The following is a 112,282-nucleotide window of genomic DNA, read 5'->3' on the forward strand; positions in this document are numbered from 1 at the left end:
TTCCTGCTGACGGTCTGGCCGACGGTCTACCGGCAGATCCGCCTGCCGGTGCTGGCCGTCCTCGCCTTCGCCTCGTCGGTCGTGGACGTCGCGCTCATCCTCGGGCCGTCGACGCCGCCGACGCTCGCGGTCCGTCTCGTCGGATGGATGAACGACCCGGACCTCTCGCTGCGCTTCCTCGCCTCGGCCGCCGCGCTGCTGCAGCTCGGCGTGACCCTTGCAGCCGTCCTTCTGTGGCTCGGGGTCGAGCGGGTCGGAACCCGGCTCTTGCGTGCCGCGATCCACGGCGGCCGCCGCGGCACCGCCGACCGTGTCGTCCGGCAGGTGCTCCCGCTGCCCTTCCGGCTCGGCGCGCTGGCGCTCGGACTTGGCACGGCGATGCTGCTGGTCTGGTCCTTTGCGGGCTACTGGCCCTTCCCCTCGCTTCTACCGAGCCTCTCCATGCACAACTGGATGCGGGCTGCGGCGAGCGCCGGCCCGCCGCTCCGCACGACGCTGCTCGTCGCGGCAATGGCCACCTTCGTCGCGCTGGTGCTGGTCGTGGCACTGCTCAAGGCCATCCGCGCCCGCGGCGGGCCGATGGTCGAGACCAAGACGCACCTGCCGCCGGCGCTGCTCGCCGCCGTCTACCTGCCGCTGATCGTGCCGCAGGTGGCCTTCCTGTCCGGCCTGCAGATCGCCATCATCGCGCTCGGCTGGACGCCCGGCCTGCCGCTGCTCGTCGCCGCCCACCTCGTCTTCGTCGCGCCCTATCTCCTCCTGTCGCTCGCCGACCCCTGGTTCGCGCTCGACCCGCGCTACGAGCGCATCGGCGCCAGTCTCGGTCGCTCGCGCCCAGCGCTGTTCCTGCGGCTGCGCCTGCCGCTTCTCCTCGCCCCGCTGCTGACGGCCTGCGCCATCGGCTTCGCCGTCTCGGTCGGGCAGTACCTGCCGACCCTCCTCATCGGCGCTGGACGGCTGCCGACGATCACCACCGAGGCGGTGGCGCTCGCCGCCGGCGGCAACCGCGGGCTCACGGCGGCCTACGCGCTCCTGCAGACCGCATTGCCCTGCCTCGTCTTCGCGCTCGCGCTCGCCCTGCCGGCATTGCGCCACCGGCGCCGGCGCGGCATGAAGCCGGCATGACGGATGCCGCGGGCCTCGCCCTCGATCAGCTTTCAATCGCGCTCGGGGACCGGACGCTCCTTGTGGTCGACCACCCTGTCGGGCCGGGCGAGGTGCTGACGGTGATGGGACCCTCGGGGTCCGGCAAGTCGACGCTGCTCGCCCATGTCGGCGGCTTTCTCGATCCGGCGTTCCGGGCGCGCGGCACCGTGCGCCTCGACGGACAGGACCTCGCGCCGCTGCCGCCCGAGCGCCGCCGCGTCGGACTCCTGTTCCAGGACGCCCTCCTGTTTCCGCATCTGTCGGTCGGCGAGAACCTGCTCTTCGGCCTGCATCCGAAGCTGAAGGGGCGCGCCGCCCGCCGGGCGGCGGTGGAGGCCGCGCTGGCGGAGGTCGAACTCGCCGGCTTCTTCGACCGCGATCCGGCCACTCTGTCGGGGGGCCAGCAGGCGCGCGTCGCCCTCCAGCGTTCGCTTCTGGCCGAGCCGCGGGCGCTGCTGCTCGACGAGCCGTTCTCGCGCCTCGACGCCGCGCTGAAGTCGAGCGTGCGCGCGCTCGTCTTCGACGCCGTGCGCCGGCGCGCCATCCCGGCGATCCTCGTCACCCACGATCCGGCCGATGCCGAAGCCGCCGGCGGCCCGGTCGTGACGATCGGCGGCACCCCATGAGCCCGACGCTGCCGGAGCTGCCGGTCAGCGCAGTCCTCGCCGAGCTCGGCGCGACGCTCGAAGAGGCCGGGCGAGCCGTGCTCGTCGCGCCGCCCGGCGCAGGCAAGACGACGCTCGTGCCACTGCATCTCCTCGATGCGCCCTTCGCGAGCGGGCGCAAGATCATGCTGATCGAGCCGCGCCGCCTTGCCGCCCGCGCCGCCGCCCGGCGGATGGCGAGCCTCCTCGGCGAGGAGGTGGGCGCCACCGTCGGCTGGCGCATGCGGCTGGACACGAAGGTTTCTGCCCGAACCCGCATCGAAGTCGTCACCGAGGGCGTCTTCACCCGCATGATCCTCGACGATCCCGAGCTGGCGGGCGTCGCGGCGGTGCTGTTCGACGAGTTCCACGAGCGCTCGCTCGACGGGGATTTCGGGCTGGCGCTGGCGCTCGATGTCCGCGCTGCGCTGCGCGACGACATGCGCCTGCTGGTGATGTCGGCGACACTGGACGGCGCCCCCGTCGCGCGCCTCCTCGGCGACGCCGCGGTGATCGAGAGCGCCGGCCGCGCCTTTCCGGTCGCGGTCCGCCATCGCGAGCGGCCGGGGACACAATCCGTCGAGGACGCCGTGGCGGAGGCCGTGCTCGCCGCTCTCGTGCAGGATGAAGGCAGCATCCTCTGCTTCCTGCCGGGCCAGCGCGAGATCGAGCGCGTCGCCGAGCGCCTGGAGCCCCGGGTTCCCGCCGACGTGCGGATCGCGCCCCTCTACGGCGCGATGGAGGGCGCCGCGCAGGATCTCGCGATCCGCCCGGCCCCTGCGGGCAGCCGCAAGGTGGTGCTGGCGACCTCCATCGCCGAGACGTCGCTGACCATCGACGGGGTGACGATCGTCATCGATTCAGGCCTTCGGCGCGCGCCGGTGTTCGAGCCGGCGACCGGCCTGTCGCGGCTGGAGACGGTGCGGATCAGCCAGGCGGCCGCCGACCAACGGGCCGGCCGTGCGGGCCGTACCGCACCGGGAACCGCGATCCGGCTGTGGCGCGCCGAGCAGACCGCCGCGCTGCCGCGCTTCGACACGCCCGAGATCCTCTCGACCGACCTTTCCGGCCTTGTCCTCGACTGCACCGCCTGGGGCGTCACCGACCCGCGCGCGCTCGCCTTCCTCGACCCTCCACCCGAGCCGGCGCTCGCCGAGGCGCGCATGCTGCTCGCCGAGCTCGGCGCGCTCGGCTCCGACGGACGCCTGACCCAAACCGGCGAGCGCATGCGCCAGCTGCCGCTGCCGGCGCGGCTGGCGGCGATGGTGGCCACCGCGGACACCGATGACCGACGCACCGCCGCCGAGCTCGCCGTCCTTCTCACCGAGCGCGGCCTCGGAGGGATCGCCGTCGATCTCGCCGAGCGTCTCTCCCGCTTCCGCTCCGACCGCAGCCCTCGGGCCAAGGCCGCGGCGGGCCTCATCGATAGGCTCGCCGGCGGCCGAGCGGCGCGCGGCGGCCCGGCGAGCGAGCCCGGCGCGCTGCTGGCGCTCGCCTACCCCGACCGCATCGCGGTGGCGCGCGGCGCGCGCGGCAGCTTCGTGCTCGCCAACGGCCGCGGCGGCGTGGTGGACGAACTCTCGCCGCTCGCCGCCGCCCCGCTGATCGTCGTCGCCGAGCTGCAGGGTCAGGCCCGTGCGGGCCGCATCCTCTCGGCCGCCGCGCTGTCCCGCGAGGCGCTCGAGACGCGCTTCGCCGAGCGGATCACCGTCGAGGACACCGTCACCTTCGATGCCGGCAGCGGTCAGGTGCGCGCCCGCCGCGTGCGCCGCATCGGCCGCGCCACGCTCGCCGAAACGCCGCTGCCCAATCCACCCTCCGCCCTCGCCCTTCCGGCGCTGATGGCGGGCGTGCGCCAGATCGGGCTCGACCGGCTGATCGACGAGAAGGCGGCCGCGAGCCTCCTGCGGCGCCTGCGTTTCCTCGCGGCGGCCTATGGCACGCCCTGGCCCGACCTCTCGGATGAGGCGCTGCTCGCCACCCTCGAGGACTGGCTCGCCCCCTATGCGCCGGGCGCGACCCGGCTCTCGGACCTGAAGCCGATGCTCGGCGAGGCGCTGCGCGGCCTCGTGCCCGCCGATCTCTCCCGCCAGCTCGACCGGCTCGCGCCGACCCATTACGACGCGCCGTCGGGCTCGACCCTGCCGATCCGCTACGACGAGGACCAGCCGGTGCTGGCGGTCCGGGTGCAGGAGCTGTTTGGCCTGACGGTCCATCCCTCGATCGCCGACGGACGCCTGCCGCTGACGCTCGAACTCCTGTCGCCGGCGCACCGCCCGATCCAGATCACCCGCGACCTGCCGGGCTTCTGGGCCGGCTCCTGGGCCGACGTGCGGGCCGACCTGCGCGGCCGCTACCCCAAGCACGTCTGGCCGGAGGATCCGGCGAGCGCGCAGGCGACGAACCGCGCCAAGCCGCGCGGCACCTGAGCGTTCGGGGTCAGGGCGACGCGCTGTGGCCGCCGGCGGACGGACTGAAATAGCCGTCGGTCAACGTCTTGAGGAAGGCGACGACATCGTCGATCTCGGCATCCGACAGCGCCGGCGTGCCGCCCGGCTTTCCGCCGAAGGGCGGGTCCCTGTTGATGTTGGCCCAGTAGCGCTCCGGCAGGTCATCGTAGCGCATCACGCTGCCGTCCGCTGCGCGCGGGTACCAGCGCGCCGGGTCGGTGTCGCGCGTGGCGTAGAAGGCGACGGCGTCGCGCAGCGAGCCGACCGCGCCGTTGTGGAAGAAGCGGCTGCGCAGCGCGACGTTGCGCAGCGTCGGCGTGAGGAACAGTCCGCAATCGTCCGGATGGTCCGCGAGGTCCTTGCGCAGCGGGCCGCAGACGCCGAGGTCGAAATGCCGAGGGTCGCGGTTGGCGGGAATTTCGGCATTGCGCGGCACGGCAAGCGCGAGAAGGCCGAAATCGGTGAACTGCGGCGGCGTGCCGTCATTGCCCCGCCGGCTGAGGTGGCAGCTCGCGCAGTTGCCCTTGTCCTCGGCCTCGAACAGCTCGAGCCCGTGCTTCTCCTGCCCGCTCAGCTCGGCCTTGCCGGCGAGCCAGGCGTCGTACCTGCTCGAATAGGGATAGAAGGTCCGCCAGTCCTCCTCATAGGCTTCCAGCGCCTTGGTGACGGCGTCGAAGGCGCGGGCCTCGTCGGCGAAGACATCCGGCCCGTAGAGTGCCTTGAACCCGTCGGCATAGGGGGCGGCGGCAACTTTGGCGACGACGGCCGCCGGGCCCGCATTCGCCATCTCGTAATCGCTGAGGAGCGGGATGCGCGCCTGGTCGCGGCCATTGTCGACCCGCCCGTCCCAGGTGATGCCGCCGGTCGGCCCGCCGTCGACGCTCTCGTCGCCCTCGTCGTCATTGTCGAAGAAGTGCTCGGTGAATTGCGGCGCCGCCTGGAGGTAGGTCAGCGACGGTACCTTGCGCTCGCCCGGCCGGTCGAGGTCGACGCCGCCGAGTTGCACCGCGCGGCCGTTGGCCGGGGTGAAGCCGTGCGCCGGGTCGTGACAGCCGGAGCAGGCCATTCGGCCGGAGGCCGACAGCGAGGGATCGAAGAACATCTGCCGCCCCAGCTCCGCAGAAGCGGCCGCCAGCCGGCGCGCATCCGCCCGGGACATGCCCCCCGCCGGCAGTCCGCCGAGCGGCAGGCTGGCGCTGTCGGCCGAGCTCGGCTCGGCGTCGGGCTTGGCGTCCGCCAGCGCCGCGAGACCGCCGGCGGCCAGGAGGAGCGCCCCGGAAAGGGCGAGACGGAGGGAGGTCAAGCGCATGTCGTAGCCCACCCGAAGCATGAAGCCCGTGCATCTATGCGGCGTTCGGTGACGGGTCGATGAAGCCAGCCGACCTCCGCCGCCCATGCGACAATGCGCGCAATCCGCCTGTCACGAAACTGATGCTCAGTGTCTCATACCAATCGAGTGCCGCTTGCCGGACGCCCTGCGCGTCGAGGGCGGGCGGTCCACGACCCCTTCCAGGGAAGGTCCAGGCTCATGAAGATGCATCTGATGCTGACCAGCGCGCTGGTTCCGCTGTCGGTCCTCGCGCTCGCCACTGGCGCATCGGCGCAGGACGGCAGTGCGACGGCCGCCGATCTCAAGAAGATCGACACGATCGTCTACATCTACGCCGAGAATCGCAGCTTCGATAATCTCTACGGCGCCTTCCCCGGCGCCGACGGCCTGCAGAACGCCTCGGCAAACGCGGCGCGCCAGCTCGAGCGCGACGGCACGCCGATGGCCGAGCTGCCCCCGGTGTGGGACGGCCTCACCGCCAAGGGCGTGACGCCGCCGATCACCCAGGCCGCGACCGAGCACATGGCCAATGCGCCCTTCGCGATCGACGACCCGAAGGGCTACGACCTCGCCATGAGCGTCGTCACCCACGACCTGTGGCACCGCTTCTACCAGAACCAGATGCAGATCGACGGCGGCAAGAACGACAAGTTCGTCGCCTGGGCCGACGCCGGCGGCGAGGTGATGGGCCATTACGACGGCTCGACCCTGCCGCTCTGGCAGGTCGCCAAGGACTACGTCCTCGCCGACAACTTCTTCCAGGGCGCCTTCGGCGGCTCCTTCCTGAACCACCAGTGGCTGGTCTGCGCCTGCGCGCCCTTCTACCCGGACGCCGACAAGAGCCCGGCCAAGCCGACCATCGCGGCGGTGAGCGGGGACGGGACCGCGCTGACGGTGGCGGACAACTCGCCGGCCTCGGCCATCGACGGCGTGCCGAAGTTTGTCTCGGACGGCAACCTCACGCCGGACTTCTACGCCGTCAACACCATGCAGCCGCCCTACCAGCCGAGCGCCAACAAGCCGGCCGACGGGGGCGATCCGGCCTATGCCGACCCGGCCAAGGCGACCACCCTGCCGGCGCAGACCGCCACCACGATCGGCGATCTCCTGAACCAGAAGGGCATCACCTGGGCCTACTGGTCGGGCGCCTGGCAGGCGGCGCTCGACGGCAAGAACGGTTCGCCGGTGCCGAACTTCCAGTACCATCACCAGCCGTTCAACTATTACGCCGACATGGCGCCGGGCACGCAGAACCGCGCCGACCACATCAAGGACGCCGGCATGGACGGGGCGACCTTCATCGCGGCGATCGACGCCGGCAAGCTGCCGCAAGTGTCGATCTACAAGCCGCAGGGCAACCTCAACGAACATGCCGGCTATGCCGACGTGAAGTCCGGCGACGCCCACATCGCCGACGTCGTCCACCACCTCGAGCAGAGCCCGCAATGGAGCCACATGCTCGTCGTGATCTCCTATGACGAGAATGGCGGGTTCTGGGACCACGTCGCGCCGCCCAAGGCCGACCGCTGGGGTCCGGGCACCCGTATTCCGGCACTCGTCATCTCGCCCTATGCCAGGAAGGGCACGGTCGACCACACGCTGAACGACTCGACCTCGCCGATCCGCTTCGTCACCCACCGCTTCGGCCTGCCGGAGCTGGACGGGCTGAAGGCGCGCGACGCGGCGCTGAAGGCGAACGGCGAGCCGGCGATGGGCGACCTCTCCGAGGCGCTCGACCTCACCAAGGGTTGATGTCGGACGCGTGACGCGCCGGACGCACCGGCGCGCGCGGCTCCGGCGCAGGCATGGTGCGGCGAAGCGCCCGACGCGCGCAGATCGCCGCACCCCTTGCCGCAATTTAACTGTCGGCCAAGGTCTCGACGGGCTATGGCTGCGACATGGATCAGATCCTCGGCAGCCTCGGCCTCGGACTCCCGCAGCACGTAACGGCCGTGCGCGAGAGTCAGAGACTGCGGCTTGCCACGATGGTGCGACTGCGCTGGCTGTCGATCGCCGGGCAGCTCGCCGCCTGCGTCTTCGTCGCCTGGGGCCTGTGGTATCCCTATCCGGTGCACGTCTGCCTGGCGCTGATCGCCCTGTCGGCCGGGCTCAACCTGGTGCTCCGCCTGACCTTCGCCGAGAGCCGGCGCATCTCCTCGTCGGCCGCCGCCGGGCTCCTCGCCTTCGACATCGTCCAGCTCGCCGGTCTCCTCTACCTCACCGGCGGCATCCAGAATCCCTTCGCCGTCTTCCTCATCGTGCCGGCGGTCATCGCCGCCGCCACCCAGCCGCCGCTGTCGATGGTCGCGCTCGGGATTCTCTCGGCGCTGATCGCGACGCTGGTCAGCTTCTTCCACCTGCCGCTGCCGTGGCACGAGCATTCGACGCTGCTCCTGCCGCACTTCTACGTCGGCGGCCTCTGGTTCGCGATCGTCATCACCCTCCTCTTCCTGATGGTCTACATCTACCGGGTGGCGGCCGAGGCGCGCAGCCTCGCCGACGCGCTCGCGGCCACCGAGCTGACCCTGCAGCGCGAGCAGCATCTGTCGGCCCTGGACGGCCTCGCCGCGGCCGCCGCGCACGAACTCGGCACGCCGCTCGCCACCATCGCACTCGTCGTCAAGGAGCTCGACCGTCTGACGGCGCCGGGCGACGCCATCCGCGAGGATGTCGATCTTCTCGTCGCGCAGTCGCAGCGCTGCCGCGACATCCTGCGGCGCCTGACCACGCTCTCGGCAGACGGCGAGGAGCATCTCGCCCGCCTGCCGCTGATGTCGCTGATCGAGGAGGTCTCCGAGCCACACCGCGACTTCGGCGTGGCGATCGATGTCGTCGTCGACGATCGCGACGGGCCGGAGCCGGTGATGCGACGCAATCCGGGAGTTCTCTACGGCATCGGCAACCTCGTGGAGAATGCCGTCGACTTCGCCAGAAGCCAGGTGATCATCGTCGCGACCTGGACGAGCTCGACCGTGCGCATCCGCATCCTCGACGACGGTCCCGGATATGCCTCGGACGTGCTGGCGCGGATCGGCGACCCCTACATGGCGGACCGGGAGCGCACGGCGCGCAAGGCCGGCGGCGGCCTCGGCCTCGGCCTGTTCATCGCCAAGGCGCTGCTCGAGCGGTCCGGCGCCACGCTCGCCTTCGCCAACCGGCGGGAGAAGGGCACGACCGGCGCGGTCGTCGAAGTCAGCTGGAGTCACGAAACCTTTACGTCATCGCGCACGAACCCGACCGATCCGACCGGCTGGGCGGCTTGATCGTGTCCTGACGCAACGCCACCTCAACTTTAAAATCCGGAGCGCGACCATGCTGTTAGAAGAAACCACTGCCCCTTCGGCGAGACTCGTGCCGCCGCAGGGCGACGCCTCGCTGCTCGTCGTCGACGACGACAAGGCCTTCGCCACCCGCCTCGGCCGCGCGCTCGAGCAGCGCGGCTTCGAGGTCCGCACCGCCGACAGCGTGGCCGAGGGCCTCGATGCCATCAGGGCGAAAGCCCCGGCCTATGCCGTGGTCGACATGCGCCTCATCGACGGCAACGGTCTCGACGTGATCGAGGCGCTGCGCGTGGCGCGCGAGAACACGCGCATGGTGGTGCTGACCGGCTATGGCAACATCGCCACCGCGGTCACCGCCGTGAAGCTCGGCGCGGTCGACTATCTCGCCAAGCCGGCCGATGCCGACGAGGTGCTGGCGGCGCTGACGCGCGAGCCCGGCGACCGGGCCGAGCCGCCGGAGAAGCCGATGTCGGCCGATCGGGTGCGCTGGGAGCACATCCAGCGGGTCTACGAGATGTGCGACCGCAACGTCTCGGAAACGGCACGGCGCCTGTCGATGCACCGGCGCACCCTGCAGCGCATCCTCGCCAAGCGGGCGCCCCGCTGAACGCCGAGCCTCGCAGCCCCGGGCGGGGAGCGACGCCGGGTCAGGCCGGCGGCTCGTAGTCGTCGCCGGCGTCCTCAAAGAGACCGAACGGCCCGGTCTCGTCGGATCCGAACGGGTTGGCGGCCCACTCCGCCTGCACCAGACGGTCGGCCGCAACCCGGGCGAAGCGCAGCGTCAGCGCCTTGCGAGTGGCCGGCGGCATCCGATGTTCGGGCGCCTCGCGCATCAGTTCGGCGCCGTATCCGTCGGACAGGATCAGCCCGCAATCCTCGGGGAAGATCTCGAGCGGAACGCCGGGATGCGTGGCGAAGTAGAGCCGGTCACTGAAGCGGCGGTAGTCCGGCCACTTGCGATCGACCCGGAAGTCCTCGATCGAAGTCTTGATCTCGACGATGGTGATCTCGCCCTTCTCGCCGAGGCAGACGAGATCGGCCCGTCGACCCGAAGCGAGGACGACCTCCGGGAGCAGCGACACCCGTCGCGCGACCATCAGCCGCTGCACGCCGCGACGGACCATCATCGCCCGCTCCGACTGACGGCCGTCGATCAACGGGTCGCGGTGCAGGGGCGAGACGAGCGGCATGGGCGAGATGTAGCCGCTGCCCGTCCCCGACCGCAAGGACATGATCGAACAAATCGGAAACATAATGCTGCAGGGGCACGCAGACCGCGCGTCATGCCTCTTCCGGCACGTGCGAACCGGCGATCTCGTCGAGGATCGGGCAATCCGGCGTGTCGCCGCCGGCGCACTGCTCGGCCAGCAGCGACAGCGACCGCTTCAGCGAGACGAGCTCTGCGATCTTGCGGTCGATCTCCGCGATCCGGCTGTGCGCCAGCCGCTGGACGTCGTCGGCATGACGGTTCTCGTTCTTGTAGAGGGCCAGCAGCCGGCGGGCTTCGTCGATCGAGAAGCCGAGCGAGCGCGAGCGCTGCAGGAAGCGCAGCATCTGCACGTCGCGCTCCACATAGTCCCGGTAGCCGTTCTGCGCCCGCGCCGGACGGATCAGCCCGACCTCCTCGTAGTAGCGGATCGTCTTCGGCGGCAGGCCGGACCGTCGCGACGCCTCACCGATATTCATGAGAAGACCCTGCTCCTCGCTTCGTCCGCATGTCTCCCGCACATGTCGCGACCGCGAAGGAGTTCAACTGTGACCCGGCGGCAACAAAGGCTTTTTTAACCATGTTGGCGTGTACTGGACGCGTTGAGTCGGACGTTAAGTCCGGCGTAACGAGTGGGAGAGCCTGACGGGTGTTTGGCGTTTTCCCGCAGCACGACCCGACCGATCCCGTTCCCCGGCCTCCCACGAATGGCGTTATCGACGATGAACTTCCGCACTCTCCTCGCCGGCGGCCTGCTCGCGGCCGCTGCCCTGCTTTCGGCTTGCGGCTCGGCGCAGCACGCCTCGATCAGCACCCTGCCTGCGCGCGTCACCGCCTATGTGACGCCGGACGGCGCCCCGCTCGACGGCGGCACGATGGACGCGGCCCCGGCCAGTGCCTATGCCGCCCGCACCGATGATGGCTTCAACCTGCCGGCGATCCCCTACAACAAGGTCGATCCGAAGTTCCGCCGCCAGCGCGTCGTCTATGACGGCGGCTACGAGCCGGGCACCGTCGTGGTCGATACCGCCAACCGCTTCCTCTACGTGGTCGAGCGCGGCGGCACGGCGATGCGCTACGGCATCGGCGTCGGCAAGGACGGCTTCTCCTGGTCGGGCGAGGCGACGATCGGCGACAAGCAGCACTGGCCGAAGTGGTTCCCGCCGAACGAGATGATCGACCGCCGGCCGGACCTCGAGGAGTATCGCGGCGTCGGCATGGGCCCGGGCGTCACCAACCCGCTCGGCGCGCGCGCCCTGTATCTCTACCAGGGCAACAAGGACACCTTGTACCGCCTGCACGGCTCGCCGGAGTGGTGGTCGATCGGCAAGGCGATGTCCTCGGGCTGCATCCGCCTGATGAACCAGGACATCATCGACCTCTACGAGCGCGTGCCGCTCGGCGCCAAGGTCGTCGTCCTGCAGGGCAACGAGCGCATGGTCGCGCCGAAGTCGGCGAGCCCGGCCAAGGTCACCAGCACCAGGACGCGCAAGCGCGCCGGCTGATACCGGCCGCAGCCGCACACGGCTTTTCGGGGCGGGGGACGCCTCACCGGCCGGGCACTTCAGGCGAAGTGCCCGGCTTTTTCATGCCTGCACCGCTGCAGTCCGGCGGGGCGCACGCGTGAGTGCCGCGGCGAGCAGGAGCCCGAGCGTCAGGGCGTTGAGGATGTGCCACAGGACGTGCGTGCCGAGCGGCCAGGCGTCGCAGAGCGGCAGGTCGGCCATCCGGAAGGTGATCGAGACGCAAAAGACGCCGCCGGCCGCAAGCACCGTCCGGCCGGGCGCGCGCCGCCGCAGCGCCAGCCAGCCGCCGATGCCGAGCATCGCGAGAAGCCCCGGCACGTAGCCGGCCGAGGAGCCGGCGAGCGGGCCCAGCAGCGGTCCGGCGGCGAGCGAGGCGACGAAGAACAGCGCCGTGCCGACGAGGCAGTGCAGGCGTCCCAGCCGCAGGAAGCGCCCGAGCGCCAGCGCGAAATAGGCATAGATGAAGACTGCGATCGGCAGAACGTCGGCCAGGCTCGCCCAGCGCTCGGCGATCGTGTGGAACAGGAACGAGCCGATGCCGATGACGCCGACGAGAAGGATGAAGCCGAGCGTCAGCCGGTCCGCCCGCAGTTCGCGCCAGCGCAGGTAAGCGACGAGCGCCACCAGGAGGAAGGCCGCGTTGGACACGGCATTGGCCGGCTCGGCCCAGAAGCCGGGGCCGAGGCGCTCGCAATAGCCGTCGACGGGCGCGGTCCAGTCCATCGGCCGCGCCCTCCGGTCTCAGAGGCTGGCCTTCAGCTCGAGCCGGCGGCGATGCAGCACCGGCTCGGTATAGCCGTTCGGCTGTTCGCGGCCCTTGAGCACGAGGTCGAGGGCCGCCTGGAAGGCGATCGAGCCCTCGTAGTCCTCGGCCATCGGCCGGTACAGCGGATCGGCCGCGTTCTGGCCGTCCACCACCTTGGCCATGCGCTGCATCGTCTCGACCACCTGCTCGCGGCTGACGACGCCGTGATGCAGCCAGTTGGCGATGTGCTGGGAGGAGATGCGGCAGGTGGCGCGATCCTCCATCAGGCCGACATCGTTGATGTCGGGCACCTTCGAGCAGCCGACGCCCTGGTCGATCCAGCGCACGACGTAGCCGAGGATGCCCTGTGCGTTGTTGTCGAGCTCGGCCTGGATGTCCTCAGGCGTCCAGTTGGGGCGCACGGCGACCGGGATGGTCAGGATGTCGGCGAGCTTCGCCCGCCGGCGGCCCTCCAGCGCCGCCTGCCGCTCGGCGACCGAGACCTTGTGGTAGTGCGTCGCGTGCAGCGTCGCGGCCGTCGGCGACGGCACCCAGGCGGTGTTGGCGCCGGCCTCGGGATGGCCGATCTTCTGCTCCAGCATCGCCGCCATCCGGTCGGGCATCGCCCACATGCCCTTGCCGATCTGCGCATGGCCCTTGAGGCCGCAGGCGAGCCCGACGTCGACGTTCCACTCCTCGTAGGCCTTGATCCAGGCGGCACCCTTCATGTCGCCCTTGCGGATCATCGGCCCAAGCTCCATCGAGGTGTGGATCTCGTCGCCGGTGCGGTCGAGGAAGCCGGTGTTGATGAAGACGACCCGGCGGCGGGCCTGGCGAATCGACTCCCTGAGGTTCACCGTGGTGCGGCGCTCCTCGTCCATGATGCCTATCTTCAGGGTGTAGGGCTCGAGGCCCAGCACCTCCTCCACCCGGCCGAAGATCTCGTTCGCGAAGGCGACCTCGTCCGGGCCGTGCATCTTCGGCTTGACGATGTAGACCGAGCCGGCGCGCGAGTTCTTCGCACCCTCGCTCTTCTTCAGGTCGTGCATGGCGATCAGCGCGGTGATCATCGCGTCCATGATCCCCTCCGGCGCCTCCGCGCCGTCGGGCAGGAGGATCGCCGGGTTGGTCATCAGGTGCCCGACATTGCGCACCAGCAGCAGGGAGCGCCCGGGCAGCACCAGGTCCGAGCCGTCCGGCGCGGTGTAGCTGCGGTCGGCGTTCAGCCGGCGGGTGACGCTCCGGCCGCCCTTTTCGAAGGTGTCCTCGAGGTCGCCGCGCATCAGGCCGAGCCAGTTGCGGTAGACGCCGACCTTGTCCTCGGCGTCGACGGCGGCGACCGAATCCTCGCAGTCCTGGATCGTCGTCACCGCGCTTTCGAGCACGACGTCCGCGATGCCGGCCGGGTCGGTCTTGCCGATCGGGTGCGTGCGGTCGATCACCACCTCGACATGCAGCCCGTTGCGGGTGAAGAGCAGCGCCTCCGGCGCGTCCGCCGCGCCGCGATATCCGGCGAACTGCGCGGGCTCGGCGAGAACAGCGGTCGCCTCATCCAGCATGGCAATGGCGAGCCCGCCGCTCTCGACGTCGAAGCCCCTGACGTCATCCCAGACCGCACCGGCGAGCGGCACTGCCATGTCGAGGAAGCTGCGGGCCCAGGCGACGACCTTGTCGCCGCGCGCCGGATTGTAGTCCCGGGTGCGCTCGGCGCCACCGGTGTCGGAGATCGCGTCGGTGCCGTAGAGCGCGTCGTAAAGCGAGCCCCAGCGCGCGTTCGCTGCGTTGAGCGCGTAGCGGGCGTTGCTGACCGGCACGACGAGCTGCGGCCCGGCGATCGAGGCGATCTCCGGATCGACCTTCGCCGTCTCCACCGTGAAGGCCTCGCCTTCGGGCACGAGATAGCCGATCTCCTTGAGGAAGGCCTCGTAGTCGGCGCCGTCCACCGTGCCGCCCTTGCGCTCGCGGCACCAGGCGTCGATCTTCGCCTGCATCGCGTCGCGCAGCTCGAGCAGCGCCCGGTTCTTCGGCGCGAGCTCGGTCAGGACCGTCGCAAAGCCGCTCCAGAAGCGCTCGGGGTCGACGCCCGTGCCTGGCAGCGCCTCGTCATCGACGAAGGCCTTCAGGCTCGCCGCGATCTTCAGCCCGTGAACGTCGATGCGATCCGACATCTCTTCCTCCCTTGCGCGTGTCTCGCTGCGGGCAATCGGACACTCGCGCCGGCCTGTCAATTCGATTGGCTCCCGGTGGGCTCTAAGACGATTGGACCGAACCTCCGGCGTTGACAAGGCCGGCCTTTCGCAAGAGCCTTTGCGCCGGCCGCGGCGGGAGGAGCCGCCAAGGATCGACTGCTCGAGGAGGAACAGCATGCAGATCACGACCCGCCTCGCCGGCTTCACGCTGGCGGCCGGCATCGCCCTCGCGCCCCTGGGGGCGCAGGCACAGGAGTTCATCAACGTCCTGACCGGCGGCACGTCCGGCGTCTACTATCCGCTCGGCGTCGCCATCGCCAAGGTCTACGGCGACAACATCCCGAACGTGCGCACGCAGGTGCAGGCCACCAAGGCCTCGGTCGAAAACCTCAACCTGATCAGCCAGGGGCGCGGCGAGATCGGCTTTGCGCTCGGCGACTCGGTCAAGGCCGCGGCCGAGGGCGACAAGGATGCCGGGTTCCCGCAGAAGCTGGAGAAGCTGCGGGCGATCGCCGCGATCTACCCGAACTACGTTCAGATCGTCGCCGCCAAAGCGTCCGGCGTGACCTCGCTCGAGGACCTGAAGGGCAAGGGCCTGTCGGTCGGCGCCCCGGCCTCCGGCACCGAACTCAACGCCCGGGCGATCCTCGGCGCCGCCGGCATGAGCTACGACGATCTCGGCAAGACCGAGTACCTGCCCTTCGCCGAATCGGTCGAACTGATCAAGAACCGCCAGCTCGATGCGACGCTGCAGTCGGCGGGTCTCGGCGTCGCCTCGATCCGGGACCTCGCCTCCTCGCTGCCGATCCAGATGGTGGCCGTCCCGGCCGCCATCGCCGAGCAGCTCGGTCCTCCGTTCCAGGCTGCGACCATTCCGGCCGGCACCTATGACGGTCAGGAGACGGACGTGCCGACGCTCGCCATCACCAACATCCTGGTGACCTCGTCGGATGTGTCGGACGAGCTCGCCTACCAGATGACCAAGCAGCTGATGGAGCACCTCGACACGCTCGTCGCCGCGCATCAGGCAGCGAAGGCCATCGACCCGAAGACGGCGGCAAAGAACCTGCCGATCCCGCTGCATCCGGGCGCCGAGCGCTACTACAAGGAAGCAGGGCTGCTGTAATCGGAGATCAGGGCCGGCCGCAGCCGCGTATCCATAGAGATGCGCGGCTGCTGGCGTGCGAGCCGTGATCCTGTCCGTATGCGTCACTGACGATCAGCACGATGTATACTGTTTCAGCTGCAACGATCTACTGCGCGCTGGTGGACTCCGCGGCAGAGCCCGCCTTCACCAGCCGCGCGAAAATCAGTTCTACTTAAACAGTTTCGAAAGCAGCGCGTGCGCAATCTCAGCGTGTCGACCGCTGCATCACCCGTTGAGCGCAAGCGGCCACTGGATCGGCACAAAAGCGACGGCGGGCGATGCCTGCCGAGACTGCGGACCGACCGAAATGAAACAGGTGGGTACGCATGGGTTTCCTGAAGAGCGAGATCGGGAGCGGCGATCACCGCGCCGTTCTCAAGGCGCTGAGCCGGTCGCTCGCGACGATCGAGTTTGATCTCGACGGCAAGATCCTCTCCGCCAACGAGAACTTCTGCCGCGCGATGGGGTATCAGGCCGGCGAGATCGTCGGCCGGCATCACTCGATGTTCGTTGCCCCGGACTACGCCGCCAGCGAAGACTATCGCGCGTTCTGGGCGAAGCTGAAGCGGGGCGAATTCGACGCGCGGGAATACAAGCGCTTCGGCAAGGGCGGTCGCGAAATCTGGATCCAGGCGACCTACAACCCCGTCCTCAACGCCCGCGGCAAGCCGTTCAAGGTGGTCAAGCTCGCCACCGACATCACCGCCGCCAAGCTGAAGGCGACCGAGGACGAGGGACGCCTGGCCGCGTTGTCGCGCGTGCAGGCGGTGATCGAGTTCACCACCGACGGCCATATCTTGGCTGCGAACGAGAACACCCTGAAAGCGCTCGGCTACGGTTGGGACGAGATCCGCGGCAAGCATCACCGCATGTTCGTCGAGCCGGCCTATGGCCGCTCGGCCGACTATGCCGCGTTCTGGGCGCGGTTGAACCGCGGCGAGTTCATCGCCGCCGAGTTCCGGCGGTTCGGCAAGGGCGGCCGCGAGTTCTGGATCGAGGCGTCCTACAACCCGATCTTCGACATGGACGGCAAAGTCGTGCGGATCGTCAAGTTCGCCACCGACATCACCGAGCGCGTGATGCTGATGGATCGCCTTGGCAGCGCCTTCAAGGCCCTGGCGTCCGGCGACCTGAACCAGCGCATCGAGGCCTCTTCCGTTCCGTCGCTGGAGACGCTGCGGACCGACTACAACCACTCCCTGGACATGCTGCGCGAGACGCTGCGCAAGGTGGACGTCAGTGCCCGCTCGATCCAGCTGGCCGCGGCCGAGATCCAGTCGGCCTCCGACGACCTGGCACGGCGCACCGAGCGCCAGGCCGCTTCGGTCGAGGAGACCTCGGCGGCGATCGGCGAGATCACCGAGACGGTCAGAACCTCGAGCCAGCGGGCCGACGAGGCAGGCGAACTCGTGCGCCGCGCGCGAGCGGGCGCAGAGCGATCAGGCGACATCGTGCGCCGCGCGATCGACGCGATGGTGCAGATCGAGGACGGCGCGCAGCAGGTGACGCGCATCATCGGCGTGATCGACGAGATCGCCTTCCAGACGAACCTTCTGGCGCTCAATGCCGGCGTCGAGGCGGCGCGCGCCGGCGAGGCCGGCAAGGGCTTTGCGGTCGTGGCGCAGGAGGTGCGCGAGCTGGCGCGCCGCTCCGCCGACGCCGCCAAGGAGATCAAGGGCCTGATCACCACCTCCGGCACCCAGGTGAAGAGCGGCGTCGCGCTGGTCGACGAAACCGGGGGCTCGCTGCGCGGCATCGCCGAGGAAGTCATGGCGATCAGTGAGCACGTCACCGCCATCGTCCAGGCCTCGCGGGGTCAGGCGAGCACGCTCGCCGAGATCAACGGAGCGATCGGCGGCATCGACGGCGACACGCAGCAGAACGCCGCGATGGTCGAGGAGTCGACCGCTGTCTGCCACAAGCTGAACGACCAGGCGAGCGAGCTTCTGGATCTCCTGAGCGGCTTCCAGTTCGAGGCCGGCGCGCGGCCGTCCCCTGCCGCCTCGTTCGGCGGCACGCGGCGGCGCGCGGCCTGACGGCTGCCCCCACGCGACGAGCCGCGTCGGCTGCGCCTCAGGCGGCGCGGCCGGCTCCGGTCAGCTGCGCCACCTTCTTCACGTGGGTGACGCTCGCCTGCCCGCCCGACGTCTTGGTGAACAACGACAGCGTCTGCTCGTCGTCCTCGGCGACGGGCGTCAGCGCGGGGTCCGAGTAGGTCTTTGACGCAGGGTCCTTCGCGATGCGATAGGCCGTCGCCACGAGGCGGACGATCTCGCCCGCCAGCAGCGCATGCGTCCTCACCGTCTTCCAGGCGAAGCGCGGCCAGAACTTCCACGCCGGCAGCGGCGCAAGCGTCGGACGACGCTCGGACGGGTGCATCAGGCGCAGGAGCCCGCTCTGCAGCGGATGCACGTTCTCGAGCCGCACCGTCGTGGCGAAGCTGACCAGCACCTTCACGAGGCTTGCGACCGGCACGCCGGTGGCGACCGCCCGGCGGATCAGCGTGCGCATGTGGTCGCGGGAATAGTAGAGCGACCAGGCCTCCTGGTAGATCGCCTCCCACTCCGCCTTGGTCATCTTCTCGTGCGCCGTGCAGACGTGCTCGACGTCGTAGATGTTGAGGTCCTTCTCCATCGCGACGCCCTTCTTCCAGAGCGTCTGATGGTCCTCCGAGCCCGGCAGCGGCGTCAGGCAGAAGAACTCGATCACGTCGAGCGGCAGCTCCTCCTGCAGGATGCGGATATCGCGGCGGATGGATTCAGGCGTGTCGGACGGGAAGCCGAGGATGTAGCCGGCGAGCGTGATGATGCCCTCCGCCTTCCACGCGAGCAGCATCTTGCGGTATTCTGTGATCTTGTTCTGCCGCTTCTTGGCGGCCGACAGGTTGTCCGGATTGACGTTCTCGAGCCCGATGAAGACCCGCGTCACGCCGGCGCGCTTCGACTTCTCGATGAAGTTCGGGATCTTGTGGCAGAGCGTGTCGACCTGGATCATCAGGCCGAGCGGGATCCCGTCGACCTCGCGCAGCTGGATCAGGCGGTCGAAGATCGACTCCCACTCCTTGTTGCGCGCGAAGTTGTCGTCGGTGATGAAGAACTTCGAGATGCCCTGCGCCCAGTTCATCCGCACCAGCGCCTCGACGTCGTCGGCCGAGCGGAAGCGCGACTTGCGCCCCTGGACGTTGATGATGGTGCAGAACGAGCACTGGTAGGGACAGCCGCGGCCGGCGTCGAAGCTCGTCGACAGGCCGAGCGTGCGTGACACGTAGGGCTTGGGCAGGAACGGCGCCGGCGTCGCCTCGATCGAGGGCAGGTCGTTCATGAAGTTGTAGAGCGGCTCCAGCGTGCCGGCGGCTGCATCCTGCAGCACCCGGTCGAGCCGGCCCTCGGCCTCGCCCGCGAACATCGCGATGCCCATCTGCCGGCACGCGTCGAGCTCCACCGCCTGGCCGTCGAGCATCGACAGGCAGCCCGAGACGTGGAAGCCGCCCATCGCCACGGCAATGCCTTTGTCACGGAACGGGCGCGCGAGATCGAGCGCCCGCGGATACTGGTTCGACTGGACGCCGACCATCGCGACGAGGCCGAGGCCGCCATTCGCCTCGAAGGCGCGCAGGATCGCCGGAACGTCGACGCGGGTGTTGGTCTCGTCGATGGCGTGGATGTCGATCGCGACGTCCGGCCCGAGCACCTGCCGTTCGGCGCAGTCGGACGCGATGCCGTAGAGCGCCGCGAGCGAGTTGGATGGGATCATCGCCCGCCACCAGCGGATGACGTATCCGTCATCGTCGTAGTGCGACGGCTTGATCAGGAAGAGCTGGAAGCGGCGGCCCCTCGTCTCGATCGCGTTGGGCAAGAGCATTCTTTCGCACTAACACGCCGGAGCGGCGCAGGAGGAACCACGCGAGGTTTAGCACGTCGCCGGCCGATCCGTCCCGCCTTGTGCCGCAAACGTGTTCATCGTGCGGCCGCCCGCCCCTCAACTGCCCCGGCACGGGGCACGCGCCCGTCGACGCGGTGCGGGGGTTGGACGCCAGCGCGGCGAACCGCTAGCGTGGCGCGGCTTTTGGGGAGGAGCTGCGTCGATGAATGGAGCAACAGCGGCTGGGTCGGGCGAGGCGATGACCGAGGATCAGCCGAACGAGCTGCACGATCCCCTGGCCGAGTCCTTTCCGGCGAGCCTCGAAGGGCGGATCCTGTTCGCCGTCGCCCTCGTCTTCTCGCTGTTCCAGCTGGCGACCGCCGCCCATCTGTGGGACCTGCCGAGCCAGGTCGTCCGCGCGCTGCATGTCGGCTTCCTGTGCCTGCTCGGCCTGCCCCTCGTCAGTGCGCTGAAGCGCGAGTCGATCCCGCTGCGCGCGTTGTTCTGGCTGCTCGGCCTCGCCGGCTTCGGCGTCGCGCTCTACCAGTGGGTCGAGTACCGCGACCTGATCTTCCGCGCCGGCATGCCGCTCACCACCGACATCGCCGTCGGCTGCCTGGCGCTCGCCGTGCTCTTCGTCGCGACCTGGCGGATCATGGGTCCAGCGCTGCCGATCATCGCCGGCCTGTTCCTCGCCTACTGCCTCGGCGGCCAGTACCTGCCCTCGCCCTTCAACCACCGGGGCTACGCCTTCGAGCAGGTCATCGACCACATGGCCTACGGCACCGAGGGCATCTACGGCATCCCGGTCTACGTCTCCTCCTCCTACATCTTCCTCTTCATCCTGTTCGGCTCCTTCCTGGAGCGGGCCGGCATGATCAAGCTCTTCACCGACGTCTCGCTCGGGCTCGTCGGGGGCGCCAAGGGCGGCGCCGCGAAGGTGGCGGTCTTCTCCTCCGGCCTGATGGGCACGATCTCCGGCTCGGGCGTCGCCAACGTCGTCACGACAGGCCAGTTCACCATCCCCTTGATGAAGCGCTTCGGCTACCGCGCCGAATTCGCCGGCGGCGTCGAGGCGACGGCCTCGATGGGCGGACAGATCATGCCGCCGGTGATGGGCGCCGTCGCCTTCATCATGGCCGAGACGCTGAACGTGCCCTACGCCACCGTGGTGCAGGCGGCGGTCGTGCCGGCCGTCCTCTACTTCGCCTCGGTGTTCTGGATGGTGCACCTGGAGGCCGGCAAGCGCGGCCTCCTCGGGCTGACGCCGGACCAGATCCCCTCGGCGCTCGGCGCGCTGCGCGCCGGCTGGTACCTCCTGCTGCCGCTCGCCGTCCTCGTCTGGCTGCTGTTCTCCGGCTATACGCCGCTCTACGCCGGCACCATCGGCCTCGCCATGACGGTGCTCCTCATCCTCGGCGCGCCGCTCGCCACGCGCCTGCCGGGCCTCGCGCTGCGCTACCTCTTCTGGATCGGGCTCGGGCTCGCGGCGGCAAGCTTCTTCGAGTGGGGCATCCTTCCGGTCGTCGCGGCGATGGCGCTGCTGATCCTCCTCTGCCTGCCGCTGAAGGGCGGGCGCGAGACGCTGCGCCTCACGGTCGAATCGCTCGGCGAGGGCGCCAAGACGGCGCTGCCGGTCGGCATCGCCTGCGCCATCGTCGGCATCATCGTCGGCACGATGACGCTGACCGGCGTCGCCAACACCTTCGGCCAGTTCATCGTCTCGGTCGGCGCGACCTCGCTGTTCCTGTCGCTGATCCTGACGATGGTCACCTGCATCGTGCTCGGCATGGGGATCCCGACGATCCCGAACTACATCATCACCTCCTCGATCGCCGGTCCGGCGCTCTACGCCCTCGGCGTGCCGCTGATCGTCTCGCACATGTTCGTCTTCTATTTCGGCATCCTCGCCGACCTGACACCGCCGGTGGCGCTCGCCTGCTTCGCCGCCGCGCCGATCGCCAAGGCCTCCGGGCTGAAGATCGGCATCGAGGCGATCAAGGTGGCGCTGGCCGGCTTCATCATCCCGTTCATGGCGGTCTACACGCCGGCGCTGATGCTGCAGGACGGCGGGCCGCTGGCGGCCGAGATCGGCTACTGGCCGGCCGTCGCCTACATCGTCTTCAAGGCGGCGCTCGCGATCGGCCTGTGGGGCGCGGCGGCCATCGGCTTCCTCGTCGGGCCCTTGCGGTGGTGGGAGCGGCTCGTCGCGGCGGCGGCCGCCTTCACCCTCGTCGCCGCCGTGCCGCTGACCGACGAAATCGGCTTCGTCCTCTCGGCCGCGATCATCGGCTGGCATCTCTGGCAGATCCGCCGCCACGGCATGCCGACCACAGTCAACCGGACCGGTGGCGCGGCCGGCACGGCCGGCGCATCCCGGCTGCCGCCGGAGCCGTATCCGGGCGAGAGCGACCGGGCGCGCCCGGCGTGACGCGGCCGGCATGATCTGCATTGCTACGGGCGGCAAGCTGATCACGCTGGCCGCCACCGCCTTCACGCTGTCCTGGACGCACTCGGTCGAGAAGACGCGCTGGGAGGAGCACTGGAGCGCCGGACCCGAGGGCCTGACCGTGGTGGAGGGACGCATCGAGGGCTCGGGCGCCGGGATGGACCCGCCGCCCGACGCGGTCCTTAAGGACGGCGCCTATGTCTACCACCCGCACGTTCCGCCGCTGCCCGAACTCGTCCTCGCCGCCTCCGGCGCGACGGTCGGCGGCTGGACCCTGTGCGTGGAGGGAGGACGGTGCCTGACCCTCGGGGACAAGGCTGGCGCAGCGGTTAAGCTGCGCTGGTGCCCCGCCGCAGTGCGAGAGGGCGGCTAACACGGCGCTGAAGTCGAGAACAGCAGGCGACCACTGCCCTCCGCGAAGGAACCATGAGCGCGTCACGCCCTGCGCCGCTCTTCCCATTCGCGGTAGGACTGCTCGGACGCTTCCTGGTTCTCTTCGACCAGCATCCGGAGATCGTTCCGGACCATCTGGTAGATCGGGAGGTTCCACTCGTCCGCGCCGGGGCCACCATTGTTGGTAACCAGGCAAAGTCCCGAATTGTAGCTTTCGGTAAAGAAGCGGAAGGTGATGAGCGCCTGCTTGTCGGTCAAGGTGACCCTGAATGGCAGGAACCGCTCGCGCATCTGGATGAGCTTCACGTTGTCGAGCGGAAGCTCCCGACCCGTCTGCGACAATGTCGCTTGGCGAGATTGACGAAACCCCGACACGAACTGGCACCAGAGCCCAAAAGAGCTTTCAATATTGGTGCGAGCTTCTGCCAAAGCTGAGTCGATGTCGGCACGAGCGTCTTCCCCCTTCAGAAGATATCGGAGTGTCGGATTGTCGGGGTGATAGATAATAACAGTCACCTTGACCCCCTCCAACGCTTTGAGCAGTAGCAGCGACGTCAGGGCCGTCCCATCTTGCCCGTCCGGCATCTGGTGCGGAAAGGGATGCTTACGAATGTCCCGAAGCTTGGAGCTCGCGATGATGATCTCGGACTCCGCCTTCTGGAGCATGCGTGACCAGTCGGCCGGGGTCACCGCGCGCGAGAAGCGGTTGAACAACTGGCTCGATCCGACCGACAGGCGCGTCGTATCCTTGAAGTGCTCGAACGGCATATCCCGTTCCTGACGCGTGACCTCTTCGATGATACGCGTCGCGAGCCTGTCGATTGCCTCCAGGCGACCCGGCTCGTCGCTGCCGTCGAGCTGTTCGTGCGAATAGTAGGCGCCGATTTTTGCATTGTTGATATCGGCGGGAAGAACGTAGTCCCGCCGTTGGACATAGATGATCTTGTGCCAGAAGCTCGAAGCCCAGCCGATCTCGAGGTAGACGTTCGGCCGGTCGGCCGTCAGGACACCGATGATCGCATCGGCATCTTGGATCCCGCGCAGCGTCGAGGTCAGGATCGTTATACTGCGCTCCTCCTCGTTGGTCGCGATCGTCACCGCATAGCCGCGCTCGCGGCATCGCTTTTCTGCCGGCTCGAAAACCTGTGTCCGCAGTTTCCTCATCTCCGCATGCAGATCCCGCGCCTCAGGCGTCCCGTGAGGGTTGCCGAACGGCGAAATGACGAAGCATCTGTACATCCGGCGGCTCCCTTCCTGTCACACGTTAACCATATTTCCCGCAATGCGTGTGTATGCAATCACTGAGTTGTTAACCGTCTATTAACCTTGTTGCCCCAGCCTCTGCTCATCCGATCAGAGGTGTCCGATGGCACGCATATTGAATTTTGAGCTTAGGGCCATTCGCGAGGTAGATGGCGATGCTGTGAAGGCCGGCGAGCTTGTTGCGATGAAGCATATCGACCTTTCGATGACGATCGAGACGGTGCGCGTTCTGAGAAGCCTGCCCGATCAGTCGTATCTCGATAGCTTCAACCAAAGACGCTGAAAGACTTTACAATCAGCCGGCTACCTTTAGCCGACCACCGAACAATCGGTATGGTTGTACATCCTCCGCGAGTGCTCTATGGTTAACCAATCCTCAACAGGGATGTGGCAGCCATGCAGTCGCTTTTCTCGTCCCGGCAAACGCCCGCCGGTCAGCCGTCCGAGGCCCCCCTTCGGGTCGGCGGTGACGACTACTCCGTCAAGGTCGAAACAGAGGCGGACAAGCTGTTCTGGATTCGTGTCGAACGCACTGACGATCACAGGGCGCTGATCACCGACTATATTCAGGGGGAGATGAGCGAGGCCGATCTTCTGTCCGGTCTGCTGCTTGCACTGGGTGAGGCTGGAGCGTCTCGTCGACCGGAAATCGTATTCGAGAACATCGTGCCGCGTACTCCCGACCGCGCGCTCTACGGCATTCGCCTTCAGCAGATGTCTGAGAAGCTGCGGCGCGCATGTAACGCAGTCGCGTCGGCAACCGATCGCTCGGTAACGCGGTTCGAGATTCGCGCCCGCGGCGAGAAGATGGACGTGGTCGCGCAGCTCGGCTAATCGACCGCCTCACCCCTACCGCTGCTCGTCCCGCCAGTCCGGATTGATCCACGGCTCCTGGTTCGAGGGCGCCAGCGGTGCGCGGCCGAGGATGTGGTCGGCCGCCTTCTCGCCGACCATGATCGACGGGCCGTTGAGGTTGCCGTTGGTGATGCGCGGGAAGATCGAGGAGTCGGCGAGCCGCAGGTTCTCGACGCCGATCACCCGGTTCTGCGGGTCGACCACCGCCATCGGATCGTCCGCCGCGCCCATGCGCGCCGCGCCGCAGGGGTGATAGGCGCTCTCGGCGTGGTCGCGGATGAAGGCGTCGATCTCGTCGTCGCTCTGCACCGAGGCGCCCGGCTGGATCTCCGGCCCGGCATAGCGGGCGAGCGGCGCCTGCGCGAAGATCTCGCGCGTCAGGCGCACCGCCTTGCGGAAGTCGCGCCAGTCCTCCGGCCGGCTCATGTAGTTGAAGCGCAGCGAGGGCGGCACGGCAGGGCTCGCGCTCTTCAGCCGGATCTCGCCGCGCGAGGGCGAGCGCATCGGACCGACATGCGCCTGGAAGCCGTGCCCCTCGACGGGCGCCCGGCCGTCGTAGCGCACCGCCGCCGGAATGAAGTGGTACTGCAGGTCCGGGTACTCGACGCCGGCGTCCGATCGGATGAAGCCGGCCGCCTCGAAGTGGTTGGTGGCGCCGTGGCCGGTCTGCAGCATCATCCATTCGAGCCCGACGCGGCCCTTGGCGAAGAGGCCGAAATAGCCGTTGAGGGTGATCGGCTCCTTGCAGACCTGCTGGATGTAGACCTCCAGATGGTCCTGCAGGTTCTTGCCGACGCCAGGCCGGTCGACGAAGGACGGGACGCCGACCGCCTCCAGCTCGCGGCGCGGGCCGATGCCGGAGCGCAGGAGCAGCAGCGGCGAATTGATCGCGCCCGCCGCCAGCACCACCTCGCGCCGCGCCCGAACGAGGCCGGCCGGCTGGAACCGGCGCTTGACGACGACACCGCTCGCCCGCTCCTTCTCGAAGGCGAGCGTCTGCGCCTCGCCGAACAGGAGGCGGCAGTTGCCGCGCTTCAATGCCGGACGGAGATAGGCGTTGGCGGTCGACCAGCGCCGGCCGCGCCAGATCGTGTGCTGCATCGGGCCGAAACCCTCCTGCTGCGCCGCGTTGTAGTCCGGCGTCACCGGATAGCCGGCGGCTGCGCCGGCGTCGATGAACGCCTGGTAGAGCGGATTGGCCATCGCGCCCGCCTTCACCCGCAGCGGCCCGTCGGAGCCGCGCCAGGCGGGGTCGCCGTCCTGCATCGTCTCCATGCGCTTGAAGTAGGGCAGCACGTCGGCATAGCCCCAGCCCCGCGCGCCGCTCTCGGCCCAGTGCTCGAAGTCCTTGGCGTGGCCGCGCACGAACACCATGCCGTTGATCGAAGAGGAGCCGCCGAGCACTTTGCCGCGCGGGGTGACGAGGCTGCGCCCGCCCAGGCTCGCCTCCGGATCCGCCTTGTAGCCCCAGTCGTAGCGGCGCATGCTCATCGGGATCGACAGTGCGCCCGGCATCTGGATCAGCGGACCGGCGTCGCTGACGCCGGCCTCGATCACCAGGACGTCGTGCTTGCCATCCTCGGCAAGGCGATAGGCCAGCGCCGCGCCGGCCGAGCCCGAACCGACGACGACATAGTCGGCTTCGTCAATGATCCGCATGGATTTCTCCGTCGATGAACCGTTCGAGCGCCGCGATCGCCGCCTCCCTGTCCGGCCCGCGGCTGTTGGTCAGGGCCTGGCGCAGCCAGACGCCGTCGATCATCGCCCCGGCGGCCGCAGCGATCGGCCGGGCCCGTGCGCGCCCGACGAGCGCAACCAGGGCATCGACGAGGTTCGACTCGAGCCGGCCGAAATAGACCGTCAGGAGCCGGGCCGCCTCCGGCGAGCGGCGGGCGTGCAGATAGAACGCGAGCCAGGCGGTGACGGCGCTCGATGCGAACTGCGCGGGCTCGAAGCTGCCCTCGATGATCGCGGAGATCCGCTCGCGCGGCGTGGCCGAGCCGGCCAGCCGCTTCGTCACGCCGGCGCGGTAGTCGTCGAGGATGTGCCGCATCGCGGCCAGCATCAGGTCTTCCTTGCCGCCGAAATAGTGATGCGCCAGGGCCGGCGAGACGTCCGCGCGGCGCGCGATCTCGGCCACCGTCACCTCGAGCGAGCCTCCGGCATCGACCGCTTCGATCGCCGCCCGGATGAGGGTCTCGCGTCGTTCTGCCTCTACGCCCTTCCGCGGCATCGCCCATTCCCTCGTGCTCCTGTCCTCTTCTGTCAAATTCTGATTGGCCGATCAATCAATCGAAGGGATGACGGGCGAAGGGATGACGGGTCGCCGCCGCCGGGATGCGGGCGCTCCGGCCTCGCGCAGGGAACGGATGCTACGGCTGCCAGATCCTTGAGACGTGATGCGACAGAGAGGACGATGCGTCCACATCCGGGCCTGGCGGGACGGCGAACGCGTGCGGTTGGCGGAGGGTTTGCGCTCCGGCTCCTCCTGTCCGTCGCGCTGACCGCCTTCGCGGCAGCGGCCGAAGCGGGCCAGGCACGCCGGGCCGGCGCCACCGGCGGCGGCAAGGCGGCCGCGGCCTCGTCCCGCCCGGGCGCGACGCCCGCCCCGGCGGCGCCCGCCCCGTCCACCGCTGACACGCCCGACTCCTCCGGGCGCGTCGTCGGCACCGCAAGCGCTCCGATCGACGGCTCAGCCGCGCTCTGCCGGACACGCGAGTGCCCGCTCGGCGACCTCGTCGCCGAGGCGCTTCTCGTGACGATGGCCGCCGATGCCGCCATCCTCGACGGGCGTACGCTGCGGCGCTCGATCGATGCCGGCGCGGTGACGATGGGCGAGGTGGAGTCCGCCCTGCCTGCCGACGGCGCGGCAACCCTCGTGGAGATGCGCGGCCGCGAGGTCGCGCAGGTCCTGGAGGACGGTCTCGCTCTGCTCGAACGGGACACGGGCGGGTTTCCGCAGGTCGCGGGGCTCAGGGTGGAATGGTCGATGGCCGGTCGGGCGGGCCGGACCCGCCTGCGCAGCCTGCTCGTGCGCACCGGCGAGGGCTGGCGCCCGATCGAGCTCGATGCCGTCTACCGCGTCGCGCTCGACGCAGCTATGCTCGACCGCGCGCGCCAATCTGCCGGCGAGAACCGGGGCACGGGCGAGGCGCGCGGCGACGGAGCGCCGTCCTCGAGCCTCGCGGAGGTCCTCGCCGCCTATCTCGCGCGCCAGGGATCCTTCGGTTATGCGCCCTTCACCGACGGGCGCATCACCGAGGTCGAGTAGGGCCGGCGGAGCCTCTGGTTGACGGTGGCTCGGACGCGGGCGCGAGAGTCGCACCGGGAGGAGACGGTATGGATCTGTCGGCACTCTGCATGTTCGCGGGCGCGCTGTTCGTCGCCGCCGGCTCACCCGGCCCCAGCGTCGCCGCCCTCGTCGCCCGTGTTCTGTCCCGGGGCCACCGCGATGTTCTGCCCTTCCTTGCCGCCATGTGGATCGGTGAGGCCGCCTGGCTCGCCGCCGCCCTTCTCGGCCTCTCGGCGCTCGCCGCCACCTTCCATGTCCTGTTCGTCGTCCTCAAGTATCTCGGCGTCGCCTATCTCCTCTGGCTGGCGTTCCGCATGTGGACGGCGCCGGTCGGCGCGTCGCGGGACGAGGTCGTCCCGCGCGCGGGCGCGCCGCTGCGCATGTTCCTCGCAGGCCTTGCGATCACGCTCGGCAATCCGAAGATCATGCTGTTCTACCTCGCGCTGGTGCCGAGCCTCATCGACGTGACGCGGATCACCGCCCTCGGCTGGGCCGAGCTGACGGGTGTGATGCTTGCGGTTCTGATGATCATCGATCTCGGCTGGATGGCAGCGGCGGCCAAGGCGCGGCGGCTGCTGCGAAGCCCGCGGGCGATGCGCCTCGCGAACCGCTCGAGCGCCGCGCTGATGGCCGGCGCCGCGGGTGCGATCGCCACCCGCTGACCGGAACTGGCGCAGACCTCAGCGCAATTCGCGGCGCCAGCGGCGCCGGTCGAGCAGCAGCCGTGCAAAGAAGGGCAAACTGGCGCTCCCCTTCTGACGCGCCTGCGGTCCGATGCTGCCGGGACGCACCGCCGCTGCGTCGAAATCGTGCAGGCGCAGGCGCCGCAGCTCGCTGCGGGTCGCCTCGATGAGCGCGGCGCGGATCGCGGCGGGAAACGTTCCGTCGATGATGGCGGTGTCGAAGTCGTAGACCGACAGCGCGGCTGCGACCGCGTGGGCGAGCGCGCGGCCGGACTGCGCCAGCCAGCGGTCGAGCGGATCGCCCAGCCCGTCCCATGACGTATCCGGCTGACAGAGGGGCCGGGCATCGCGGCCGGCGTCTGCGAGCATCGCCTCGAGGACGTGGATCGAGGCGATGTCGGCGAGCGGCGCCAACCCCCCGTCGGGCATCGGAACCGGCATGGCGCCGAGAGCGCCCGCCCGGCCGATCCGGCCCGGCACGATGTCGCCGTCGATGACGATGCTGCCGCCGGCCACCGAGCTGATGTAGAAGTAGACGAAGTGCTCGGAGCCGCTGGAGCCGAAGACGTGCTCGGCCGCGCAGGCCGCCATCGCGTCGTTCGCACCGTAGACCGACAGGCCGAGACGGCGCTCCAGCCTCTGGACGAAGTCGACGCCCCGCCACTCGTCGAGGTCGCGGGGCGGCGTGTCGAGCGCCGCCGACCATTCCCAGATGCGGAGCGGCATGGCTACGCCGAGACCGGCGATGCGCGGACGCAGCCGGGCGTCGAGGCCGTCGACGATCATCCGCACCTGCGTCGCGGCGAAGTGCTCGAGCTCGTCCACGTCAGGATAGGCGTGGGCCAGATGGCGGCGCTCGCGCATCGCGCCGACGAAGTCCATCAGCATCACCTCGCTCGAGCGCCGCCCGACCTTCATCCCGAGCGCAAACGCGCCATCCGGGTTGAGCCGCATCGGCACCGAGGGCTGCCCCACCCGGCCCCGCTGCGGCGTGTCGCGCACGACGAGCTCGGCGCTCTCCAGCTCGCGCATGATCACCGATGCGGTCTGCGGCGACAGTCCGGTTCGCCGTGCGATGTCGGCCTTTGCCATGCTGCCGTGCCGGCGGATCAACGACAGGACGGTGCGTTCGTTGTAGGCGCGCAGCCGGGCCTGGTTGATGCCGGTTGCCGAGCCGTCGACCGTGTGGGCGAGGATCTCGCTCTGTGTTCGCGCACGGTGCATTCTGTGTCTCCGCGTCCACAAGTCGCCCTGGCCGGCCGGAGAGACCGGGTAGTTGTAATCGAAACGATACACCGAGAACTCGGCAAGCGCGCTTTGGTTCGATTGACAGGAGCCGGCGCTCGCCCTTTCTACTGTTGCGGCGGAACAGGAGGGTTCCGCCCGCGACGCCGGAGGGCGCCGTTTCTATGGGAGGTATTCGATGCTGCGCGTTTCACTCGCGGCGGCGCTCGCCGTCGCAGCCGTGTCCGGCCTGTCCGCGCCCGCCATGGCGCAGGACAGCTCTACCGTCTGCCTGATCACCAAGACCGACACCAATCCGTTCTTCGTGAAGATGAAGGAAGGCGCCCAGGCCAAGGCTGAGGAGCTCGGCCTGAAGCTGCAGGCCTATGCCGGGCGCATCGACGGCGACACCGAGAGCCAGGTCGCGGCGATCGAAAGCTGCATCGCCGGCGGGGCCAAGGGCATCCTGATCACGCCGGTCGACACCAAGGCGCTGGTTCCGGTGATCAAGAAGGCCCGGGACGCCGGGCTCCTCGTCATCGCCCTCGACACGTCCTTCGAGCCGATCGACGCGGCCGACGCGACCTTCGCGACGGACAACTTCGAGGCCGGCAAGCTGATCGGCCAGTGGGCCAAGGCGACGCTCGGCGACGATGCCAAGGACGCGCACATCGCCTTCCTCGACCTGATCCCGGCCCAGCCCTCGGTCGACGTGATGCGCGACCAGGGCTTCATGGAAGGCTTCGGCATCGACGTGAAGGACAAGAACCGGATCGGCGACGAGGACGATCCGCGTATCGCCGGCCACGACATCACCAACGGCAACGAGGAAGGCGGCCGCCAGGCGATGGAGAACCTTCTCCAGAAGGATCCGACCATCAACGTCGTCTACACGATCAACGAACCTGCGGCGGCCGGCGCGTACCAGACGCTGAAGTCGCTCGGCAAGGACCAGGACACGCTGATCGTCTCGATCGACGGCGGCTGCCCCGGCGTGCAGAACGTCAAGGAGGGCGTCATTGGCGCGACGTCGATGCAGTACCCGCTGAAGATGGCTTCGATGGGCGTCGAGGCGATCGCCAAATTCGTGAAGTCGGGCGAGAAGCCGCAGAAGTCCGAGGGGCTCGACTTCACCAACACCGGCGTCGACCTCGTCACCGACAAGCCGGTGGAGGGCGTGAAGTCCATGGGCACCGACGAGGCGCTCAAGGCCTGCTGGGGCTGATCGCCTGCCGCGGCCCCTCCGCGGGCCGACCTGCTGCACGGAAGGCGGACCGCGATCGGGCCGCCTTCCGGTCTGGCCAAAGACACGGGGCGCGTCCGTCCGAGCGGCGCGCCGGCGAGGTGTGAGATGAGTCAGTCGCTGCCGACCAAGACGCAGAGCACCCAGGAGGCCACGGCGGGGGACGCCGTCGCCTCCTTCGAGGCGCGCCACGGGCCGCTCGACCGCATCCAGCACGTGCTGCACGGCAATCCGACGCTGGTGCCGGTGCTCGTGCTCCTCGTCAGCATCCTGTTCTTCGGCGTGATCGTCGGCAGCCGGTTCTTCAACCCGCTGACCCTGACCCTGATCCTGCAGCAGGTGACCATCGTCGGCATCGTTGGGGTGGCCCAGACCCTCGTCATCCTGACCGCCGGCATCGACCTTTCGGTCGGGGCGATCATGGTGCTGTCCTCGGTGATCATGGGCCAGTTCGCCGTCAGCTACGGCCTGCCGGCGCCGCTCGCCCTCGCCTGCGGTCTCGCCGTCGGCACCATCTGCGGCCTGATCAACGGCTTCCTCGTCGCCTTCGTGCGGCTGCCGCCCTTCATCGTCACGCTCGGCACCTGGTTCGTCTTCGAAGCGACGAACTTCATCTATTCGGCCAACGAGACCATCCGCGCGCAGGACGTGCAGGCGAACGCGTCCCTCCTGCAGTTCCTCGGCACCACCTTCCGCCTCGGCGGCGCCGTCTTCACCTATGGCGCGGTGTTCATGGTGCTGCTCGTCGCGGTGCTGTGGTACGTCCTCAATCACACGGCCTGGGGCCGCCACGTCTATGCCGTCGGCGACGATCCCGACGCAGCCCGCCTCTCGGGCATTCCCCTCTCGCGCACGCTGATCGCGGTCTACGCCGTCGGCGGCTTCATCTGCGCGCTCGCCGGCTGGGCGATCATCGGCCGGCTCGGCTCGGTCTCGCCGACCTCCGGCTACGAGGCCAACATCCAGGCGATCACCGCCGTCGTTATCGGCGGCACCTCGCTGTTCGGTGGCCGCGGCTCGGTGGTCGGCACGCTCGTCGGCGCCCTCATCGTCGGCGTCTTCGCCATGGGCCTGCGGATCTGGGGCACCGATCCGCAGTGGACCCGTCTCACCGTCGGCGCCCTCATCGTGGCGGCCGTCGCCGCCGACCAGTGGATCCGGAAGGTCTCGGCATGAGCGTCGAACCCGTTCTCTCCGCCCGCAACCTCGTCAAGCGCTACGGCCGCGTCGTGGCGATCGACAATGGCGACTTCGACCTCTACCCCGGCGAGATCCTGGCGGTCATCGGCGACAACGGGGCCGGCAAATCGACGATGATCAAGGCGCTCTCGGGCGCGGTGCGGCCGGACAGCGGCACCATCCGGCTCGAGGGCAGGACCGTCAGCTTCGACCACCCGCAGGAGGCCCGGGAGGCCGGCATCGAGACGGTATACCAGCAACTCGCGCTGTCCCCCGCCCTGTCGATCGCCGACAACATGTTCCTCGGGCGTGAGCTGCGCCGACCCGGCTTCCTCGGCAAATACCTGCGCATGCTGGACAAGCCGGCGATGCGCAAGACCGCGCGGGACAAGCTGTCCGAGCTCGGACTGATGACCATCCAGAACATCGACCAGGCGGTGGAGACGCTGTCCGGCGGCCAGCGCCAGGGCGTGGCGGTCGCACGGGCCGCCGCCTTCGGCTCCAAGGTGCTGATCCTCGACGAGCCGACCGCCGCGCTCGGCGTGAAGGAATCGCGCCGGGTCCTCGACCTGATCCTCGAGGTGCGCTCGCGCGGCCTGCCGATCGTCCTGATCTCGCACAACATGCCGCACGTCTTCGAGATCGCCGACCGCATCCACGTCCACCGTCTCGGCCGGCGGCTCTGCGTCATCGACCCGAAGAACGCCTCGATGTCCGACGCCGTCGCACTGATGACCGGCGCGGTGGCACCGACGGCGGAGATGCTGGCGGCCTGAGGCCGTCTTGCGGAGCGGCGGCGTCGCCCGCCGCTCCGCAGGCCGCGACACTTCGCGCGCGGTCCCGCGCTGGCCTTCCGCGTCCGGCTCTGGAATTGTTCCAAAGCAGCCTATGTTCCGCAGCGGGGCGCCCATGCGGGGCATGAGTGGACCGCCGCGGATCGGCGGTCGGCACGGTGTGTGCCGTTGCCGTTTCCCGTCCCGGGGGAGCGGAAGCAGTGGGTGGGTCATGAAGCTTGCGCGCGTCGTCGCGATTGTCGTCGTCATCGTCCTGATCGGTCTCGGCGGCTTCGTCGCCTTTGCCTGGCGGTCGGAAATTGCCGCGATCGACCCGCCGCAGCCGCAGAGCTTCGACGCCGCGCTGGTGCAGAAGGGCGCGACGCTGGCCGCACTCGGCAACTGCAACTCCTGCCACAGCGCGCCGGCCGGCAAGTCGTTCGCGGGCGGGCTGGCGCTGCCGACGCCGTTCGGCACGATCTATTCGACCAACATCACGCCCGACCCCGACACCGGCATCGGCCGCTGGTCGGAGGCGGCCTTCATCCGCGCCATGCGCGAGGGCGTCGACCGGGAGGGCAACCACCTTTATCCCGCCTTCCCCTATGACCACTTCACGAAGGTCACGGACGACGACGACAAGGCGCTCTATGCGTACCTGATGACGCGCACGCCGGTGCGCGCCGAGGCGCCTGCCAACGACCTGCCGTTCCCGCTGAACGTCCGCCTGGTGCTCGCCGGGTGGAAGGCCCTCTTCTTCGAATCCGGCCCCTACGTAATCGACCGGGCGCACGACCCGCAGTGGAACCGCGGCGCCTATCTCGTCCAGGGTCTCGGCCACTGCGGGTCCTGCCACACGCCGCGCAACGCGCTCGGCGCCGAGGAGCGCGGCCAGGAGTTCGCCGGTGGCGAGGCCGAGGGCTGGACCGCCTACGCGCTGGACGCCTCGTCGCCGGCTCCGGTTCCGTGGGACGCGGACGCGCTGAAGGCCTATCTGGCGAGCGGCTGGCACGCCCATCACGGCGTCGCGCGCGGTCCGATGGCCGAGGTCACCGCAAATCTCGGCACCGTGCCCGACGAGGATGTCCAGGCGATCGCCACCTACGTGGCCTCGGTGATGGGGCCGCCTTCGGATGCGGCCAAGGCGCGCGGCGACAAGCTGCTGCAGCAGCCGGGCGTGCATCAGCCGGGTACCGATGCCCAGACCGCGGGAACGCAGACGATCCCGGTCAAGGCCGACGGACAGGACCAGGGCGCGCTGATCTATGCGGGTGCCTGCTCCTCCTGCCACGACGCCGGCCGGCCGCTGCCCTACGGCGGCATCAAGCTGAACCTGTCCACCGCCGTCAACGGGCCGGACCCGAGCAATCCGATCAACGTCATCCTCTACGGCCTGCCCGCGGCGGAAGGGCAGAAGAGCCCGGTGATGCCGGGCTTCCAGGGGGTTCTCAACGACGGCCAGATGGCGGCGCTGCTGACCTACATGCGCATGACATTCAGTGACAAGCCGGCCTGGAACGACCTGGAAGACAAGGTCGCCGACATCCGCAAGGGCGACCGAGAGATGACGGTGCATGCCGCCGACGGCACCTCCAGCGCGCCGGCCAACCCGACGAGGCAGAACACATCATGGTAGCGCTCACGATCAACGGCGAGGCCCATCAGGTCGGCGCGGAGCCGGATACGCCGCTGCTCTACGTCCTGCGCGACGACCTGAAGATGAACGGCGCCAAGTACGGTTGCGGCCTCGGCCAGTGCGGCGCCTGCACCGTGATGGTCGACGGCGAGGCGGTGTTCTCCTGCGTGACGCCGGTGCTGCTGCTCGAGGGCCGCGAGATCACCACGGTCGAAGGACTGGGCACGGTCGAGAAGCCGGGCCCGATGCAGCAGGCCTTCATCGAGGAGCAGGCCGCCCAGTGCGGCTACTGCATTGCCGGCATGATGATGCGGGCGCAGTCGCTCCTGCAGAAGAACCCGAACGCCTCCGACGCCGAGATCCGGGCGCACATGGAGCCGAACCTGTGCCGCTGCGGCACGCACATGCGGATCATGCGGGCCATCCATCGGGCGGCCGAGCTGATGCGCAGTGGCGCGGGGACCGGCGCGGCACGCGTGACGGGCGAGAGGGGGAGCTGATGAACGCGATCCTCAACCCGGGCGTCACCCGCCGCAGCGTCCTCGCCGGCACCGGCGCGCTGGTGCTCTCCTTCTCCATGCGCGGCGCCCTCGCGCAGGAGGCGCAGGTCAAGCCCGGCGACGAGAGCAGCAACTTCCAACCGCAGGTGGAGGCCGCACCGGAGCTGCCGGGCAGCCTCGCCAAGACGCCGAAGCTCGACGCCTGGATCCGGGTCGCGGCCGACGGCAAGGTGACGGTCTTCACCGGCAAGGCCGAGCTCGGCCAGGGCATCAAGACCGCGCTGATGCAGGTCGCGGCCGAGGAGCTCGAAGTGCCGTTCGAGACGCTGACCCTGGTGACGCCCGACACCGGCCTGACGCCGAACGAGGGCTACACCGCCGGCAGCCACTCCATGCAGGACAGCGGCACCGCCATCCGCAACGCCGCCGCGCAGGTCCGCGAGATCCTGATCGGCCAGGCGGCCCTGCGGCTTGGCGTGCCGGCCGAGCAGCTGCACGCCGAAAAGGGCGCGGTGGCCGGTCCGGACGGCAAGCGGATCGGCTATGGGGCGCTCGTCGCCGACGACCTCCTGAACGTCGACGCGCAGCCGACCTCCAAGCTGAAGTCGCCCGACAGCTTCACCGAGATGGGCACGCCCCGCCAGCGCGTCGACATCCCGGGCAAGGTGACGGGTGGCCAGGCCTATGTGCAGGACATGCGGCTCGACGGGATGCTGCACGGGCGCGTGGTGCGTCCGCCGAGCCCCGGCGCCAAGCTCGTCAAGTTCGATGACGCGGCCGCCAAGGCGATGCCGGGCGTCGTTCAGGTCGTGCGCAACGGCAGCTTCATCGGCGTCCTTGCCGAGAAGGAGTGGCAGGCGATCAAGGCGATGCGCGTTCTGTCGCTCGGCGCCGGCTGGGAAGAGCATGCGAGCCTGCCCGACATCGCCAAGCTGCCCGAAGTGCTGAAGGGCATGACCACCAAGGACGGCATCGTCAAGGACGCGCAGAAGCCGGTGCAGGGCGTGCGCTCCGTCGAGGCGAGCTACACCCGTCCCTATCAGGTGCATGGCTCGATCGGTCCGTCCTGCGCGGTCGCGCAGGTGAAGGACGGGGTGACCACCGTCTGGACGCACACCCAGGGCGTCTTTCCGGATCAGGGCGCAATCGCCGAGATGCTCGGCCAGCCGGTCGAGAAGGTCCGCTGCATCCATGTCGAGGGGTCGGGCTGCTACGGCCACAACGGCGCCGACGATTCGGCCGCTGATGCCGCCCTTCTGGCGCAGGTCGCGGCCGGTCGGCCGGTCCGCGTCCAGTGGATGCGCGAGCAGGAGCACGCCTGGGAGCCGTTTTCGCCGGGCATGGTGACGAAGGTGCACGCGCAACTCGATGCCTCCGGCAACATCGTCGACTGGAACTACGAGCTGTGGAGCAACAATCACAGCACCCGTCCGGGCAGCGCCGGTGCGCTGCTGCCGGCGCAGTACCTGGAAAAGCCCTTTCAGCCGGACGAGCAGGAGCTGAAGATTTCGCCGGAGGGCAACGGCGACCGCAATTCGGTGCCGCTCTACGCCTTCCCGAGCCAGCACGTCGTCTGGCACTGGATCAAGGACATGCCGCTGCGCGCCTCCGCATTGCGCGGCCTCGGCGCCTACATGAACGTCTTCACCATCGAGACCTTCATGGACCAGCTGGCGCTCGAAGCCGGCGCCGACCCGGTCGAGTACCGGCTGCGGCATCTTCAGGACGAGCGCGCCCGCGCGGTCGTCAGCCTCGCGGCGGAAAAGTTCGGCTGGCAGGCCAACCAGAAGGCGCCCCGCGACCACGGCTACGGCTTCGCCTTCGCCCGCTACAAGAACCTCGCCGCGTATTGCGCCGTCGCGATGGAGGTCGAGGTCGAGCGCGATACGGGCCGGGTGCGGCTGATCCGCGGCGCGGCGGCGGTCGACACCGGCGAGATCGCCAATCCGGACGGGGTTCGCAACCAGGTCGAGGGCGGCATCATCCAGGCCGCCAGCTGGGCGCTCTACGAAGGCGTCACCTTCAACGACACGCGGGTCACGAGCGTCGACTGGTCGACCTATCCGATCCTGCGCTTCGACGCGCTGCCGGGCCAGCTCGACGTCCACCTGATCCCGCGGCCGGGGACGAAGTTCCTCGGCGCCGGCGAGTGCGGCCAGGGTCCCGGCGGCGCCGCGGTCGGCAATGCCGTGTTCAACGCCATCGGCGCGCGCCTCTACGACCTGCCGCTGTCGCGCGAGCGGATCAAGGCGGCGATCGGCGCCTGACTCGGACTCCGATGCCTGGCGCGACGGGCTCAGTCCCGCCGCGCCAGGGCGTCGTCGAGACGCCGACGGTGACCGTCGAGGATCCGGCCGAAGGCCGCCTCGTCACCGAGCGCACGGGACAGGATGATCGCGCCCTGAATGCCGGACACGACATCCTCGGCGAGCCGGCGCGCCTCCTCTTCCGGCACATCACCGGCCTGAAGGCAGTGCGCCAGTGCCTCGATCCAGCGCATGAAATAGCCCCGGACTCGGTCGGCGAAGACGTCGCGCGAGGAGCCGAGGCCGATCCACCCGACGAGGCAGACCCTGCGCCCGGACAGGAAGTAGGCGTCGACATCCGCAAGCATGACGGCGACGGCCGCCCCGGGTTCCGCGACCTGCTCGAGCGGTGCGAAGACGGCGTCGGTGAACCAGCGGTCGACGTCGTCGAGGACGGCCGCCATCATCTCCGCCTTTCCGCCCGGAAAGAAGTTGTAGATGCTCCCCTTGCCGAGCCCGGTCGCGGCCGAGAGCACCGAGAGGCTCGCCGCCTCGAAGCCGTGCTCACGAAAGGCCTCCGCCAGCGCCGGCACCACCTCGGAGCGGCTTGCGAAAGTCCGTTTCGGGCTCAGAGGCCGAGCTCGCCGAGCGAGGGATGGTCCTCCGGACGGCGCCCGAGCGGCCAGTGGAACAGGCGTTCGTCGGGCGCGATCGGCCGGTCGTTGATCGACGCGATGCGGCGCATCATCAGGCCCGCGTCGTCGAACTCCCAGTTCTCGTTGCCGTAGGAGCGGAAAAAGCTGCCGCTGTCGTCGCGCCACTCATAGGCGAAGCGCACCGCGATCCTGTTCCCCCCGTAGGTCCAGAGCTCCTTGATCAGGCGGTAATCCAGCTCCCGCGCCCACTTGCGCGTCAGGAAGGCGGCGATCGCCGGGCGCCCGCTCAGAAACTCGCTGCGGTTCCGCCAGACGCTGTCCAGCGTATAGGCGAGCGACACCGTCTCGGGATCGCGGCTGTTCCAGGCGTCCTCAGCCAGCCGGGCTTTCCGGGCGGCCGTCTCGGCATCGAAGGGCGGAAGCGGTGGGCGGCTCATAGCAGCTCCTCGGCACATCTTTGTACCGTTCGGTACAACGTTCGAGGTCCTCGCGCAATCGCCAACGGCCGGCAGCCGCAGCCGTCACCGCAAATTCATCGAGCGAGCGGGCCCCGACACCCTGTCGCCCGACCAGACTCTTCGATAGGCTTCCCTTGCGACATTCGGGGAGGGGCCGGTCGTGACGGGACTTCGCAGCTTGGCGTTGGGTGTTCTCCTTACCGCCATCGGCGCCGCAGGGCTTGCCGCGGCGGTCGATCCTGCCGTCGCGCAGGAGCGCCGGATCATATCGTCGCCCGGCTCCGATTTCTTCGGCGGCGACTACGACGTTCTGAAGGGTGTCGACCAGAATGTCTGCGAGACGGCCTGCCTCTCCGACGACCGCTGCCAGGCCTATACGCTGAACGTCAAGAACGGCTGGTGCTTCCTCAAGTCGAGCGCCGGCGAATTGCGGGCCTCCAAGGGCGCCGTGTCGGGCAAGGTCGTCGTTGCGCAAGTGCCGGACGAGGACGAGATCGCCACCCGCGAGGCGGCGCTGTCCTTCCTGCCGGCCGAGTTGCGCGACGCCGCGCGTTCGCTGCGCGAGAGCATCGGCGACGAGGAGCAGGATCCGTCGCTCACCGGCGACCTCGCGGCCAAGGCGCGGCAGGCGGCCGCCGGCGATCCCGCGACCGCCGTCACCCTCCTGCGCGAGGCGGTGAAGCGCGAACCCGACGACGGCGCGCTCTGGCTGGAGCTCGCCCGCACCGCCCTGGCCTGGCAGCCGGACGACTGGCAGCAGCGCGCCGACAACGAGGCGCTGCGCAACTCGGCGGCGGTCGACGCCTATGTGCTGGCGCCCGATCCCGAGACACAGGCGCAGGCGCTCGCGGTCCTCGCCCAGTCGATGGAGCTCGCCGACAACTGGAAGCTCGCGATCAAGAGCTATCGCGCCAGCCTCGCTCTCGCCGCCGACGCCGACGCCGACACGCAGGCCAAGCTCGAGGCCGCGGTGGCGAGCCACGGTTTCCGCATCACCGACAATTCGGTGGACACCAATGCCGCGAGCCCGCGCATCTGCCTGGTCTTCTCCGACGAGCTCTCGCCGGCACTGATCAACGGCGAGTCGGTCGGCGACTACGTCTCGGTCGAGGGCAGCGACACGCTGCCCGTTTCCGCCTCCGGCAACCAGATCTGCGTCGACGGCGTCAAGCACGGCGAGCGCTACCGCATCAAGGTGCGGCCGGGCGTCGCCTCCAAGGACGGCGAGGTGCTGACCCAGACCGCCGACCTCTCGGTCTATGTCCGTGACCGCGACCCGTCGGTGCGCTTCGCCTCCAACGCCTATGTGCTGCCGGCCGGGGGCGAGGCGACGATCCCGGTGACGACGATCAACACCGACAAGGTGCAGGCGCGGCTCCTGCGCATCGGCGACCGCGAACTCGCACGCACGATCGCGGACGGCCAGCTTCTCAGCCAGCTGTCGAGCTGGGAGATCGACGACATCACTCAGTCGCGTGCGCCCGAGGTCTGGAAGGGCTCGGTCGAGGTCAGGCGCGAGACCAATGCCGAGGTGGTCACCGCCATTCCGGTGTCGGCGCTGGTGAAGGAGCTGCAGCCGGGCGTCTACCTCCTGACCGCGACGGCGGCCAACGGCAACCCGAACGACGAGGCGACGGCGACGCAGTGGTTCGTCGTCACCGACATCGGCCTCACCAGCTTCTCCGGCGAGGACGGCTTCCACGTCTTCGCCCGCTCGCTCGGCTCGGCCGAGCCGAAGCCGGGAGTCGAGCTGCAACTGGTGGCGGTCGACAACGAGGTGCTCGGCACCGAGACGACCGACGCATCCGGCCATGTCCGCTTCGCGGCCGGTCTCCTGCGCGGCGCGGGTGCCCAGCGGCCGGCGGTGCTCCTCGCCCGCAGCGGTGCAACCGACAGGGCCGGCGCGGATGCCGCCCCGTCGGGCGACTTCGCCTTCCTCGACCTCACCGCCCAGCCCTTCGACCTCACCGACCGCGGCGTCGAGGGCCGGGCGCCGGCCGGCGCGCTGGACGTCTTCCTCACAACCGAGCGCGGCATCTACCGCGCCGGCGACACCGCCGAGCTGACCGGGCTGGTGCGTGACGCCCGCGGTGAGGCGGTCACCGGCCTGACGCTGACCGGCATCGTCACCCGCCCGGACGGCGTCGAGTTCAAGCGCGAGACGCTGGCGGACGTCGGCGCCGGCGGCTTTGCCTGGCCGGTCGCCCTGCCCGCCAACGGCCAGCGCGGCACCTGGCGCTTTGCCGTCTACACCGACCCGAAGGCCGCGCCGCTCGCCGCGGTGACGGCACTGGTGGAGGACTTCGAGCCGGAGAAGATCGATTTCACGGTTGCGACGGAGGACGCGACCCTCGATCCGGCGGCGCCGCCGACGCTCGCCGTGGACGCGCACTACCTCTTCGGCGCCCCGGCCGGCGGCCTGGAGGTCTCGGGCGAGATCGTCGTCAGCTCGGTCACCGGCATCGACGGCTACCCCGGCTACTCCTTCGGCCTTGCCAGCGACGAACCGACGACGCTGCGCCAGCCCTTCGCGGGCGATGCCACCGACGCCGAGGGGCAGACGAGCGTGACGCCGGACGCATTCGAGGCGCCGGTGACGACCCGCCCGCTCCAGGGCGAGGTCGACATGCAGCTGACCGACACCAGCGGACGGCCCTTGGAACGCACGCTGACGCTGCCGCTCGCCGGCTCAAGCCCTCGGATCGGCGTGAAGCCGCTGTTCTCCGGCGCGGTGCCCGAGGGCAAGACGGCCGGCTTCGACCTCATTGCGCTCGACGCGCAGGGCCAGCGCAGCGCGCTGCCGGCGGTCGGCTGGGTGCTGAACAAGATCACCACCGACTTCCAGTGGTACAACACCAATGGCCGCTGGAACTACGAGCCGATCCACCGCAGCGCCCGCATCGCGAGCGGAACGGTCGACGTGCCCGCCGATGCGCCGGCCCATCTCGACCTGCCGGTCGAATGGGGCAGCTACGAGCTGACGCTGACCGATCCCGCCGGCACCGCCACGCCGGCGAGCCTGACCTTCGATGCCGGCTGGTACGTCGCGGCCTCCTCGCTGGAGACGCCGGACATCCTGAAGGTCTCGCTCGACAAGCCGCGCTACCGCATCGGCGACAGGGCGACCGTCCACATCGAGCCGCGCTTCGCCGGCAAGGCCGAGGTGCTGGTGATGGACGAGCGGGTGATCGCGACCGCCACCGCCGACATTCCGGCCGAAGGCGGCGACGTCACGCTCGACGTCACCCGCGACTGGGGTCCCGGCGCCTACGTCACGGCCGTGCTCTACCGGCCGATGCAGATCGAGGCGAAGCAGATGCCGGCGCGCGCCATCGGCCTCGCCCACGTCTCGGTGGATCCCGGCGACCGGGCGCTCTCTGTCGCCATCGACGCGCCGGAAACGGTGCGCCCGCGCCGGAGCATTCCCGTTTCGGTCAAGGTCGACGGCATCACCGCGGGCGAGACGGCCTATGTCACGCTCGCGGCGGTCGACAACGGCATCCTCAACATCACCGGCTTCCAGCCGCCCTCGCCACAGGGCTTCTACTTCGGCCAACGGCGGCTGGGGGTGGAGATCCGCGACCTCTACTCGCGTCTCATCGACCGGATGCAGGGGGCACCCGGCACGGTGCGTTCGGGCGGCGACGCCGGCTCCTCCTATCTGTCGCCGCCGCCGATGGACCAGCTGGTGGCGCTCTATTCGGGCGTCGTCACCGTCGGGCCGGACGGCACGGCCAGCGTCGCGCTTGACCTGCCGGACTTCAACGGCAGCCTGAAGCTGATGGCGATCGCCTGGTCGAAGACCGGCGTCGGGCAGGCCAGCCGCGACATGACGGTGCGCGACCCTGTGGTGGTCGCCGTCAGCCGGCCGCGCTTCCTCGCGCCCGGCGACCGGTCGCGCATCGCGATCGACGTCACCCATGTCGAAGGCCCGCTCGGCACGGCGGTCCTCGACCTCTCCGGCGACGCCGACATCGTCACGGTCGAGGCGAACGCCCACGCCGAGGTCGAGCTGACGGCGCAGGGCCGCCAGACGCTGCTGGTGCCGGTCACCGCCACCCATGTCGGCGACGCCGCGCTGACGCTGATCGCGTCGCTGCCAGGGGGCGAGCGGCTGGAGAAGCACTTCGATCTGCCGGTGCGCTCGCTCGCGCCGGAGGACGTCAGGAAGAGCGCCTTTCCGCTGACGGCCGACGGCGGCAAGCTGATCCTCGGCGACGACGTCTTTGCCGACTTCGTTCCGGGCACCGGCCATGCGACCGTCTCGATCACCGGCGCCGCGGGCTTCGACGTCGCCGGCGCCGTGCGGGCGCTCGACCGCTACCCCTATGGCTGTACCGAGCAGCTGACCAGTCGCGCGCTGCCGCTCGTCTATCTCGACCGCACCATCGTCGCCGCCGGCCTCACCGGCAGCGACGACGTGCGCGAGCGCATCGACAAGGCGATCAGCGGCGTCCTCGCCAACCAGAGCTCGAACGGCGCCTTCGGCGTCTGGCAGCCCGACTCCGGCGACCTCTGGCTCGACGCCTACGTCACGGACTTCCTGACACGGGCCCGCGAGGGTGGCTATGCAGTGCCGGACGAGGCGTTCACCCTCGCGCTCGACAACCTGCGCAACACGCTGAGCTACCAGCCGGACGATCCGGACTGGGGGCCGGTCGCCTATGCCTATTACGTCCTCGCCCGGAACGGGCGCGCGGCGATCGGCGACCTGCGCTACTACGCCGACACCAAGGCCGACAGCTTCCCGACACCGCTCGCCAGGGCGCACATGGCCGCCGCGCTCGCGCTCTATGGCGACCGGCTGCGGGCTGAGGCGCTGTTCCGCAGCGCCGTCGCCGACGCCAGGGCCGCGACCGGCAAGGCGCCGGGAGCCTTCGCCCAGCATTACGGCACGCCGTTGCGCGACGAGGCGGCGGTGCTGACGCTGGGGCTGGAGACGGCGGTGGACGGCATCGGCTTCGACGGGCTCGTGGCAAGCGTCAGCGACGGCGTCAGCGGCAAGCCGCACACCTCGACGCAGGAGGACGCCTGGTCGCTGCTCGCCGCGCACGCCCTCCTCAGCCGCGATCCGCCGAAGCTGAGCGTCGGCGGCAAGGCGGTGGACGGCCCCTATGTCGCGTCCTTCGATGCGGCGGCGCTGGCCGAGCCCGTGCAGATCCTCAACCGCGCCAAGAGCGCGACCACCGCCGAGGTGACGGTTGCCGGTGTCCCCACCGATCCGCTGCCGGCCGAGAGCACCGGCTACGCGATCAGCCGCAGCTACTATACGCTCGAGGGCGAGGAGGCCGACCCGTCCAACATCGGGCAGGGCGACCGGCTGGTCGCCGTCGTCGAGGTGCAGCCGAGCGACACCGAGGTGGCACGGCTGATGATCGACGACCCGTTGCCGGCGGGCCTCGAGATCGACAATCCCGCGATCCTGAAGAGCGGCGACGTGGCGACGCTCGACTGGCTGGAGCTGACCGGCGAGGCGGCGCACACCGAATTCCGCGCCGACCGCTTCCTCGCCGCCGTCGACAAGGCGGAGGGGGACATGTCGACCCTACGCTTCGCCTACATCGTGCGCGCGGTCTCGCCCGGCGAGTTCGCCCATCCGGCCGCCGTGGTCGAGGACATGTACCGGCCCGAGCGGCGCGGCCGCACCGAGGAAGGCCATGTCAGCGTCGTCGGCCCCCGCCGCTGAGCCGAAGCCAGCTTTAACCGGCTTGGGGCCTCGGCGCCTGCGCCGGCTCTTTGCTGCCGCCCTCGTCCTCGTCTGCGCCGCCGTTCTCTGCGGCGCAGTCCTCTTCGGCCTGAACGCGGCGATCGAGGCACGTGTCGGCGTGGTGCCGGAGCCGGAGGTCGCGACCGTGGTGGACGACCGGGACGGCCATCTGCTGCGGGCCTTCGCAAGCGCCGACGGTCGCTGGCGGCTCGACGTGCAGCGGTCCGAGGTCGATCCGCGCTTCCTTCAGATGCTCCTCGCCTGGGAGGATCGCCGGTTCTGGACGCATGGCGGCGTCGACGGCCGCGCCCTCGTCCGCGCCGCCTGGCAGGCGCTCACGCACGGGCACATCGTCTCCGGTGGCTCGACGCTGACGATGCAGGTCGCGCGCATGCTGCGCGGCAGCCCGAACGACAGCCTCGCCGACAAGGCCGACCAGATCCTCGATGCGGTGGCGCTGGAGCGCACGCTGCCGAAGACAGCCATCGTCGACCTCTATCTCAAGATCGCCCCCTATGGCGGCAACCTGGAGGGCGTGCGCGCCGCCGCGCTCGCCTGGTTCGGCAAGGAGCCGAAGCGGCTGACGGCGGCCGAGGCGGCGCTGCTCGTGGTGCTGCCGCAATCGCCCGAGCGGTTCCGGCCCGACCGGTTTCCCGCCCGCGCCAAGACCGCACGCGACCGCGTGCTGACGCGGATGCAGCACCTCGGCCTGCTCGCCGCGCCCGAAGCCGAGCGGGCGCGCGCCGAGCCCGTGCCGCGGCGGCGGCGCGAGCTGCCGATGCTCGCGGCCCATGCCGCCCAGCGGCTGGTCGATGCGGCACCGACCCGCAAGCGCTTCCGCCTCACCGTCGACGCCGGCCTGCAGCAGCGGCTGGAGGACTATGCGCGCGAGAAGGCGACCCATCTCGGCGAGCATGTCAGCCTCGCGCTCCTCGTCGCCGACCATGCGACCGGCGCGATTCTCGCCTCGGTCGGCTCGCCGGACCTCTTTGATGCCGAGCGGCAGGGGCATGTCGATCTGACCGAGGCGCTCCGCTCGCCGGGTTCGACGCTGAAGCCGCTGATCTACGGCCTCGCCTTCGAGCGGGGGGTCGCGCATCCCGAGAGCCTTGTCGACGACCGCCCGGCCGACTTCGCGGGCTACACGCCGCAGAACTTCGATCATGTCTACGAGGGCGTCATCACCGCGCGCCGCGCGCTGCAGCTGTCGCGCAACCTGCCGGCGGTCGAGCTCCTGTCGGCCGTCGGGCCGTCGCGGCTGGTGCAGCGCATGCGCCGCGCCGGGGCGCATCCAGAACTCGGCAACCGCTCGCTGCCGGGCCTCGCCATCGGCCTCGGCGGCCTCGGCCTGTCGCTGCACGACCTCGTCGGCATCTATGCCGCCATCGCCAACGAAGGCCGGGCGGTGCCGCTGCGGATCGACGCCGACGCGGCGCCCGACAAGCCGAAGGCCTTGCGCGTGCTGAGCCCTCAGGCCGCCTGGTACGTGTCCTCGATCCTGTCCGGCGCGACCGCCACGGTGAAGGGCTCGCCCGGCGAGGTCGCCTACAAGACCGGCACGTCCTACGGCTATCGCGATGCCTGGACCATCGGCTTCGACGGACAGCACGTGGTCGGCGTCTGGCTCGGCCGGCCGGACGGGGCAACGGTGCCCGGCCTTGTCGGCCAGGACTCGGCGGTGCCGGTGATGCGGGACGTCTTCGCCCGGCTCGGGCCCCTCACGCGCCTGCCGGGGCCGCCGCCCGGCATCCTCGCCGCCGCCGGCGATGGGCTGCCGCCGCCGCTCCGCCGCATCGGCGCCGCGGCCGCGCTGAAACGCGGCGGCCTGGTTCCGGAAATCACCTTCCCGATCGACGCCTCGCGGGTCGAGCTCGGCCTCGACAGCGGTGCGCCATCCGATCTGTTTCTCAAGGTGCGCAACGGCCGCCCGCCCTTCACCTGGTATGTCGACGGCGCCCCGGTGGCCCGCAACGAGCTGCGTCATCAAGCGGTCTGGCACCCGATCGAGCCGGGCTTCGTCACGATCTCGGTCGTCGACGCAACCGGTGCCGCGTCGCGCAGCCGGGTCTTCCTGCAGTAGCTGCGCGGTCCACCGTAACCAAACCGCAACCATTCGTGCGAAAAGCCCCAGGCGACGGAACCGGCGCCGACACGCGCAGTTGCGCCGACGTCGAGGCGCTGCCCAAGGCCTCATCCGCGCGAGACACGGACTGGACCGCCTTCCTTGACCCCTCCTGATGCCGGCATCGGACGTACACTCGTCGACAGCTTCACCCCCGTCAGCCGGGAGGCGCGCGAAGCGCTCAGCGCCGCGCCACGCACGGCAGAGGCGCACCGCCGCGCGCTCGCCGACGTCGCCGCGCTCGGGGAAGTGCGGGTCGGGCCGGTGCTGCATCGCGGGCCGCTCGCCTTCCCGTTCACGGCCCTCGCCTGGAACCTCGAACGCGGTCTCTACCCGCAGGCGAGCGCCGAGCTGATGATCAGCCAGGGTCCGGCGGTGGTGCTGGCCTGCGAGGTCGACAACGGCATGGCCCGCACGGCGCAGCGCGACACCGCGCGCCTCCTGTCGCGCGATCTCGGGCTGCAACGGGCGGATGCCGTGGAGTTCCTGGAGCTCGGCCTCGGCAATGCGCAGGACCGCCGCGTCGCCATGGAGGCGGAGAACGCCCTTGGCTTCCATGGCAACCTCGTGCTTGCCGCCACCCCGGTCGAGACCGCGGCGCTCGTGCGGCTCGACGTCGATGGCCGCTGGTTCGTCGAGGACGCCGGACAGCCGCGGATCGGCGGGCGCATGGCGGTGGCGGCGCGGCTGATGACCGTCGACGGACCGTTCTGGGCGGTCGCCACGCATCTGGAGAGCCGGGCGACGGCGGCCGAGCGCGAAGTGCAGGCCGGGCGGCTGCTCGACGCGCTCGACGCGCTCGCGGGCGAGACGCCGGTGCTGATCGGCGGCGACATGAACACCGGCAACGAAAAGGACGGCGACTGGCGCCGCGAGGGGCTGCTGAGGCTGGTGCGCGAGCGCGGCTACGCGGCTCATGACGCGGGCGCCGAGGTCACGACGCGCGAAAGCCACCTGTCGCCGGGCCCCGCACGCGGCATGAAGCTCGACTGGTTCTTCAGCCGCGGCTTGGAGGTCGCCGCCAGCTGGATCGTGCCGGCGCTGGCGCCCGACGGGACGCCGCTCTCCGATCACGAGATGATTGCCTGCCGCATCCAGGGCTTCTCGGCCGGCCGGCCATCGTGACGCACCGCGAGGTGACCGTTTTCACGTCCGCGCCGCACGCCACCCCTTCGAAAGACGGCCGAAATACGGTAGGCAGGGCCGCCTTCCACCCGCCTTCTTCCCCAAAAGGACGCCATCGGGCGTCCGAGCCAGCGACAGAGGTACCCGACCAGATGACGATGACCCGCATCCTCGCCCGAGCCGCCCTCCTCGCCGCCACGCTTCTGACCGGAAGCCTCGCCGCCCTGCCGGCTCAGGCGGCCTCCTGCGGCAACAGCGCGTCCGGCTTCGACGCCTGGCTCGAGGACTTCAAGGCGCAGGCACAGCGCGCCGGCATCTCGCGCTCGACGATCAACAGCGCGCTGGGCAATGTCAGCTACGATCGCAAGGTCATCAGTCTCGACCGCAACCAGCACAGCTTCAAGCTGTCGCTCGACGACTTCATGGCCCGCCGCGCACCGCCGAGCTACATCCGCAAGGGGCAGCAGGTGATCCAGCAGAACGGCCGGCTGCTCGACTCGATCGAGCGACGCTACGGCGTGCAGAAGGAGATCCTCGTCGCCATCTGGGGCATGGAGACCGGCTTCGGCGGCAATTCCGGCAACATGAACGTGTTCAAGTCGCTGGCGACGCTCTCCTACGACTGTCGGCGGTCGGACTTCTTCACCGAGGAACTGATGGCGGCGCTGCAGATCGTCGACCGCGGCGACATGCAGGCGAGCCAGATGCGCGGCGCCTGGGCGGGCGAGATCGGCCAGACGCAGTTTCTCGCCAAGAACTACGTGCGCTTTGCAGTCGACGGCGACGGCGACGGGCGGCGCGACCTCATCCGCTCGCGCGCCGACGTGCTCGCCTCGACGGCCAACTTCCTCGCCCAGAAGGGCTGGCGGCCGGGCGCGGGCTACAATCCGGGTCAGCCGAACTTCTCGGTGCTGCAGGAGTGGAACCGCGCGACGGTCTACCAGCAGGCGCTGGCACTGTTCGCCTCGAAGATGGCGAACTGAGTCCGGGGCCGGCGACCACCGTTCAGCGGCTCTGAGGCGCGTCGACTTGCAGGTCATCCCGGTCTCGCACCGGGATGACGACTTGGTGGTGCGGTCGATCAGCCGGACATGACCGCCTCGCCGCGAGAGTGCGGCGGCGCCCGCGTGGCGGCCGCTACTCCCCGTCGAGCTCCGGATAGTGCCGGAAGATGCCATCCTCGTTGAAGGGCTGACGGCGCGCGCTCGCCAGATAGGCGGCGAGCCGCGGCTGCCCTGCGACCCGCTCGGCGAGATCGGAGATGGCGACAAAGTCGGGGGCCAGCACGGCCATGCGGCGCGGAAAGGCGTAACGAAGGCCCTGCCAGACCTGAAAGAGGCCGAGGTCGGCATAGCTCATCCGATCGCCGACGAGCCAGGTGGAGCCGGCCGGGTTCGCCTTCAGGATCGCGTCGTACCAGCCGAGGAACTTCGGCATCCGGCTCTCTCGGAACTCGCTTGCCCGCCGGGCCGCCTCGGGCTTCTGGTCTTCGTAATAGAGCCCCACCCCGACCGGGTGGTGGACGTCGTGCGCCTCGGCGACGAGATCGGCGGTGGTGGTTGCGATCTGCCGGGCGAAGAGGCGATCGCCCGGCGCCTCCGGTGCGAGGCCCAGCGTCTCGCCGAGATGCGCCACGATCACCGGCGTCTGCGCCAGGACGAGGTTCCCGTCGCGCAGGAAGGGCGGCGCGAACGGGATCTGCGGCCCCTGCTCCCCATCGAGGTAGGCGCTCATCGCCGCCATGCCGCCGCCCGCCTCGGCCGGCACGCGGTTCATCTCGCGATAGTCGGCGCCGGCCGCCTCGAGCACCAGCCGGACGAATTCGCCGCGCCCCGGCAGGCCCGGCCAGTAGAAGAGATCATAGGTCATGGTCACATCTCCCGTTCGGGCGGGAGATGGCGGCTCGAACGGCGGCCGCAAGGCCGGCGACCGACTCCGCCAAAGAGCTAACCTTTAGTCGGCTCCGGCTCGCGATAGGGACCGCCGAGGCTGTCCTGAACGTAGAGCTCCTGCACGAAGATCATCGCCACGGCGACCACCGGCACGGCCATCGCAACCCCCATCAGGCCAAACAGGAGCCCGAAGATCAGCTGCGCGCTCAAGGTCAGCGCGGGCGGCAGCGCGCTCGTCCAGCGCTGCGCCACCGGCTGGGCGATGTTGCTCTCCACGCCCTGGATCACGAGGTAGACCCCGAGGCCCCACAGAGCCATCACGGTGCTGTCCGAGAAGCCGGCGAGCACGATGACGACGCCGGCGACGAACGGCCCGAGCGTCGGCACGAAGGCGAGCAGCCCGGCCTGCAGCGCCAGCAGGAAGGCGCTGGGCATGCCGATCAGCGCCAGCCCGATCCAGGAGACGACGAAGATCACGCTCATCGAGATCGCCTGCCCGGCCAGCCACAGCATCAGCTCGCGCGCGGCCTTCCACAGTGTCTCGTTGACGCGTGCGCGGCGCGCCTTCGGCACGAGACTGACGATGCCGCGCCGGTAGAGCTCCGGCTGCCAGGAGACGAAGACAGCGATGAACAGGATGAAGAAGGCATCCGAAAAGGCACCGAGGATGCCGAAGGCGGTCTGCGAGGCGGAGGAGAACAGGCCCGCCGCGTTCGGCAGGAGCTGCTGCAGCTGATCGGTCTGCGACTGTCCGGCGCCACCCGACGTCACGCCCCAGTCCTTGAGCGTCGACAGCACCTCGTTCAGCTGGTCCGAGACCAGCCGGACCAACGCGTTGAACTGCTCCACCAGGGTGATGCCGCCCCAGGCAAAGCCGCCGCCGAGGAGGAGGACGAGAAGCAGGTAGACGCTGCCGAGAGCCAGCATCGGCGGCAGGCCCAGGCGCTGCAGGCTGCGCGACAGGCCGCAGAAGGTCGCCGCGAGCACCAGCCCGGCAAAGATGATGAAGAAGGCCTGGGCCGCCTGCCAGAACAGGAACAGTGCCGAGGCGAGCGCGAACGCAATGCCGGCGACGATCAGCGTCTGCCGGGCGACCTGCCCGTCTTGCGAGGAAAGCGGCATCTCGAACACACTCCGCTGCACCGGCAGATCCGTCAGGGACTCATATCGACCGCGCAGGCGAACGCAAGGGCGGCGCGGCCGTCGCCTCCGGCGCGCGCCGATCCTCCGGCGGGCCCGATGGCTGGCGCTGCCGGATCATGCTAGCAGCCATTCGACCACACGGGGGACTTTGGCATGCACGGGATCCTGCAGACGCTGTCGGACGCGATCATCGCGCTGATCTCCTCGACAGGCCTTGTCGGGGTGGCGCTGCTGATGGCGCTTGAATCGGCGTGCCTGCCGATTCCGTCCGAGCTGATCATGCCGTTCGCGGGCTATCTCGTCTCGACCGGCCAGTTCAGCCTGATCGGCGTCGCGCTCGCCGGCGCCATCGGCTGCAATATCGGCTCGCTCGTCGCCTATCAGATCGGTGCCCTGGGCGGCCGGCCGCTGGTCGAGCGCTGGAGCGACAAGACCATGTTCGGCAAGCATGAGCTCGATCTCGCCGAGCGCTTCTTTGCCCGCTGGGGCGCGTCCGCGACCTTCGTCGGCCGTCTTCTGCCGGTGGTGCGCACCTTCATCGCGCTGCCGGCCGGGATCGCGCGGATGAACCCGGTGGTCTTCCACGTCTACACCTTCGTCGGCTCCTTCATCTGGTGCCTCGGCCTCGCCTGGGTCGGCCAGCTGCTCGGCGCGCACTGGAACGACAGCGCCGCGATGAAGACGGCCTTCCACGTCGCGGACGTCGTCATCGTCCTCGCGGTCGTCGCCGCGCTCGTCTGGTACCTGCGCCGGCGGCGCCGTGCTCCCGCGGTCGTGCCGCAGGATCAGCCGTAGTCGCGCGCGCCGAAGATCGCGCTGCCGACCCGCACCGACGTCGCGCCGAAGGCGATCGCCGTCTCGAAGTCGGAGGACATGCCCATCGACAGCTCCTCGACGCCGGCCTCGCGGGCGAGCTTGGCGAGCAGCGCGAAATAGGGCCCGGGGCTGGCATCGACCGGCGGAATGCACATCAGCCCGGCGATGGCGAGGCCGTGCACCTGCCGGCAGCGCGCGACGAACGCCACCGCCTCCAGCGGCGGGATTCCCGCCTTCTGCGGCTCCTCGCCGATATTGACCTGGACGAAGAGCTTCGGCCGCCTGCCCTGCTTCTCCATCTCGGCGGCGAGCGCGGCGGCGATCTTCTCCCGGTCGATGGACTCGATCGCGTCGAACAGCGCGACGGCATCGCCCGCCTTGTTGGACTGCAGCGGGCCGATCAGATGCAGCTCGACGTCGGGGAACTCGGCCTTCAGCGCCGGCCACTTGCCTTGCGCCTCCTGCACCCGGTTCTCGCCGAAGACGCGCTGGCCAGCCTCGATCACCGGGCGGATCGTCTCCGGGCCATGCGTCTTCGACACGGCCACCAGCGTCACCGCGCCGGCCGGGCGCTCCGCCTCGGCCTCGGCGGCGCGGATAGCCGAGTGTACCACCTGATAACTGATCAACACTGCCGAATAACCCAATGACGTCACCGTAAGCTACGAACCTTGTTTCCTAGAATATTTACCGAGTTGAAGCCAAGCGCTCTTGACCACCACAACCAATCTGATTTGATCCGCTTAATTCAACGGACGGTTGAGAGATGTCTGATCCAAAAGCGATCTTAGATAATAGACAGGAAAATATCCAGCTAAGCAACGGATCTTTAGTTCCGTTTCAAGTGGTACAGGATGTCTATAATGAAGTCACGGGGAAGAAGGAGACGCTTTCGAAGAACGTTTCGGTGAATCATCAGGCAACAATGTCGGACATAATTCAGCTCAATAATATAATAGAGCAGATATTCGAGCAATATGCCGTTCAGAGTTCGAATGTTTCGGTAACTGTATACCATACAGATGACCGAAAAGAGGTCTTCAGCAGCTTTGATAGGTTCCAGTTATTTGATTCTACCGGTATATGTCCCATCGAAAATGTTAATATTGAGTACAATTTTTTGATGCTGCTTCCTAAGTCGCGCGAAAGCAAGTTATATAAGATATCGGTGCATATCCATTCGCGCGCTGCAATTATTCGGAAGGAGGGGACGGATCCGGCCTATATGATAATAGCTCGCTTCGCATTATCCTCGACGGGACGGTTTAGCATAGAGTACGTTGACTATGCAGTCGCGAGTACCGTCTACGCTGCAATTGATAAATGGTTTGAAGGTCTCTCTGTGGGACCTAAAAGCCCTGTTCGAAATTTCTTCCAGAGATATAGCCATCTCCTCCCCTTTATATTCAGTACTATTACGACGGCGTGCTGCGGTATACCTATGATATTCTTGGCTCTACAATGGAGTTTATCGGAGATAGACTTGAAGCATGTTGCGGTATGGGGCTTATCCTCGTTTCTTATGATTACGATAGCAAGTAAGACCGCTTGGCAAGTTGGAAGAATGACGGAAACATCGCTTGACCGCATTGCACCTATGTCTTTTTTGAACATCAATAAAGGCGATAAGAGAGTGATAAAGGAGGTAGAAGCAATGAATAGGTCAAATGTAATTTGGGCTTTTGGCGGTATCCTAATTACAATCATCCTAAATGTCTTTTCAAACTATGCTTCATCGTTCATTGGACTGATTGACTAGCGTATTAACTGCGATAGATTACCTTATACTTCGGAAAATATCCCGCCCGCTCTGGCGATCAGGAGTTCAAGGACGCGCTCCGCATCTGGAAACCCTCGCGGTGCGGTGGTACGAGCTCGGAAATTGTTTCCGTGCGAGCTAGAAGACGTCAAGTGGCAACCGAACGCTACAACCCCCGCGAAAACGAATCCCGCTGGCAGGCCGAGTGGGAGGCGGCGAAGCTGTTCGAGACCCGCACCGACGCGACCGGCGAGAAGTTCTACGTGCTCGAGATGTTCCCCTACCCGTCGGGGCGCATCCACATGGGCCATGTGCGCAACTATGCGATGGGCGACGTCGTCGCCCGCTACAAGCGCGCCAGGGGCTGCAACGTCCTGCATCCGATGGGCTGGGACGCCTTCGGCATGCCGGCCGAGAACGCCGCGATGCAGAACAAGGTGCATCCGGCGAAGTGGACCTACGAGAACATCGACGCGATGCGCGCGCAGCTGAAGTCGATGGGCCTGTCGCTGGACTGGTCCAGGGAGTTCGCGACCTGCGACGTCGAGTACTACCACCGCCAGCAGATGCTCTTCCTCGACATGCTGGAGAAGGGCCTCGCCTACCGCAAGAAGTCGAAGGTCAACTGGGACCCGGTCGACCAGACCGTGCTCGCCAACGAGCAGGTGATCGACGGGCGCGGCTGGCGCTCGGGCGCCGAGGTCGAGCAGCGCGAGCTGACCCAGTGGTTCTTTCGCATCACCGACTATGCCGAGGACCTGCTGGAGGCGCTGGACCACCTGCCGGACTGGCCGGAAAAGGTCCGGGTGATGCAGAAGAACTGGATCGGCAAGTCGGAGGGTCTGCGCTTCGCGTTCGGCCTCGTCGGCGCGCCGCAGGGCTTCGACAGCCTGCCGGTGTTCACGACGCGGCCGGACACGATGTTCGGCCCGACCTTCGCGGCCGTCTCGCCCGATCATCCGCTCGCCAGGGCGCTCGCCGAGTCCGATCCGAAGGTCGCCGCCTTCATCGAGGAGTGCCACCGCATGGGCACCTCGCAGGAGGAGATCGACACGGCCGAGAAGCTCGGCTTCGACACCGGCATCAAGGCGACGCATCCGGCCGACCCGAACTGGCAGCTGCCCCTCTACATCGCGAACTTCGTGCTGATGGACTACGGCACCGGCGCGATCATCGGCTGCCCGGCGCACGACCAGCGCGACCTCGACTTCGCCCGCAAATACGGCCTGCCGGTCATCGACGTGTTCGTGCCGCAGGACTCCGACGAGCGCGTCGCCGACACCGCCTTCGTGCCGCCGAAGACGCAGGTCGTGCGCTACGTCCAGTGGGCCGGCGCGCCGGACACCGTGCAGACCTGCCAGGAGGCGATGGCGTCCACCCTCGCCCTGTTCGAGGAGAAGGGCTGGGGCACCCGCGAGACGAACTATCGCCTGCGCGACTGGGGCATCTCGCGCCAGCGCTACTGGGGCTGCCCGATCCCGGTCCTGCATTGCGAGGCTTGCGGCGTCGTGCCGGAGGCGCGCGAGAACCTGCCGGTGAAGCTGCCGGAGGACATCGACTTCGACAAGCCGGGCAACCCGCTCGACCGGCATCCGACCTGGCGGCAGACGACCTGTCCGCAATGCGGCGGGCCGGCGCTGCGCGAAACCGACACCATGGACACCTTCGTCGATTCGTCCTGGTACTATGTCCGCTTCACCGCCCCGCATGCGAGCGAGCCGACCGACCCGCAGGCGGCCAATGCCTGGCTGCCGGTCGACCTCTACATCGGCGGCATCGAGCATGCGATCCTGCACCTCCTCTACTCGCGCTTCTTCCTGCGGGCGATGAAGGCCTGCGGCCATGTCGCCGAGGACGAACCGTTCCGCGGCCTCTTCACGCAAGGGATGGTCGTGCACGAAACCTATCGCGACGGACGCGAGTGGGTGCCGCCGACCGACGTCGCCTTCGAGGAGCGCGACGGCGTGCGCTCGGCGAGGCGCCTTTCGACGGGCACATCGATCGAGATCGGCTCGACCGAGAAGATGTCGAAGTCGAAGAAGAACGTCGTCGACCCCGACGACATCATCGCCTCCTACGGCGCCGACACGGCGCGCTGGTTCATGCTGTCCGACTCCCCGCCCGACCGCGACGTGATCTGGACGGAAGCCGGCGTCGAAGGGGCCTTCCGCTTCGTGCAGCGGCTGTGGCGCCTCGTCACCGAGACGGCACCGAAGCTCGGGCCGCATCGGGTAGCCGCGAGCGGCAATTCGGATATCCGCAAAGCGGCACACCGCGCGGCGGCCGGCGTCGGCGACGACATCGAGCGGCTCGCCTTCAACAAGGCTGTCGCCCGGATCTACGAGTTCGTCAACCAGCTCTCCGGTCCGCTGTCGCAGCTCGACACCGCGAGCGCCGAGGCGGACGTCGCGGACGCCCGCGAGGCGCTGTCGATCCTGGTGCGGCTGGTCGCGCCGATGATGCCGCATCTGGCCGAGGCCTGCTGGGCCGAGCTCGGCGAAGCCGGCCTGGTCGCCGCGACCGGCTGGCCGCAGGCCGATGCAGCGCTCCTGAAGGACGATACCGTCCTCCTGCCGGTCCAGGTCAACGGCAAGAAGCGCGGCGAGATCGCGGTCGCGGCCGACGCGCCGCAGTCGGCAGTGGAAAGCGCTGTGCTCGGCCTCGATTTCGTTCAGGCGGCATTGGATGGTAAAGCGGTGAAGCGTGTCATCGTGGTGCCGGGAAGGATCGTGAATGTGGTCGTGTGATCTTGCCCGCGCCGGCCGCGGCCTGCGGCTCGGGATGGCGGCCCTGATCCTTGCCGCGGCGGCCGGGTGCACCGCCGGGCCGCTCTATGGCGACCGCGCCGCCGATTTCGGCGCGCCGGGAGCGGTCAGCGCAGCTGCCCTGCGCGGTCGCATCGCCGTCGCTCCGGCCGAAGATCGCATGACGCAGATCGTCCGCAACAAGCTGCTCTTCGACCTGAATGGCGGCGACGCGGTGCGCGAGCCTCTCTATGAAGTCGGCTTGACAGTCAACGGCGCCGAAGTCGGCGTGTCGATCGAAAGCGGCAGCGGCGTCCCCACCGCCAGCATCTTCCAGGTCACCGTCAGCTATCAGGTCGTCCGCCTGAGCGACAGCAAGGTGATCGCCACGGGCAAGCGGCAGGCCAATGCGCCGTTCGATCGGTCGGCGCAGCTGTTCGCCGCCGAGCGCGCCGCCTATGATGCCCGGCAGAAGGCCGGCGAGACGGCCGCCAGCCTGGTCGAGCTCGACGCGGTCGCCCGCATCCGCCGGGACGTGACGGGCTGACGCTCGATGGGTCAGAAGAAGGCCGGTGAAGTCGAAGGGTTCGTCGCTCGGCCGGATTATGCGGCGCCCGTCCTTCTGCTCTACGGACCGGATGCGGGCCTGGTGAGCGAGCGGGCCGAGCGTCTCGCCGCAGCCTCCGGCGTGGACGCCACCGACCCTTTCGCCGCCGTGCTGCTCGTGGCGGACGAGCTCGAGAAGGATGTCGGCCGGCTGTTCGACGAGGCGCGGACGGTCTCGCTCTTCGGCGGACGCCGCCTGATCCGCATCAAGGGCGCCGGCAACGGCAAGAGCCTCGCCGATGCCGTGGCCGAGCTCGGCGCGGCTCCGCCGCAGGATGCGGTGGTGATCATCGAGGCGGGCGACCTGAAGAAGAGCTCGGCGCTTCGCGTCAGTGCGGAGCGGGCACGCGGTGCGCTGGCCCTGCCCTGCTACCAGGACGAGGCGCGTGCGCTCGACCAGATGATCGACGAGGAGCTTCGCCTTGCCGGTCTGACGCTGCCGCGCGAGGCGCGCGACCTCCTGCGCTCGCGGCTCGGGGCCAATCGCATGGCCTCCCGCGGCGAGGTGCGCAAGCTCTGCCTCTACTGTTACGGGCAGAGCGAGATCGGCGAGGCCGACATCCTGGAGATCGTCGGCGACGTCTCCGCCGAGGCCCTGGATGAGGCGGTGGATGCCGCTGCGACGGGCGAGGTGCGCAAGCTGCCGCACCATGTCGACCGTCTGGTTTCCGGTGGCACACAGCCCTTCCTGCTCCTCCAGTCGCTGCTGCGCCACCTGCAGGCGCTGCAGGCGATGCGCAACGAGGTCGAGCGGCACGGCGAGACGGTGGCGCGGGCGGTCGAGCGCCGGCGCCCGCACTTCCGGCGCAAGGGCGCACTGGAGGCCGCGCTTCAGCTCTGGACGCTCGACGCCCTCGCGCAGGCTCTGCTCCAGGTCGAAGCGGCGATCCTCCTGAGCCGCAAGGAGAGCGGTCTTGCCGAGACGGTGGTGCGCCAGACGCTGGTTGCGATTGCCGTTTCAGCCGCACGGCGGCGGTCGCGGGGCGCCCGCCGCGCCGGGTGACGTAAGGCAGGCGCGTGTCACACGTGAGTCAGCGCACGCTCCAGTCCGCTCACTGAAGTCCGAAGGCAGCCGCATCCTTCGCCGCAAACAGCACCAGCAGATCGCGCTTCGGCGAGAAGTTCGTCGCGCTCCACTCGAAGCGTGTCGGTCCGGTCTTCTTGATCCCGTCCCGGCAGAGGCTGACGATGTTCGTCGGCGCTCCCTTGTCGATCGTCAGATGGAACGTGCCGATCGGCCCTGCCCAGTTGTTCGCCGTCGTCAGGATGTAGGGCACGACGACGCTGTAGCCGAGCGCGCTCATCGGGTCGTCATTGAGGTTGGCGTTGTTGTCCGGATCCTCGGCCAGGAGATCCTTGGCGGCCTGCAGGATCAGGTTGCGCAGCGCCTTCCTGGTGCCCGCGTCGACGCAGTACTTCGCGGCATAGTCGGGATCTTCCTCGAGCGAATAGCGATCGACGAAGTACGAGCCGCGCACCGGGCGATAGCGGTGATCCACGACCACCTCCCGATGCGCCGGAAAGGTCTGCTCCCAATGGAAGCGCACCTCGTAGCGCCACAGGCCGCTCGCCATGTCGCGCTCCGTCACGATGCCGGCCTTTTCGAGTCTGGCGTAGTCCTTCTTGCCAAGACCGGCCAGCGCGTCCGAAACGGCTGCGGCCATCGGGTTCAGGGGAATGCGCAGCCGCTGCAGCTCCTGTGTCACCTCCCGGTCGCCCACGAAGGCCCGCTCTTCCACCGCCGGCCGGATCATGCGGCCGTCGACGCTGACCGTGAAGCCGACGAAGTTGGCGACTTCGGCGACCGGCAGTTCCAGCGGCGTCATCGCAAGGTCGCCCTCGATCGGCGGCAGCGGGAAGGCGACCGTCAGCGTCTGATCCTCGTCGCTCTCGTTTTCGAAGACGTAGTGGACGTCGATCCGATCGGGCGTGATGGTCAGGTCTTCCCGCTTCATCGCGACATCGGCAGCCTCGACCAGTTCGAGGCCGCCCGCGGCCTGCTCCGCGGCCGAATCGTTGGCACGCGCTTCATGGACCGTGATTAGGATGGAGATCGACAGCAAAGGCAGAATGAACGACCGCACGAGTGAACCCTCCACACCGACGCCGCACGGTGTATCGTTAGCAGGCTCTGTGCTGGGGCACGAGCCGGCTCGCCGTGTTCCGCCGGGACCGCATCCGACCGTTCTGCCGGGCGTCCCGGCTCCTCGATCACCCGATCGTCCTGGGCCGCAGGATTTGCCGGGATGATCGCCAAGAGGTGGAGCCTCCGGATGGCAGAGCCGCTGCGGATGAAGTTCGAGCACGCCGAGTGGCTGCCGTGGGTGTGGTTCTTCCTCGCGTCCGTGCTTTTCGTCGCAGCCTACGTCCTGTGGGCTGTGCCGATCGGCATCGATCCTCGCTTGTACAGCCGCAAGGCCGCTCTGCTGATGGGGCTCCCGCCCTGGATGCGCGGGGTGCTTCTCGCATCAGCCGGAGGCAACACAGTGTATGGTGGCCTACACTTCATGTGGCTGCGCCGGCTGGACACCCATCTCGTCGCCGACGCATCAGGTGTGTCGGTTGCGCACAACTTCCGTTGGATACGGTTTGCGTGGACCGACCTCGTCGCGGCCGTACCGGCGCAACTCTACAAGTGGTTTCTCGCCCGGCTCACGCTCGACAACCGCCCGCAGTGGTTCGGACACGGCGGTCAGCGGCGTTTCACGATCCGGTTCGGCCGGAGCTATCGAGCCGAGCAACAGCGCGACAAGTTCCTGGCTTGCGTGCGCACTTGGAGGCCCGACATCGCGATCGGCGAGAGGAGAGAGTGGTGGAAGCTGTAGCGCTGCGATCTGCAGAGGCGGACGGGCCGTTCTGGCAAGCGTTTAACCGTCCACGACGAACCGCTTGCCAAATTCGATCGGTTCGACATTGCGACGATGCGTTGCTGGCACTTCCGCCCTTCAGTGGCTGCGGATCTGCGGGATCGACACCGTGCGTCCGCCGGCACCGGACTGCAGCCGACGGCACACCTCGTCCAGCTCGTCCAGCGAGCCGTAGTCGATCCGCAGGGAGCCACCCTCGCCGCTGAAGTCGATCGACACGCTCATCCCGAGCGCCTCGGCCAACAGCTTCTCGAGCGCGACGGTGTCGGCATCCTTGGCCGAGGCGGCCGGGACGCTCGGGCGCTTCCGCCCTGCACGCCCCTGCCGGCTCGCCGAGGGCGAAGGCCCGCTCGCTTCACCGGCGCCGCCGCGCGTGCGAGCGAGGTCCTCGGCCTCGCGCACCGAAAGCCCGCGCGTCATGATCTCGCGAGCAAAGTTCGCCGGATCCTCCGCCGAGACGGCGGTGCGGGCGTGGCCGGCCGACAGCTTGCCCGCCTGCACGAGGTCCTTGACGTCATCCGGCAGCTTCAGAAGCCGCAGTGTGTTGGCGACGTGGCTGCGGCTCTTGCCGAGCACGTCGGCGAGGTCGGACTGGGTGTAGCCGTGCTCGTCGATCAGCATCTCGTAGCCCAGCGCTTCCTCGATGGCGTTGAGGTCGCTGCGCTGAACGTTCTCGATGATGGCGATTTCGAGCGACTGGCGATCCGTCATCTCCCGGACGACCGTGGGAATTGCCGCCAGACCCGCCTGCTTCGCCGCCCGCCAGCGCCGTTCGCCCGCCACGATCTCCCAGCGCTCGGGCTCGCCCGGAGCAGGACGCACCAGGATCGGCTGCACGACGCCATGCGCCTTCACCGAGGCCACGAGCTCCTCCAGTTCGGACGGTTCGAAGCTGCGGCGGGGGTTCCTCGGATTGGCCTGGATCTGCTCGACAGGAATACGGCGTTCGCCGGACTGGGCGCCATTGCGATTGCCGTTGGCCGAGAATCCAGGGATCTGGCCGGAGGGTGCGCCGCCGTCGCCGCCGATCAGCGAGGCGAGCCCGCGTCCGAGCCTCTGCCGCGACCTGTCCTCGCTCATCGCCTTCCCCTCGTTCTTCCGTTCGCCACCGCTGCCTCGACCGCCCGCGTCTCGATCGCTCATGCCGCCGCGGCCGCTCGCTTCTCGCGCTGAATAACCTCTGACGCGAGCCGGATATAAGCCTGCGAGCCCGGGCACTTCATGTCGTAGAGAATAGCCGGCTTACCAAATGATGGCGCCTCCGAAACCCGAACGTTCCGCGGGATGATCGTCTGGTAGACGTGCTCGCCCATGTAGGCCCGCACGTCGCGCACCACCTGGCTCGCCAGATTGTTGCGCCCGTCGAACATGGTCAGCACGATGCCGTGCAGCTCGAGCGCCGGGTTCAGCGTGTCGCGCACCTGTTCCACCGTCTGCAGCAGCTGGCTAAGGCCCTCCAAGGCGAAGAACTCGCATTGCAGCGGCACCAGGATCGAGTCGGCCGCGGCCATGGCGTTGATCGTCAGGAGATTGAGCGACGGCGGGCAATCCACCAGCACGAAATCGAACTGCGCAGCACCGGCGGCGTGGGCGTGAAGCGCCTTGCGCAGCCGGAAAGCACGGTCGCTCGCTCCGGCAATTTCCATTTCGAAGCCGAGGAGGTCGAGGGTCGAGGGCACTACGGAGAGGCTCGGCACCGCGGTCGGCATCGCCGCCTCCGCGACGGAGGCTTCGCCGATGAGGAGATCATAGGACGAGGTGCTGCGGTCGTTGCGATCGATGCCGAGCCCGGTGGAGGCGTTCCCCTGCGGATCGAGATCGACAAGCAGCGCCCGCTTGCCGACCGCGGCCAGTGCGGTGGCCAGATTGATGGCGGTGGTGGTCTTGCCGACGCCGCCCTTCTGGTTGGCGATGGTGATCACTCGCATGGGTCGGGCCGATATCGCGTCCATCACGGGCTCCCTTGGGCCGACCGCCGGTCCGGCAGCCGGTCGAGCGAAGCGGAACTCGCTCCCGTCAGCCGATCTGTTTCACGGGAGCAATGTCGTCGATCTCGAGGATCACAGACCCTTCTTCGACGTCCGATTCGTGCTTTAGCACGCGGAATCGCCAATGGGCAGAAGCATCGGCGATTTCCTGTTCATGACCCCGGCCCTTGGCGAACAGGCACCGCGCGTCCGGGCGAAGGTGTGGAGCGACCATGCGCAGCAGGTCGTTCAGGGAGGCGAGAGCCCGTGCGCTGACGACGTCGGCCCGCGAGATGACCGTGCCGGCCGCCTCGATTCGAACGGGGTGCACGGCACCGGGAATCCGGTTGAGACGCTGCGCAGCCCGCAAAAACGCCGCCTTCTTTGCATTGCTCTCGACCAGGTGGAGTTCGAACTGCGGGTCAGACGCCCGCGCAGTCCCGACGACGATGCCAGGAAACCCGCCGCCGCTGCCAAGATCCACCCAGGTCTCGGCCGAAGGCGCCAGCCGGTGAAACTGCAGCGAATCGGCGATGTGCCGCGTCCAGAGCTCGGGAAGGGTCGAGGGTGCGACGAGGTTCGTCCGCGCCTGCCACTCGTCCAGCAGCGCGACGATGCGATCCAAGCCCTCTGTGGTTTCACGTGAAACAGCGTGTCCGGCGAGGACGGCAGCGCGGTCGCTTGCGCGTCGCTGTCGATCCGCGGGTTCCATCACGTCAGAGGCATTCCTCATGCCGCTCGGACCACCGTTGAACGGGTGAGGGCGAGCAGCACGATGGCGAGCGCGGCCGGTGTCATCCCGTCGATTCGCTCCGCTTCGGCGACGCTCCGCGGCCGGTAGGCCGTCAGCTTCTGCCGCAACTCGTTGGAGAGGCCCTTCAATGCCGCGTAGTCGAAGTCATCCGGGATGGTTCGCGCTTCGTCTCGCCGCAGCCGGGCCTGATCGCGGGACTGCCGCTCCAGATAGACATCATAGGCGGCCTCGATCTCGATCCGCTCGCGAACCGGCGCCTCGATCGCGCTGAACTCCGGCCAGATCGCGGACAGGCGTTTGAGGTCGATCTCCGCTTGGGACAGAAGTTGCCAGGCGGAACGCGGCCGGCCATCCTGGTTGAGCGAGAGGCCGTGTCGCGCGCCGGCCGATGGCGTAAGGGTTCGGTCCTCCAGCAGCCGACGCGCCGCGGACAGCGCCGCTTCGCTCGCCTCGTACACGCCTTGCCGTCGACCGTCGACGAGACCAAGCGACAGGCCAAGCGGGGTCAGCCGCCGGTCGGCATTGTCGGCCCGCAGCGACAGGCGGAACTCGGCGCGCGAGGTGAACATCCGATAGGGCTCGGTCACGCCGCGCCGCGTGAGGTCGTCCAGCATCACCCCGATATAGGCATCCGCCCGGCCGATGGTGACGGGCTCGGCGTCGCCGGCGCGGCGGGCTGCATTGAGTCCGGCGACCAGCCCCTGCGCCGCCGCCTCCTCGTAGCCTGTCGTCCCGTTGATCTGGCCGGCGAGGAACAGGCCCCTCACAGTGCGCACCTCGAGCGTCGGGCGCAGTTCGCGCGGATCGACGTGGTCGTACTCGATGGCATAGCCCGGCTTCAGGATCGTCACGTGCTCGAGGCCCGGGATCGACCGCAAGAACGCCTCCTGCACATCCTCCGGCAGCGAGGTCGAGAGGCCATTCGGGTAGATGGTGTCGTCGTCGAGACCTTCGGGCTCAAGGAAGATCTGGTGCCCGTCGCGATCGCCGAACTTGACGATCTTGTCCTCGATCGACGGGCAGTAGCGCGGGCCAGTTCCCTCGATCTGCCCGGAATAGAGTGCCGAGCGCCCGAGGTTCGTGCGGATGATGCGATGCGTCGCGTCCGTCGTGCGGGTGATGCCGCAGTCGATCTGCCGGTTGGCGATCGAGGTCGTGAGATAGGAGAAGGGCTGCGGGTCATCGTCGGGGCGCTGCCGGTCGAGGCCCTGCCAGTCGATCGATCGCCCGTCGAGCCGCGCCGGCGTGCCGGTCTTCAAACGTCCGAGTTTCAGGCCGAGACGCTGCAACGCCCCGGACAGCCCGAGTGAGGGATTCTCGCCCATGCGGCCGGCCGGGATCTTGCGATCGCCGATATGGATCAGGCCGCGCAGGAAGGTGCCCGTGGTCAGCACGGTTGCGCCGCATCGCAGCAGCCGGCCATTGCCGAGGCGGACCCCAGTGATCCGCCCCTCCGGGTCCAGCGACAGATCCTCCGCGTCGCCTTCGATGACCGAAAGGTTCTGCTGCGCGCCGATCGCAGCTTGCATTGCGGCACGGTAGAGCTTGCGATCGGCCTGCGTCCGCGGCCCGCGCACCGCCGGGCCCTTGCGCCGGTTGAGCAGGCGGAACTGGATCCCGGCCGCGTCGGCCACCTTACCCATCAGCCCGCCCAGTGCATCGACCTCGCGCACGAGATGCCCCTTGCCGATCCCGCCAATCGCCGGATTGCAGGACATCGCGCCGATCGTGTCGAAGCGATGGGTCACCAGTGCCGTCCGCGCACCCGTCCGGGCCGCGGCACTCGCCGCCTCGCAGCCGGCGTGGCCGCCGCCGATGACGACGACATCGTACTGCGTATCGTCGTCGGGCGTTGGAACTGCGGACATGGGACCACCGGGGGCAAAGGTCGTGCGGCGCCGAAGCCGCGTTCTGTTTGTACGAGAGTGGGCCGAGCTATAATATGGGGCGCGCTGTCAGACAACGGAGCCGGTGATGAGCCTTGCCGAGATCAGCCCCTGGTCGGTCGAGACCTTCTTCCGTTGGCAGACGGAACAGGAGGGCCGCTACGAGCTCGTCGGCGGCTATCCGCTGAAGATGATGACCGGTGCCTCCCAGCGTCATGACGTGATTGTCACGAATCTGCTCATCGCGCTTGGTAACCGCTTACGCGGCGGGCGTTGTCGTCCGTTCACCGCCGACGGCAGCGTCGAAACACTGCCCGGCCAGATCCGCCGTCCGGATGTCGGAGTGGACTGTGGACGTCTCGATCCCGACGGCTTCGCCGCCACCGCACCGACGGTCGTCTTCGAGGTGCTCTCGCCATCGACTCGTGACTTCGACCGCCTGCGCAAGGTCGTGGAGTACAAGCGTGTCGAGACGATGCAGCACATCGTGATCATCGAGCCGCGCCAGCCGCTCATGACCATCTGGTCCCGTGGCCCCGCTGGAGACTGGTCACCGCAGAGCATCATGGGGCTCGACGGCGCGCTCGATCTGCCGGCCATCGGAATTGCGATCCCGCTGCGCGAGATCTATGACCGGCTGAGCTTCGAGGAGGCCGGGTAGGCGAGGCGTCCGGTGGATCCTCCTAAGAGCGAGCCACAAGAGCCCCCTACTTCCCGATGCAGAACTCTGAAAAGATGACGCCGAGGAGATCCTCCACGCTCACGACTCCGGTCAGTGCGCCGAGCCGATCTGACGTGCGTCGGAGCACCTCCGCCACGACCTCCGGCGGTTCGCTCGCATCGATCTCCTGAAGAAGAGCGCGTGCCTCCGTGACGAGCTCGCGCTGACGCGCGCGCAGCGGCAGCGCATCCGGACCTCCGGCAGCCTCCGCGGCGATCCGTCCGAGGTGCTCGAGGAGATCTGCCAGGCCCTCCCCGGTGACCGTCGACACCGCATGATCATAATCCGCTTCCGCCACTCCGGCGGCGGCTGCGACATCGATCTTGCTGCGCACCGACAGTCTGATGCTGTCCTTGCGCCCCTCGATATGCTGCATCCAGAACCCCGGCGCTCCGCCTGACTCCCCGTGTGTCGGGCGCGCCGGCGCCACGAGTTCCGGCAGACGCCGGGTGCCGTCCGAGAGCATCAGCACGAGATCGGCTTCCGCCGCGGCCCTGCGGGCCCGCTCGATCCCGATCCGCTCGACCGCATCCTCCGCGTCGCGCAGTCCGGCGGTGTCGGAGAGCCGCACCGGCACACCGCCGAGATCGAGCGTCACCTCCAGCACGTCGCGCGTCGTACCCGGCACGTCGGTGACGATCGCGACCTCGCGTTCGGCCAGCGCGTTGAGGAGGCTCGACTTGCCGGCGTTCGGCGCACCGACGATGGCGACCCGGAAGCCCTCCCGCAGAAGTTCGCCACGGATCGCACGAGCGAGATGCACGTCCATGTCCACCGCGAGCCGCTCGGCCAGCGCGAGGACATCCCGTCCGACCTCTTCCCCGACATCCCCCTCGTCGGCAAAGTCGAAGCTCGCCTCCAGGAGGGCGCGCATCCGGGTCAACCTCGACATCCAGTCCTGGTAGATCGTCCGAAGTCCGCCTTCGGCCTGAGCGTGGGCCGCACGCCGCTGCAGCTCGGTTTCGGCGGCGAGGAGATCGGCAAGGCCCTCGGCTTCCGTGAGATCGATACGGCCGTGCTCGAAAGCGCGGCGGGTGAACTCGCCCGCGACCGCGAGGCGGACCCCGGGCACGGCGCAGGCGGCGGCCAGCGCCGCGGCGACGACTGCGCGGCCGCCATGCAGATGCAGCTCCGCCAGATCCTCGCCGGTGGCCGTGCCCGGCGCGTCGAAGAACAGCACGAGCCCACGATCGATCGGCAGCCCGGCGGCGTCGCGGATCGTCCGCAGGCTGGCACGTCGTGGCGCCGGCACCCCGCCGGCCACGGCCTCCAGCACCGCATGGCTGGCGGGACCGCTGATGCGGATCACGGCGATGCCGGAGGGCAGCGAGCCGGAGGACAGGGCGACGATGGTGTCCGACATGGCGGGATGTTTCACGTGAACGGCCCGAGCGCTGCCCATCAGCCCTCGAAGGCGACGCGTTCCGCCTTAGGCTATAGGGATCGCCGAGGACAAGCCGCGACCAAGAGGAGCCTTGCAATGCGCGACACCGGCAACCAGCTCGACCAGGCGCTGAGCCCCTATCTGCAGCAGCACCGCGACAACCCCGTGCACTGGCGGGAATGGTCGGAGGCCGCGCTCGACGAAGCGAAGGCGACCGGCAAGCCCGTCCTGCTCTCGGTGGGCTATGCGGCCTGCCACTGGTGCCACGTCATGGCGCATGAGAGCTTCGAGGATCCGCAGACCGCGGCGCTGATGAACCGGCTCTTCGTCAACATCAAGGTCGACCGTGAGGAGCGGCCGGACATCGACCACATCTACATGACCGCCCTCCATGCGATGGGCGAGCATGGCGGCTGGCCGATGACGATGTTCCTGACCCCCGAGGGCAAGCCCTTCTGGGGCGGCACCTACTTCCCGAAACAGGCGATGCATGGACGCCCGAGCTTCAGCCAGGTGCTCGAAGCCGTCGCCAAGGCCTGGGAGGACAAGCAGACGAGCCTCAGCGCCAGCGCGGCCGATCTGTCCGCGCGGCTCGACGCCTTCCTCTCCGCCGGCGGCACGGCGCCCGGGGCGGTCCCGCCCGACCTCGTGGCGCGTGCGGCCGAGAAGATCACGGGCATCATCGATCGCGAGCTGGGCGGCATCAAGGGCGCGCCGAAGTTCCCCAACGCCGCCTACATGGAGGTGATCGCCCGCGGCGCCTTCCCCGCCGGCCCTGCGGAGCAGCGCGAAGCCTTCCTCCTCACCCTTCGAAGCCTCTGCAACGGCGGCATCTACGACCATGTCGGCGGCGGCCTGCATCGCTACTCGACAGACGACCGCTGGCTGGTGCCGCATTTCGAAAAGATGCTCTACGACAACGCCCAGTTTCTGCGTCACCTCGTCTGGGGATGGCGGGCGACGGGCGACGCGTTGTTCGAGCGGCGGATCGCCGAGACGATCGGCTGGCTCTCCCGGGAGATGCGTCTGCCGGACGGCGGCTTTGCGGCCTCCCTCGATGCGGACAGCCCGGACGAGAGCGGGCATGCAGAGGAGGGCGCCTACTACGTGTGGCGGTCGCAGGAGATCGACGCGCTGCTCGGGATCGATGCCACGCAGTTCGCGCGCGCCTTCGACGTCTCGCCAGCCGGCAACTGGGAGGGCAGCACGATCCTGCACCGCCTCCACCCGCACGGCGAAGGAGACGGTGCGACCTATGACGAGGAGCGGGCCAAACTTCTGGAGATCCGTGAACGGCGCGCGCCACCGGGGCGGGACGACAAGGTTCTTGCCGACTGGAACGGCCTGCTCATCCGGGCTCTTGCCGAGGTCGCGGTGGCGCTTGAGGACGAGACCGCGCTGCGGCTCGCCAAGGATGCCTTCCGCTTCGTGACCACGGCGATGGTGCAGGACGGCCGGCTGCGACACGCCTGGCGCGACGGAAAGACGGCGGGCAACGCGCTTTCGTCCGACTACGGCGCCATGATCGCGGCCGCCGTCGCGCTGTTTGCGGCGACCGGCGAGCCGGCGCATCTGGAACAGGCGCATCGGCTGGCCGAGGCGCTCGAGCGCTGGCACGGCGACGGGCAGGGGGGCCACTACCTCACCGCATCGGATGCGCGCGACGTGATCCTGCGGCCACGCGGCGACCAGGACGACGCGGTGCCTGGCGGGACGGCGCTGGTTGTCGAGGCCCTGACGATGCTCGCCCAGATCAGCGGCGACCCTGCCGGCACCGAGCGCGCGCGCACGGCGGCCGAAGCGGCGTTCGGCCGGCGACACGATGCCATCGGCGCGTCCCCGGCCCTCACCTGTGCGCTCGACCGCTTCGTTCATGGCAGCGAGCTCGCGATCGTCGGCTATCGCTCCAACCCGGGCATGGGCGAGATGGGGGCAGCGGCCAACGCGCGTCTGGATCTGTCGCGGATCGACCTGCGGCTTCGCGACACCGGCGGCCTGCCGGAGGAGCTGCCGCTCGCTGCGTTCCGCCCGGAGCGCTACCCAGCGGCCCTGTTGTGCCGCGACCAGGCGTGTCGGCCACCGATCTACGAGATCGACGAATTGCGTGCCACGCTGTTGGAATAGCCGGCTTACCTCTACGTGAAGCGCCTGCCCCCGAGGCGCGGGAGCGGCAGCTTTCTGCGAGGCGGAGCGGGCGAAACACAGCGGTCCTCGCGTTCGACGTCGTCAGCCCTTGACGTCGATCACCGCGCCGCCCGTGGCGCGTACGAGGTCCTGCGGCGCGATCGAAAAGACGTGGAACGGCGTGCCCGCTGCGGCCCAGATGGTCGCAAATTCGAGGAGATCGCCGTCGATCCAGGTCGGGATCGCGCCCGGCGCCCCGAATGGCGAGACGCCGCCAATCGCGAGTCCGGTGTGCAACCGCACGAAGTCGGCATCCGGCCGCTCCAAGGCTTCGCCGAGATTCGCCGCGACCGCCGTTTCGTTCACCCGGTTCGCGCCCGACACCAGGAGGAGGTAGGGGCGGCCGCTGTCGCGACCGCGAAACAGAAGCGATTTCACGATCTGCCCGACTTCGGCGCCGACGGCGCCGGCCGCCTCCGCGGCCGAACGTGCCGTCGTCTGCGTCGTCACGATCTTGAGTGCCACGCCCTTGGCCGCGGCATCGGCCAGCACGCGCTGTACCGGTGCGGGATAGTCGGTCATCGTCTGCGTCCTATTCGATGGGATAGGGGCTTCTCATTCCAGCTCAGGCGACAGGCTATCGACGCCGCCCGCGTGCGGCCAGAGCCAGGCCGGCGAGACCGGTTGAAGCGCGGATCAACGGGCGCGCAAGCCTTCGACGACGAGCGTGAGCATCCGGTCGGATCGGCCGGGATCCGTGTCAGCCACCCTCGGCCGCCAGAGGAACGCGAGAAGCAGGAGAACGTCCTCCGCCTCGATTCCGCTCCGGAACTCTTCGGCGCCCTGGCAGGCCGAAACCAGATGGCCCACCGCCTCGACCATCGGACCATAGACTTCCGCGTGGACCGGATCGGCCGCAGCCGAGTGCAGGACGTCCGTCAGGCCATGCTTCACCCGGCCGTACTGCGCCAGCCGGTCGCACCACAGTCGAAAGGCCTGGAGCGGTGGATGGATCGCGGTGAGGCCATGCGCCAGCTGCACGAGCGTGTCGATCTCATGTCGATAGACCCCCAGCACCAGTGCCTCGCGGGTCGGGAAATGCCGGTAAAGCGTGCCCGGCCCGATGCCGGCCGCCTTGGCGATCGAGTTCAGCGACGCATCCGGCGTCGCGGCGAAGGCATCGCGGGCGACGTCGAGGATGCGTGCGCGGTTTGCCTTGGCGTCGGCGCGTTGCCGGGTCGCGTCTTCGGTCACTGGTCCGCCCCTTGACTAAACGGAGAAGTCTCCGTATCGCCTGCCTCGTACCGGAGAGCTCTCCGGTTTATGGCAGGAGACGAGTCCATGCAATATGTGAAACTCGGCCGTACCGGTCTCGACGTCTCGCCGCTCTGCATCGGCGCGATGAGCTACGGCGAGCCGGAGCGCGGACACCCCTACTGGTCGTTGCCCGAAGACGAAAGCCGCGCGATGATCCGCGGCGCCATCGAGCGTGGCATCAACTTCTTCGACACGGCCAACATGTATTCGCAGGGCTCGAGCGAGGAGATCCTGGGCCGTGCGCTGAGGGACTTCGGCCGGCGGGACGACCTCGTCGTCTGCACCAAGGTGCGGCATCCGATGCGACCGGGTCCGAACGGCAGCGGCCTCTCGCGCAAGGCCATCATGGCCGAGATCGACCACTCGCTCCGGCGTCTGGGGATGGACCATGTCGACATCTACATGATCCACCGCATCGACCCGGTGACGCCATGGGAAGAAACTCTGGAGGCGCTGCACGACGTCGTGAAGGCCGGCAAGGCCCGCTATCTCGGCGCCTCGTCGATGAAGGCCTGGGAGTTCGGCAAGGCGCTGCGCCTGCAGAAGGAGAACGGCTGGACGCGCTTCGTCACGCTGCAGAACCACTACAATCTCCTCGCGCGCGAGGAAGACCACGAGATGCATCCGCTCTGTGCCGACTGGGGTGTCGGGACGATGATCTGGAGCCCGCTCGCGCGCGGCCGGCTGACGCGGCCTTGGGACGCGACCACGGATCGGTCCGCGAAGGATCCGTACCAGGCGATGCTTTACGCCGGGACGGAGGAGGCGGACCGCGCCATCGTCGGTGCGCTGGCGGCGGTCGCCGCCGCGCGGGGCGTTTCGATGGCGCAGGTGGCGCTTGCCTGGCTGCGGCGCAACCCCGTCGTGACCGCGCCGATCGTCGGAGCCACCAAGCCGCGCCATCTGGACGAAGCCGTCGCCTCCCTGTCGCTGGACCTGAGCGATGACGAGGTCGCGGCCATCGAGGCGCCGTACACACCGCGCAACGACTTCCAGGGCGTATCGGACCCGAAGGTGATCCGACAGATCTCGGAGCGGGTGGGCATCCGGCCGACCGCCTGACGCCACCACGGCAGGCTGACGGTGTGCCGATCGCGCGCCGCCGATCCATGCAAAACGCAGAAGGGGCGGCCCGATGGACCGCCCCTTCTGGTGTCTCGCAGGCGTCTCGCGTCGCGACCGGCGCCCTCAGGTGTTCATCGAGTCGAAGAAATCGCCGTTGGTCTTGGTCTGCTTCAGCTTGTCGTTCAGGAACTCGATCGCATCGGTGGTGCCCATCGGGGCAAGGATGCGGCGCAGCACGAAGATCTTCTGCAGGTCCTGGCGCTGGATCAGGAGATCCTCCTTGCGGGTGCCGGACTTGAGGATGTCCATCGCCGGGAAGATGCGCTTGTCGGCGACCTTGCGGTCGAGCACGATCTCCGAGTTGCCGGTGCCCTTGAACTCCTCGAAGATCACCTCGTCCATGCGGCTGCCGGTGTCGATGAGCGCGGTCGCGATGATCGTCAGCGAGCCGCCTTCCTCGATATTGCGGGCCGCACCGAAGAAGCGCTTCGGGCGCTGCAGGGCATTGGCGTCGACGCCGCCCGTCAGCACCTTGCCGGAGGACGGCACGACGGTGTTGTAGGCGCGGCCAAGGCGGGTGATCGAATCGAGCAGGATGACGACGTCGCGGCCGTGCTCGACAAGGCGCTTGGCCTTCTCGATCACCATCTCGGCGACCTGGACGTGGCGCACCGCCGGCTCGTCGAAGGTCGACGACACCACCTCGCCGCGCACCGAGCGCTGCATGTCGGTCACCTCTTCCGGCCGCTCGTCGATGAGCAGCACGATCAGGTAGCACTCCGGATGGTTGGCGGTGATCGAGTGGGCGATGTTCTGCAGGAGCACCGTCTTGCCGGTGCGCGGCGGTGCAACGATCAGGCCGCGCTGGCCCTTGCCGAGCGGCGCCACGAGATCGATGACGCGGGCCGAAAGGTCCTTCGAGGTCGGAACCTCGAGCTCCATCTTGAAGCGCTCGTTCGGGTAGAGCGGCGTCAGATTGTCGAAGTGGCTCTTGTGCCGGATCTTCTCGGGATCGTCGAAATTGATGGTGTTGACCTTGAGGAGCGCGAAATAGCGTTCGCCCTCCTTCGGGCTGCGGATCGGCCCCTCCACGGTGTCGCCGGTCTTCAGCGAGAAGCGACGGATCTGCGAGGGCGAGATGTAGATGTCGTCGGGGCCGGGCAGGTAGTTCGCCTCGGGCGAGCGCAGGAAGCCGAAGCCGTCCTGGAGGATCTCGACGACGCCTTCGCCGATGATCTCCACCTCCTGCGCCGCGAGGCGCTTGAGGATGGCGAACAGCAGCTCTTGCTTGCGCAGGACCGAAGCGTTCTCGACCTCGTTCTCCTCGGCAAACGCGATGAGTTCGGGGGCGCTTTTGTTCTTCAGGTCCTGAAGTTTCATTTCTGACATGAGGTCTTTGGCTCCGTCCCGGACGGGACTGACGAATGTGTCACAATGGGGAGATGGTGCGGCCGAGAGCAGAACTGATCGGCGACGCGAGGCGGGGCAGGGTGTTCCGGCCGGCGCCCTTCGGAAGGCGGGATACGAAAGCCGATATAGCGACAAGCAAGGCGAGGTGCAAGACGCTCCCGCATCCGCCGGTGCTGTCCCGCTTGCCCGGCCTGGGCAAACCAGTTCATGCCAGCGGGACGGCTCAACCGCGACTGCCCTGCCGCAGCTCTGCCAGATAGGCCCGCAGCAGCGCGGCCCGCCGCGGACGGAAGCTCTCGCACGCATCCTCCGCCGCCACGATGCGCTCGGCGCGGAACATCCGGAACCCCTCCCGCAGCCGGCACCAGGCGAGCACCATGAGGCTGCGCTCCAGGTAGACGATGGCGAGCGGCAGGATGGTGCGGTCGGTGGCTCGGCCGTCCTTGTCGACATAGCTGATCGCGACGGCGCGCTCGCGCCAGCACCCGGCGCGCAGGATGTCCATGTCGATCGCGGGCGCGTAGCGCGCTTCCGAGCGGTAGACCTGCGACACCGCGTGCAGCACCTCCTGCTCTCGCTCCCCGGTCAGGCTGGCGGTGACCTTCGCAAGCGCGGACTCGGCGGCCCGGGCGAGCACCGGGTCGCCCATATGGCGCACCTCGGCCAGCCCGAGCACCAGCGCCTCGATCTCGATCCGTTCGAAGGTGAGCGGCGGCAGCGCGTAGTCCTCGAGCAGGCGATAGCCGTAGCCGCGCTCGCCCTCGATCCGCGCACCGGCGGCCCGCAGGCTGTCGATGTCGCGGTAGATCGAGCGCAGCGACACGCCGGTCGCCTCCGCCAGCCGGGCGGCCGTCACCGGCTTCGGCAAGACGCGCATCGCCTGGAGCAGGCGGAGAAGTCGATCGCTGCGGGCCATCGCGAACCTGCTGACGGAAACTGGCAGTAGGCCTCGGCTATAGCAGCCTCGTGTCAAACCCGACAGGAGGCAATCATGCTCACGCTTTTCCATTCCCCGCGCAGCCGATCCACCCGCATCGTCGCCCTCATCGCCGAACTCGGTGTCCTCGACGCGGTCGAGATCGAGACCGTGTCGGTGCGCCGCGTCGACGGCTCCGGCGCGGCCGATCCGCGCAATCCCCATCCCGAGGGCAAGGTGCCGTTTCTCCAAGAGGACGGCGTCGCCATCCGGGAATCGAGCGCGATCGTCGAGTACCTCGCCGAACGCTTTCCCGCGGCCGGTCTCGGCGTGCCGCCGGGCGACCCGAGGCGCGGCGCCTATCTCAGCTGGCTCAGCTGGTATGCCGGCGTGATGGAGCCGGTCTTCGTGCTGGAGGCGGCCGGGCTGGACCACCCCGCGACACGCGCGACGTTCCGGGGCCGGCCGGAGATGCTGGCGAGGCTTGCCGACGCGCTGGACGCCGGTCCCTATCTCCTCGGCGAGCGCTACACCGCCGCCGATCTTCTCCTGCAGAGCGCCTTCGGCTGGTTCGGCAAGACCGGAAACGCAGCGATCGATGCCTGGATCGACCGCTGTGCCGAGCGGCCGGGCACCGCGTTCGCAGCGGAGTTCGACCGCAAGCAGATGGCGGCCTGATCGCCTTGGGACGCTCAAAGATCGTCCCTCGTCACCCCGGTCGACGGCGGTCCTCCCGGCCGGCGGGACCATCTTCACACAGAGGTGGTTACCCTTCGGCCGCAAGCGGCTCGAGGTAGACGACCTTCCACCCCAGGGCGACCGGCGACGATAGGGTCGCCTGCCGGTAGCTGCTGATCGCCCCGTCCGGCCCGCGGAAGCGGCGCAGGCCGCCCTCGCGATCGAGCACCAGCTGCCGGTCCCACGCCTGGCGGAACAGCGCGCTCACCGCGTTCAGATCGCTTGCCAGCGCGTCGATCGCGGGGTCGGCCGATCCCGCGATGTCGGACCGGAACTCCGCCACCAGCCGGCGCGCGCGATCCTCCCAGTCGACGATGAAGTCCTGCGCCCTGGGATCGAGGAGGACGAAGCGCAGGAGGCAGGCTTCGCCGCTCCCCAGCCAGGGCGCGAAGAGCACGCCGGCGGGCGTGTTCCAGACCCGGGCCCGCCAGAGCGGGTCCATCACGTAGGCGGGAAGAGCGATGGCGCCGACGAGCGTGCCGAGCTCGGCCGGCAGCTCGTATCGCAGGCCCAAGGACGGCGGCGACGGGTCGCGCCGCTGTGCGAGCTCGAACAGATAGCGCCGCTCGGGCGGGCTGAGGCGAAGGGCGTCGGAGAGGCGGGCGAGCGCGGCGTCGGACAGCGCGACGTCCCGCCCCTGCTCCGCCCAGGTGTACCAGCTGGCGCTGAGGCCGGCGCGTTCGGCGACGTCCTCGCGCCGCAGGCCGGGCGTGCGCCGGCGGCCGGACGGGTTCACCCGGTCCTCCAAGGCCTCCCGATGACGGCGCAGGAAGGCGCCCAGCTGCCGGCGTCGCTCCGGTGGCAGCTTCATCGCCGGCCTGTGACTGGCGATCCCAGGATAACCGGACGCCTTCCGCGCGCCGGCTCAAGGTCTAAAACGGCGGCAGAAGAGGAGCCCGCCATGCTTTCACCCCAACAGACCCATGTCGCCGACCACTATGGCGCACGCGCCAAGGATTACGTGACCAGCGCCGTCCACGCCAGCGGCGCCGACCTCGACCGGATCGAAGACGAACTGCGCCGTCGCCGAGTGAGCCGGGTCCTGGATCTCGGCTGCGGCGGCGGCCATGTCAGCTACCGGGCCGCCGCGCATGTGGACGTGGTCGTTGCCTGCGACGTGACGCCGGCGATGCTCGACGTCGTCACGGCGACGGCGGCCGAGCGCGGCCTGGCGAACATCCGCACCGAACGCGCTGCGGCGGAGGCGCTGCCCTTCGCCGAGGCGAGCTTCGACGCGGTGCTCTGCCGCTTCACCGCACATCACTGGCAGGATCTCCATGCCGGGCTGCGGGAGGCCCGGCGGGTGCTGAAGCCCGGTGGCTGGGCCATCGTGATCGACAGCATCGCTCCCGCCGATGCGGCGGCCGACACCCACCTGCAGACCGTCGAGCTGCTGCGCGATCCCTCGCATGTGCGCAACTACACGCTGGCGGAATGGGCGACGGCTCTCGCTCAGGCAGGCTTCCAGCTGGAAGAGCTGTCGCTGCGACGGATGCGGATGGTGTTCGACGACTGGACGACCCGGACCCGCACGAGCGCCGTGCACCGGGAGGCGATCCGTTCGATCCAGGCCGGCGCGCCGCTGCCGGTGCGCGAGCACTTCGCCATCGACGCCGGTGGCAGCTTCGACCTGACGGCAGCGACCTGCCTCCTCGGCATCGCCTGACGTCGCGGCCATCGCCGGGCGCCTGTCAGCCCGCGTGCAGACCGAGCTGGGCCAGCGCGTCGTCGACCACGAGGTCGGGCGCCTTATCCACCGCGACCGCAACGCCGTCCTCGTCGCGGGTCAGCGGCTCAAGGTCGGCGAACTGCGAGGCGAGGAGCGAGGGCGGCATGAAGTGCCCGGTGCGATGGCCGAGGCGCGCGCCGACGAGCGTCGGATCGGCGTAGAGATAGACGAAGCGCACCCGCGCCGAGGCCTGCCGCAGGACGTCGCGGTAGCGCCGCTTCAGCGCCGAGCAGGTCACCACGACGCTGCGACCGCTCTGTGCCTCGCCGGAGATCCAGTCGCGGATCGCCGCCAGCCAGGGACCGCGGTCGGCGTCCTGCAGCGGAACGCCGCGGGTCATCTTGTCGATGTTGGCCTGCGGGTGGAACCGGTCGGCTTCGGCAAACCGCCAGCCGAGGCGCTCGGCAAGGGCTTCGGCGGTGGTGGTCTTGCCGACGCCCGACGGGCCCATGACGACGAGCGCCGTGGGCTGGGCCGGGACCATAGGCTCGGCATGCTCGGGCAGTGTCGCGTCGGTCATGTCGGGCGGCCTCCCGTCCGCCGGTGGCGCGCCGTCAGAAGGGCTTCACCACCACGAGGACGACGATCAGGATGAGGAGCACCGTCGGCACCTCGTTCATCATCCGCCAGTGGCGCGACGAGCGCGTGTTCGCATCTCCGGCGAAGCGGCGCGTCGATGCCGAGAGATAGCCATGGAAGCCCGACATCAGCACGACGAGGAAGATCTTGGCGTGCAGCCAGCCGTTGCCGGGCAAGAACCAGCTGCCGTTGACGGCGAGCCACAGGCCGGCGACCCAGGTGACGATCATCGCGGGATTGATGATCGCCTTCAGGAGCCGCCGCTCCATCACCTTGAAGGTTTCGGACTGCGGCGTCCCCGGCCCCGCCTCGGCATGATAGACGAAGAGCCGCGGCAGATAGAGCATTCCCGCCATCCAGGCGATGATCGCCAGGACGTGCAGCGCCTTCACCCAGGCATAGGCCGATCCCGGCACCAGCAGGAACAGCGCCGCCGCCAGGACGGCGGTGACGGCGAGCGCGATGACGGCGTTGCGCATGGGCACTCCTCAGCCGGCGGCGCGGATGCGCGCCAGTAGCGCCTCGACATGAGCGATGGGCGCGTCCGGGGTAATGCCGTGTCCGAGGTTGAAGATCAACGGCCCCTGGCCGAGTGCCTCGAGAATCCGGTCGACGCCCTCCTCCAGCGCCTGTCCGCCGGCGATCAGCCGCAAGGGGTCGAGATTGCCCTGCACCGCACCCTGCCGCTGCAGGTCTCGCGCCAGCTCGAACGGCACCGCCCAGTCCAGTCCGACCGCATCGACGCCCGTGGCGCTCCGATAGCGTGGCAGAAGCGCGTTTGCCCCCTTGGGGAAGCCGATGATCCGGGCGCCGGGCACCGCCGCCCGCACCCGGTCGACGATCCGCCGCGTGGGTCCGACGACGAAGGCCTCGAAGCTCGCCTCGTCGAGGACGCCGGCCCAGCTGTCGAAGATCTGGACGCAGTCGGCACCGGCGCGCAACTGGCGGATCAGGTAGTCGGCCGACATCTCGGCGAGCAGAGCGAGCAGCGCCGCCATCGCCTCCGGGTGGCGATAGCCGAACAGCCGGGCCGGCGCCTGATCCGGCGTGCCGTGACCGGCGATCATGTAGGTGGCGACCGTCCAGGGGGCACCGCAGAAGCCGATCAGGGCCGTCTCGTCGGGAAGGGCCGCACGCAGGCGGGCGACGGTTTCGATGACCGGGGCGAGATGCGCCTCGGCGCGGCCGGGATCGAGGCCGGCGATCTCGTCCGGCCCGATCGGGTCGAGCTTCGGCCCTTCGCCCTGCTGGAAGCGCAGGCCCCGGTCGAGCGCATCCGGGATCACCAGGATGTCGGAGAACAGGATCGCCGCATCGAAGCCGAAGCGCCGGATCGGCTGGAGTGTCACTTCGGTGGCGAAGTCGGGATTGTAGCAGAGGTCAAGGAACCCGCCGGCCGTCTCGCGCGTCGCCCGATATTCGGGAAGGTAGCGCCCGGCCTGGCGCATCAGCCAGACCGGAGGTGGAAAGACCGTCTCGCCCTCGAGGACACGGACGAGGTTGCGCTGTGCCATGCCGAATGGGGCTCCTCTATAGAAAAGAAAATCTCGAAGAGATGATTTTTTGATTCTTAGAGTCGGTGGATAGCCGGAATTCACATGGGCAGGAAGATCGGTGGCTCGAGGCGCGCCTGCACGTCCTGTCGAGCACGACGGATCGGCAGGTGCCTGTGAGGTGCGGGGACGGAGGCAGAAAGGCGTGATTTTCCCGACGCTTGCGAGGTCACGGCGACGTGGGTCACTTGGTGATCGACGATCGACGGGTTGGGGACAGGCGACGCCCGATCCCAATGCGTCGCAACCAGCCATCAACAGCGGGTCGAAACGCGCCGGTGTGGACGACTCGGTGGGTTGCGCACAGGCTCCGGCCCGTCGACGGGAAGCCTGGTGGTAACCCTTCCTTAACCCACAGGCCGGCTCTGAATCCCGTGCACGTCGCTTGTGACCGGCTTGTCCTTCGCCAGCGAATCGAGTTCGCCACGCCGGTGGCGCTCCAGGACAGACCTCGCTATCTGATGCGCCAGCCGTGAAGAATTGGTTAACGGAGGAGACATGGCGCAGGAGTTGGTGCTCGCCTCGGGCAGCCCGCATCGCCGCCTTCTGTTGGAGAATGCGGGGCTGAAGCCCGTCATCGACCGGAGCACGCTCGACGAGCGTGCGCTCGAGGCGCCGCTCGTCGACAGCGGTGCCGACCCGGAGGACGTCGCGACGATCCTTGCCGAGGCGAAGGCGACGGACGTGTCGGCGCGACATCCCGGCGCGATCGTCATCGGCGCGGACCAGACGCTGTCGCTCGGCGACGAGATCTTCCACAAGCCGGCGGACATGGAGGCCGCCCGCCTGACGCTCCTGCGCCTGTCCGGCCAGACCCATCGGCTGAACAGCGCGGTGGTGCTGGTCGAGGACGGCGTTGTCCTGTGGCGGCATGTCGGTGTCGCCAGCATCACCTTTCGCGCCCTCGATCCGGGCTTCGTCGGGCGCTACCTCGCGCAGGCCGGCGCCGCGGTGCTGACCAGCGTCGGCGCCTATCAGGTCGAAGGCCCCGGCATCCAGCTGATGGAGCGCATCGAAGGCGATTACTTCACCGTAATCGGCTTGCCGCTGCTGCCGCTGCTCAAGGAACTGCGGGTGCGGGGCGCCATCGATGGCTGATCGCACGGCGGAGACCGGAGGGGCGGCCGAATGACGCGCGCCTTCGTCACGGGCTGGCCGGTCGCCCATTCGCGCTCGCCGCTGATCCACGGCCATTGGCTGAGCGCGTTCGGGATCGAGGGCAGCTACGAGAAGATCGCGGTGCCGCCCGAGAAGGCGCCCGACTTTTTCGGGGCGCTGCCCGGGAGCGGCTTTGCCGGTGGCAACGTCACCGTTCCACACAAGGAGACGGCACTCCGCGCAGCCAGCCGGCTCGATGCGACGGCGGCGGCGATCGGGGCGGTCAACACGCTCTGGCTCGAAGACGGCACCCTGTGCGGTGGCAACACGGACGCGTACGGCTTCGCTGCCAATCTGGACGCGCTGCTGCCCGGCTGGGATGGGGCTGAAGACGTGGTGATCCTCGGCGCGGGCGGCGCGGCGCGGGCCGTGCTCCATGCGGTGCTCGACCGAAGCCGGGCGCGGGTGCGCGTGATCAACCGGACGGTCGCGCGCGCAGAGGCGCTCGCCGAGGCGTTCGGGCCGCGGGTGAGCGGCCATGGCGAGGGCGAGCAGCGCGCCTTGCTTCGCCATGCTGATCTTCTGGTGAATACCGTGTCGAAGGATATGGCCAAGGCGGCCGGCGACGGCGATGCTCTGCCGGAGCTCGATTCGCTGCCGGACCATGCCATGGTGTCGGACATTGTCTATGTACCGCTGGAGACGCCGCTCCTGAGGGCGGCGCGGCTCCGTGGCCTCGCTGCCGCCGACGGGCTGGGGATGCTGCTGCATCAGGCCGTGCCGGGCTTCGAGCGATGGTTCGGCGTGCGCCCGGAGGTCACTGCGGCGCTGAGAGACCTCGTCGTCTCCGATATCGAGAGGGTGCCTTGAACGACAATCATCCCGCAGGCGGACTCTCCGTCGAACTCGGCAGCGGCGTCGGCGCGACCGTCCTTCCGTCCGAGATCGAGGCGCTGTTCGAGCGCTATGCGGAAGGCTTCGACGACTTCGATGCGGACGCGATCGCGGACTGCTTCGCGTTTCCGGTGACGATCTGGCAGAGCGGTCGCGGCAACGTCTTCATGGATCGCGACGAGCTTCTCGAAAACATCCATGCGCTCCTGTCGGTGTTCGAGAGCGAGGAGATCGTCCACTCGGCCTTCGAGGCGAAAAGCACGGCGCTCACGGGCGAAGCCGCCTTTGTCGCGCTCGCCTGGCGGCAGGAGCGGGAGGACGGCGAGGCCGCGCTCGAGTTCACGTGCCGCTACACGCTGCTGCGCGAACCGGGGGGCGACTGGCGCCTCGCCCTTCTGGTCAACGACTGAGATGCTCGTCCTCGGGCTCACCGGCTCGATCGGCATGGGCAAGACGACGACGGCCGCGATGTTCGCGGCGCTCGGCGTGCCCGTCTATTCCGCCGACGCGGCCGTTCACGCGCTCTATGCCGGTCGGGCCGCGCCGCTGATCGAGGCGGCGTTCCCGGGAACCGTCAAGAAGGGAACCGTCGATCGGGCAGCGCTGTCGCAGCGCGTGGTCGGCGACCGCGCGGCACTCTCCCGTCTGGAAGCTCTCGTGCATCCGCTGGTGCGCGAGGAGGAGACGGCCTTTCTCGACCAGGCGAAGGCGGCCGGTGCCCCGGTCGTCCTCCTCGATATCCCGCTTCTGTTCGAAACCGGAGCCGAGGCGCGCGTCGACCGCGTCGTCGTGGTCAGCGCGCCGGCCGACATTCAGCGCGCCCGGGTGCTCGACCGGGAGGGAATGAGCCCGCAGCGGCTGGACGCGATCCTGGCCCGGCAGATGCCGGACGCCGAAAAGCGGCGGCGGGCCGACCACGTCATCGACACCGGCAACGGCATCGGCGAGGCGCGTCGGCAGGTCGAGGCACTCGTCGAGGCGCTGACGGGATCCGTTCGATCTCCCTCGGGACCTTCGAGAATCTGATGGCGCTTCGACAACGTGGAGTCGCCGCCGATCCGGCTTTCGACCGACGTCCGCCGCTCCTGGCGTCTCCCGGTCACTCGGCTGCGGCGGAGGACGCCGTAGCAGCAGGACGGCGCTGCGGGATCGGGCCGGGCCGGCGCAGGTAGCTCGGCAGGATGCCGGCGGCCGCGAGTGCGGCGGCAAGGCCGAGTGCGACCTCGATCTGGTGGGACGGGACGAGGCCGAAGATCGCCGCGAGCATCGCAACACTGAGGGATTGGCCGACGAGGCGGGCCGTCGACTGAATGCCGCTCGCCCCGCCGCTGCGCTCGCGCGGAGCGCTCGAGATCAGCACCTTGTTGTTCGGCGTCTGGAATATGCCGAAGCCGAAGCCGGCGAGCGCCAGCCGCCAGGCGAGGTCGATGTCGGCGGGATGAGCCGGCAGGAACAGCAGCGACACGAGCCCGGCCGACATGAGGAAGAGGCCGAGCGCGGCGAGCTTGCCGGCGTTGACCCGGTCCGCCAGACGGCCGGACACGAAGGCCGCGATCGCGGTCGCGATCGGCCAGGGCGTGAACAGGAAGCCCGTTTCCGCCGGGCTGTAGCCGAGCGAGTCGTGCAGCAGGAACGGCAGCGTGACGAACGAGATCGCCTGGGCACCAAAGGACAGCACCGAGGTCGTGGCCGACAGGGCGAAGATCGGGGTCGCCAGGAGGTCGACCGGCAGCATCGGCGCCTCCATTCGGAGCTGGTGGCGCACGAAGTAGACGCCGACGGCGAGCCCGACCCCGATTTCGCCGACCGCCAGTGCGAGCGACTGGTTGTGCCCGAGGGCGTCGACGCCGGAGATGACGAGCCCGAAGGTGAGGGCGCTGAGGATCGCGCTCACCCAGTGGAAGCGGCGATTGGCACGCGGCGTGACCGGCAGGGTGCGCCAGCCGACGAACAGCGCGATGAACCCGAGCGGGACGTTGACGAGGAACAGCGCTGGCCAGCTCGTGAAGGACAGGATGAAGCCCGCGATCGATGGGCCGGCCGCGGCCGCGACGCCCACGATCATCGCCGTCGTTCCGACGGCGCGGCCGAGGATCGCCTGCGGAAAGATGAAGCGCACCAGCGCGATGTTGATGCTCATGATGCCGGCGGCCCCGAGCCCCTGCAGTGCCCGGGCGGCAATCAGCATCGGCAGGGTCGAGGAGAGGGCGCAGGCGAGCGAGGCGAGGGTGAAGATCGCGAGCCCGCTGAGGTAGACGCGCCGGTAGCCCCAGATCTCGCCAAGCGACGCCAGCGGCAGCAGCAGGATCGTGATCACCAGCTGATAGGCGTTGACCACCCAGACCGCATCGACGGGACGGATCCCCATCTCCTGGGTGATCGGCGGCAGGGCGACGTTGACCACCGCATTGTCCAGCACGGCGACGAAGAGGGCGATGCCCACCGTGCAGAATGCAAGGGAGCGCTGGGGCTGCGGCAGGCCGTCTTGAACAGTCATGGGAAGGCTCGCGGAAGCTGCTCGCAAGGTCGCAGCGCGGCCCCGAGGCGGGAGACGGAGGGTGTGCCATAACGCAGGGCCGCCGTGTATACCAGATTGATCAGCCGACCGTAGCGTTCAAGAGCAGGGAAGGCCGTGCTCACCGGAAAACAAAGCAGGAACATGCATTTGCGTCGTGGACACCGGCGGCCTGGCGGGCAAATTTCGTTGCCTTCGATCCGGGTCTGACGGACAACGGCATCGAGCAGCGAGGCCGGCATGCGCGAAATCGTCTTCGATACAGAGACCACCGGGCTCGATTTCGAGCACGACCGGGTGATCGAGATCGGCGGGATCGAGCTCTGGAACCACATCCCCACCGGCAAGAGCTTTCACGTCTACATCCGCCCGGTCGGCCGGCGGGTGGACCCGGAAGCCTTCGACGTCCATGGCCTGTCCGACGAGTTCCTGGCCGACAAGCCAGCCTTCCCGGAGATCGCCGACGACTTCGCCGCGTTCTTCACCGGAGCCCGGCTGGTGGCGCACAACGCCACCTTCGACGTTCGCTTCCTCAACGCTGAATTGGCACGGCTCGGTCTGCCGGCGATCCCGCCCGACATGGTGGTGGACACGCTGGCGATGGCGCGGCGCAAGTTCCCGATGGCGCCTGCGACGCTCGATGCCCTGTGTTCACGCTTCCAGATCGACACCAGCCGTCGCGAGAAGCATGGGGCGCTTCTCGACTCCGAACTCCTCGCCGATGTGTACATCGAGCTCATCGGTGGCCGGCAGGCCGCCCTCGGGCTGGACATGGCGGACGAGCGGGCGACCTCCGACGGCGAGGCTGGGCTGGTCCAGTTGAAGCCGCGACCGCGCCCGCTTGCGCCGCGCCTCAGCCCGGAGGAGGCCGCCCGTCATCTCGCCTTCGTCCGCACACTCGGGGAGGATGCGCTGTGGCTGCGCGTCCTGGCACCGGTCGCGGTCGTCGAGACGGCGGAATAGCAGCGGACATGACAATGGCCGGAACGGGGTTCCGGCCATTCGGTTGGTGCTTCACCGGTCGGGTGGTCGCCGCTCACGCTGGCGGTGCCCTCTTCCGAAACCTCAGTTGCAGTTGGTGGTGGTCGTCTGCTTCGACCCGAGGATGTTCGTCTTCGTCGTGGTGGTCTGCGAGCAGACCGTCACCGGCTCAGGCGGCGGCACCGGCTGGTCGGTGGTGACGACGACGGTGCTCGACGGCGGAGGCGGGGGCGGCGGCGTCGGATCGGTGACGATGACGGTGCTCGACTGAGCGGCGGCACCCGAAGCGCCGATCACGGCGACAGCGGGGGCGGAGGCGAGGACTGCGGCCGCCGCAAGGCATTGAACGAGACGCATGCTTGTATGCTCCCAGCAACGAATGTTCTCACAAACGAGCGACATCCGATCCCCGTTCCAGGGGGGGGGGAGCAACGGTGCCCGGTGCGGCCGGCGCCTCCAGTCTCAGCTCACCTGCACCTGCTGGCGCGCCCGTTCCTCGGCCATGCGCTGCTGGAACAGCGCCGCAAAATCGATCGGATCGATCATCAGCGGCGGGAAGCCGCCATTGCGGGTGACGTCGGCGATCACCTGCCGCGCGAAGGGGAAGAGCAGCCGCGGGCACTCGATGAACAGCACCGGCAGCAGGTGTTCCTGCGGGAAATTCTTGACCCGGAAGATGCCGCCATACTCGAGTTCGACGTGGAACAGCATGTCCCCGCCTTCGCCGGCCTGCGCGTTCAGCGACAGCTTGACGTCGTACTCGCCGTCGGCGCCGTTGACCGGATTGGCACCGACATTGACGCCGATGTTGATGCCCGGCGCCTTCGTCTGGCCGCGCAACACGCCTGGCGCGTTCGGGCTCTCGAAGGAAAGGTCCTTGATGTATTGGGCAAGGATGTTGAGCGTCGGGCTCTGGGCGTTGCCGTTGGTGGTCTGATCGGTCTCGGACATGGCTGATCCTGTTCGCTGGCTGTGTCCGCCGGATAGCGCATCTCCGGCCGAGGGCGGATGGGGCAGGTCCGCCCTGTGGCGCCCGCTCCTTTGGAAACTCGGCCGGACCGCTAACACGCAGGTCCTGGGCTTACAAGCGCGCGCCCCCGCCCCGCCGGCCGGATCAGTGCAGCGTGCGATTGCCCGGCGTCTCGTCCGGCGCCGTCCAGGGCGAGCCGTCGGGCGAGCGACGGCGAAACTCCTCGTCCGAGAGATCGACGACGTCGGGACCGTGTGCGGGACGGCCGGGATGCGGCGTCGGCCGGGCCCCGGCCGCCTGACCCGCCACCACGACGGTGACGCGGTCGCGCAGGAACGCCCAGGCGCGCTCGCGAACTTGCGGCACGAACAGAAGGAGGCCGACGGCGTCGGTGACGAAGCCGGGCGTCAGGAGGAGCACACCCGCGACCATGATCATCATGCCGTGCACGAGATCGCGTCCCGGCAATCGGCCGGCCTGTGTCTCCGCCCGGATGCGGGCGAGGGTGGAGAAGCCCTGGCGCCGCAGGAGGATCGTACCGCTCACCGCGCTGAGGACGACGAGGGCCAGCGTCCAGCCGAGTCCGATCCACTGGCCGACGAGGATGAACACGGTGATCTCCAGGATCGGAACCACCAGCAGCAGGAACGGGATCAGGGTGAATGGCATCGGGCGCTCGCGGACTTGTTTAGACCGGACAACGCGCGACGAGTCGAAATCGACTGCCTGCCGCGCGGTTTTGTGGCAGTGTTCGGATCGAACAGCCGTCACGAAGTGTTTGCCCTGACATGGGAACTCGCGACGGCGATTTGAATGCGTGTGCCGTGATTCCTATATGGTGGGCGAGCACCGCACGGATTTCAGGGAAAGGCAGGCGATGGGTTTCGGCACGATCTTCTTCATCGTGGTAGCGGCCATCGTCCTGTATCAGCTCCGCTCCGTCCTCGGCCGACGCACCGGCAACGAGCGACCGCCATTCGACCCGTACAGCCGCGCAGAGAAGGGCGCGTCCGCGCCTCCAGGCAACGTCGTCACGCTGCCGAGCCGGCGCGGCGCGCCCGCCGCCGAGGCCGCGCGTCCGAACTACGAGAGCGTCGACAAGTATGCCGAGCCGGGCAAGCCGCTGAACACGTCGCTGCGGGCCATCCAGGACGCCGATCCGAGCTTCGATCTCCAGAAGTTCCTGGAGGGCGCCAAGCTCGCCTACGAGATGATCGTCACCGCCTACGCGGATGCCGACCGCAAGATCCTCAAGTCGCTCCTGTCGCCGGAGGTCTATGCCGGCTTCGAGCAGGCGATCACCGATCGCGAGAAGCGCGGCGAGAAGATGCAGTCTTCCTTCGTCGGCATCAACGAGGCGACGATCACCGGTGCCGAGGTGAAGGAGCGCGAAGCGCTGATCACCGTGCGGTTCGTCTCGCAGCTGATTTCGGCGGTGGTGAAGCCAGGCGGCGAAGTCGTCGAGGGCGATCCGGAGACGGTCGTCGAGATCCGCGACGTCTGGACCTTCGCGCGCGACACGCGCTCGCGCGATCCGAACTGGAAGCTGGCGGAAACCGAGTCGGAAGACTGAGCGTTGCCGGGCCCGGGCCATGCTCTCGCCGCTGTTCACTCCCCGCAGCTTCGCCGACCTGACCGGTTGGGCGTCGGGCGACCATAAGGCCGCGTTCGACGCGTTCCGGCGCTCGGCGCCGGCCTTTGCACGTGGGATGGCCAAGACGGGGAGCCTCGGCGTCGATGCCGCCGCCTTCGCTGCGGCGGCAGGGGCCGCACTGCGGACCGACCGCGTTCTGGCGCCCGACGCGCGCGTTTTCTTCGAGCACTTCTTCACGCCAGCCTTCATCCTGCCCCGCCCAGGCAGCCACGATCGCGGCTTCGTCACCGGCTACTACGAGCCGGAGGTCGAGGCGTCCCTGCATCCGACCGACCGATTTCGCTATCCGCTCTACCGCCCGCCCGCCGACCTCGTGAAGGTCAGCGACGACGACCGTCCGCCCGGGCTCGATGCGAGCTTCCGCTTCGCGCGGCGCCTGCCCGACGGACGCCTGTCGCCATATCCGGACCGCGCCGCGATCGAAGCCGGGTATCTGCAGGGCAAGGGCCTCGAGATCGCCTGGCTGGAGGATCCGGTCGACGCCTTCTTCATCCACATCCAGGGATCGGCGCGCCTGCATCTGATCGACGGCGGTCACATGCGCGTCGGCTACGCGGCCAAGACCGGCCACCCCTTCACCGCGATCGGCCGCGTGCTGGTGGACGCGGGCGAGCTGACACTGGCCGAAGCGGATATGGCCGGCATCCGCGGCTGGCTCGACGCCCACCCGGAGCGCATGCGCGACCTCCTGAACCGCAACCGCTCCTTCATCTTCTTCCGCGAGGCGCCTGCGGACGATCCGGCGCTGGGTCCGGTGGGTGCGGCGAAGGTACCGCTGACCCCCCTCGCCTCGATCGCGGTCGACCGGCTCCTCCACACCTTCGGCACGCCGGTTTTCCTGTCGGCGCCCGACCTTGCGATCGACGGTGCGCCGTTCCACCGGCTGATGGTGGCGCAGGACACCGGATCGGCGATCCTCGGGGCGGCGCGGGCCGACCTCTTCGTCGGCTCCGGCACGCGGGCGGGCGCCGTCGCCGGCACGATCCGCCATGCCGCCGACTTCTATGCGCTGCTGCCGCGTGACCTCGCCTGGCCAACGCCATGAGGCGGCGCCGCGGAACCCTTACCGAAGAGGATGCGCGCCTCTGGGCCGGCATCGCCGAGACGGTGGCGCCGCTGAAGGGCCGGCTGCGGCGGCGCGCCGCAGCGCCCCCCGTCTTGGAAGAGCCGTCGCCCGTGCTGCCGGCCGGACTTGCGAAGGCCGTCGAGGACGCACTGCCCGCGCCTTCGCCCGCGCCGGCTGTCCGGCCGCGCAGGCTGACCCAGCACCCGATCGAGAAGCCGGTGCTGCGCAAGCTCGGCAAGGGACGCCTGCCGATCCAGGCGCGCATCGACCTGCACGAGATGACCCAGGCGGTGGCGCACTACGCACTCGCCGGGTTTCTGCGCCAGGCCCAGGCCGCCGGCCTGCGCCACGTCCTGGTGATCACCGGTCGCGGCAATGCGACGGGCTCGCGCGGCGTGCTGCGCCGGACGGTGCCGCACTGGTTCACCACGCCCGAGTTCCGCCCGCTCGTCTCCGGCTACGAGCCGGCCGAGCGCCAGCACGGCGGCGACGGCGCGCTCTATGTCCGGGTGAGGCGGCTCGGATGACCCCGTTCGGCGAGCGGGTTCGCGCCCTGCGGCGAGAACGCGGCGTGACGCAGGCCGAAATGGCTGCGGCGCTCGGCATCTCCAGCGCCTATCTCTCGGCGCTGGAGCACGGCCGGCGAGGTCGACCGACCTGGCAGCTCCTGCAGCGGATCATCGGCTATCTCAACGTCATCTGGGACGACGCGGAGGAGCTGGAGCGCCTGGCCGAGCTGTCGCATCCGAAGGTGACGGTGGAAACCGGGGGACTGGGGCCGGAGGCCACCGCGCTCGCCAACCGGCTTGCCGAGACAATCGCGCAGCTCTCGTCCGACGACACGCGGGCGCTGCTCGGGGCGCTGGAGGAGGCGGTCGCGCGGTCGGAACAGACGACGCGAGGGCGCAAGTAGCAAGTGGTGTGGCGTGACCCGTTTCCGCTCACCGATGCAGAACGGGTTAGGGCGGCCGGCAGCCTCCGTGACGCGCCGCGCCTCAGCGCTCGCCCATGATGGCGCGCAGCTCGCTCAACTTGTCGTTCACCAGCCAGCCGTAGTAGTTCTCCTCCGGCAGGCGCGGCGACTGCCCGGCGGCCGACCGGCGGCGGTTGTCCGCCGCCAGAGCCCGGGCGCGGGCGCGGGGCGTGCCGACATTGTAGAGCGTTGCGGTGATGCCGGGATTGTCCGTGATGTCGAAGCCGGCGATGTCACGGTAGGCGTCGATCGAGTCGCGGATCACCGCCGCCATGTAGGCGAGGCTCTTGTCCGGGTCCATGATCGCCTCGTAGACCGCAGGCGCCTGATCCGGTGACAATTCAGGATAGCCGGATACCCGATGCACGATATCCGTCACCGACAGTGCCGCGAGCGGGTTGATCTGGCCGAGCCCGAAGGTCTGCCCGGCGTAATAGGGCTGGAAGAAGGTCGCCCCGAAGCGATCGTTGGGGAAGCGCTCGCCGCCGACCGTCTTTCCGCGGAACCGATCGTTCCAGACGTCTTCCCTGCACGCCCAGAGGTCCGCGTCGTTGCGCAGGCCGCTGCAGCCATCGAACTGCGGCCGCCGCACGAAGTCCGAAACGCTTTCGCCGTCGTAGCTGAACTCGATATCGGAATGCAGGTAGGACAGCGCCTTGACGTAGTAGGTCTGGAGGCGGTCCATCGCGTCGACGTTGAAGGTGTGCTCGCCGACGAGCGCCCCGACGATGTGGATGGGGTCGATGCCGTAGGCCCGCGCCGCCGACCTGATCTTGCTGCGCAGCTCCGCGTCGCCGGCGAGAAGATCGCGGATCCGCTCGTACTTCGCCTCGAAGCTCGAGCGGGTGTCGCGGGTGCGCTTGCGGGCGCCATAGGGCACGTCCGGCTGCTCGGTGTGGCGGTTGCCGGGCGGCACGCGCGTCGCGGCTTCGACCGTCTGGACGGACGGCCCGGCGAAAAGATAGATCGACACGAAGCCGACGATCCAGCGGCGCATGGCGGACGGTCCCGAAGTGGTCACGAGGCGCTAGCGGGATAGCGGATCGACGCCGTCGTGTCGACGCGAGCTGAGCGGCGCTGCGACATCGAGCGGCGGCCGCTCTTCAACACTGCGTTAACCATAAGATACGACACTGAGCCGCATGTGCCGCTTCCTCGCCTACGCCGGTGCGCCGGTCTTCCTCGACAGCCTGCTGATTCGACCGCGCAGCTCGCTGATCGCGCAGTCGCTCGCCGCCCGCGAGGCGAAGACCGTCGTCAACGGCGACGGTTGCGGCATCGCCTGGTATGGCGATCGGGAGGAGGCGGGTCTGTATCGCGGCATTCTGCCCGCGTGGTCGGACGCCAATCTCGTCTCGCTCTGTCGGCAGATCCGTTCGGGCCTGTTCTGCGCCCACGTGCGTTCGGCGACGTCGGGCGAGGTCTCGACGGCCAATTGCCATCCCTTCGCCTATGGCCGGCACATTTTCATGCACAACGGCCAGATCGGCGGCTATGACCGCCTGCGCCGGCGGATCGACGGGCTGATCCCTGACGCGCTCTATGCGGCGCGCAAGGGCACGAGCGACAGCGAGGCGCTGTTCCTCATCGCCATCGCCCATGGTCTCGAGCGCGATCCGGTGGAGGCGATGCGTCTGGCGCTCGCCGACGCCCGCGCCGAGATGCTGGCGGCCGACATCGCCGAGCCGCTGCGCTTCGCTGCGGCGCATTCGGATGGCGAGACGCTCTGGGCCTATCGCTGGTCGAGCGACGAGCGGCCGCCGTCGCTCTACTGGCGCGCGGACGAGGCAGGCGTCACGGTCGCCTCCGAACCCTGCGACGAGGCCGCCGCATCCTGGCGGCCAGTTCCGCCGGGCAGCGTGCTCGCCATCACGCGGGACGGACGGACGGCAACGTTTCCCTTCGCGCCGGAGGCGGCGCTGCCTCGCGCTGCATGAGACCGCGAGCGGGCGAACGAAAGGACGGAGAACCAGTGAGACGCGGCGGGGGCGAAGGCGACGGAGAGGCTGAGGCACGCGCGGTTGCGCGAGCGATCCTCACCTGGCTTGCCGGAGAGCCTGATCTTCTCGGCCGGTTCCTGGCGATTTCCGGCGCCCGGCCGGACACGCTGCGTGGCTCCGTCGACGACCCGGGCTTCCTCGCCGGTCTCGTCGACTTCCTGATGGCGCACGAGCCAAGCCTCCTCGCCTTCTGCGAGGCGACCGCCACGCCGCCCGAGCGCGTCGTCGCCGCCCATTACCGGCTCAGCGGCCCCGCCGTCGACGGCAGCTGATCCCGTGCGGCTGCGGACTCTTCCGGAACAGGTTTAGCTCGCAATCTCCGGTCGCGATCGTCCGGCTGCTCAACGCCTGCGCAGGTCGCATCCAAACAGTGCACTCCACCCGTCGCCAAGGGCACGGGTGCCTCTCGTCCTGCCGCGCTGAGCCGCCCGGCGGGCGGCGCCGGCATCTGGCACGCCGGATGCAAGCCTTGGCTGTCGCGAACGGAGATGCGCGGATGGCAAGGGCGGCCGAGATCGACATCGTGTCGGTGTCCAAGGTGTACGGACGCACGACGGCGGTCGACAACATCAGCCTGAAGATCCCCTCGGGCAGCTATTGCTGCCTGCTCGGGCCTTCGGGCTGCGGCAAGTCGTCGACGCTGCGGATGATCGCCGGACACGAGTCGATCTCAACCGGCGACATCCGCCTCGGCCCCGTCGTCGTCACCGACCTGCCGCCGGCCAAGCGCGGCACGGCGATGATGTTCCAGTCCTACGCGCTGTTTCCCCATCTCGACCTCGTCGACAACGTCGCCTTCAGCCTGAAGATGCGCGGCGTCGCCAAGCCCGAGCGCAGGGCGAAGGCGCTCGACATGCTCAAGCTGATGCACATGGAGGCCTATGCCGACCGACGGCCGGCGCAGCTCTCCGGCGGCCAGCAGCAGCGCGTGGCGCTCGCCCGGGCGCTGATCACCGGTCCGGAGGCCCTGCTGCTCGACGAGCCGCTGTCGGCGCTCGACCCGTTCCTGAAGGTGCGGATGCGGGCCGAGCTGAAGAAGCTGCAGGCGAGCCTCGGCATCACCTTCGTGCACGTCACCCACAGCCAGGAGGAGGCGATGGCCCTCGCCGACCTGATCGTGGTGATGAACGACGGGCGGATCGAGCAGGCGGCGGCGCCGCGCACGGTGTTCGAGCGTCCCTCGACGGGCTTCGTCGCCCGCTTCATGGGCGACCACAATGTCGTCTCCGGCCGGGTGACGGCGGCCGAGAACGGACGCGTGACGGTTCAGGTGCCGGGCCGCGGAAGCTTCGCCGCCCTCGGCGCGCCGCGCGAGATCGGCAGCGCCGCCGACATCGGCATCCGCATCGACCACGTGCGCCTCGGCGCAGGCGAGGAGCCGCACCTCGGCTTCTCGGGCACGGTCGCCAACATCGAATACCGCGGCGGCTCGGTGAAGCTCTCGGTGAGCGGCGCGGGGCTCGACGACTTCACCGCCATCCTGCGCGACCGCGACTTCTACGCCCAACCGATCGCGGTGGGCGAACTGGTCGCGCTGCATTGGGACCTTGCCGACACGCTGGTGCTCGGCCGGCTGGACTCCTGACACAACCGGAGAGGGGAGAGGGCGAATGACGAAAGAGACGTCGACCAAGGCGGGGATCTCCCGCCGCCAGGTGCTGAAGACGGGTGCGGCGGCGGCCGGCCTCGCCGTCGGCTCGGGTGCGATCACCGGCTTTCCGACCGTGTGGGCGCAGAACCCGATCACGCTGCGCCAGTTCGGCACCGGCGTGTCGAACATCAACGCCATCGCCGACAAGTGCAAGGCGGACCTCGGCATCACGCTGGAGATGACGGCGACAGACTCGGACGCCGCCGCGCAGCGGGCGGTCACCCAGCCGAACTCCTACGACATCGCCGACATCGAGTACTGGATCCTGAAGAAGGTCTATCCGGTCGGCGTCATCCAGCCGATGGATGTCTCCAAGCTCAAATACTACGACCAGGTCGTGCCGCTGTTCAAAAGCGGCAAGCTGACGCCGGAGAGCGTCATCGCGCAGGGCACCGCGCCGCACACGGTCGGCTACGTCGAAAAGCCGGGCGACAAGACGTTCGCCAAAAGCGAGACGCAGTGGTTCACGATGATGCCGACCATCTACAACGCCGACACGCTGGGCATCCGCCCGGATCTCGTCGGCCGGGACATCACCACCTGGGCCGACATCATGGATCCGGCCTTCAAGGGCAAGACCTCGATCCTCAACATCCCGTCCATCGGCATCATGGACGCCGCGATGATCATGGAGGCTATGGGCAACATCAAGTATGCCGACAAGGGCAACATGACCAAGGATGAGATCGACAAGACGATCGAGTTCCTGATCAAGGCCAAGGGCGACGGGCAGTTCCGCGCCTTCTGGAAGAGCTTCGACGAGTCGGTGAACCTGATGGCCTCCGGCGAGGTGGTGATCCAGTCGATGTGGTCGCCGGCGGTCGCGGCCGTGCGCTCCAAGGGCATCGCCTGCAAGTACCAGCCGCTGAAGGAGGGCTATCGCGCCTGGGGTGGCGGCCTCGGCCTCGCCTCACATCTCAGCGGCGCCCAGCTCGACGCGGCCTACGACTATATCAACTGGTACACCTCCGGCTGGGTCGGCGCCTATCTGAACCGGCAGGGCTACTATTCGGCCTGCATGGACACCGCCAAGAAGTTCATGTCGGACGACGAATGGGGCTTCTGGATCGAGGGCAAGCCGGCCGAGAAGGACATCCTCTCGCCGGAGGGCAAGGTGATGGAGAAGGCCGGCGCGGTGCGTGACGGCGGCTCCTTCCAGGAGCGCATGGGCCATGTCGCCTGCTGGAACTCGGTGATGGACGAGGACCGCTACATGGTCCGCCGCTGGAACGAGTTCATCGCAGCCTGACGCCTCGGCGGCCGAGCGCCCGTCGGGCACCCGGCCGCCCCCACGCCCCGCCGCGCGAAGGACACCGATGGCCGTCGCCCTCGATCAACCGGACACAATCGATGCCGCGTCTCCCGCGCCCGCCCGCCGCCGGCGCGGCAGAGCCGAGGCCGTGCCGTACCTGCAGGCAACGCCGCTGTTCCTGATCCTCGGCGTCTTCCTGCTCGTGCCGATCGTGATGATCGCCGTCGTCTCCTTCTGGGACTACGACTTCGCGCAGATGTATCCGGGTTTCGTCACCTTCAACTACACCGAGACGCTCGGCTCCTGGGTGACCTGGAAGACCTACCTCAACACCTTGAAATATGCGGCCATCGTCTGGGCGCTGACGCTGACGATCGGCTTCACCGTCGCCTACTTCCTCGCCTTCCACGTCCGCTCGACGGCGATGCAGATGGTGCTCTTCCTCGTCTGCACGGTGCCGTTCCTGACCTCCAACATCATCCGGATGATCTCCTGGATCCCGGTGCTCGGCCGCAACGGGCTCGTCAACTCGGCGCTGGTCGGCTCCGGCCTCGTCGCGCGGCCGGTCGAGTGGCTGCTCTATTCGGACTTCGCCGTCGTGCTGGCGATGGTGCACCTCTACACGCTGTTCATGGTGACGCCGATCTTCAACACGCTGATGCGCATCGACCGCGCGCTGATCGAGGCGGCGCGGGACGCGGGGGCGAGCGGGCGGCAGATCCTGTGGAACGTCATCCTGCCGCTCGCCAAGCCAGGGATGGCGATCGGGACCATCTTCGTCGTCACGCTGGTGATGGCCGACTTCTCGACGGTGCAGGTGATGTCGGGCGGCCAGAGCGCCTCGGTCGCGCTGATGATGAAAAACCAGATGTCGCTGCTGCAATACCCGGCGGCGGCGGCCAACGCGGTGGTGCTCCTCGTCCTCGTGCTGCTTCTCGTCGCGGCGATCCTGCGCGTCGTCGACATCCGCAAGGAGCTCTGAGCCGTGCATCACGAGAAGCGCACCTTCGAGTTCTACGCCCTCGCCGCCTTCTTCGCGCTGTTCGTGCTGTTCCTCTACGGCCCGCTCTCGGCGATCCTGATCCTGTCCTTCCAGGGGCCGGACGGCGGACTGACCTTCCCGCTGAACGGCGTCTCGACGCACTGGTTCGCCAACCTCTTCGAGCGCCAGGCGGTCGGCGACTTCGGCGGCTCGTTCCGCCGCTCCTTCACGCTCGGGCTGCTGGTGATGGCGACGACGGTCACCGTCTCGCTGCTCGCCGGGCTCGCCTTCCGCCGCCGCTTCCGTGGCGGCACGGCGCTCTTCTACCTTTCGATCGCCAGCCTCGTCGTGCCCTCGATCATCGTCAGCCTCGGCATCGGCGTCCTGTTCAGCCAGCTCGGCCTGCAGCCCACCTGGTTCACCTCGGCCTTCGGCGCGCACCTGACCTGGACGCTGCCCTTCGGGGTGCTCATCATGTTCGCCGTCTTCAACCGCTTCTCGCCGGTCTACGAGGAGGCGGCGCGCGATCTCGGCGCAACGTCCTGGCAGACCTTTGCGCATGTCGTCCTGCCGATCATCCTGCCGAGCCTGATCGGCGTCGGCCTGTTCGGCTTCACGCTGTCCTATGACGAGTTCGCGCGCACGCTGTTGACCGCCGGCACCTTCAACACGCTGCCGCTCGAGATCTACGGCATGACCACCAACGTCACGACGCCGGTGCTCTACGCGCTCGGCACGGTCACCACGCTGTTCTCCTTCCTGGTGATCCTCGCCACGCTCGGCATCATCCTCGGCCTTGCCCGCCGGCGCGGGCGGGCTGCGGCGTGAAGCTCCTCGTCGTCAATCCGAACACGACAGCCTCGATGACGGCGACCATCGCGGCTGCGGCGCGCGCCGTGGCTGATGGGGAGACCGAAGTCGTCGCGGTCACCTCGGCGATGGGGCCAGCCTCGATCGAGGGCTACTACGACGAGGCCTTCGCCGTCCCGGGCCTGATCCGGGCGATCCGCGACGGCGAGGCGGCGGGGGCGGACGCGGCCGTCATCGCCTGCTTCGACGACACCGGTCTGGACGCGGCACGCGCGGCAGTCGCGATCCCCGTCCTCGGCCTTTGCGAGGCCGGCCTTTCGCTTGCCGCGATGCTCGCGCCGCGCATCGGCATCGTCACGACGCTCGCCCGCTCGCGGGTGCCGCTCGAGCATCTGGTGCAGCGCTACGGGATGGCGGGACGCGCTTTCGTGCGCGCCGCCGACATCCCCGTCCTGTCGCTGGAGGATCCGACGTCGGGCGCGAAGGCGAAGCTCACGGCCGAGATCGAACGGGCGCTGGAGGAGGACGGCGCAGAGGCGATCCTCCTCGGCTGCGCCGGCATGGCCGACCTCGCTGCAGAGCTGTCCGAGACGTTCGGCGTGCCCGTGGTGGACGGTGTAGGCGCGGCCGTGAAGCAGGCCGAGGCGCTGGTCGCGCTTGGCCTCAGGACCTCGAAGCACCGCACCTACGCCGCGCCCCTCGCCAAGCCCTATGCGGGGCTCATGGCCGAGTTCGAGCCGCGGTAGGCGGCCGCACTGCCGTCCTGCGTGCCAGATCGCGCGGAGAACGCGGCACCCTCATCCTGAGGTGGCCGGCAGGGCCCTCGACGGGCGAGGGCGCCCCGATTTCAGCCGCCCGAGCCCGTTCCAGCGGCGCGTTGAAGCTCGCACCTTGGGGTGAGGGTGCAAGGCGAAAGCGGATCCGATCAGGCCGCCTCGAGCTCCTCGAGCACCACGTTTTCGTTGGTGTAGATGCAGATCTCCGCTGCGATCTTCATCGCCCGGCGGGCGATCGCCTCCGCGTTGAGGTCGGTGTCGGCAAGGGCCTTCGCTGCTGCGAGCGCATAGTTGCCGCCCGAGCCGATCGCCATGACGCCGGCCTCCGGCTCCAGGACGTCGCCATTGCCGGTCAGCGTGAGCGTGACCTTGCTGTCGGCGACGATCATCATCGCCTCGAGCCGGCGCAGGTAGCGGTCGGTGCGCCAGTCCTTGGCGAGCTCGACGCAGGCGCGCATCAACTGGTCGGGGTACTGCTCGAGCTTGCCCTCCAGCCGCTCCAGGAGGGTGAAGGCGTCGGCCGTGGCGCCCGCGAAGCCGGCGATGACGGCGCCGCCCTTGCCGATGCGCCGCACCTTGCGGGCATTGCCCTTCATCACCGTGTTGCCGAGGGAGACCTGGCCGTCGCCGGCGATCACCACTTTGCCGCCCTTGCGCACGGTGACGATCGTGGTGCCGTACATCGTGGCGGGGTCGTGCTGTTCGAAACTCATCGTCGATCCTTTCATCCGGCCGGCCGATCCTTCCAGGAAGCGATCCGTGGCCGCCGATCCGCCGCTCATGTGGGCGCGGGGCGCGGCTTTGCCAAGCGCGGCGGCGCGGCGGCCCCCGCTTCCCTCACTCGCTTCCCCTCGGGCGCGGGGGAGTGATAGAGACGGGGAAAGCAACGGGACGGGCATCATGGGCGAGACGGCCGGGCGGCGCGACGCCACCATCGAGCGGCAGACGAAGGAAACCGCGATCCGCGTGCACGTCGATCTCGACGGCACCGGGCGCGGAACGATCGCGACCGGCATCGGCTTCTTCGACCACATGCTCGACCAGCTCGCCCGCCACTCGCTGATCGACATGGCGATCGAGGCGAAGGGCGACCTGCACATCGACGACCACCACACGGTGGAGGACACCGGTATCGCGCTCGGCCAGGCGGTTCGCATGGCGCTCGGCGAGCGGCGCGGCATCCAGCGCTATGCCTCGCTCGACCTCGCCATGGACGAGTGCCTGACGCGGGCGGCGATCGACGTTTCGGGCCGGCCGTTCCTGGTGTTCAAGGCCGAGTTCTCCCGGCACAAGATCGGCGGCTTCGACACCGAGCTTGTGCGCGAGTTTTTCCAGGCCTTCGCGCAGAATGCCGGGCTGACCCTGCACATCCAGAACCTCTACGGCGACAACGCGCATCACGTGGCGGAGACCTGCTTCAAGGCGGTGGCGCGGGTGCTGGGGCAGGCGATCGAGATCGATCCGCGCCAGGTCGAGCTCGTGCCCTCGACCAAGGGCATCCTGGCGTGAGCCGCTGGGTCGTCTTCGAGCCGCCGAGCGCGGCGGGCGATGATGCCGGTCTCGCCCGCGCAACCGTGCCGGCGGACGGCGAGCGGACGGCCTTTCTGCGCGATGGCTGGACGACCTGGGCCTTCCTGTTTCCCTATCTCTGGCCGTTCCGCTTCGGACTCTGGCTGACCGGCGTGCTGGCCGTGGTGGCGGCGGTCGCAATCGCGATCCTCGCCCGCCAGCCGGGCTTCGAGCTCGCGGCCTCCGGCCTGTCGATCCTGCTCGGCATCCTGATGGCGCTCGAGGGGCCGGGCCGGCGGGCCGTCCGTCGGCGCCGACGCGGCTGGCGCGAAGCGGCGGTGATCGAGGCCCGCAGCCGCGCCGAAGCGGAGAGCATCTACTTCGGGCGGCACGCTAAGGCAGCGCAGGGTCCCGCATCCGCCCACGCCAGACCCACACCTCCTTATGTGACGCCGGCGCTGTGGCTGGCGCCGTGGATCGCGGCACAGGCTCCGGAGGGCGCCTGATGGAGACGGTCGCGATCATCGACTATGGCTCGGGCAATCTGCGCTCGGCGACCAAGGCCTTCGAGCGAGCCGCGCGCGAGAGCGGTGCGGACGCTCAGATCCGCCTGACCGACGATCCCGAGGTCGTGCGACAGGCCGACCGCGTCGTGCTGCCGGGTGTCGGCGCCTATGCCGACTGCCGCCGCGGCCTCGATGCGGTGCCAGGCATGACCGGGGCGCTGCTGGAGGCGGTCGAGCGGGAGGGCAAGCCGTTCTTCGGCATCTGCGTCGGGATGCAGCTGATGGCTTCGCGCGGACTGGAAAAGACCACCACCGCAGGCTTCGGCTGGGTTCCCGGTGACGTCGTTCCGATCGCGCCGGCCGATCCGGCGCTGAAGATCCCGCAGATGGGCTGGAACACGATTCACGTGAAACGCGAGCACCCGCTGTTCGCCGGAATCGAGACGGGCGAGAGCGGGCTGCATGCCTATTTCGTCCACTCCTACCAGTTGGCGGCCGCGGACGAGGCCGACGTGTTGGCGATCGCGGACTATGGCGGTCCGGTCACCGCCGTTGTCGCCAGGGACAACATGATCGGTACGCAGTTCCACCCGGAGAAGAGCCAGACACTGGGGCTGGCGCTGATCGCGAACTTCCTGAGGTGGCGCCCCTGAGACGGCAGAGGCGCGCCTTGGTCGCGCGCGCATGTTCCGGCATGTCTACCCACAGGCTCCGACCGTCCATCCCGGCAGAAGCGGCGGGCCGTCGTGTGCGGAGCCGGGGGACGGTGCGTGCCGACATCGTCGGGCGTCCTGGCTCCCGGAGCCGCACATGATTGAAGGTAGCAGCTGATGATCCTCTTCCCCGCCATCGACCTGAAGGACGGGGCCTGCGTGCGCCTGAAGCTCGGCGACATGGAACAGGCAACCGTCTACAACGCTGACCCGTCAGCCCAGGCGCGGGCCTTCCGCGACATCGGTTTCGGCTGGCTGCACGTCGTGGATCTCAACGGCGCCTTCGCGGGGAAATCCCTGAACGGCGCGGCGGTGGATGCGATCCTCGCTGCCGTCGGCGACGACGTGAGTGTGCAGCTCGGCGGCGGCATCCGCACGATGGGCGACATCGAAGCCTGGCTCGACAAGGGCCTGGCGCGGGTGATCCTGGGTACGGTGGCGGTGCGCGATCCGGAGCTGGTGCGGGAGGCGGCGCGCCGCTTTCCCGGCCGAATTGCGGTCGGCATCGATGCCAAGGGCGGACGCGTGGCAGTCGAAGGCTGGGCGGAGAGGTCCGAGCTGACGGCCGTCGACCTGGCACAACGGTTCGAGGATGCCGGGGTCGCAGCGATCATCTATACCGACATCGATCGGGACGGAGTGCTGGCCGGCATCAACTGGGATGCCACCATCGCCCTGGCCGAAGCCGTAACGATCCCCATCATCGCGTCGGGCGGACTGGCCTCGATGGCTGACATCGAGCGGCTCATGCAGCCGACGGCGGCAAGGCTGGAAGGCGCGATCTCCGGTCGGGCGCTCTATGACGGGCGGATTGATCCGGCGCAGGCTCTGGCGCTGCTCGCCGGAGGCCGTTTCACGTGAGTCCGGCGGCACCGGTGTCGACCGCTCTTTGATCGTTTGGCGACCCGCTCTCACGGCGTAAATGAAGAGGCCGCTGGGCGGCCTCTTCGATCGCTGACGGATCAGCTGCTGTGCGTCATCGTCGAGATCATCTCGCGGTGCTGTTTCAGCGTCGGCAGCGTCTTCTGGGCGAAGTTGCGGACGGGGCCGTCCTTGCCGCCGTCGCCATAGGACTGGAACAGCGCGATCGTCTTGTCGTGCCCGTTGCGCTGCATGCGCCAGTAGGCCTGATCGAACTTCTTGCCGGAGAGGCCCTGCAGACGCGTCAACATCTTCTGGTGGGCGTTGTCGAGCTTGGCCGGCACCTCGACCTTGTCGTTCGCCTGCTTCACCGCCTGCTTCAGCCCGTCGCCGGCCTTGCTGTGGTCGTCGACCATGTGCTGCGCGAACTTCTTGACGTCGGAGCTCTGGCTCTTGTCGAGCGCCAGCTTGCTCGACTGGATCTCGAACATGTTCGACTGGGCGGCGCGGTTGACGAAGGACTTCTCCGTCGGGGCCTTCATCATCTTGTTGTCCGACGACATCGCGGTGGACGAAGACATCGTCCCGCTGGTCATGCCGGAGGTGCCGCTGCTGCTCTGGCTCATCGCCGGCGCGTTCGGCTTCGGCGCCATCGTCCCCGTCGAGCCCGACTGCGCGAAGGCGAGCGGGGCGGACAGAGCAACGGCCATGGAAGTCAGTAGGATCTGACGTTTCATATCGTGTCTCCCGTGATTGTGCCGCGTTGCGGCTTCGAGAGGCTAATGAGGCCCGCAGAGCGACGTTCCGTTAAGGTTTCATTAGGAGGGAGAACGCCGCCTCCGGTGGCGTGCGGATGCCGGAATCACAGAGCTCTCACGCCCGGTGTGTCGCATCGTCGCGCCGTGCCGTCGGCAGCCGTTCGTGGCGGGGGCGGACGGCGCCTGCGGGGTATCGCGAGCGCCAGCGGCGGCGAAGGTCGTGGATCGGGTCGGCCGACTTCGGCACTGCACCGGCGCAGGCATGCGCGGTGTGGAAGTCCGTCTTCGGCCGCGGAGACGGCGGTCCGAACGACTGCGTCGCGCTCACGCCCTCCCCGTCGCCGAGAGTCCCTCTCTGGCGATGATGATGGCGCGCAGCACGACGAGAGACCGCCGCCGCCGCCACCTCATCCTCACGCTGCCGCGTGCGCTCGTGCCGTCGCGGGGCGTGCCGAGCGTCGCCTCTGGCGGCACGCGGCCGCCACGCCTTCGGCGGCCGGACGGGGTCAAAGGGTCTGTCGAACTTCGTCTCGACGGTCTCGATCTCACCATCCGGCTTGCCGAGCTCCACCGCCCTGTTGCATAAGGCCCGCCAGTCCTCTTCGGCGAGTGCCTGTCCAATGAGCCTGAAGGCCCGCGTCATTCCCTGCCTCGACGTCAAGGACGGCCGCGTGGTCAAGGGCGTCAATTTCGAGGGCCTGGTCGACGCCGGCGATCCGGTCGAGGCGGCGAAGGCCTACGACGCGGCCGGCGCCGATGAGCTCTGCTTCCTCGACATCACCGCGTCGTCCGACAACCGGGACACGATCTTCGACGTCGTCGCGCGCACCGCCGAACACTGCTTCATGCCGCTGACGGTGGGCGGCGGTGTGCGCCAGGTCGCCGACTTCCGCAAGCTCCTCCTCGCCGGTGCCGACAAGGTGTCGGTCAACACGGCTGCGGTGAACCGGCCGGAGCTCGTCGCGGAGGCGGCCGACAAGTTCGGCAACCAATGCGTGGTCGTTGCCATCGATGCCAAACGCGTTTCGGCGACGGACGAGGCACCGCGCTGGGAAATCTTCACCCATGGCGGGCGCACGGCGACGGGCCTCGATGCCGTCGCCTTCGCGCAGAAGGTGGTGGGGCTGGGCGCGGGCGAGATCCTGCTCACCTCGATGGACCGCGACGGCACCAAGTCCGGCTTCGACATCGAACTCACCCGGGCGGTCGCCGACGCCGTATCGGCGCCGGTCATCGCATCCGGCGGGGTCGGAACCCTCGACCATCTGGTGTCGGGCATTCGCGACGGGCATGCGACGGCGGTCCTCGCCGCCTCGATCTTCCATTTCGGCACCTATACGATCGCCGAAGCCAAGGCTCACATGGCGGAGGCCGGCCTTGCGATGCGGCGCGACCCCGCCGACCTCGCGCCACCGGCCCGCTGATCGTCAGGACGTATCCAGATGACCGACTTCACCCTCGCCGACCTCGAGACCATCGTCGCGGCTCGTGCCGGGTCCGAGGACCCCGAGAGCTACACGGCGAAGCTCGCCCGCAAGGGCGTGCCGACCGTCGCCCGGAAGCTCGGCGAGGAGGCGGTCGAAGTCGTCATCGCCGCTCTGGCGGAAGACGAGCGGGCGCTCGCGGGCGAGGCGGCGGACCTGCTCTATCACCTCGTCGTCCTTCTTCACCTGAAGAAGGTGCCCCTTTCGGCCGTCATGGCCGAGCTTGGCCGCCGAACGGCCCAGACCGGCCTCCAGGAGAAGGCCGCACGGCCGGCGGCGGACTGAGAATGGACCAGCTGATTCCGTCCAAGTTCTCGCCCTACCGCTTCTTCTCGGCTGCCGAATGGGGTGAGTTTCGCGCCGGCCAGCCGCTCACCCTCACCGGCGACGAGGTTCGGCGGCTGCGTTCGATCGGCGATCCGGTGGATCTGGAGGAGGTCGGGCGCATCTATCTGGCCGTCTCGCGCCTTCTCTCCGCACACGTGGAAAGCTCGCAACTCCTGTTCGGCCAACGCCAGCGCTTCCTCGGTGCGCCCGATGCGGTGAAGACGCCCTTCATCATCGGCATCGCCGGCTCGGTCGCCGTCGGCAAGTCGACGACCGCGCGAATCCTGAAAGAGCTTCTCGGCCGCTGGCCGTCGTCGCCCAGGGTCGCCCTCGTCACCACCGACGGCTTCCTGTTTCCGAACGCCGTGCTGAAGGCCGAGGGCCGAATGCAGCGCAAGGGCTTCCCCGAGAGCTACGACGTCGCGGCGATCCTGCGCTTCCTCTCCGACATCAAGGCCGGCCTGCCGCGCGTCGAGGCGCCGGTCTATTCGCACATCGTCTACGACGTGATCCCCGGCGAGCGCATCGCCATCGATCGGCCGGACATCCTCATCTTCGAAGGGCTCAACGTCCTGCAGGTGCAGGAGATGCCGCGCGACGGCAATGCCATCCCGTTCGTCTCGGACTTCTTCGACTTCTCGATCTTCATCGACGCCGACGAGACCGACATCCGCCGCTGGTACCTCGAGCGCTTCATGAAGCTGCGCGAGACCGCCTTCCGCGACACCGCCTCCTTCTTCCACCGCTACGCCACCGTCGGCGACGCGGAGGCGATTGAGGTCGCCGAGATCCTGTGGCGCGACATCAACGCGCGGAACCTGCACGAGAACATTCTGCCCACCCGCCCGCGCGCCGACCTGATCCTGCGCAAGGGCTCCGATCACCTCATCGAGCAGGTGGCGCTTCGCAAGCTGTGAGACCGACGCGGCCCTCCCGCGACCGGTTTGGCAGGATCGAGCGGCATTGTACCGCAACCGGCACCACGCGGCCGGAACCGACGAACGCCGCGTCTGACCAGTTGTGTGCGGTGCAAAACGCGAGCTTACTGCGATTTAACACCGCCCGCGACGCGACCGGCGTAAAGCCTTCCGACCGTTGCCTGCACGCGCGGTCTCGGTCAGCTCGTAAGCCGGTGCCCGCGCATGTTCCTGTCCTTCTTCCCCAAGCCACGGCTCTTCGGAATCTCGCTCGTCCTGTGGACCATCCTCGCCGTCGCGCTGTGGTATGGGCTGGGCGAGCGTCTCGGCGCGGCGCTCGGCTTCCCGCCACTGCCGCCAGGGCTCGAGCCCGATCTCGGCATCGCCCTGTTCTGGTCGCCGCCCTTCCTGTGGTTCTACATCTACTACGCGGCTTTCACGGCAGTGTTCTACGTGGCCTGGCATCTGGCGGCGCCGCATGTCTGGGACCGCTGGTCGATCCTCGGCTCGGCGCTGATCCTCTTCACCATCTACTTCCAGGTGCAGGTGAGCGTGGCGGTGAACGCCTGGTACGGGCCGTTCTACGACCTGATTCAGGCGGCGCTCTCGAAGACGCAGGCCGTGACGGCAGAAGAGCTCTACCGGCAGATGGGCACCTTCGCCGGCCTCGCGCTCGTCGGCGTCACGCTCAGCGTGCTCACCAACTTCTTCGTCAGCCACTACATCTTCCGCTGGCGCACGGCGATGAACGACTACTACATGTCCTATTGGCCGAAGCTGCGCGGCATCGAGGGCGCCTCGCAGCGCGTGCAGGAGGACACGATGCGGTTCTCCACGACGACGGAGGACCTCGGCACCAGCCTCGTCCAGTCGGTGATGACGCTGATCGCCTTCCTGCCGGTCCTTCTCGTCCTGTCGACCCACGTCACACGGCTTCCCCTCCTCGGCGAGATTCCGTACGCGCTGGTGGTCGCCGCGCTGCTCTGGGCCGCCTTCGGCACGACGCTTCTCGCACTCGTCGGCATCAAGCTGCCGGGTCTGGAGTTCCGCAACCAGCGGGTCGAGGCGGCCTATCGCAAGGAACTCGTCTACGGCGAGGACGATCCAGCCCGCGCACGGCCGCCCACGGTCGCCGAGCTGTTCGGCCATGTGCGGCACAACTACTTCCGCCTCTACTTCCACTACATGTATTTCAACGTCGCGCGCTACGCCTACCTGCAGACCGACGCGATCTTCCCGATGCTCGTGCTGGCGCCGACCATCGCGGCCGGAACGATCACCTTCGGCATCATGACGCAGATCCTCAATGCCTTCGGCGAGGTCCGCAATTCGTTTCAGTACCTCGTGAACTCCTGGACGACGATCGTCGAGCTGCTGTCGATCTACAAGCGCCTGCGGGGTTTCGAGGCCCGCATCCACGACGACCCGCTTCCAGAGCTCGACGCCGCCTATCTCGCCGGCGGCGAGCCGGCGCAATGAGGTGGGCGTGGCGCCTTCCGCGGCGCCGCGGCGCCCTGTTGACGCCTCGCGCTCCTGCGCCACCTCATCAGCGCCAAAGTGTCGTTCGTAAGCTGTACTTGTTTTTTACCACGCCATCGTGCGGGCAATGTTCGCGCTCGTGGCGATCGCGTAAGGAACGCTGCTCCGATGGGCCGCGACTGGTCCGTCGATTTCGTATCGAGTGAGGATCATGTCCGCGATCAACCGCCGCGACTTTCTCTACGCTCTCTCCGCCCTCGGCGTCGTCGCGACGACGGGCGACGCGCTCGCCGGGTTGCCCGGCCTCACCTTCGGCGACGCCAGACCCTACGGGTTCGACGCTCTGGTCGAGCGCGCCAAGGCGATGGCTGCCCAACCCTACGACAACGCGCCGCCGCGTGCCGCAGACATCCTTGAGGAAATCGACTACGACGCGCACTGGAAGATCCAGTATCGGCCGCGCGACACGCTGGAGCTGAACGGCGGCAAGGCGCCGATCCGGTTCTTTCACCTCGGCCGCTACTTCAAGATGCCGGTGAAGGTGCACGTCATCGACGGCAACACGTCCCGCGAGGTGCTCTACAGCCCGGACCTCTTCCGGATGCCGATCGACAGCGTGGCGCGTCAGCTGCCGCGCGACATCGGCTTTGCCGGGTTCCGAGTACTCGATGCGGACAACACGGGCCGCGACTGGCTCGCCTTCCTCGGCGCCGCCTATTTCCGCACCGCGGGAGAGCTGGGACAGTACGGCCTGTCGGCGCGGGCGCTCGCCATCGATGTCGCGATGCCGACGCCGGAGGAGTTTCCGCGCTTCACCGAGTTCTTCCTCGGCCCCTCGGACACCGGCGGCCAGTTGGCGATCACCTGCCTCCTCGACAGTCCCCGCATGACCGGCGTGTTCCGCATGGACGTCACCAAGGACGGGCCGATCGTCATGGAGATCGCGTCCCGGTTCTTCGCGCGCGACGACATCGCCCGGGTGGGCCTGGCGCCGCTCACCTCGATGTACTGGTACTCGGAGACCGATCGCAGCCGCCGCGTCGACTGGCGCCCGGAGGTGCACGATTCGGATGGCTTGTCGATCTGGGCCGCCACCGGCGAGCGCATCTGGCGGCCGCTGAACGATCCGGAGCGGGTGATCACCTCGAGCTTCTCCGGGGGCACGCCGAAGGGCTTCGGCCTCCTGCAGCGCGACCGCAACTTCGACGAATACGAGGACGACTCGGTCTATTACGACCGCCGGTCGGGGGCCTGGATCGAGCCGAAGGGCGACTGGGGCACCGGCGCCGTGCAGCTGGTCGAGATCCCGACCGACGACGAGATCCATGACAACATCGTCGCCTACTGGGTGGCCGACAAGCCGGTGAAGAAGGGCGACGCCCTGTCGCTCGACTACACGCTGACGTGGTCGACCAACCCGCCGCATCCGACCGACATCGGCCTCGTGGTGGCGACGCGGCTGGGACGCGGGGGCAATCCCGGCCAGCCCCGACCCTCGGGCGTCACCAAGATCGTCGTCGACTTCGATGGCGGTCTCGTCGCCGGCCTCGATCGCGAGGCGCAGGACGTGAAGGCCATCGTCACCAGCTCGCGCGGCACGGTGTCGAACGTCAACTGCTACTCGGTCAAGGTGGGGACGGCCTGGCGGGCCAGCTTCGACATCAAGGTCGACGGCACAGACCCGGTCGATGTCAGGCTCTACATGGAGGCGGACGGCGAGCCGGTCAGCGAGACCTGGCTGTACCAGTTCCTGCCGCTGTCCGACAAAGCGCGCGGCAGCTGAGCCGAAGGCGTCTGGCGCCTCGATCTCGAACCGCATGCCCTCCGGCAGAGCGGTTCGAGGATCGCCGCCACCGCTCTAGCTGAGATAGCCGAGCTGGGCGGCGACGGCGACCGCATGCGTGCGGTTCACCGCGTTCACCTTGCGCGCCGCCGAGTTCATGTATTGCGACACGGTGTGCTCGGAGAGGCTGAGGATCTTGCCGATCTCGTGCGAGGTCTTGCCGAGCATGGCGAGACGCAGGCATTCGCGTTCGCGCTTCGACAGCGGGTTGTTGCGCCGGTTCTCCTCGAAGCGGCAGGCGGTGAAGGCGCCGAACACCGCGAGCGCCGCGGGATAGAGATCGTCGACCGCCTCCTCCTCGAGAATGTCGCGCGCGCCGGCGAAGGCGACGACGCCTTCCACGGACGAAAAACCCTGCACCGGATAGTAGACGCCCGCCTGGAAGCCGTTCTCGTTGAGGAAGTCGATGGCCGGATCGCCGCTCGAAGCCCCGAACAGCATCTCCAGGTCCCAGTTCAGCGGGGCGGGATCGGACTCCAGCGCCCGCACCACCGGGCTGTAGCGCAGCAGCCCGTGCTTCTCGCAGGTCTTGGCGAAGCGCGGCTGCCAGTTCGACAGCACGAGCTTCAGCTGGTTCCTGTCCTCGGCATAGGGCGCCAGGATGAAGATCGCGTAGTGCGGCAGGCCGTAGGCCTCCGCGAGCCTCTGCAGGAGGACGTGAACGTCCGCCTCCTTCAGGTTCGGCCGCAGCCCGGCAAGGGCGGCGAGGGCCGGAGAGGTGGACCGTCCGCCTCCCGTTTCGGCCGCGGGCACGCTGACCTCACGGACTGGAAAAGGCGCAACATTGGGCCCGTTGTCCGTCCTCGATGACATGCCGCATCGTCCTCCGGGTCGCCTTGCCGATTGGCCGACCGCCTCGCTTCGTTCCGCCGAATCGCTCTGGCGATGATACCGCAAATGCCGGTCATTCCTACCGGGCCAATCCGCCGCGGCGAAACCGGTACGCCATCCGACAGTGCGCCCGCGGCCCGGCCCACTGGCACATCGCCCGTCCGTCCACCATCTACGGCCGAGGCGCTGCATCCGCGCAAGGCCATCCCCGGCGCTTCGGGCCAGGGCAGAAGATCGAAAGCACCATGACAGATTTCTCACCCCGCGAGATCGTTTCCGAGCTCGACCGTCACATCATCGGCCAGAAGGACGCCAAGCGCGCGGTCGCCGTCGCGCTGCGCAACCGCTGGCGCCGCCAGCAGCTGGAGGGCGGCCTGCGCGAGGAGGTGATGCCGAAGAACATCCTGATGATCGGGCCGACCGGCGTCGGCAAGACCGAGATCTCCCGGCGCCTGGCCAAGCTCGCCGGCGCGCCCTTCATCAAGGTCGAGGCGACCAAGTTCACCGAGGTCGGCTATGTCGGCCGTGACGTCGAGCAGATCGTGCGCGACCTCGTTGAGGTCGGCATCGGCCTGACCCGCGAGAAGAAGCGCGAGGCGGTGAAGGCGAAGGCGCATCAGGGTGCCGAGGACCGCGTGCTCGACGCGCTGGTCGGCAAGACGGCCTCGCCGGCGACGCGAGACTCGTTTCGCAAGAAGCTGCGGTCGGGCGAGCTCGACGACAAGGAAATCGACATCGAAGTCGCCGACACCGCCAATCCGATGGGCGGCATGGAGATTCCCGGCATGCCCGGCGCCAACATCGGCGTCCTCAACATCTCCGAGATGTTCGGCAAGGCGATGAACCGCACCAAGCAGCGCCGCACCACCGTGCGGGAATCCTATGACCTCCTGATCAACGAGGAGTCCGACAAGCTGCTCGATCAGGAGCAGGTCGTCGCGGAGGCGATCCGGGTGGCGGAGAACAACGGCATCGTCTTCATCGACGAGATCGACAAGGTGGCCTCGCGTGACGGCTACGGCGCCGGCGTCTCGCGGGAGGGCGTGCAGCGCGACCTCCTGCCGCTCGTCGAGGGTACGACGGTCGCGACCAAATACGGGCCGGTGAAGACGGACCACATCCTGTTCATCGCCTCCGGCGCCTTCCATGTGGCCAAGCCCTCCGATCTCCTGCCGGAGCTGCAGGGCCGCCTGCCGATCCGCGTCGAGCTGCGGGCGCTGACCAAGGAGGACTTCCGCCGCATCCTGACCGAGACGGAGGCGAGCCTCATCAAGCAGTACGTTGCGCTGATGGCGACCGAGAGCGTGACGCTCGACTTCACCGACGACGCGATCGATGCGCTCGCGGACACGGCGGTGAACCTCAACGCCTCGATCGAGAACATCGGTGCGCGGCGGCTGCAGACCGTGATGGAGCGCGTGCTCGACGACATCTCGTTCGAGGCGCCGGACAAGGGCGGCGAGACCTACACAATCGATGCGGCCTATGTGCACAAGGCACTGGACGGCATCGCCGGCAACACGGACCTGTCGCGCTTCATCCTCTGAGGCGCCAACGTCGACGCGCGGGGCGCGGCCCATCCCGCGCCTCCTGCCGGATCGTGTCGTGAGGACTGTCGACGCCGCCGCCGCCGGTCACTCGCCGGCTGCGGGAGGGTGCGGCCATTCGGTCCGTTCGGCGCGCGACCTCGTCGGTGCCGGCCAGAGCCAAGCCGAAGCCAGGTGAAGCGTCGGCCCCGTGCGGACGCTGGCAGACCTGCCGGCGCTGCTAGGCAGGTCGGCGCAGCCCGAAAGCCGCGGCACGCGCAAAGGCGGAGACGGCACCTGAACCGTCATCCCTCAGCGGTCTCGCTCGCTGCTTCACGTGCAGGCAGGCGCTGTGCTGTGACCAGCCGCGCCGGGCCGTCGCTGTCGCCCAGTCGCTTCTTCGGCGAAGGGATGGCGCCCTATCGGCAGATCGCGCTTGCGCTTCGGTGCAGGCAACACTTCAGAGCAAGCGGCGAAGGCACGTTGATCGCGATGGCCTCTCGAGCTTCGAAATGCGGGCTCGCCGAGCTTGCGCCCGTGAGGCAGCATTTCCGTGCCCGGTACAGCCGTTCGCGAGCCGCCCTTATCCGTGACGGCGGATGGCCGCGTCGATGAGCGTGTTGGCGATGGTCATGCGGGTGTTGGCGATAGCGCGCAGCCGCTGCGGCACGCGGTCCGGGTGATTCTCGGCAGCGAAGCGTCGGCGCAGCCGGGTCAGCTCCACGACAGGCATCGCATCTATTGATCCGAGCTCGAGAGCAATCTCGCGCGGATCGGTGCTCGGGACCGTCTCCTCCTCGTCGGAGACGAACGAGCGATGCTCATGATAGGCGCGTGCGGCGGCTTCCGTGGCCGCACCGCCGGACACGGCACCGATACCGCTGAGCGTGCGCCAGAAGCTCGCCGGCGAGCCCGCACGCCCGTAGTCGGACGAAGCGGCACCCGCCGCCATCGCCACGCTGTCGAGCACGTCCTCGAACCGGACGTCGTTGCCGCTACGCCACGCCACCTGTCGCCTCGTCGATAAAGCCGCACCACAGTGACCGCATCCGGTGAAGCCTCCGTAAAGGAAGCGCGGCAGACGATCGCATCCCTCACAAATCCTGAACCGTCACATCGGTTCCACGGAACCCTGCGCGATGCCGGACGTCTTCCGCCTGAGCAGCCAGGGAGACGGTGATGAAAGCCAAGACCGAGAGCGACAAGCGCGACGACCGGACGACGCCGATGAAGGCGCAGGACGAGCACAAGGCGACGACGCATCCGGAGATCCGCAAGGAGATGGAGACGGGCCCGCAGCACAAGGGCGACACGCCCGACGCGTGACACAGGCCAGCCTTCGCCGTCGCCTGAAGCCGACGGAGCGTGCTTACAGCCAAAGGCCCGCGGCGAGGGTTCGCCGCGGGCCTTCGTGTTGATCAGACGGTCGTCAGACCGGTTCTGTCTTACTCGTCGTCGCGGCCGCGCAGCGCCGCGCCGAGGATGTCGCCGAGCGAGGCGCCGGAGTCGGTCGAGCCGTACTGGGCCATCGCCTCCTTCTCCTCGGCGATCTGCAGCGCCTTGACCGACACCGCGATGCGGCGGGCCTTCTTGTCGAACTGCGTGATGCGCGCATCGACCTTCTGGCCGACCGAGAAGCGCTCCGGGCGCTGCTCGTCGCGGTCGCGCGCGAGATCGTTGCGACGGATGAAGGCGGTGAAGTCGGTGTCGACGATCTTCACCTCGATGCCGCCCTCGTTGACCGCGATCACCTCGCAAGTGACGACCGCGCCGCGGCGCAGCTCGCCGCTCTCTGCGGCTTCCACGAAGGCGTCGCCGCCGACCTGCTTGAGGCCGAGCGAGATGCGCTCCTTCTCGACGTCGACGTCCAGCACCTGGGCCTTGAGGAGGTCACCCTTGTTGAACTCCTCGATGACCTGCTCGCCCGGACGGTTCCAGTCGAGGTCGGACAGGTGCACCATGCCGTCCACGTCGCCCTCGAGGCCGATGAACAGGCCGAACTCGGTCTTGTTCTTGACCTCGCCCTCGACGATCGTGCCGATCGGGTGGGCGTCGCGGAAGGCCTCCCACGGGTTCTGCAGGGTCTGCTTCAGGCCGAGCGAGATGCGGCGCTTGACCGGATCGACCTCGAGCACGACGACCTCGACCTCCTGGGAGGTGGAGAGGATCTTGCCCGGATGGACGTTCTTCTTGGTCCAGCTCATCTCCGAGACGTGGATCAGGCCCTCGATGCCCGGCTCCAGCTCCACGAAGGCGCCGTAGTCGGTGATGTTGGTGACGCGGCCGGTGACCTTCACGCCCATCGGATACTTGACGCCGATGCCCTCCCACGGATCCGACTCGAGCTGCTTCATGCCGAGCGAGATGCGGTGGGTTTCCTGGTTGATGCGGATGATCTGCACCTTCACCGTCTGACCGATCTGCAGGATCTCGGTCGGATGGTTGACGCGGCGCCAGGCCATGTCGGTGACGTGCAAGAGGCCGTCGATGCCGCCGAGGTCGACGAACGCACCGTAGTCGGTGATGTTCTTGACGACGCCGTCGACGACCTGACCCTCTTCGAGGTTCTGGACGATCTCCGAGCGCTGCTCGGCCCGGCTCTCCTCGAGGACGGTGCGGCGCGACACGACGATGTTGCCGCGGCGCTTGTCCATCTTCAGAATCTGGAACGGCTGCGGGGTGTTCATCAGCGGGGTGACGTCGCGGATCGGCCGGATGTCGACCTGGCTGCGCGGCAGGAAGGCCACGGCGCCGTCGAGGTCGACCGTGAAGCCGCCCTTGACCTGGTTGAAGATGACGCCTTCGACCTTCTCGTTGGCGTTGAACTTCTCTTCGAGCTTGACCCAGCTCTCCTCGCGGCGCGCCTTGTCGCGCGACAGGACGGCCTCGCCGAGGGCGTTCTCGACGCGCTCGACATAGACCTCGACCGTGTCGCCGACCTGCAGTTCGCCCTCGCGGCCCTTGCCGCTGAATTCCTTGAGCGGCACGCGGCCCTCGACCTTCAGACCGGCGTCAATGACGGCCATGTCCTTTTCGATCGCGACGACCGTGCCTCGCACCACGGCGCCCTCGGCGACGTCGTTCTCGAGGAAGGATGCTTCGAGCATCGCAGCGAAATCATCGCGCGACGGATTGACTTGAGACATACGTTCTCCTTGGAGCCCGCCATCGGCGGGTATGCGCCCGGTTCGTGTTCATCGGCGCTGGCGGGTGGTCCGCCTGCCCGGCTTCACGCGCCGCGACAGGCCACGAGAGCGTCTCCAGCTTCGGGAGAAGTCTCGCTTCGGCGCGGAGGACCGGCCGGCCAGCAGATTTCATGTCGTCCAGCGGAAGGCTGCAGCGGCTCGGCCGCCATGGCAAAAGGGGCGCGCCTCCCTGGAAGCCGCCCCTACATCCGTTCCCGGTCAGATGATGCCTGTTCGATCAAGCCGCAAGCCGCCCGGAATGCGGCCTGTATATCGAGTTCGCTGGTGTCGAGCAAGTGCGCGTCCGGCGCCGGCTTCAGCGGCGAGTCGGCCCGTCCCATGTCGCGCGCGTCGCGGCGCTCGATGTCGGCGAGGACGTCCGCCAGCGTCTCGGGACCACCGGCCGCCGCGATCTCGGCGTGCCGTCGGGCCGCCCGCGCCTGCGGCGAGGCGGTGACGTAGAGCTTCACCGCGGCGTCGCGCAGGACGACCGTGCCGATGTCGCGCCCGTCCAGCACCGCGCCCTCGCCGGACTGCGCGAACCGCCGTTGCGCCTCGACCAGGGCGCGCCGGACCCCCGGCATCACGGCGATCCGCGAGGCGGCTTCGCCGATGACATGGTTCGACAGGACCGCGCGATCGAGCGAACCGAGGTCGACGACCGCTGCCGCGCGCTCGGCCGCGGCGACATCCTCCAGCGCGGCACCCGCGTCGATCAGGGCCTTGGCCACCGCACGATAGGTCAGCCCGGTGTCGAGGTGGCGAAGGCCGTAGGCGGCGGCGATCTGCCGGGCCAGGGTGCCCTTGCCGGAGGCGGCAGGGCCGTCGATGGCGATCGTCAGGGGCCGGCCAGGCTTCTCGAACATCGTCGCGTCTCCCTCATCGAGCGTTGTGGCGGGCGGCCGCTCAGGGTGCGGTCGCGTCGGCCGGATCGGTCGGGGCGGCCGGCACCCGGGGGTAGCCGAGCGCGGCCGCGACCGCGCCCAGGAGGCTTCCCATGACATAGGGAACGGCGACGAAAAAGAAGATCAGCGCGATCTCCCCCAGCTGTCTCCACAGATCGAGCGCCCACAGGATCGTGCCGCTCGCCGCCAGGCGCGGCGGCAGCGCGGCGACGACGGCCGGCCGACCGGCGACGGCCAGCGCGAAACCCACCGCCACCACCGCCGGCAGGATCAGCCGCCGCATCACGGCGCCCGTGACGGAGGACCGGCCCGAAAGGATCGCGCGGCGCAGAACGTGGGCGACGTGGCGGGCATAGACGGCGGCGAGCGGACAGAAGAACAGGAGCGCGAGCGCGGCCGTCACGGCTCAGATCGGGTCCAGCCGGGCACCGAGCGTCTCCATCAGGCCGACGAACTCGGGAAAGCTCGTCGCGATCATCGCCGCATCGTCGACCGCGACCGGCCTCTCGCTGGCCG

General features: G+C 68.7%; 105 protein-coding genes and 1 pseudogene (2 of these 106 cut by a window edge). 65 read left to right on the forward strand and 41 right to left on the reverse strand.

All coding sequences use genetic code 11. The features are described from left to right. The 3 genes in view from NPA30_RS08675 to hrpB are tightly spaced (each overlapping or abutting the next) and all read left to right on the forward strand, a layout consistent with a single transcriptional unit that may run on beyond the window. Positions 1-1,125, forward strand: partial view of an ABC transporter permease gene (locus tag NPA30_RS08675; RefSeq protein ID WP_256802228.1) — the 3' portion only. The gene continues 570 nt to the left of window position 1, outside the view; only the last 1,125 of its 1,695 coding nucleotides appear in the window; its start codon lies off the left edge, out of view; it ends in the stop codon at positions 1,123-1,125. Next, positions 1,122-1,772: an ATP-binding cassette domain-containing protein gene (locus NPA30_RS08680; protein WP_256802229.1), complete on the forward strand. Its 651-nt coding sequence runs from the start codon at positions 1,122-1,124 to the stop codon at positions 1,770-1,772. The genes NPA30_RS08675 and NPA30_RS08680 overlap by 4 nt, the downstream gene beginning before the upstream one ends. Beyond that, positions 1,769-4,219, forward strand: coding sequence for an ATP-dependent helicase HrpB (gene hrpB / locus NPA30_RS08685; protein WP_256802230.1), 2,451 nt, complete (start codon positions 1,769-1,771; stop codon positions 4,217-4,219). The genes NPA30_RS08680 and hrpB overlap by 4 nt, the downstream gene beginning before the upstream one ends. A gap of 10 nt (positions 4,220-4,229) precedes the next feature. Here hrpB and NPA30_RS08690 read toward each other — a convergent pair whose 3' ends face one another. Beyond that, entirely contained in the window at positions 4,230-5,549 is a 1,320-nt protein-coding gene (locus NPA30_RS08690) for a cytochrome-c peroxidase (protein WP_256802231.1), read from the reverse strand. Positions 5,550-5,768: 219 nt separating this feature from the next. Here NPA30_RS08690 and NPA30_RS08695 point away from each other — a divergent pair, with 219 nt between their 5' ends. The 3 genes from NPA30_RS08695 to NPA30_RS08705 all read left to right on the forward strand — a co-directional run bounded on the left by NPA30_RS08695 (position 5,769) and on the right by NPA30_RS08705 (position 9,458). Beyond that, on the forward strand, positions 5,769-7,322 hold the full coding sequence (locus NPA30_RS08695; RefSeq protein WP_256802232.1) for an acid phosphatase: 1,554 nt from the start codon (positions 5,769-5,771) through the stop codon (positions 7,320-7,322). A gap of 146 nt (positions 7,323-7,468) precedes the next feature. Continuing rightward, the gene (locus tag NPA30_RS08700) at positions 7,469-8,833 is read left to right on the forward strand and encodes an ActS/PrrB/RegB family redox-sensitive histidine kinase (protein ID WP_256802233.1); all 1,365 of its coding nucleotides are present in this window, start codon (positions 7,469-7,471) and stop codon (positions 8,831-8,833) included. Between the two features lie 49 nt (positions 8,834-8,882). After that, a complete protein-coding gene (locus NPA30_RS08705; protein WP_256802234.1) occupies positions 8,883-9,458 on the forward strand; it encodes an ActR/PrrA/RegA family redox response regulator transcription factor in 576 nt (191 codons plus the stop codon). A 40-nt stretch (positions 9,459-9,498) separates the two neighbouring features. On the opposite strand, the gene NPA30_RS08710 is transcribed toward NPA30_RS08705, so the two are convergent. Both NPA30_RS08710 and cueR read right to left on the reverse strand, forming a co-directional pair. Next, positions 9,499-10,041, reverse strand: a complete 543-nt coding sequence (locus NPA30_RS08710) for an MmcB family DNA repair protein (RefSeq protein ID WP_256802418.1) — start codon at positions 10,039-10,041, stop codon at positions 9,499-9,501. Positions 10,042-10,132: 91 nt separating this feature from the next. After that, positions 10,133-10,537 carry a Cu(I)-responsive transcriptional regulator gene (cueR, locus tag NPA30_RS08715; protein WP_256802235.1) on the reverse strand — a complete coding sequence of 135 codons (405 nt, stop codon included), beginning with the start codon at positions 10,535-10,537 and terminating at the stop codon, positions 10,133-10,135. Positions 10,538-10,780: 243 nt separating this feature from the next. Here cueR and NPA30_RS08720 point away from each other — a divergent pair, with 243 nt between their 5' ends. Then, the gene (locus NPA30_RS08720; RefSeq protein WP_256802236.1) at positions 10,781-11,563 is read left to right on the forward strand and encodes a L,D-transpeptidase; all 783 of its coding nucleotides are present in this window, start codon (positions 10,781-10,783) and stop codon (positions 11,561-11,563) included. An 81-nt stretch (positions 11,564-11,644) separates the two neighbouring features. Here NPA30_RS08720 and NPA30_RS08725 read toward each other — a convergent pair whose 3' ends face one another. Both NPA30_RS08725 and NPA30_RS08730 read right to left on the reverse strand, forming a co-directional pair. After that, entirely contained in the window at positions 11,645-12,307 is a 663-nt protein-coding gene (locus NPA30_RS08725) for a ceramidase domain-containing protein (RefSeq protein ID WP_256802237.1), read from the reverse strand. Positions 12,308-12,325: 18 nt separating this feature from the next. After that, positions 12,326-14,497: a malate synthase G gene (locus NPA30_RS08730; protein WP_256802238.1), complete on the reverse strand. Its 2,172-nt coding sequence runs from the start codon at positions 14,495-14,497 to the stop codon at positions 12,326-12,328. 196 nt (positions 14,498-14,693) lie between these two features. On the opposite strand from NPA30_RS08730, the gene NPA30_RS08735 reads away from it, so the two are divergent. After that, positions 14,694-15,644 carry a TAXI family TRAP transporter solute-binding subunit gene (locus tag NPA30_RS08735; RefSeq protein ID WP_256802239.1) on the forward strand — a complete coding sequence of 317 codons (951 nt, stop codon included), beginning with the start codon at positions 14,694-14,696 and terminating at the stop codon, positions 15,642-15,644. Positions 15,645-15,991: 347 nt separating this feature from the next. After that, on the forward strand, positions 15,992-17,701 hold the full coding sequence (locus NPA30_RS08740; RefSeq protein WP_256802240.1) for a methyl-accepting chemotaxis protein: 1,710 nt from the start codon (positions 15,992-15,994) through the stop codon (positions 17,699-17,701). Positions 17,702-17,738: 37 nt separating this feature from the next. On the opposite strand, the gene NPA30_RS08745 is transcribed toward NPA30_RS08740, so the two are convergent. Then, entirely contained in the window at positions 17,739-19,520 is a 1,782-nt protein-coding gene (locus NPA30_RS08745; protein ID WP_256802241.1) for a B12-binding domain-containing radical SAM protein, read from the reverse strand. Between the two features lie 265 nt (positions 19,521-19,785). On the opposite strand from NPA30_RS08745, the gene NPA30_RS08750 reads away from it, so the two are divergent. Together NPA30_RS08750 and NPA30_RS08755 are read left to right on the forward strand one after the other, a co-directional pair. Next, positions 19,786-21,957 (forward strand): TRAP transporter permease, encoded by a 2,172-nt coding sequence (locus tag NPA30_RS08750; protein WP_256802419.1) that lies wholly within the window; start codon positions 19,786-19,788, stop codon positions 21,955-21,957. Between the two features lie 10 nt (positions 21,958-21,967). Further along, entirely contained in the window at positions 21,968-22,348 is a 381-nt protein-coding gene (locus tag NPA30_RS08755) for a DUF1850 domain-containing protein (protein ID WP_256802242.1), read from the forward strand. 62 nt (positions 22,349-22,410) lie between these two features. Here NPA30_RS08755 and NPA30_RS08760 read toward each other — a convergent pair whose 3' ends face one another. Then, positions 22,411-23,607, reverse strand: a complete 1,197-nt coding sequence (locus NPA30_RS08760; RefSeq protein WP_256802243.1) for a hypothetical protein — start codon at positions 23,605-23,607, stop codon at positions 22,411-22,413. A gap of 127 nt (positions 23,608-23,734) precedes the next feature. On the opposite strand from NPA30_RS08760, the gene NPA30_RS08765 reads away from it, so the two are divergent. Together NPA30_RS08765 and NPA30_RS08770 are read left to right on the forward strand one after the other, a co-directional pair. Continuing rightward, positions 23,735-23,914, forward strand: a complete 180-nt coding sequence (locus NPA30_RS08765) for a hypothetical protein (protein WP_256802244.1) — start codon at positions 23,735-23,737, stop codon at positions 23,912-23,914. Positions 23,915-24,027: 113 nt separating this feature from the next. Beyond that, the gene (locus tag NPA30_RS08770; RefSeq protein ID WP_256802245.1) at positions 24,028-24,465 is read left to right on the forward strand and encodes a hypothetical protein; all 438 of its coding nucleotides are present in this window, start codon (positions 24,028-24,030) and stop codon (positions 24,463-24,465) included. A gap of 15 nt (positions 24,466-24,480) precedes the next feature. Here NPA30_RS08770 and betA read toward each other — a convergent pair whose 3' ends face one another. Next, on the reverse strand, positions 24,481-26,145 hold the full coding sequence (gene betA / locus NPA30_RS08775; protein WP_256802246.1) for a choline dehydrogenase: 1,665 nt from the start codon (positions 26,143-26,145) through the stop codon (positions 24,481-24,483). Then, positions 26,132-26,719: a choline-binding transcriptional repressor BetI gene (gene betI, locus NPA30_RS08780; RefSeq protein WP_256802247.1), complete on the reverse strand. Its 588-nt coding sequence runs from the start codon at positions 26,717-26,719 to the stop codon at positions 26,132-26,134. Before betI ends, betA begins: the two co-directional genes overlap by 14 nt. Positions 26,720-26,902: 183 nt before the next feature. Here betI and NPA30_RS08785 point away from each other — a divergent pair, with 183 nt between their 5' ends. Further along, positions 26,903-27,757: a 5'-nucleotidase C-terminal domain-containing protein gene (locus NPA30_RS08785; protein ID WP_256802248.1), complete on the forward strand. Its 855-nt coding sequence runs from the start codon at positions 26,903-26,905 to the stop codon at positions 27,755-27,757. 68 nt (positions 27,758-27,825) lie between these two features. Beyond that, entirely contained in the window at positions 27,826-28,440 is a 615-nt protein-coding gene (locus NPA30_RS08790) for a LysE family translocator (protein WP_256802249.1), read from the forward strand. A gap of 18 nt (positions 28,441-28,458) precedes the next feature. Here NPA30_RS08790 and NPA30_RS08795 read toward each other — a convergent pair whose 3' ends face one another. Next, positions 28,459-29,685, reverse strand: a complete 1,227-nt coding sequence (locus NPA30_RS08795; protein ID WP_256802250.1) for an ROK family transcriptional regulator — start codon at positions 29,683-29,685, stop codon at positions 28,459-28,461. A 199-nt stretch (positions 29,686-29,884) separates the two neighbouring features. Here NPA30_RS08795 and NPA30_RS08800 point away from each other — a divergent pair, with 199 nt between their 5' ends. The 6 genes from NPA30_RS08800 to NPA30_RS08825 all read left to right on the forward strand — a co-directional run bounded on the left by NPA30_RS08800 (position 29,885) and on the right by NPA30_RS08825 (position 37,283). Next, positions 29,885-30,910 carry a sugar ABC transporter substrate-binding protein gene (locus NPA30_RS08800; RefSeq protein ID WP_256802251.1) on the forward strand — a complete coding sequence of 342 codons (1,026 nt, stop codon included), beginning with the start codon at positions 29,885-29,887 and terminating at the stop codon, positions 30,908-30,910. 126 nt (positions 30,911-31,036) lie between these two features. After that, positions 31,037-32,104, forward strand: coding sequence for an ABC transporter permease (locus NPA30_RS08805; RefSeq protein WP_256802252.1), 1,068 nt, complete (start codon positions 31,037-31,039; stop codon positions 32,102-32,104). Beyond that, the gene (locus tag NPA30_RS08810; RefSeq protein ID WP_256802253.1) at positions 32,101-32,883 is read left to right on the forward strand and encodes an ATP-binding cassette domain-containing protein; all 783 of its coding nucleotides are present in this window, start codon (positions 32,101-32,103) and stop codon (positions 32,881-32,883) included. The genes NPA30_RS08805 and NPA30_RS08810 overlap by 4 nt, the downstream gene beginning before the upstream one ends. A 229-nt stretch (positions 32,884-33,112) precedes the next feature. After that, complete coding sequence (locus NPA30_RS08815) at positions 33,113-34,516, forward strand: c-type cytochrome (RefSeq protein WP_256802254.1); 1,404 nt, start codon at positions 33,113-33,115, stop codon at positions 34,514-34,516. Then, the gene (locus NPA30_RS08820; RefSeq protein ID WP_256802255.1) at positions 34,510-35,016 is read left to right on the forward strand and encodes a (2Fe-2S)-binding protein; all 507 of its coding nucleotides are present in this window, start codon (positions 34,510-34,512) and stop codon (positions 35,014-35,016) included. The genes NPA30_RS08815 and NPA30_RS08820 overlap by 7 nt, the downstream gene beginning before the upstream one ends. Next, positions 35,016-37,283 carry a xanthine dehydrogenase family protein molybdopterin-binding subunit gene (locus NPA30_RS08825; protein ID WP_256802256.1) on the forward strand — a complete coding sequence of 756 codons (2,268 nt, stop codon included), beginning with the start codon at positions 35,016-35,018 and terminating at the stop codon, positions 37,281-37,283. The genes NPA30_RS08820 and NPA30_RS08825 overlap by 1 nt, the downstream gene beginning before the upstream one ends. Before the next feature lie 29 nt (positions 37,284-37,312). On the opposite strand, the gene NPA30_RS08830 is transcribed toward NPA30_RS08825, so the two are convergent. Next, the gene (locus tag NPA30_RS08830; RefSeq protein ID WP_256802257.1) at positions 37,313-37,858 is read right to left on the reverse strand and encodes a TetR/AcrR family transcriptional regulator; all 546 of its coding nucleotides are present in this window, start codon (positions 37,856-37,858) and stop codon (positions 37,313-37,315) included. Positions 37,859-37,890: 32 nt separating this feature from the next. Then, positions 37,891-38,355 carry a nuclear transport factor 2 family protein gene (locus NPA30_RS08835; RefSeq protein ID WP_256802258.1) on the reverse strand — a complete coding sequence of 155 codons (465 nt, stop codon included), beginning with the start codon at positions 38,353-38,355 and terminating at the stop codon, positions 37,891-37,893. Positions 38,356-38,560: 205 nt separating this feature from the next. Here NPA30_RS08835 and NPA30_RS08840 point away from each other — a divergent pair, with 205 nt between their 5' ends. The 4 genes from NPA30_RS08840 to NPA30_RS08855 all read left to right on the forward strand — a co-directional run bounded on the left by NPA30_RS08840 (position 38,561) and on the right by NPA30_RS08855 (position 48,313). Beyond that, complete coding sequence (locus NPA30_RS08840) at positions 38,561-44,062, forward strand: alpha-2-macroglobulin family protein (RefSeq protein WP_256802259.1); 5,502 nt, start codon at positions 38,561-38,563, stop codon at positions 44,060-44,062. Continuing rightward, positions 44,034-46,163 (forward strand): penicillin-binding protein 1C, encoded by a 2,130-nt coding sequence (pbpC, locus tag NPA30_RS08845; RefSeq protein ID WP_372338774.1) that lies wholly within the window; start codon positions 44,034-44,036, stop codon positions 46,161-46,163. Before NPA30_RS08840 ends, pbpC begins: the two co-directional genes overlap by 29 nt. Positions 46,164-46,307: 144 nt before the next feature. Further along, positions 46,308-47,330 carry an endonuclease/exonuclease/phosphatase family protein gene (locus NPA30_RS08850; RefSeq protein ID WP_256802261.1) on the forward strand — a complete coding sequence of 341 codons (1,023 nt, stop codon included), beginning with the start codon at positions 46,308-46,310 and terminating at the stop codon, positions 47,328-47,330. Positions 47,331-47,488: 158 nt separating this feature from the next. After that, positions 47,489-48,313, forward strand: a complete 825-nt coding sequence (locus NPA30_RS08855; RefSeq protein ID WP_456238254.1) for a lytic murein transglycosylase — start codon at positions 47,489-47,491, stop codon at positions 48,311-48,313. Between the two features lie 154 nt (positions 48,314-48,467). Here NPA30_RS08855 and NPA30_RS08860 read toward each other — a convergent pair whose 3' ends face one another. Together NPA30_RS08860 and NPA30_RS08865 are read right to left on the reverse strand one after the other, a co-directional pair. Then, a complete protein-coding gene (locus tag NPA30_RS08860; RefSeq protein ID WP_256802263.1) occupies positions 48,468-49,199 on the reverse strand; it encodes a glutathione S-transferase in 732 nt (243 codons plus the stop codon). A gap of 77 nt (positions 49,200-49,276) precedes the next feature. After that, the gene (locus NPA30_RS08865) at positions 49,277-50,365 is read right to left on the reverse strand and encodes an AI-2E family transporter (RefSeq protein ID WP_256802264.1); all 1,089 of its coding nucleotides are present in this window, start codon (positions 50,363-50,365) and stop codon (positions 49,277-49,279) included. Between the two features lie 153 nt (positions 50,366-50,518). On the opposite strand from NPA30_RS08865, the gene NPA30_RS08870 reads away from it, so the two are divergent. After that, positions 50,519-51,160 carry a DedA family protein gene (locus NPA30_RS08870; protein ID WP_256802265.1) on the forward strand — a complete coding sequence of 214 codons (642 nt, stop codon included), beginning with the start codon at positions 50,519-50,521 and terminating at the stop codon, positions 51,158-51,160. On the opposite strand, the gene NPA30_RS08875 is transcribed toward NPA30_RS08870, so the two are convergent. Then, a complete protein-coding gene (locus NPA30_RS08875; RefSeq protein WP_256802266.1) occupies positions 51,151-51,813 on the reverse strand; it encodes a YggS family pyridoxal phosphate-dependent enzyme in 663 nt (220 codons plus the stop codon). The two genes, NPA30_RS08870 and NPA30_RS08875, sit on opposite strands and share 10 nt — an antisense overlap. 134 nt (positions 51,814-51,947) lie before the next feature. On the opposite strand from NPA30_RS08875, the gene NPA30_RS08880 reads away from it, so the two are divergent. The 4 genes from NPA30_RS08880 to holA all read left to right on the forward strand — a co-directional run bounded on the left by NPA30_RS08880 (position 51,948) and on the right by holA (position 57,293). Then, positions 51,948-52,940, forward strand: coding sequence for a hypothetical protein (locus NPA30_RS08880; RefSeq protein WP_256802267.1), 993 nt, complete (start codon positions 51,948-51,950; stop codon positions 52,938-52,940). A 152-nt stretch (positions 52,941-53,092) separates the two neighbouring features. After that, positions 53,093-55,687, forward strand: a complete 2,595-nt coding sequence (gene leuS, locus NPA30_RS08885; RefSeq protein ID WP_256802268.1) for a leucine--tRNA ligase — start codon at positions 53,093-53,095, stop codon at positions 55,685-55,687. A gap of 178 nt (positions 55,688-55,865) precedes the next feature. Beyond that, positions 55,866-56,231, forward strand: a complete 366-nt coding sequence (locus NPA30_RS08890) for a hypothetical protein (protein WP_256802269.1) — start codon at positions 55,866-55,868, stop codon at positions 56,229-56,231. Between the two features lie 6 nt (positions 56,232-56,237). Continuing rightward, complete coding sequence (gene holA / locus NPA30_RS08895; protein WP_256802270.1) at positions 56,238-57,293, forward strand: DNA polymerase III subunit delta; 1,056 nt, start codon at positions 56,238-56,240, stop codon at positions 57,291-57,293. Between the two features lie 49 nt (positions 57,294-57,342). Here holA and NPA30_RS08900 read toward each other — a convergent pair whose 3' ends face one another. After that, the gene (locus tag NPA30_RS08900; protein WP_256802271.1) at positions 57,343-58,374 is read right to left on the reverse strand and encodes a DUF4424 family protein; all 1,032 of its coding nucleotides are present in this window, start codon (positions 58,372-58,374) and stop codon (positions 57,343-57,345) included. Between the two features lie 189 nt (positions 58,375-58,563). Between NPA30_RS08900 and NPA30_RS08905 the strand changes: the two genes are divergently transcribed. Next, a complete protein-coding gene (locus tag NPA30_RS08905) occupies positions 58,564-59,115 on the forward strand; it encodes a hypothetical protein (protein ID WP_256802272.1) in 552 nt (183 codons plus the stop codon). Between the two features lie 120 nt (positions 59,116-59,235). Here the strand turns inward: NPA30_RS08905 and NPA30_RS08910 are convergent, their stop codons facing one another. From NPA30_RS08910 to mnmG, 4 genes are all read right to left on the reverse strand, one after another. After that, entirely contained in the window at positions 59,236-60,237 is a 1,002-nt protein-coding gene (locus tag NPA30_RS08910; protein WP_256802273.1) for a ParB/RepB/Spo0J family partition protein, read from the reverse strand. Positions 60,238-60,296: 59 nt separating this feature from the next. Next, positions 60,297-61,109 carry a ParA family protein gene (locus tag NPA30_RS08915; protein ID WP_256802274.1) on the reverse strand — a complete coding sequence of 271 codons (813 nt, stop codon included), beginning with the start codon at positions 61,107-61,109 and terminating at the stop codon, positions 60,297-60,299. Between the two features lie 64 nt (positions 61,110-61,173). Continuing rightward, positions 61,174-61,836 (reverse strand): 16S rRNA (guanine(527)-N(7))-methyltransferase RsmG, encoded by a 663-nt coding sequence (gene rsmG, locus NPA30_RS08920; protein WP_372338775.1) that lies wholly within the window; start codon positions 61,834-61,836, stop codon positions 61,174-61,176. A gap of 17 nt (positions 61,837-61,853) precedes the next feature. Further along, positions 61,854-63,746, reverse strand: coding sequence for a tRNA uridine-5-carboxymethylaminomethyl(34) synthesis enzyme MnmG (gene mnmG, locus NPA30_RS08925; RefSeq protein WP_256802276.1), 1,893 nt, complete (start codon positions 63,744-63,746; stop codon positions 61,854-61,856). A gap of 106 nt (positions 63,747-63,852) precedes the next feature. Here mnmG and NPA30_RS08930 point away from each other — a divergent pair, with 106 nt between their 5' ends. Continuing rightward, positions 63,853-64,425: a Uma2 family endonuclease gene (locus NPA30_RS08930; protein ID WP_256802277.1), complete on the forward strand. Its 573-nt coding sequence runs from the start codon at positions 63,853-63,855 to the stop codon at positions 64,423-64,425. Between the two features lie 46 nt (positions 64,426-64,471). Here the strand turns inward: NPA30_RS08930 and mnmE are convergent, their stop codons facing one another. After that, positions 64,472-65,848: a tRNA uridine-5-carboxymethylaminomethyl(34) synthesis GTPase MnmE gene (gene mnmE / locus NPA30_RS08935; RefSeq protein WP_256802278.1), complete on the reverse strand. Its 1,377-nt coding sequence runs from the start codon at positions 65,846-65,848 to the stop codon at positions 64,472-64,474. Between the two features lie 117 nt (positions 65,849-65,965). Here mnmE and NPA30_RS08940 point away from each other — a divergent pair, with 117 nt between their 5' ends. Continuing rightward, positions 65,966-67,993: a thioredoxin domain-containing protein gene (locus tag NPA30_RS08940; protein WP_256802279.1), complete on the forward strand. Its 2,028-nt coding sequence runs from the start codon at positions 65,966-65,968 to the stop codon at positions 67,991-67,993. Positions 67,994-68,095: 102 nt separating this feature from the next. Here the strand turns inward: NPA30_RS08940 and NPA30_RS08945 are convergent, their stop codons facing one another. Together NPA30_RS08945 and NPA30_RS08950 are read right to left on the reverse strand one after the other, a co-directional pair. Then, complete coding sequence (locus NPA30_RS08945) at positions 68,096-68,575, reverse strand: YbaK/EbsC family protein (RefSeq protein WP_256802280.1); 480 nt, start codon at positions 68,573-68,575, stop codon at positions 68,096-68,098. A gap of 114 nt (positions 68,576-68,689) precedes the next feature. Further along, a complete protein-coding gene (locus NPA30_RS08950; RefSeq protein ID WP_256802281.1) occupies positions 68,690-69,247 on the reverse strand; it encodes a TetR/AcrR family transcriptional regulator in 558 nt (185 codons plus the stop codon). Positions 69,248-69,334: 87 nt separating this feature from the next. On the opposite strand from NPA30_RS08950, the pseudogene NPA30_RS08955 reads away from it, so the two are divergent. After that, positions 69,335-70,291 (forward strand): annotated as a pseudogene (locus NPA30_RS08955) (aldo/keto reductase); the annotation flags it as partial. Between the two features lie 207 nt (positions 70,292-70,498). On the opposite strand, the gene rho reads toward NPA30_RS08955, so the two are convergent. Together rho and NPA30_RS08965 are read right to left on the reverse strand one after the other, a co-directional pair. Beyond that, positions 70,499-71,764 (reverse strand): transcription termination factor Rho, encoded by a 1,266-nt coding sequence (gene rho / locus NPA30_RS08960; protein ID WP_256802282.1) that lies wholly within the window; start codon positions 71,762-71,764, stop codon positions 70,499-70,501. Between the two features lie 244 nt (positions 71,765-72,008). After that, on the reverse strand, positions 72,009-72,701 hold the full coding sequence (locus NPA30_RS08965; protein WP_256802283.1) for a helix-turn-helix transcriptional regulator: 693 nt from the start codon (positions 72,699-72,701) through the stop codon (positions 72,009-72,011). A 75-nt stretch (positions 72,702-72,776) separates the two neighbouring features. Between NPA30_RS08965 and NPA30_RS08970 the strand changes: the two genes are divergently transcribed. Further along, positions 72,777-73,379, forward strand: a complete 603-nt coding sequence (locus NPA30_RS08970) for a glutathione S-transferase family protein (protein ID WP_256802284.1) — start codon at positions 72,777-72,779, stop codon at positions 73,377-73,379. Between the two features lie 88 nt (positions 73,380-73,467). Here the strand turns inward: NPA30_RS08970 and NPA30_RS08975 are convergent, their stop codons facing one another. After that, the gene (locus NPA30_RS08975) at positions 73,468-74,250 is read right to left on the reverse strand and encodes a helix-turn-helix transcriptional regulator (RefSeq protein ID WP_256802285.1); all 783 of its coding nucleotides are present in this window, start codon (positions 74,248-74,250) and stop codon (positions 73,468-73,470) included. Positions 74,251-74,340: 90 nt separating this feature from the next. Here NPA30_RS08975 and NPA30_RS08980 point away from each other — a divergent pair, with 90 nt between their 5' ends. Further along, positions 74,341-75,105, forward strand: a complete 765-nt coding sequence (locus NPA30_RS08980) for a class I SAM-dependent methyltransferase (protein WP_256802286.1) — start codon at positions 74,341-74,343, stop codon at positions 75,103-75,105. A 25-nt stretch (positions 75,106-75,130) separates the two neighbouring features. On the opposite strand, the gene NPA30_RS08985 is transcribed toward NPA30_RS08980, so the two are convergent. From NPA30_RS08985 to hemE, 3 genes are read right to left on the reverse strand one after another with little or no spacing between them, the layout of a single operon-like run. Continuing rightward, the gene (locus tag NPA30_RS08985; RefSeq protein WP_256802287.1) at positions 75,131-75,688 is read right to left on the reverse strand and encodes a gluconokinase; all 558 of its coding nucleotides are present in this window, start codon (positions 75,686-75,688) and stop codon (positions 75,131-75,133) included. 34 nt (positions 75,689-75,722) lie between these two features. After that, on the reverse strand, positions 75,723-76,226 hold the full coding sequence (gene hemJ, locus NPA30_RS08990; protein ID WP_256802288.1) for a protoporphyrinogen oxidase HemJ: 504 nt from the start codon (positions 76,224-76,226) through the stop codon (positions 75,723-75,725). Between the two features lie 9 nt (positions 76,227-76,235). Beyond that, complete coding sequence (gene hemE / locus NPA30_RS08995; RefSeq protein ID WP_256802289.1) at positions 76,236-77,261, reverse strand: uroporphyrinogen decarboxylase; 1,026 nt, start codon at positions 77,259-77,261, stop codon at positions 76,236-76,238. 537 nt (positions 77,262-77,798) lie between these two features. Here hemE and NPA30_RS09000 point away from each other — a divergent pair. Genes NPA30_RS09000 through coaE form a run of 4 tightly spaced genes read left to right on the forward strand, consistent with a single transcriptional unit; the run spans position 77,799 to position 80,318 of the window. After that, a complete protein-coding gene (locus NPA30_RS09000; protein ID WP_256802290.1) occupies positions 77,799-78,398 on the forward strand; it encodes a Maf-like protein in 600 nt (199 codons plus the stop codon). Between the two features lie 30 nt (positions 78,399-78,428). Next, entirely contained in the window at positions 78,429-79,268 is an 840-nt protein-coding gene (locus tag NPA30_RS09005) for a shikimate dehydrogenase (protein ID WP_256802291.1), read from the forward strand. Then, on the forward strand, positions 79,265-79,702 hold the full coding sequence (locus NPA30_RS09010) for a DUF4440 domain-containing protein (protein ID WP_256802292.1): 438 nt from the start codon (positions 79,265-79,267) through the stop codon (positions 79,700-79,702). Before NPA30_RS09005 ends, NPA30_RS09010 begins: the two co-directional genes overlap by 4 nt. 1 nt (position 79,703) lies before the next feature. Then, positions 79,704-80,318, forward strand: coding sequence for a dephospho-CoA kinase (coaE, locus tag NPA30_RS09015; protein ID WP_256802293.1), 615 nt, complete (start codon positions 79,704-79,706; stop codon positions 80,316-80,318). A 73-nt stretch (positions 80,319-80,391) separates the two neighbouring features. Here the strand turns inward: coaE and NPA30_RS09020 are convergent, their stop codons facing one another. Beyond that, on the reverse strand, positions 80,392-81,789 hold the full coding sequence (locus NPA30_RS09020; protein WP_256802294.1) for an MFS transporter: 1,398 nt from the start codon (positions 81,787-81,789) through the stop codon (positions 80,392-80,394). A 258-nt stretch (positions 81,790-82,047) separates the two neighbouring features. Here NPA30_RS09020 and dnaQ point away from each other — a divergent pair, with 258 nt between their 5' ends. Further along, positions 82,048-82,770 (forward strand): DNA polymerase III subunit epsilon, encoded by a 723-nt coding sequence (dnaQ, locus tag NPA30_RS09025; protein ID WP_256802295.1) that lies wholly within the window; start codon positions 82,048-82,050, stop codon positions 82,768-82,770. A 106-nt stretch (positions 82,771-82,876) separates the two neighbouring features. After that, positions 82,877-83,059, forward strand: a complete 183-nt coding sequence (locus NPA30_RS09030) for a hypothetical protein (RefSeq protein ID WP_256802296.1) — start codon at positions 82,877-82,879, stop codon at positions 83,057-83,059. Between the two features lie 191 nt (positions 83,060-83,250). On the opposite strand, the gene secB is transcribed toward NPA30_RS09030, so the two are convergent. Together secB and NPA30_RS09040 are read right to left on the reverse strand one after the other, a co-directional pair. After that, entirely contained in the window at positions 83,251-83,739 is a 489-nt protein-coding gene (secB, locus tag NPA30_RS09035; RefSeq protein ID WP_256802297.1) for a protein-export chaperone SecB, read from the reverse strand. Positions 83,740-83,902: 163 nt separating this feature from the next. Then, positions 83,903-84,427, reverse strand: coding sequence for an FxsA family protein (locus NPA30_RS09040; RefSeq protein WP_256802298.1), 525 nt, complete (start codon positions 84,425-84,427; stop codon positions 83,903-83,905). A 208-nt stretch (positions 84,428-84,635) separates the two neighbouring features. Between NPA30_RS09040 and NPA30_RS09045 the strand changes: the two genes are divergently transcribed. From NPA30_RS09045 to NPA30_RS09060, 4 genes are read left to right on the forward strand one after another with little or no spacing between them, the layout of a single operon-like run. Then, the gene (locus NPA30_RS09045; protein ID WP_256802299.1) at positions 84,636-85,331 is read left to right on the forward strand and encodes a Tim44/TimA family putative adaptor protein; all 696 of its coding nucleotides are present in this window, start codon (positions 84,636-84,638) and stop codon (positions 85,329-85,331) included. Between the two features lie 19 nt (positions 85,332-85,350). Next, positions 85,351-86,457 (forward strand): murein transglycosylase A, encoded by a 1,107-nt coding sequence (gene mltA, locus NPA30_RS09050; RefSeq protein ID WP_256802300.1) that lies wholly within the window; start codon positions 85,351-85,353, stop codon positions 86,455-86,457. After that, positions 86,454-87,005, forward strand: a complete 552-nt coding sequence (locus tag NPA30_RS09055; protein WP_256802301.1) for a Smr/MutS family protein — start codon at positions 86,454-86,456, stop codon at positions 87,003-87,005. Before mltA ends, NPA30_RS09055 begins: the two co-directional genes overlap by 4 nt. Continuing rightward, positions 87,002-87,391: a helix-turn-helix transcriptional regulator gene (locus NPA30_RS09060; RefSeq protein ID WP_256802302.1), complete on the forward strand. Its 390-nt coding sequence runs from the start codon at positions 87,002-87,004 to the stop codon at positions 87,389-87,391. The genes NPA30_RS09055 and NPA30_RS09060 overlap by 4 nt, the downstream gene beginning before the upstream one ends. Before the next feature lie 82 nt (positions 87,392-87,473). Here NPA30_RS09060 and NPA30_RS09065 read toward each other — a convergent pair whose 3' ends face one another. Next, on the reverse strand, positions 87,474-88,448 hold the full coding sequence (locus NPA30_RS09065; protein ID WP_256802303.1) for a DUF1402 family protein: 975 nt from the start codon (positions 88,446-88,448) through the stop codon (positions 87,474-87,476). A 145-nt stretch (positions 88,449-88,593) separates the two neighbouring features. On the opposite strand from NPA30_RS09065, the gene NPA30_RS09070 reads away from it, so the two are divergent. From NPA30_RS09070 to NPA30_RS09100, 7 genes are all read left to right on the forward strand, one after another. Then, positions 88,594-89,388 (forward strand): class II glutamine amidotransferase, encoded by a 795-nt coding sequence (locus tag NPA30_RS09070; protein ID WP_256802304.1) that lies wholly within the window; start codon positions 88,594-88,596, stop codon positions 89,386-89,388. 35 nt (positions 89,389-89,423) lie between these two features. Continuing rightward, complete coding sequence (locus NPA30_RS09075) at positions 89,424-89,723, forward strand: DUF3572 domain-containing protein (protein ID WP_256802305.1); 300 nt, start codon at positions 89,424-89,426, stop codon at positions 89,721-89,723. Between the two features lie 224 nt (positions 89,724-89,947). Next, positions 89,948-91,036 (forward strand): ABC transporter ATP-binding protein, encoded by a 1,089-nt coding sequence (locus NPA30_RS09080; protein WP_256802306.1) that lies wholly within the window; start codon positions 89,948-89,950, stop codon positions 91,034-91,036. 25 nt (positions 91,037-91,061) lie between these two features. After that, positions 91,062-92,351, forward strand: a complete 1,290-nt coding sequence (locus NPA30_RS09085; RefSeq protein WP_256802307.1) for an ABC transporter substrate-binding protein — start codon at positions 91,062-91,064, stop codon at positions 92,349-92,351. A 67-nt stretch (positions 92,352-92,418) separates the two neighbouring features. Further along, complete coding sequence (locus NPA30_RS09090; protein WP_256802308.1) at positions 92,419-93,336, forward strand: ABC transporter permease; 918 nt, start codon at positions 92,419-92,421, stop codon at positions 93,334-93,336. A gap of 3 nt (positions 93,337-93,339) precedes the next feature. Next, positions 93,340-94,164: an ABC transporter permease gene (locus tag NPA30_RS09095; protein WP_256802309.1), complete on the forward strand. Its 825-nt coding sequence runs from the start codon at positions 93,340-93,342 to the stop codon at positions 94,162-94,164. Next, positions 94,161-94,892: an aspartate/glutamate racemase family protein gene (locus NPA30_RS09100; protein WP_256802310.1), complete on the forward strand. Its 732-nt coding sequence runs from the start codon at positions 94,161-94,163 to the stop codon at positions 94,890-94,892. Before NPA30_RS09095 ends, NPA30_RS09100 begins: the two co-directional genes overlap by 4 nt. Positions 94,893-95,071: 179 nt before the next feature. Here the strand turns inward: NPA30_RS09100 and hslV are convergent, their stop codons facing one another. Beyond that, entirely contained in the window at positions 95,072-95,635 is a 564-nt protein-coding gene (gene hslV / locus NPA30_RS09105; RefSeq protein ID WP_306228809.1) for an ATP-dependent protease subunit HslV, read from the reverse strand. Positions 95,636-95,822: 187 nt separating this feature from the next. Between hslV and hisB the strand changes: the two genes are divergently transcribed. The 4 genes from hisB (at position 95,823) to hisA (ending at position 98,511) form a co-directional block, all read left to right on the forward strand. Continuing rightward, the gene (gene hisB / locus NPA30_RS09110) at positions 95,823-96,431 is read left to right on the forward strand and encodes an imidazoleglycerol-phosphate dehydratase HisB (protein WP_256802311.1); all 609 of its coding nucleotides are present in this window, start codon (positions 95,823-95,825) and stop codon (positions 96,429-96,431) included. Further along, a complete protein-coding gene (locus tag NPA30_RS09115; RefSeq protein WP_256802312.1) occupies positions 96,428-96,937 on the forward strand; it encodes a DUF2628 domain-containing protein in 510 nt (169 codons plus the stop codon). The genes hisB and NPA30_RS09115 overlap by 4 nt, the downstream gene beginning before the upstream one ends. Beyond that, positions 96,937-97,590 carry an imidazole glycerol phosphate synthase subunit HisH gene (hisH, locus tag NPA30_RS09120; RefSeq protein WP_256802313.1) on the forward strand — a complete coding sequence of 218 codons (654 nt, stop codon included), beginning with the start codon at positions 96,937-96,939 and terminating at the stop codon, positions 97,588-97,590. The genes NPA30_RS09115 and hisH overlap by 1 nt, the downstream gene beginning before the upstream one ends. Before the next feature lie 177 nt (positions 97,591-97,767). Next, a complete protein-coding gene (gene hisA, locus NPA30_RS09125) occupies positions 97,768-98,511 on the forward strand; it encodes a 1-(5-phosphoribosyl)-5-[(5-phosphoribosylamino)methylideneamino]imidazole-4-carboxamide isomerase (RefSeq protein WP_256802314.1) in 744 nt (247 codons plus the stop codon). 101 nt (positions 98,512-98,612) lie between these two features. Here the strand turns inward: hisA and NPA30_RS09130 are convergent, their stop codons facing one another. Continuing rightward, positions 98,613-99,002, reverse strand: coding sequence for a DUF4142 domain-containing protein (locus NPA30_RS09130; protein WP_256802315.1), 390 nt, complete (start codon positions 99,000-99,002; stop codon positions 98,613-98,615). Here NPA30_RS09130 and NPA30_RS09135 point away from each other — a divergent pair. From NPA30_RS09135 to NPA30_RS09160, 6 genes are all read left to right on the forward strand, one after another. Next, the gene (locus tag NPA30_RS09135; RefSeq protein WP_256802316.1) at positions 99,001-99,240 is read left to right on the forward strand and encodes a hypothetical protein; all 240 of its coding nucleotides are present in this window, start codon (positions 99,001-99,003) and stop codon (positions 99,238-99,240) included. The genes NPA30_RS09130 and NPA30_RS09135 overlap by 2 nt on opposite strands. 649 nt (positions 99,241-99,889) lie before the next feature. Further along, entirely contained in the window at positions 99,890-100,693 is an 804-nt protein-coding gene (hisF, locus tag NPA30_RS09140; protein WP_256802317.1) for an imidazole glycerol phosphate synthase subunit HisF, read from the forward strand. A gap of 18 nt (positions 100,694-100,711) precedes the next feature. Beyond that, complete coding sequence (locus NPA30_RS09145; RefSeq protein ID WP_256802318.1) at positions 100,712-101,038, forward strand: phosphoribosyl-ATP diphosphatase; 327 nt, start codon at positions 100,712-100,714, stop codon at positions 101,036-101,038. 2 nt (positions 101,039-101,040) lie between these two features. Next, the gene (coaA, locus tag NPA30_RS09150) at positions 101,041-101,997 is read left to right on the forward strand and encodes a type I pantothenate kinase (RefSeq protein ID WP_256802319.1); all 957 of its coding nucleotides are present in this window, start codon (positions 101,041-101,043) and stop codon (positions 101,995-101,997) included. Positions 101,998-102,222: 225 nt separating this feature from the next. Further along, the gene (sbmA, locus tag NPA30_RS09155; protein ID WP_256802320.1) at positions 102,223-103,476 is read left to right on the forward strand and encodes a peptide antibiotic transporter SbmA; all 1,254 of its coding nucleotides are present in this window, start codon (positions 102,223-102,225) and stop codon (positions 103,474-103,476) included. A gap of 211 nt (positions 103,477-103,687) precedes the next feature. After that, on the forward strand, positions 103,688-105,259 hold the full coding sequence (locus NPA30_RS09160) for a glucan biosynthesis protein (RefSeq protein WP_256802321.1): 1,572 nt from the start codon (positions 103,688-103,690) through the stop codon (positions 105,257-105,259). Between the two features lie 75 nt (positions 105,260-105,334). On the opposite strand, the gene NPA30_RS09165 is transcribed toward NPA30_RS09160, so the two are convergent. Then, complete coding sequence (locus NPA30_RS09165) at positions 105,335-106,072, reverse strand: LuxR C-terminal-related transcriptional regulator (protein WP_256802322.1); 738 nt, start codon at positions 106,070-106,072, stop codon at positions 105,335-105,337. Positions 106,073-106,395: 323 nt separating this feature from the next. On the opposite strand from NPA30_RS09165, the gene hslU reads away from it, so the two are divergent. After that, positions 106,396-107,697, forward strand: coding sequence for an ATP-dependent protease ATPase subunit HslU (gene hslU / locus NPA30_RS09170; RefSeq protein ID WP_256802323.1), 1,302 nt, complete (start codon positions 106,396-106,398; stop codon positions 107,695-107,697). 562 nt (positions 107,698-108,259) lie between these two features. Here the strand turns inward: hslU and NPA30_RS09175 are convergent. After that, positions 108,260-108,685 (reverse strand): hypothetical protein, encoded by a 426-nt coding sequence (locus NPA30_RS09175; RefSeq protein WP_256802324.1) that lies wholly within the window; start codon positions 108,683-108,685, stop codon positions 108,260-108,262. A 170-nt stretch (positions 108,686-108,855) separates the two neighbouring features. Between NPA30_RS09175 and NPA30_RS09180 the strand changes: the two genes are divergently transcribed. After that, on the forward strand, positions 108,856-109,002 hold the full coding sequence (locus NPA30_RS09180; RefSeq protein ID WP_256802325.1) for a hypothetical protein: 147 nt from the start codon (positions 108,856-108,858) through the stop codon (positions 109,000-109,002). A 119-nt stretch (positions 109,003-109,121) separates the two neighbouring features. Here the strand turns inward: NPA30_RS09180 and rpsA are convergent, their stop codons facing one another. From rpsA to aroA, 4 genes are all read right to left on the reverse strand, one after another. After that, a complete protein-coding gene (rpsA, locus tag NPA30_RS09185) occupies positions 109,122-110,822 on the reverse strand; it encodes a 30S ribosomal protein S1 (RefSeq protein WP_256802326.1) in 1,701 nt (566 codons plus the stop codon). Positions 110,823-111,064: 242 nt separating this feature from the next. Continuing rightward, positions 111,065-111,727, reverse strand: coding sequence for a (d)CMP kinase (gene cmk / locus NPA30_RS09190; RefSeq protein ID WP_256802327.1), 663 nt, complete (start codon positions 111,725-111,727; stop codon positions 111,065-111,067). Between the two features lie 40 nt (positions 111,728-111,767). After that, complete coding sequence (locus NPA30_RS09195; protein ID WP_256802328.1) at positions 111,768-112,169, reverse strand: hypothetical protein; 402 nt, start codon at positions 112,167-112,169, stop codon at positions 111,768-111,770. Between the two features lie 3 nt (positions 112,170-112,172). After that, positions 112,173-112,282, reverse strand: the final stretch of a protein-coding gene (aroA, locus tag NPA30_RS09200) for a 3-phosphoshikimate 1-carboxyvinyltransferase (protein ID WP_256802329.1). The gene runs 1,237 nt beyond the window's last position; 110 of the gene's 1,347 nt are visible here — the last part of the coding sequence; its start codon lies beyond the right edge, outside the window; the stop codon is at positions 112,173-112,175.

Origin of the sequence: Mangrovibrevibacter kandeliae (genome assembly GCF_024519155.1) — a bacterium.
In the GTDB taxonomy this organism is placed as follows: Bacteria; Pseudomonadota; Alphaproteobacteria; order Rhizobiales; family Rhizobiaceae; genus Mangrovibrevibacter; species Mangrovibrevibacter kandeliae.

Bases quoted from the DNA above. Each gene is read 5' to 3' on its own strand.
- NPA30_RS08680 (WP_256802229.1), top strand. From the start codon at position 1,122: ATGACGGATGCCGCGGGCCTCGCCCTCGATCAGCTTTCAATCGCGCTC.
- hrpB (WP_256802230.1), top strand. From the start codon at position 1,769: ATGAGCCCGACGCTGCCGGAGCTGCCGGTCAGCGCAGTCCTCGCCGAG.
- NPA30_RS08690 (WP_256802231.1), bottom strand. From the start codon at position 5,549: ATGCGCTTGACCTCCCTCCGTCTCGCCCTTTCCGGGGCGCTCCTCCTG.
- NPA30_RS08695 (WP_256802232.1), top strand. From the start codon at position 5,769: ATGAAGATGCATCTGATGCTGACCAGCGCGCTGGTTCCGCTGTCGGTC.
- NPA30_RS08700 (WP_256802233.1), top strand. From the start codon at position 7,469: ATGGATCAGATCCTCGGCAGCCTCGGCCTCGGACTCCCGCAGCACGTA.
- NPA30_RS08705 (WP_256802234.1), top strand. From the start codon at position 8,883: ATGCTGTTAGAAGAAACCACTGCCCCTTCGGCGAGACTCGTGCCGCCG.
- NPA30_RS08710 (WP_256802418.1), bottom strand. From the start codon at position 10,041: ATGCCGCTCGTCTCGCCCCTGCACCGCGACCCGTTGATCGACGGCCGT.
- cueR (WP_256802235.1), bottom strand. From the start codon at position 10,537: ATGAATATCGGTGAGGCGTCGCGACGGTCCGGCCTGCCGCCGAAGACG.
- NPA30_RS08720 (WP_256802236.1), top strand. From the start codon at position 10,781: ATGAACTTCCGCACTCTCCTCGCCGGCGGCCTGCTCGCGGCCGCTGCC.
- NPA30_RS08725 (WP_256802237.1), bottom strand. From the start codon at position 12,307: ATGGACTGGACCGCGCCCGTCGACGGCTATTGCGAGCGCCTCGGCCCC.
- NPA30_RS08730 (WP_256802238.1), bottom strand. From the start codon at position 14,497: ATGTCGGATCGCATCGACGTTCACGGGCTGAAGATCGCGGCGAGCCTG.
- NPA30_RS08735 (WP_256802239.1), top strand. From the start codon at position 14,694: ATGCAGATCACGACCCGCCTCGCCGGCTTCACGCTGGCGGCCGGCATC.
- NPA30_RS08740 (WP_256802240.1), top strand. From the start codon at position 15,992: ATGGGTTTCCTGAAGAGCGAGATCGGGAGCGGCGATCACCGCGCCGTT.
- NPA30_RS08750 (WP_256802419.1), top strand. From the start codon at position 19,786: ATGACCGAGGATCAGCCGAACGAGCTGCACGATCCCCTGGCCGAGTCC.
- NPA30_RS08755 (WP_256802242.1), top strand. From the start codon at position 21,968: ATGATCTGCATTGCTACGGGCGGCAAGCTGATCACGCTGGCCGCCACC.
- NPA30_RS08760 (WP_256802243.1), bottom strand. From the start codon at position 23,607: ATGTACAGATGCTTCGTCATTTCGCCGTTCGGCAACCCTCACGGGACG.
- NPA30_RS08765 (WP_256802244.1), top strand. From the start codon at position 23,735: ATGGCACGCATATTGAATTTTGAGCTTAGGGCCATTCGCGAGGTAGAT.
- NPA30_RS08770 (WP_256802245.1), top strand. From the start codon at position 24,028: ATGCAGTCGCTTTTCTCGTCCCGGCAAACGCCCGCCGGTCAGCCGTCC.
- betA (WP_256802246.1), bottom strand. From the start codon at position 26,145: ATGCGGATCATTGACGAAGCCGACTATGTCGTCGTCGGTTCGGGCTCG.
- betI (WP_256802247.1), bottom strand. From the start codon at position 26,719: ATGCCGCGGAAGGGCGTAGAGGCAGAACGACGCGAGACCCTCATCCGG.
- NPA30_RS08785 (WP_256802248.1), top strand. From the start codon at position 26,903: ATGCGTCCACATCCGGGCCTGGCGGGACGGCGAACGCGTGCGGTTGGC.
- NPA30_RS08790 (WP_256802249.1), top strand. From the start codon at position 27,826: ATGGATCTGTCGGCACTCTGCATGTTCGCGGGCGCGCTGTTCGTCGCC.
- NPA30_RS08795 (WP_256802250.1), bottom strand. From the start codon at position 29,685: ATGCACCGTGCGCGAACACAGAGCGAGATCCTCGCCCACACGGTCGAC.
- NPA30_RS08800 (WP_256802251.1), top strand. From the start codon at position 29,885: ATGCTGCGCGTTTCACTCGCGGCGGCGCTCGCCGTCGCAGCCGTGTCC.
- NPA30_RS08805 (WP_256802252.1), top strand. From the start codon at position 31,037: ATGAGTCAGTCGCTGCCGACCAAGACGCAGAGCACCCAGGAGGCCACG.
- NPA30_RS08810 (WP_256802253.1), top strand. From the start codon at position 32,101: ATGAGCGTCGAACCCGTTCTCTCCGCCCGCAACCTCGTCAAGCGCTAC.
- NPA30_RS08815 (WP_256802254.1), top strand. From the start codon at position 33,113: ATGAAGCTTGCGCGCGTCGTCGCGATTGTCGTCGTCATCGTCCTGATC.
- NPA30_RS08820 (WP_256802255.1), top strand. From the start codon at position 34,510: ATGGTAGCGCTCACGATCAACGGCGAGGCCCATCAGGTCGGCGCGGAG.
- NPA30_RS08825 (WP_256802256.1), top strand. From the start codon at position 35,016: ATGAACGCGATCCTCAACCCGGGCGTCACCCGCCGCAGCGTCCTCGCC.
- NPA30_RS08835 (WP_256802258.1), bottom strand. From the start codon at position 38,355: ATGAGCCGCCCACCGCTTCCGCCCTTCGATGCCGAGACGGCCGCCCGG.
- pbpC (WP_372338774.1), top strand. From the start codon at position 44,034: ATGTCAGCGTCGTCGGCCCCCGCCGCTGAGCCGAAGCCAGCTTTAACC.
- NPA30_RS08855 (WP_456238254.1), top strand. From the start codon at position 47,489: ATGACCCGCATCCTCGCCCGAGCCGCCCTCCTCGCCGCCACGCTTCTG.
- NPA30_RS08860 (WP_256802263.1), bottom strand. From the start codon at position 49,199: ATGACCTATGATCTCTTCTACTGGCCGGGCCTGCCGGGGCGCGGCGAA.
- NPA30_RS08870 (WP_256802265.1), top strand. From the start codon at position 50,519: ATGCACGGGATCCTGCAGACGCTGTCGGACGCGATCATCGCGCTGATC.
- NPA30_RS08880 (WP_256802267.1), top strand. From the start codon at position 51,948: ATGTCTGATCCAAAAGCGATCTTAGATAATAGACAGGAAAATATCCAG.
- NPA30_RS08890 (WP_256802269.1), top strand. From the start codon at position 55,866: ATGACGCAGATCGTCCGCAACAAGCTGCTCTTCGACCTGAATGGCGGC.
- holA (WP_256802270.1), top strand. From the start codon at position 56,238: ATGGGTCAGAAGAAGGCCGGTGAAGTCGAAGGGTTCGTCGCTCGGCCG.
- NPA30_RS08905 (WP_256802272.1), top strand. From the start codon at position 58,564: ATGGCAGAGCCGCTGCGGATGAAGTTCGAGCACGCCGAGTGGCTGCCG.
- NPA30_RS08910 (WP_256802273.1), bottom strand. From the start codon at position 60,237: ATGAGCGAGGACAGGTCGCGGCAGAGGCTCGGACGCGGGCTCGCCTCG.
- NPA30_RS08915 (WP_256802274.1), bottom strand. From the start codon at position 61,109: ATGGACGCGATATCGGCCCGACCCATGCGAGTGATCACCATCGCCAAC.
- rsmG (WP_372338775.1), bottom strand. From the start codon at position 61,836: ATGGAACCCGCGGATCGACAGCGACGCGCAAGCGACCGCGCTGCCGTC.
- mnmG (WP_256802276.1), bottom strand. From the start codon at position 63,746: ATGTCCGCAGTTCCAACGCCCGACGACGATACGCAGTACGATGTCGTC.
- NPA30_RS08930 (WP_256802277.1), top strand. From the start codon at position 63,853: ATGAGCCTTGCCGAGATCAGCCCCTGGTCGGTCGAGACCTTCTTCCGT.
- mnmE (WP_256802278.1), bottom strand. From the start codon at position 65,848: ATGTCGGACACCATCGTCGCCCTGTCCTCCGGCTCGCTGCCCTCCGGC.
- NPA30_RS08940 (WP_256802279.1), top strand. From the start codon at position 65,966: ATGCGCGACACCGGCAACCAGCTCGACCAGGCGCTGAGCCCCTATCTG.
- NPA30_RS08945 (WP_256802280.1), bottom strand. From the start codon at position 68,575: ATGACCGACTATCCCGCACCGGTACAGCGCGTGCTGGCCGATGCCGCG.
- rho (WP_256802282.1), bottom strand. From the start codon at position 71,764: ATGTCAGAAATGAAACTTCAGGACCTGAAGAACAAAAGCGCCCCCGAA.
- NPA30_RS08965 (WP_256802283.1), bottom strand. From the start codon at position 72,701: ATGGCCCGCAGCGATCGACTTCTCCGCCTGCTCCAGGCGATGCGCGTC.
- NPA30_RS08970 (WP_256802284.1), top strand. From the start codon at position 72,777: ATGCTCACGCTTTTCCATTCCCCGCGCAGCCGATCCACCCGCATCGTC.
- NPA30_RS08975 (WP_256802285.1), bottom strand. From the start codon at position 74,250: ATGAAGCTGCCACCGGAGCGACGCCGGCAGCTGGGCGCCTTCCTGCGC.
- NPA30_RS08980 (WP_256802286.1), top strand. From the start codon at position 74,341: ATGCTTTCACCCCAACAGACCCATGTCGCCGACCACTATGGCGCACGC.
- NPA30_RS08985 (WP_256802287.1), bottom strand. From the start codon at position 75,688: ATGACCGACGCGACACTGCCCGAGCATGCCGAGCCTATGGTCCCGGCC.
- hemJ (WP_256802288.1), bottom strand. From the start codon at position 76,226: ATGCGCAACGCCGTCATCGCGCTCGCCGTCACCGCCGTCCTGGCGGCG.
- hemE (WP_256802289.1), bottom strand. From the start codon at position 77,261: ATGGCACAGCGCAACCTCGTCCGTGTCCTCGAGGGCGAGACGGTCTTT.
- NPA30_RS09000 (WP_256802290.1), top strand. From the start codon at position 77,799: ATGGCGCAGGAGTTGGTGCTCGCCTCGGGCAGCCCGCATCGCCGCCTT.
- NPA30_RS09005 (WP_256802291.1), top strand. From the start codon at position 78,429: ATGACGCGCGCCTTCGTCACGGGCTGGCCGGTCGCCCATTCGCGCTCG.
- coaE (WP_256802293.1), top strand. From the start codon at position 79,704: ATGCTCGTCCTCGGGCTCACCGGCTCGATCGGCATGGGCAAGACGACG.
- NPA30_RS09020 (WP_256802294.1), bottom strand. From the start codon at position 81,789: ATGACTGTTCAAGACGGCCTGCCGCAGCCCCAGCGCTCCCTTGCATTC.
- dnaQ (WP_256802295.1), top strand. From the start codon at position 82,048: ATGCGCGAAATCGTCTTCGATACAGAGACCACCGGGCTCGATTTCGAG.
- secB (WP_256802297.1), bottom strand. From the start codon at position 83,739: ATGTCCGAGACCGATCAGACCACCAACGGCAACGCCCAGAGCCCGACG.
- NPA30_RS09040 (WP_256802298.1), bottom strand. From the start codon at position 84,427: ATGCCATTCACCCTGATCCCGTTCCTGCTGCTGGTGGTTCCGATCCTG.
- NPA30_RS09045 (WP_256802299.1), top strand. From the start codon at position 84,636: ATGGGTTTCGGCACGATCTTCTTCATCGTGGTAGCGGCCATCGTCCTG.
- mltA (WP_256802300.1), top strand. From the start codon at position 85,351: ATGCTCTCGCCGCTGTTCACTCCCCGCAGCTTCGCCGACCTGACCGGT.
- NPA30_RS09055 (WP_256802301.1), top strand. From the start codon at position 86,454: ATGAGGCGGCGCCGCGGAACCCTTACCGAAGAGGATGCGCGCCTCTGG.
- NPA30_RS09060 (WP_256802302.1), top strand. From the start codon at position 87,002: ATGACCCCGTTCGGCGAGCGGGTTCGCGCCCTGCGGCGAGAACGCGGC.
- NPA30_RS09065 (WP_256802303.1), bottom strand. From the start codon at position 88,448: ATGCGCCGCTGGATCGTCGGCTTCGTGTCGATCTATCTTTTCGCCGGG.
- NPA30_RS09070 (WP_256802304.1), top strand. From the start codon at position 88,594: ATGTGCCGCTTCCTCGCCTACGCCGGTGCGCCGGTCTTCCTCGACAGC.
- NPA30_RS09080 (WP_256802306.1), top strand. From the start codon at position 89,948: ATGGCAAGGGCGGCCGAGATCGACATCGTGTCGGTGTCCAAGGTGTAC.
- NPA30_RS09085 (WP_256802307.1), top strand. From the start codon at position 91,062: ATGACGAAAGAGACGTCGACCAAGGCGGGGATCTCCCGCCGCCAGGTG.
- NPA30_RS09090 (WP_256802308.1), top strand. From the start codon at position 92,419: ATGGCCGTCGCCCTCGATCAACCGGACACAATCGATGCCGCGTCTCCC.
- hslV (WP_306228809.1), bottom strand. From the start codon at position 95,635: ATGAGTTTCGAACAGCACGACCCCGCCACGATGTACGGCACCACGATC.
- hisB (WP_256802311.1), top strand. From the start codon at position 95,823: ATGGGCGAGACGGCCGGGCGGCGCGACGCCACCATCGAGCGGCAGACG.
- hisH (WP_256802313.1), top strand. From the start codon at position 96,937: ATGGAGACGGTCGCGATCATCGACTATGGCTCGGGCAATCTGCGCTCG.
- hisA (WP_256802314.1), top strand. From the start codon at position 97,768: ATGATCCTCTTCCCCGCCATCGACCTGAAGGACGGGGCCTGCGTGCGC.
- NPA30_RS09135 (WP_256802316.1), top strand. From the start codon at position 99,001: ATGTTCGACTGGGCGGCGCGGTTGACGAAGGACTTCTCCGTCGGGGCC.
- NPA30_RS09130 (WP_256802315.1), bottom strand. From the start codon at position 99,002: ATGTTCGAGATCCAGTCGAGCAAGCTGGCGCTCGACAAGAGCCAGAGC.
- hisF (WP_256802317.1), top strand. From the start codon at position 99,890: ATGAGCCTGAAGGCCCGCGTCATTCCCTGCCTCGACGTCAAGGACGGC.
- NPA30_RS09145 (WP_256802318.1), top strand. From the start codon at position 100,712: ATGACCGACTTCACCCTCGCCGACCTCGAGACCATCGTCGCGGCTCGT.
- coaA (WP_256802319.1), top strand. From the start codon at position 101,041: ATGGACCAGCTGATTCCGTCCAAGTTCTCGCCCTACCGCTTCTTCTCG.
- sbmA (WP_256802320.1), top strand. From the start codon at position 102,223: ATGTTCCTGTCCTTCTTCCCCAAGCCACGGCTCTTCGGAATCTCGCTC.
- NPA30_RS09160 (WP_256802321.1), top strand. From the start codon at position 103,688: ATGTCCGCGATCAACCGCCGCGACTTTCTCTACGCTCTCTCCGCCCTC.
- hslU (WP_256802323.1), top strand. From the start codon at position 106,396: ATGACAGATTTCTCACCCCGCGAGATCGTTTCCGAGCTCGACCGTCAC.
- NPA30_RS09180 (WP_256802325.1), top strand. From the start codon at position 108,856: ATGAAAGCCAAGACCGAGAGCGACAAGCGCGACGACCGGACGACGCCG.
- rpsA (WP_256802326.1), bottom strand. From the start codon at position 110,822: ATGTCTCAAGTCAATCCGTCGCGCGATGATTTCGCTGCGATGCTCGAA.
- cmk (WP_256802327.1), bottom strand. From the start codon at position 111,727: ATGTTCGAGAAGCCTGGCCGGCCCCTGACGATCGCCATCGACGGCCCT.